This is a genomic window from Micromonospora sp. NPDC050397, assembly GCF_044901685.1.
Classification (GTDB): Bacteria; Actinomycetota; Actinomycetes; order Mycobacteriales; family Micromonosporaceae; genus Micromonospora_G.
Genome location: NZ_JBJDPS010000009.1, coordinates 1 through 115,343, shown reverse-complemented (window position 1 = coordinate 115,343; position 115,343 = coordinate 1). Strand labels below are relative to the sequence as shown.

At 71.5% G+C, this 115,343-nt stretch carries 29 protein-coding genes and 4 pseudogenes (1 of these 33 running past the window's edge); 23 read left to right on the top strand and 10 right to left on the bottom strand.

Translation table 11 applies throughout. From position 1 onward, the window contains the following. From ACI2K4_RS25720 to ACI2K4_RS25650, 15 genes and pseudogenes are all read left to right on the top strand, one after another. A protein-coding gene (locus tag ACI2K4_RS25720; RefSeq protein WP_404514844.1) for a type I polyketide synthase crosses the window boundary here: on the top strand, positions 1–27,862 show its 3' portion. 12,851 nt of this gene lie to the left of the window's left edge; only the last 27,862 of its 40,713 coding nucleotides appear in the window; its start codon lies beyond the left edge, outside the window; it ends in the stop codon at positions 27,860–27,862. Positions 27,863–27,997: 135 nt separating this feature from the next. Beyond that, positions 27,998–32,572 (top strand): annotated as a pseudogene (locus ACI2K4_RS25715) (type I polyketide synthase); the annotation flags it as partial. 135 nt (positions 32,573–32,707) lie between these two features. Beyond that, complete coding sequence (locus ACI2K4_RS25710; RefSeq protein ID WP_404514842.1) at positions 32,708–41,803, top strand: type I polyketide synthase; 9,096 nt, start codon at positions 32,708–32,710, stop codon at positions 41,801–41,803. A gap of 169 nt (positions 41,804–41,972) precedes the next feature. Next, positions 41,973–56,516, top strand: a pseudogene (locus tag ACI2K4_RS25705) (type I polyketide synthase); the annotation flags it as partial. Next, positions 56,513–69,082: pseudogene (locus ACI2K4_RS25700) on the top strand (SDR family NAD(P)-dependent oxidoreductase); the annotation flags it as partial. The pseudogenes ACI2K4_RS25705 and ACI2K4_RS25700, both read left to right, overlap by 4 nt. A gap of 45 nt (positions 69,083–69,127) precedes the next feature. Beyond that, positions 69,128–71,653 carry an SDR family NAD(P)-dependent oxidoreductase gene (locus ACI2K4_RS25695; protein WP_404515028.1) on the top strand — a complete coding sequence of 842 codons (2,526 nt, stop codon included), beginning with the start codon at positions 69,128–69,130 and terminating at the stop codon, positions 71,651–71,653. A 54-nt stretch (positions 71,654–71,707) separates the two neighbouring features. Next, positions 71,708–77,632: pseudogene (locus ACI2K4_RS25690) on the top strand (alpha/beta fold hydrolase); the annotation flags it as partial. After that, a complete protein-coding gene (locus ACI2K4_RS25685) occupies positions 77,629–78,387 on the top strand; it encodes a thioesterase II family protein (RefSeq protein WP_404514840.1) in 759 nt (252 codons plus the stop codon). The pseudogene ACI2K4_RS25690 and the gene ACI2K4_RS25685, both read left to right, overlap by 4 nt. 8 nt (positions 78,388–78,395) lie before the next feature. Next, the gene (locus tag ACI2K4_RS25680) at positions 78,396–79,451 is read left to right on the top strand and encodes a hypothetical protein (RefSeq protein ID WP_404514838.1); all 1,056 of its coding nucleotides are present in this window, start codon (positions 78,396–78,398) and stop codon (positions 79,449–79,451) included. Beyond that, positions 79,448–80,125, top strand: a complete 678-nt coding sequence (locus ACI2K4_RS25675) for a 4'-phosphopantetheinyl transferase (RefSeq protein WP_404514836.1) — start codon at positions 79,448–79,450, stop codon at positions 80,123–80,125. The genes ACI2K4_RS25680 and ACI2K4_RS25675 overlap by 4 nt, the downstream gene beginning before the upstream one ends. A gap of 85 nt (positions 80,126–80,210) precedes the next feature. Then, positions 80,211–81,071: a hypothetical protein gene (locus ACI2K4_RS25670; RefSeq protein ID WP_404514834.1), complete on the top strand. Its 861-nt coding sequence runs from the start codon at positions 80,211–80,213 to the stop codon at positions 81,069–81,071. A 32-nt stretch (positions 81,072–81,103) separates the two neighbouring features. Continuing rightward, entirely contained in the window at positions 81,104–82,450 is a 1,347-nt protein-coding gene (gene ccrA / locus ACI2K4_RS25665; RefSeq protein WP_404514832.1) for a crotonyl-CoA carboxylase/reductase, read from the top strand. A gap of 2 nt (positions 82,451–82,452) precedes the next feature. Then, positions 82,453–83,442, top strand: coding sequence for a 3-oxoacyl-ACP synthase III family protein (locus ACI2K4_RS25660; RefSeq protein WP_404514830.1), 990 nt, complete (start codon positions 82,453–82,455; stop codon positions 83,440–83,442). Next, complete coding sequence (locus ACI2K4_RS25655; protein WP_404514828.1) at positions 83,439–84,326, top strand: 3-hydroxybutyryl-CoA dehydrogenase; 888 nt, start codon at positions 83,439–83,441, stop codon at positions 84,324–84,326. Before ACI2K4_RS25660 ends, ACI2K4_RS25655 begins: the two co-directional genes overlap by 4 nt. Positions 84,327–84,527: 201 nt before the next feature. After that, positions 84,528–85,727 carry a serine hydrolase domain-containing protein gene (locus ACI2K4_RS25650; protein WP_404514826.1) on the top strand — a complete coding sequence of 400 codons (1,200 nt, stop codon included), beginning with the start codon at positions 84,528–84,530 and terminating at the stop codon, positions 85,725–85,727. A gap of 155 nt (positions 85,728–85,882) precedes the next feature. Here the strand turns inward: ACI2K4_RS25650 and ACI2K4_RS25645 are convergent, their stop codons facing one another. Beyond that, a complete protein-coding gene (locus tag ACI2K4_RS25645; RefSeq protein WP_404514824.1) occupies positions 85,883–88,702 on the bottom strand; it encodes an AfsR/SARP family transcriptional regulator in 2,820 nt (939 codons plus the stop codon). Positions 88,703–89,088: 386 nt separating this feature from the next. Here ACI2K4_RS25645 and ACI2K4_RS25640 point away from each other — a divergent pair, with 386 nt between their 5' ends. Both ACI2K4_RS25640 and ACI2K4_RS25635 read left to right on the top strand, forming a co-directional pair. Next, complete coding sequence (locus ACI2K4_RS25640; RefSeq protein WP_404514822.1) at positions 89,089–90,972, top strand: hypothetical protein; 1,884 nt, start codon at positions 89,089–89,091, stop codon at positions 90,970–90,972. A 133-nt stretch (positions 90,973–91,105) separates the two neighbouring features. Beyond that, positions 91,106–93,235 carry a trypsin-like serine protease gene (locus tag ACI2K4_RS25635; RefSeq protein WP_404514820.1) on the top strand — a complete coding sequence of 710 codons (2,130 nt, stop codon included), beginning with the start codon at positions 91,106–91,108 and terminating at the stop codon, positions 93,233–93,235. 80 nt (positions 93,236–93,315) lie between these two features. Here ACI2K4_RS25635 and ACI2K4_RS25630 read toward each other — a convergent pair whose 3' ends face one another. Then, complete coding sequence (locus ACI2K4_RS25630) at positions 93,316–93,762, bottom strand: DUF5980 family protein (protein WP_404514818.1); 447 nt, start codon at positions 93,760–93,762, stop codon at positions 93,316–93,318. Between the two features lie 254 nt (positions 93,763–94,016). Here ACI2K4_RS25630 and ACI2K4_RS25625 point away from each other — a divergent pair, with 254 nt between their 5' ends. Continuing rightward, positions 94,017–94,418, top strand: coding sequence for a VOC family protein (locus ACI2K4_RS25625; RefSeq protein WP_404514816.1), 402 nt, complete (start codon positions 94,017–94,019; stop codon positions 94,416–94,418). 91 nt (positions 94,419–94,509) lie between these two features. On the opposite strand, the gene ACI2K4_RS25620 is transcribed toward ACI2K4_RS25625, so the two are convergent. After that, positions 94,510–95,421: a GNAT family N-acetyltransferase gene (locus tag ACI2K4_RS25620; protein ID WP_404514814.1), complete on the bottom strand. Its 912-nt coding sequence runs from the start codon at positions 95,419–95,421 to the stop codon at positions 94,510–94,512. A gap of 439 nt (positions 95,422–95,860) precedes the next feature. On the opposite strand from ACI2K4_RS25620, the gene ACI2K4_RS25615 reads away from it, so the two are divergent. After that, on the top strand, positions 95,861–97,075 hold the full coding sequence (locus ACI2K4_RS25615; protein WP_404514812.1) for a hypothetical protein: 1,215 nt from the start codon (positions 95,861–95,863) through the stop codon (positions 97,073–97,075). Between the two features lie 301 nt (positions 97,076–97,376). Here ACI2K4_RS25615 and ACI2K4_RS25610 read toward each other — a convergent pair whose 3' ends face one another. The 3 genes from ACI2K4_RS25610 to ACI2K4_RS25600 form a co-directional block, all read right to left on the bottom strand. Further along, positions 97,377–99,038, bottom strand: a complete 1,662-nt coding sequence (locus tag ACI2K4_RS25610) for an FG-GAP repeat domain-containing protein (RefSeq protein WP_404514810.1) — start codon at positions 99,036–99,038, stop codon at positions 97,377–97,379. A 588-nt stretch (positions 99,039–99,626) separates the two neighbouring features. Continuing rightward, on the bottom strand, positions 99,627–100,313 hold the full coding sequence (locus ACI2K4_RS25605) for a response regulator (protein ID WP_404514808.1): 687 nt from the start codon (positions 100,311–100,313) through the stop codon (positions 99,627–99,629). Beyond that, complete coding sequence (locus ACI2K4_RS25600) at positions 100,292–101,476, bottom strand: sensor histidine kinase (RefSeq protein WP_404514806.1); 1,185 nt, start codon at positions 101,474–101,476, stop codon at positions 100,292–100,294. Before ACI2K4_RS25600 ends, ACI2K4_RS25605 begins: the two co-directional genes overlap by 22 nt. Positions 101,477–101,608: 132 nt before the next feature. Between ACI2K4_RS25600 and ACI2K4_RS25595 the strand changes: the two genes are divergently transcribed. After that, positions 101,609–103,030, top strand: a complete 1,422-nt coding sequence (locus ACI2K4_RS25595; protein ID WP_404514804.1) for an alpha/beta fold hydrolase — start codon at positions 101,609–101,611, stop codon at positions 103,028–103,030. 25 nt (positions 103,031–103,055) lie between these two features. Here the strand turns inward: ACI2K4_RS25595 and ACI2K4_RS25590 are convergent, their stop codons facing one another. Both ACI2K4_RS25590 and ACI2K4_RS25585 read right to left on the bottom strand, forming a co-directional pair. Continuing rightward, positions 103,056–103,199, bottom strand: coding sequence for a hypothetical protein (locus ACI2K4_RS25590; RefSeq protein WP_404514802.1), 144 nt, complete (start codon positions 103,197–103,199; stop codon positions 103,056–103,058). 350 nt (positions 103,200–103,549) lie between these two features. After that, positions 103,550–104,209: a DUF2306 domain-containing protein gene (locus ACI2K4_RS25585; RefSeq protein WP_404514800.1), complete on the bottom strand. Its 660-nt coding sequence runs from the start codon at positions 104,207–104,209 to the stop codon at positions 103,550–103,552. A 402-nt stretch (positions 104,210–104,611) separates the two neighbouring features. Between ACI2K4_RS25585 and ACI2K4_RS25580 the strand changes: the two genes are divergently transcribed. Next, positions 104,612–105,601, top strand: a complete 990-nt coding sequence (locus ACI2K4_RS25580; RefSeq protein WP_404514798.1) for a hypothetical protein — start codon at positions 104,612–104,614, stop codon at positions 105,599–105,601. A 237-nt stretch (positions 105,602–105,838) separates the two neighbouring features. On the opposite strand, the gene ACI2K4_RS25575 is transcribed toward ACI2K4_RS25580, so the two are convergent. Together ACI2K4_RS25575 and ACI2K4_RS25570 are read right to left on the bottom strand one after the other, a co-directional pair. Beyond that, positions 105,839–106,405 carry a hypothetical protein gene (locus tag ACI2K4_RS25575; protein WP_404514797.1) on the bottom strand — a complete coding sequence of 189 codons (567 nt, stop codon included), beginning with the start codon at positions 106,403–106,405 and terminating at the stop codon, positions 105,839–105,841. Between the two features lie 127 nt (positions 106,406–106,532). Continuing rightward, the gene (locus ACI2K4_RS25570) at positions 106,533–107,174 is read right to left on the bottom strand and encodes an SIMPL domain-containing protein (RefSeq protein WP_404514795.1); all 642 of its coding nucleotides are present in this window, start codon (positions 107,172–107,174) and stop codon (positions 106,533–106,535) included. Positions 107,175–107,593: 419 nt separating this feature from the next. Here ACI2K4_RS25570 and ACI2K4_RS25565 point away from each other — a divergent pair, with 419 nt between their 5' ends. Then, positions 107,594–107,806, top strand: a complete 213-nt coding sequence (locus ACI2K4_RS25565) for an MbtH family protein (RefSeq protein ID WP_404514793.1) — start codon at positions 107,594–107,596, stop codon at positions 107,804–107,806. Between the two features lie 332 nt (positions 107,807–108,138). Continuing rightward, positions 108,139–115,343 (top strand): amino acid adenylation domain-containing protein (locus tag ACI2K4_RS25560; RefSeq protein WP_404514792.1); only part of this gene is annotated, 7,205 nt, incomplete at its 3' end.

Genomic DNA, 115,343 nt, shown 5'->3' with positions numbered 1-115,343 from the left:
CTGGGGGAGCGCGCAGCAGGTGGCGTACGGTGCCGCCAACGCCGCCCTCGACGGCCTGATCGCTCGACGTCGCGCGCTTGGGATGCCCGGCACCGCGATTGCCTGGGGTCCGTGGGCCCAGGTCGGTATGGCGGCCGACGCGGATGTGGCTCACCAACTGCGCCGTCGCGGCCTCAACCCGATGGACCCGGACCGTGCGCTGATTGCGATGGCCACGGCGGTCGGCACCGGCGACGAACAGATCGTCGTCGCCGACGTACGTTGGGCGGACTTCCTCTCACTGGTCACCGCCACCCGCGAACGGCCGCTCTTCGCGCACCTGACCCCTGCCCCGGCCGCCGCTGTGGAGCGGTCGGAGACCGGTCTCGCCGCCCGGCTCGCGCCACTGCCCCCGGCGGAGCGGCAGCGCGTGGTGCTTGACCTGGTCCGGGCGGAAGTCGCCGCTGTTCTCGGCCACGCTTCGGCCAGCGCGATCGAGCCGGACCGGGCGTTCAAGGAACTGGGCATTGATTCGCTGACCGCGGTTGAACTGCGTAACCGCCTGCAATCCCGCTTGCAAGCCGTGACTGGGCTGTCGCTCCCCGCGACCTTGGTCTTCGACTACCCGAACGCCGAACGGCTCGCTGCTTTCGCGCTGGGACGGCTCACGCCGAGCACCGTCGTATCCGACGCGACCATCGCCAAGGCGATCGCACCCACGGACGACGACCCGGTCGTGATCGTGGGGATGGGGTTGCGGTTGCCGGGTGGGGTGGAGACGCCTGAGCAGTTCTGGGATTTGGTGGTGTCGGGTGGTGAGGGTATTGGGGCGTTTCCGGTTGATCGTGGTTGGGATCTTGAGCGGTTGTATCACCCGGATCCTGATCATGTGGGGACGTTCTATGCGCGTGGGGGTGGGTTTCTTCATGGTGCGGGTGATTTTGATGCTGGGTTGTTCGGGATTTCGCCGCGTGAGGCGTTGGCGATGGATCCGCAGCAGCGGTTGTTGCTGGAAACCTCGTGGGAGGCGTTCGAGGCAGCGGGTGTGAATCCACTGGGACTGCGTGGTGAGCCGGTCGGTGTCTTTGTCGGCGCCTCGTTCATGGGATACGGCAGCGGGCTGGTGGAGAAGGCCGACGGCGTCGAGGGGCATTTGCTGACGGGTACGGCGTCTTCGGTGATGTCGGGGCGGGTGTCGTACACGTTTGGTCTGGAAGGTCCGGCCGTCACCGTCGACACTGCCTGTTCGTCGTCGTTGGTGGCGTTGCATCTGGCGAGCCAGGCGCTGCGGTCGGGCGAGTGTTCGATGGCGCTCGTCGGTGGCGTGACGGTGATGCCCACCGCCGACGTGTTCGTCGAATTCTCCCGGCAGCGTGGTCTTTCGCCCGATGGTCGGTGCAGGTCGTTCGGTGCGGGTGCGGATGGCACGGGTTGGTCCGAGGGTGCGGGGGTGTTGTTGGTCGAGCGGTTGTCCGACGCCCGGCGTAATGGTCATGACGTTCTTGCGGTTGTTCGTGGTAGTGCGGTGAATCAGGATGGTGCGTCGAATGGTTTGACGGCGCCGAATGGTCCGGCGCAGCAGCGGGTGATCCGGGCGGCGTTGGCGGCTGCGGGGTTGGACGCGTCCGAGGTTGATGCGGTCGAGGCGCACGGTACGGGGACCTCGTTGGGTGATCCGATCGAGGCTCAGGCGTTGTTGGCGACGTACGGGCAGGGTCGGGAGGCGCCGCTCTGGCTGGGTTCGGTGAAGTCGAACATCGGCCACACTCAGGCGGCTGCGGGTGTGGCGGGGATCGCGAAGATGGTGTTGGCGTTGCGGCACGGGGTGTTGCCGGCGACCTTGCATGCTGATGAGGCGTCTCCGCATGTGGATTGGGCTGCGGGGAATGTGGGGTTGTTGACCGAGGCCCGGTCGTGGGAGTCCGACGGTCGGCCTCGTCGCGCGGGTGTGTCGGCGTTCGGGGTGTCGGGCACGAATGCTCACGTGATCATCGAGGAGCCGCCGGTTGTCGAGGCGGTGTCGGGGTCTGCGCCGGTGGTGGGGTTGCCGGTGGTTCCGGTAGTGCTGTCCGGGCACGACGAGGCGGCACTACGGGCACAGGCTGATCGGCTCCGGGATGCCGGCCACGTGGACCTGTACGAGCTGGCCGCCGCGTCCGTACGGCGGGCCAACTTGGTCCATCGAGCGGTGGTCTTGGCGGGTGATGCCGAGACGTTGGGTACCGGGTTGGACGCGGTGGCCTCCGGGGCGGGCGCGATTACCGGGCTGGCCGCGCCCGGCCGGCTGGCGTTCCTGTTCACGGGTCAGGGTGCGCAGCGGGTCGGTATGGGTCGGGGTCTGTACGAGGCGTTCCCGGTGTTCGCGGAGGCGTTCGACCGGGTGGCGTTGCATCTGGATCAGCATCTGGACCGCCCGTTGTCGGATGTCCTCGCCGACGAGGAGTTGATCCACCAGACGGGGTACGCGCAGCCGGCGTTGTTCGCGGTTGAGGTCGCCCTGCACGCGTTGCTGACGCAATGGGGTCTGATCCCGGACGTGCTGGTGGGTCATTCGATCGGTGAGATCGCGGCGGCACACGTCGCCGGGGTGTTGTCGCTGAATGACGCGGCTGTGTTGGTTGCTGCTCGGGGCAGGTTGATGCAGGCGTTGCCGTCCGGTGGGGCGATGCTCGCCGTGCAAGCCTCCGAAGCCGACGTCCTGGCCGCATTCCCGGACATCGACATCGCGGTGGTCAACGGCCCGGACGCGGTGGTGGTCTCCGGACCCGAGGCCCGGATCGAGCGGATCGCCGGCCACGGTTGGAAGACGTCCCGTCTGCGGACGAGTCACGCTTTCCATTCCCGCTTGATGGATCCGATGCTGGTCGAGTTCCGTACGGTGGTGCGGGGGTTGACCTTCGCCGACCCGTCGACCCCGGCGGTCTCGACGGTGACCGGTCTGCCGGTGGGGCCGGGGCAGTGGTCGGATCCGGAGTACTGGGTCGAGCAGGTTCGTCAGCCGGTCAGGTTCGCCGATGCGATCAACACGCTGGACGGGGTCACCCGGTTCGTGGAACTTGGCCCGGATGGCGTGTTGACCGGTTTGGTGCACCGGCCGGACGCGGTGGCGGTGGCGATGCTGCGTCGGGAGCGCGACGAGGTCACGACGGCGTTGACGGCGTTGGCGACGTTGCACGTCAACGGCGTACCGGTGGACTGGACACCGCTGCACCAGGGCGTACGTCCGGCGAAGCTGCCGACGTACGCGTTCCAGCGACAGCGGTACTGGTTGCGTACCCGTGCCGAGGCCGAGGGGGCTGCGGCCGACGCCGGTTTCTGGGACCCGGTCGACCGGGGTGACACCGCCGGGCTGGCCACCCGGCTCGGCGTACCGGTCACCGCGCTCGAACCGCTGCTTCCCGCGCTCGTCGCATGGCGTGCCCGTGGCCGGGAACGTTCACTGATCGACGGCTGGCGCTACCGCGTCACGTGGAAGCCGACCTCGGAGGTTCCCCCGGCGGCACCGGGCGGCACCTGGGCGCTGATCGGCGACGACCCGCTCGGGCTCGCCGATGCGCTGACCGGGCTCGGTGCCGTACCGGTGGCCGTTCCGCTCGGTGACCGCGCCGACCTGGCCGCGCGCCTTCGCGGACTGGCACCCGACGGCGTCCTGGTGCTGCCGGCGGTCGCCCTCGACCAGGTGTCGACCGTGGTCCAGGCACTGGCGGACATCGACGCCAGCATGCCCCTGTGGCTGGTGACGCGCGGCGCGGTGGCCGCCGGCCGGGCGGATGGTGTGCCGGACGTTTTGCAGGCCGCCAAGTGGGGCCTGGGCCGTGTCGCCGGCCTCGAACACCCGCAGAGCTGGGGTGGCCTGCTCGACCTGCCGGAAACCCTCGATGCCCGCGCGGTCACGCGACTCGGAGCGGTGCTCGCCGGTGCACTCGGCGCCGAGGACCAGGTGGCGATCCGGAGCAGCGGCGTCCTCGTCCGACGACTGGCAGTGGCACCGGCCGGCGGCGGTGACATCTGGCGTCCCCGTGGCACCGTGCTGATCAGTGGCGGAACCGGTGGACTCGGCGCCCAGGTCGCCCGCTGGGCGGCAGCGAACGGCGCGGAGCGACTCGTGCTGGTCAGCCGTCGTGGTCCCGCCGCACCCGGGGTCGAAACACTGCTCGCCACCTGCCCCGGTGCCGAGGCGTACGCGTGTGACCTGGCCGATCGGGGTGCCGTCGAGGCGCTGCTCGCCCGGATCGGTGCCGTCGACGCGGTCGTGCACGCCGCCGGGGTGGCCGAGGACGTGGACCTGGTCGACGTTGACGCGGCGCACCTCGACCGGGTGCTCGCCGGCAAGGTGGACGGGGCACTGCACCTGGACGCGCTGGTCGGCGACGTCGACGCGTTCGTGGTCTTCTCCTCGATCTCCGGAATCTGGGGTAGTGCGGGGCAGGCCGCGTACGCGGCGGCGAACGCCGCACTCGACGCCCTGGTCGCCCGGCGTCGCGCGCTCGGCATGCCCGGCACCGCGATCGCCTGGGGCCCGTGGGCCGAGGTCGGCATGGCGGCCGAGGCCGAGGTGGCCGACCACCTGTTGCGCCGAGGTCTCACCCCGATCGACCAGGAGCACGCGCTGACGGCACTCGCCACCGCCGTCGGGGCAGGTGAGGACGCGCTGGTCGTCGCCGACGTACGGTGGGCCGACTTCCTACCCGCCTTCACCGCTACCCGCGCCCGTCCACTCTTCGCGGACCTCGCGGCCGCGCAGGTGCTCGACAGCCCGGCGCCCAGCGGCGGCACCGCCTTGTCGGCCCTCGCGCAGCGACTGAACGGCCTGGCTACCGCCGACCGGGAACGGCTCGTCGCGGAGCTGGTGCGCACGCATGTGGCCGCCGCGCTCGGCCACGACTCCACCACCGCGATCGAACCGTCGCGGGCATTCAAGGAACTCGGGTTCGACTCGCTGACCGCCGTCGAACTGCGCAACCGGTTGCAGGGCGCGACCGGGCTCACCCTGCCGGCGACGCTTGCCTTCGACCACCCGAGCGCGGCCCGGCTCGCCGACTTCCTGCTGAACCTTGTCACCGGCTCGGAGACCGCCCCGGCGGACGTCAGGACGCCGACCGTCGCCACGGACGACGACCCGGTCGTGATCGTGGGGATGGGGTTGCGGTTGCCGGGTGGGGTGGAGACGCCTGAGCAGTTCTGGGATTTGGTGGTGTCGGGTGGTGAGGGTATTGGGGCGTTTCCGGTTGATCGTGGTTGGGATCTTGAGCGGTTGTATCACCCGGATCCTGATCATGTGGGGACGTTCTATGCGCGTGGGGGTGGGTTTCTTCATGGTGCGGGTGATTTTGATGCTGGGTTGTTCGGGATTTCGCCGCGTGAGGCGTTGGCGATGGACCCGCAGCAGCGGTTGTTGCTGGAAACGTCGTGGGAGGCGTTCGAACGCGGAGGGTTCGACCCACTCAGCCTTTCAGGTCAGCCAATCGGCGTGTTCGTGGGCGCGACCGCGATGGGGTACGGCGTCGGCCCGGTCGAGTCCGCCGACGGCATCGAGGGGCATCTGCTGACGGGTACGGCTTCGTCGGTGATGTCGGGGCGGGTGTCGTACACGTTTGGCCTGGAAGGTCCGGCCGTCACCGTCGACACTGCCTGTTCGTCGTCGTTGGTCGCGTTGCACCTGGCCGGGCAGGCGCTGCGCTCGGGCGAGTGTTCGATGGCGCTCGTTGGTGGCGTGACGGTGATGCCCACCGCAGACGTGTTCGTGGAATTCTCCCGGCAGCGTGGTCTTTCGCCCGATGGTCGGTGCAGGTCGTTCGGTGCGGGTGCGGATGGCACGGGTTGGTCCGAGGGTGCCGGGATGCTGCTGGTCGAGCGACTCTCGTCGGCGCGGGCGGCGGGACGCACGGTGCTCGCGGTGGTGCGTGGTACGGCGGTGAATCAGGATGGTGCGTCGAATGGTTTGACGGCGCCGAATGGTCCGGCGCAGCAGCGGGTTATCCGGGCCGCGTTGGCGGCTGCCGGGCTGGACCCGCAGGATGTGGATGCGGTCGAGGCGCACGGTACGGGGACCTCGTTGGGTGATCCGATCGAGGCTCAGGCGCTGCTTGCGACGTACGGGCAGGGTCGGGAGGTGCCGTTGTGGCTGGGTTCGGTGAAGTCGAACATCGGCCACACTCAGGCGGCTGCGGGTGTGGCGGGGATCGCGAAGATGGTGTTGGCGTTGCGGCACGGGGTGTTGCCGGCAACGTTGCATGCTGATCAGCGGTCGCCGCACGTGGACTGGGCTGCGGGCAGTGTGGAGTTGTTGACCGAGGCCCGGTCGTGGGAGTCCGACGGTCGGCCTCGCCGGGCGGGTGTGTCGGCGTTCGGGGTGTCGGGCACGAATGCTCACGTGATTATCGAGGAGCCGCCGGTTGTCGAGCCGGTGCCGCCGTCTGCACCGTCGGTGGAGCTGCCGGTGGTTCCGGTGTTGGTGTCCGGGCACGACGAGGCGGCGTTGCGGGCGCAGGCGGCGCTGCTGCGTACGGCGGCCGATGGTGACCTCCGGGCGCTGGGGGCTGCTGCGGCGCGGCGGGCCGCTCTGCCGCAGCGGGCGGTGGTGTTCGCGAGTGACAGCGACACCCTGACCAGCGGTCTCGACGCGATCGTTTCCGGGACCGGTGGTCTGACCGGAGTGGCACGTCCGGGTCGTGCGGCGTTCCTCTTCACGGGTCAGGGTGCGCAGCGGGTCGGTATGGGTCGGGGTCTGTACGAGACGTTCCCGGTGTTTGCGGAGGCGTTCGATCGGGTGGCGTTGCACCTGGATCAGCACCTGGACCGGTCTCTCGTGGACGTGTTGGCTGACGAGGAGTTGATTCACCAGACGGGGTATGCGCAGCCGGCGTTGTTCGCGGTCGAGGTCGCTCTGCATGCGCTGCTGCGGTCTTGGGGTGTGTCGGCCGACGTTCTGGTGGGTCATTCGATCGGTGAGATCGCTGCCGCGCATGTGGCGGGTGTGTTGTCGCTGGGTGATGCGGCTGTTTTGGTTGCTGCTCGTGGTCGGTTGATGCAGGCGTTGCCGTCGGGTGGGGCGATGCTCGCGGTGCAGGCTCCCGAGGCGGATGTCCTGGCAGCGTTCCCGGACGTGGACATTGCGGTGGTGAATGGTCCGGATGCGGTGGTGGTGTCGGGGTCGGAGGCCGACGTCGAGCGGGTCGCCGGTCATGGTTGGAAGACGTCCCGCCTACGGACGAGCCACGCTTTCCACTCCCGCTTGATGGATCCGATGCTGGCTGAGTTCCGTACGGTGGTGCGGGGCTTGACCTTCGCGGACCCGTCGACTCCGGCGATCTCGACCGTGACGGGTCAACCGGTGGAGCTGGGTGAGTGGTCGGATCCGGAGTACTGGGTCGAGCAGGTTCGTCAGCCGGTCAGGTTCGCCGACGCGATCAACACGCTCGACGGGGTTACCCGGTTCGTGGAGTTGGGCCCGGACGGGGTGTTGACCGGGTTGGTGCACCGGCCGGACGCGGTGGCGGTGGCGATGCTGCGCCGGCAGCGCGACGAGGTCACGACCGTGTTGACCGGACTGGCGACGTTGCACGTCAACGGCGTACGGGTGGACTGGTCCCCGATGTTCGCCGGGGTACGTCCGGCCGAGCTGCCGACGTACGCGTTCCAACGGCAGCGTTACTGGCTGCGAGCGGCGGCACCCACCCACGGAACCGATCCGGCGGAGGCCGGCTTCTGGAACGCTGTCGAGCAGGAGGACCTCCCCGCGTTCGCCGCCGAGCTGGGGGTCGACACGGAGGCCGTCGCCACCGTGCTTCCCGCGCTCGTGAGCTGGCGGGCACGGGGTCAGGAACGATCCGAGATCGCCGGCTGGCGCTACCGCGTCGGCTGGACGCCGGTCGCCGACCCCGGTCCGGCCCAGCTCACCGGCAGGTGGCTGGTGGTCAGCGAGGACGAGAACGCGGCCGGGTTGGTCGAAGCGCTGACCAGCCATGGTGCCGTCGTGGTCCGACTGGCGACCGGGGCGCAAACCGAACTCGCCGATCGGCTACGCACGCTCGACACACCGCTCGCCGGTGTGCTCGTGCCCGCCGGTCGGGTGACCGACACACTCGCCGTCGTCCAGGCACTCGGCGACGCCGGCGTCACGGCACCACTCTGGTTGATCACCCGAGCCGCGGTCGCGACAGGGACCGCCGACCCGGCCGTCCACCCACGCCACGCCGAGAGCTGGGGCTTCGGCCGGGTGGTAGCGCTCGAACACCCCGACCGCTGGGGTGGGCTGATCGACCTCCCCGAGCGGCTCGATCCGCGTACCGTTGTCCGTCTGGCGAGCGTGCTCGCCGGTCGGCTGGGCGACGAGACCGAGGTCGCCGTACGTCGTGCCGGGATGCTGGTCCGCCGCCTGACCCCCGATTCGCAACGTCCGGGGAGCACCTGGGAGCCGCGCGGCACCGTCCTGGTCACCGGCGGTACCGGTGGCCTCGGCCGTCAGGTCGCCCGGTGGGCAGCCGAGCGGGGAGCACGTCGGGTCGTACTGGTCAGCCGGCGAGGGCCTGACGCGGACGGCGTCGCCGATCTGCTGACCGAGTTCGAGAACATCGAGGCGCGCGCCTGTGACCTGACCGACCGGGACGCGGTCGCGAGCCTGGTACGTGACTTCGACGACGAACCCGACCTGTCGATCGTGCACGCCGCAGGGGTCCTGGACGACGGTCTGATCGCCAGCCTCGACCCGGCCCGGATCGAGGTCGTACTCGCCGGCAAGTCCGGCGCTGCCTGGTGGCTGCACGAATCCACCGCGCACCGGCCGCTCTCGGCGTTCGTGCTCTTCTCCTCGACGGCCGGCGTGTTCGGCAACCCGGGCCAGGCCAACTACGCCGCCGCCAACGCCGCACTCGACGCGCTCGCCGAGCATCGGGTATCGCACGGGCTGCCCGCCACCTCGATCGCCTGGGGACCCTGGGCCGACGCCGGCATGATGGCCGGCCACGCGGACTCGGCGCAGTTCCGCCGCAGTGGCCTGTCGTTGCTGCGCCCCGCGCAGGCGCTGGCCGCACTGGCCGCCGTGGTTGGCAGCGGCGAACCGGCGGTGGTTGTCGCGGACGTACGGTGGGAACGCTTTGCCGCCGAGATGGCCGCGATCCGTCCGGCGCCGATCCTGGCGGATCTTCCCGCGCTGCGTACGCCAGGTGTCCGGGGTACGGTCGTCGCCGGTCGGCTGCCCCTGGCCGAACGACTGGCGGACCTCTCGCCCGTCGAGGCACGCCGGGCGGTCCTGACCGACGTACGCGACCAGGCCGCCGCCGTACTCGGGCACGGATCCGCCGACGCGGTCACCCCCGACCGCTCGTTCCAGGAACTCGGGTTCGACTCGCTGACCGCGATGGAACTGCGGAACAGACTGACCGCCGCCACCGGGCTCACCCTGCCGGCGACCCTGGTCTTCGACTACCCGGACGCCGAGCGGCTCACCACGTTCCTGCTCGGCCGGCTCGTCGGCGCGCTGCCCGTGGTGGCACCCACCGTCGCGTCCGCGCCGGTCACCGACGATCCGATCGTCATCGTCGGGCTCGCCTGCCGGTTGCCCGGTGGCGCGGACACCCCCGAGGCGCTCTGGGACCTGCTGGCTTCGGGCACCGACGCGATCGGCGGGTTCCCCACCGACCGTGGCTGGGACCTGGACGCCCTTTACCACCCGGATCCGGACCACGTCGGCACCACGTACGCCCGCGAGGGCGGCTTCGTGTCCGGCGCGACCGACTTCGACGCCGCCCTGTTCGGCATCTCGCCGCGCGAGGCCCTGGCGATGGATCCGCAACAGCGGCTGCTGTTGGAAACCTCGTGGGAGGCGTTCGAGCGGGCCGGGATCGACCCGCTCGCCCTCCGGGGCGAGCAGGTCGGCGTCTTCGCCGGCACGAACGGGCAGGACTACGTCACCCTGCTCGACGAGGCGACCGAGAGCATCGCCGGCTCGGCCGGGCACATCGGAACCGGCAACGCCGCGAGCGTGCTGTCCGGTCGGGTCTCGTACACGTTCGGCCTGGAGGGGCCGGCGGTCACCGTCGACACGGCGTGCTCGTCCTCGCTGGTGGCGTTGCACCTGGCCGGGCAGGCGCTGCGGTCGGGCGAGTGCTCGATGGCACTGGTCGGCGGGGTCACCGTGATGGCGAGCCCGACCGCCTTCCTCGACTTCAGCCAGCAGCGCGGCTTGGCCGCCGACGGCCGGTGCAAGTCGTTCGCGGCCGGTGCCGACGGCACCGCCTGGGGCGAGGGCGCCGGGGTGTTCGTGGTCGAGCGGCTCTCCACGGCACGGGCCGCCGGTCGCCGGGTCCTGGCCGTCGTGCGCGGCACGGCGGTGAACCAGGACGGTGCGTCGAACGGGCTCACCGCGCCGAACGGTCCGTCGCAGCAACGCGTCATCCGGGCCGCGTTGGCCGCCGCCGGTCTGCGCGCCCAGGACGTGGACGCGGTCGAGGCACACGGGACCGGGACGACGCTGGGCGACCCGATCGAGGCAGAAGCCCTGCTGGCGACGTACGGGCAGGGGCGGGAGACGCCGCTCTGGCTCGGCTCGATCAAGTCGAACATCGGCCACACCCAGGCCGCCGCCGGTGCGGCCGGCATCCTCAAGATGGTGCTCGCGCTCGCGTACCAGACGCTGCCGCCGACGCTGCACGCGGAGCAGCCGTCCGCACACGTCGACTGGAACTCCGGGGCGGTGTCACTGCTGACCGAGACCCAGCCGTGGCCGGCTGGGAAGCGGCCGCGCCGGGCGGGAGTGTCGTCGTTCGGGATCAGCGGTACGAACGCACACGTCATCCTCGAAGAAGCGCCGTCGGACGAGCCGGCGGCCGAACCAGCGCCGCTGCCGATGGTGCCGGTGCTCCTCTCCGGGGCGAGCGAGGCGGCGCTGCGGACACAGGCCGAGCGACTGCATACGGTGGCCGCCGCCACCGACCTATGGGCACTGGCCGCCACCAGCACCCGGCGCACCGGGTTGGCACATCGTGCGGTGGTGCTCGCCAGCGACAACGAGTCACTGACCAGCGGTCTGGACGCGATCGTTTCCGGGATGGGTGGCCTGACCGGGACGGTGCGTTCGGGTCGGGTGGCGTTCCTGTTCACGGGTCAGGGTGTGCAGCGGGTCGGTATGGGTCGGGGTCTGTACGAGGTGTTCCCGGTGTTCGCGGAGGCGTTCGATCGGGTGGCGTTGCACCTTGATCAGCACTTGGACCGCCCGTTGTCGGATGTCCTTGCCGATGAGGAGTTGATCCATCAGACGGGGTATGCGCAGCCGGCGTTGTTCGCGGTTGAGGTTGCTCTGCATGCGCTGCTGCGGTCTTGGGGTGTGACCCCGGATGTGTTGGTGGGTCATTCGATTGGTGAGGTCGCGGCGGCGTATGTGGCGGGTGTGTTGTCGCTGGGGGATGCGGCTGTTTTGGTTGCTGCTCGTGGTCGGTTGATGCAGGCGTTGCCGTCGGGTGGGGCGATGCTCGCGGTGCAGGCTTCCGAGGCGGATGTTCTGGCGGTGTTCCCGGACGTGGACATTGCGGTGGTGAATGGTCCGGATGCGGTGGTGGTGTCGGGGTCGGAGGCCGACGTCGAGCGGGTCGCCGCTCATGGTTGGAAGACGTCTCGCCTGCGGACGAGTCATGCTTTCCATTCGCGGTTGATGGACCCGATGCTGGCTGAGTTCCGTACGGTGGTGCGGGGGTTGACCTTCGCGGACCCGTCGACCCCGGTGGTCTCGACGGTGACGGGTCAACCGGTGGTGCCGGGGCAGTGGTCGGATCCGGAGTACTGGGTCGAGCAGGTTCGTCAGCCGGTCAGGTTCGCCGATGCGATCAACGTGTTGGATGGGGTTACCCGGTTCGTTGAGTTGGGCCCGGACGGGGTGTTGACCGGGTTGGTGCACCGGCCGGACGCGGTGGCGGTGGCATTGCTGCGTCGGGAACGCGACGAGGTCACGACCGTGTTGACCGGACTGGCGACGTTGCACGTCGACGGCGTACCGGTGGACTGGTCCCCGATGTTCGCCGGGGCCAGGGGAACCGACCTGCCGACGTACGCGTTCCAGCGGGAGCGGTACTGGCCTGCCAAGGGTGCCAGGCGTCGCCACGACCGGGAGGACGACGGGTTCTGGAGCGCGGTCGAGAACGGTGACGCCGACACACTTGCCAACCGGCTCGGCGTCGAGACCACCACGATCGAGAGCTTGCTTCCCGCACTGGTGTCCTGGCGCTCGCGCGGACGGGAGCGCCAGCTACTCGACGGTTGGCGTTACCAGATCACCTGGAAACCCGTGACCGTCTCCGGCCAGGCACGACTCGACGGAACCTGGGCGCTGGTCGGCGACGACCGGTTCGGCCTGGCCGAGGTGCTGAGCGGAGTCGGCGCGACCGTCGTGGCGGTGCCGGCCGGCACCCGGACCGAGCTGGTGACTCGGCTGACCGGGCTCCACGCTGCCGGTGTCGTCTCGACGCTCGGCTCCGTCGAGGAGACGCTGCCGCTGGTCCAGGCGATGGCGGACAGCACGAGCCGGACACCGTTGTGGGTGGTCACCGCGGGTGCGGTGGCCACCGGCCGGGCGGACAACGCGGTGCACGTCGACCAGGCCGCGCTGTGGGGCTTCGGGCGGGCCGTGGGGCTGGAATATCCGGAACTCTGGGGGGGCCTGCTGGACCTGCCCACCATCGTCGACGACCGAGCCGCAGGTCGCCTGGCCCTGGTCCTCGGCGGCGCGCTCGGCGCCGAGGACCAGGTCGTGCTCCGTACCGGCGGGGTGCTCGTCCGGCGCCTCGCGCACGCCCCGGCCGCCGCCGCACCGGCCTGGCGACCGAACGGCACCATGCTGATCACCGGGGGCACCGGTGGTCTCGGTGCCGAGGTGGCACGGTGGGCTGCGGCTTCCGGCGTGGAGCGGTTGATCCTGGTGTCGCGCCGGGGCGCGGAGGCACCCGGCGTCACGGAGCTACTCGGCGAGCTGCCGGCCGCCGAGGCGTACGCCTGTGACCTCGCCGACCGGTCGGCGGTCGAGGCGCTGTTGACGACGATCGGCCGGGTTGACGCGGTGGTGCACGCGGCAGGCGTCGGCGAGGACGTGCCGCTGGGCGACGCCGACCAGGCCCATCTCGACCGCGTGATCCGTGGCAAGGTCGACGGTGCACTCCACCTGGACGCGCTCGTCGGCGACGTCGACGCGTTCGTGGTGTTCTCGTCCATCTCGGCGACCTGGGGCAGTGGCCGGCAGGCCGCGTACGGGGCGGCGAACACCGCCCTCGACGCCCTGATCCTGCGTCGCCGGGCCGCCGGGCTTCCCGGTACCTCGATCGCCTGGGGCCCCTGGTCCCAGGTCGGCATGGCCGCTGACCCCGAAGCGGCAACCGCGCTCCGCCGGCAAGGGCTGGCCGCCCTGGACCCCCAGCACGCGCTCGCCGCGCTGGCCTACGCCGTAGGCGGCGGGGACGACCTGGTCACGATCGCAGACGTACGCTGGGCGGAGTTTCTGCCGATCTTCACCGCTGCCCGGCCGCGCCCGCTCCTGGCCGACCTGCCCGAGGCGTCCGAAGGCGCTGCCCCGGCCGCTGGGACCAACTCCGGCCTGGCCGCACGGCTCGCCACCCTGTCGTCGGCAGAGCGGCGACGCGCCGTACTGGAACTGGTACGGGCCGAGGTCGCGGCGGCGCTGGGACATGCCTCCGCCGACTCCATCGCCCCGGACCGCGCGTTCAAGGAGTTGGGCTTCGACTCGCTGACCGCGGTCGAGCTGCGTAACCGGCTACAGAACGGCACCGGACTGGCGCTGCCGGCGACTTTGGCGTTCGACTACCCGAGTGCCGAGCGGCTGGCCGCGTACGTGCTGGAGCAGACCCTCGGCGCCGACGTACCCACGACAGCGGTGGTCGCCACGGTCGCGACCGACGACGACCCGATAGTGATCGTCGGCATGGGGCTGCGCCTTCCCGGCGGTGTCGACACCCCGCAGGCGCTCTGGGACCTCGTCGTCGCCGGCACCGACGCGATCGACGAGTTCCCCACCGACCGGGGCTGGGACATGGGCAGGCTCTACCACCCCGACCCGGACCACGCCGGCACCTCCTACGCGCGCGCGGGCGGGTTCCTCTACGGCGCGGGTGACTTCGACGCCGGACTGTTCGGCATCTCGCCCCGCGAGGCGCTGGCGATGGACCCGCAGCAGCGGTTGTTGTTGGAGACCTCCTGGGAGGCGTTCGAGTCCGCTGGCGTCAACCCGCTCGGTCTGCGTGGCGAGCCGGTCGGCGTCTTTGTCGGAGCAACGTTCATGGGGTACGGCAGCGGCGCGGTCGACGCCGGAGAAGGGGTCGAAGGACACCTGCTCACCGGTACGGCGTCGTCCGTGATCTCCGGGCGGGTGTCGTACACGTTCGGTCTGGAAGGTCCGGCCGTCACCGTCGACACTGCCTGCTCCTCGTCGTTGGTCGCGCTGCACCTGGCTGGGCAGGCGCTGCGCTCGGGTGAGTGCTCGATGGCACTCGTCGGCGGTGTGACCGTGATGCCCACCGCCGACGTGTTCGTCGAATTCTCCCGGCAGCGGGGTCTTTCGCCCGATGGTCGGTGCAGGTCGTTCGGTGCGGGTGCGGATGGCACGGGTTGGTCCGAGGGTGCGGGGGTGTTGTTGGTCGAGCGGTTGTCCGACGCCCGGCGTAATGGTCATGACGTTCTTGCGGTTGTTCGTGGTAGTGCGGTGAATCAGGATGGTGCGTCGAATGGTTTGACGGCGCCGAATGGTCCGGCGCAGCAGCGGGTGATCCGGGCGGCGTTGGCGGCTGCGGGGTTGGACGCGTCCGAGGTTGACGCGGTCGAGGCGCACGGTACGGGGACGTCGTTGGGTGATCCGATCGAGGCCCAGGCGTTGTTGGCGACGTACGGGCAGGGGCGGGAGGCGCCGCTCTGGCTCGGCTCGATCAAGTCCAACATCGGCCACACCCAAGCCGCGGCAGGGGCGGCCGGAATCGCGAAGATGGTGCTCGCGTTGCGGCACGGGGTGCTGCCGGCGACGTTGCACGCGGATCAGCCGTCACCGCACGTGGACTGGGCCGGCGGGAAGGTGGAACTGCTGACCTCGGCTCAGCCGTGGGAAGCGGGCGACCGGCCACGGCGGGCCGGTGTCTCGGCCTTCGGTGTGTCGGGCACCAACGCGCACGTCATCCTCGAAGAGGCTCCTGCGGTCGAGCGGCTGGTGGCCGCACCGGTCCCACCGATCGCACCGGTCCTGCTCTCCGGGGCCGACGAGGCGGCACTCCGGTCCCAAGCGGAGCGGCTGCTCGCCCTTCCCGATCTCGTCACTGCCGCACCTGCGGAGGTGGGTGCGGCGTCGGTCCGGAGGGCGGCGTTGCCGTACCGGGCGGTGGTTCTGGCGGAGGATGCCGGGGCGTTGGTTGGTGGGTTGGCCGAGATTGCGGCTGGCAATGGTTCGGTACGCGGTGTCGCCGGCTCGGGCCGGGTGGCGTTCCTGTTCACGGGTCAGGGTGCGCAGCGGGTCGGTATGGGTCGGGGTTTGTACGAGGTGTTCCCGGTGTTCGCGGAGGCGTTCGACCGGGTGGCGTTGCACCTTGATCAGCACCTGGAACGGTCTCTCGCGGACGTGTTGACGGACGAGGAGTTGATCCATCAGACGGGGTATGCGCAGCCGGCGTTGTTCGCGGTCGAAGTCGCCTTGCATGCGTTGTTGTCGCATCTGGGTGTGTCGGCCGACGTTTTGGTGGGTCATTCGATTGGCGAGATCGCTGCCGCGCATGTGGCGGGTGTGTTGTCGCTGGGTGATGCGGCTGTCCTGGTTGCTGCTCGTGGTCGGTTGATGCAGGCGTTGCCGTCGGGTGGGGCGATGCTCGCGGTGCAGGCTTCCGAGGCGGATGTTCTGGCGGTGTTCCCGGACGTGGACATTGCGGTGGTGAATGGTCCGGATGCGGTGGTGGTGTCGGGGTCGGAGGTCGACGTCGAGCGGGTCGCCGGTCATGGTTGGAAGACGTCCCGTCTGCGGACGAGTCATGCTTTCCATTCCCGGTTGATGGACCCGATGCTGGCTGAGTTCCGTACGGTGGTGCGGGGGTTGACCTTCGCGGAGCCGTCGACCCCGGTGGTGTCGACGGTGACGGGTCAACCGGTGGTGCCGGGGTTGTGGTCGGATCCGGAGTACTGGGTCGAGCAGGTTCGTCAGCCGGTCAGGTTCGCCGATGCGATCAACACGCTGGACGGGGTCACCCGGTTCGTGGAACTTGGCCCGGATGGCGTGTTGACCGGGTTGGTGCACCGGCCGGACGCGGTGGCGGTGGCGATGCTGCGCCGCGAACGTGACGAGGTCACGACGGCGTTGACGGCGTTGGCGACGCTGCACGTCAACGGCGTACCGGTTGACTGGACGCCGTTCTACCAGGGCATTCGGCCCGTGTCGCTGCCGACGTACGGATTCCAACGGCAGCGGTACTGGCTGGAGTCCCGACCGGAGGCTGCCGCCGCCGATCCCGCCGAGGCCGGGTTCTGGGACACGGTTGACCGAGGCGACCTCACCACCCTCGCCGCTGAGCTAGGGGTCGACCCCTCTTCGCCGCTGGCGAGCGTGCTGCCGGCGCTGAGTTCCTGGCGCGCGCGTGGTCGCGAGCGTTCCCAGGTCGACGGGTGGCGCTACCGCGTCACCTGGCAGCCCGTACCCGAGCCGCGTTCGGCCGCGCCGACGGGAACCTGGGTGCTGGTCGGCTCCGACCCGGTTGGGCTCGGCGCGGCTCTGACCAGCCAGGGCGTCGACGTCCTCGCCATCGGGACGGGTGAGCGTGCCGCGCTGGTACAACGGCTGCGGGAGCTGGGCGGCTCCGTCGGCGGTGTGGTCAGCCTGGCCGCGCTCGACGACGCGCCCCTGCTCGACTCGGTCACGGTCGCACAAGCTCACCTGGACGCCGGTCTGAACGTACCGCTGTGGCTGGCGACCCGTGGTGGGTTGTCCACCGGCCGGGCGGATGCACCGGCCGACCCGTTGCAGGCACAGACCTGGGGACTCGGCCGTGCGGTCGCCCTGGAACATCCGGAGTTCTGGGGCGGGCTGCTGGATCTGCCTGTCGATCTGGATTCGAGAGGCGCGGCCCGGGTTGCCGCCGTCCTGGCCGGGGCGTTGGGTGCGGAGGATCAGGTCGCGGTGCGTCCCGGTGGGGTGCTGGTTCGGCGTCTGGTTGCGGCTCCGGCTTCGGGTGTGAGTGAGTGGCGGCCGCGTGGGACGGTGTTGGTCGCCGGTGGGACTGGTGGGCTTGGTGCCCAGGTCGCCCGCTGGGCGGCCGGGAGCGGTGCCGAGCGGTTGGTCCTGGTGTCGCGTCGGGGTGCTGCGGCGCCGGGTGTGTCGGAGTTGTTGGCCGAGTTGCCGAACGCGGAGGTGCTCGCCTGCGATCTGGCCGACCGGTCTGCGGTGGAGGCGCTTCTGGCGACGGTTGGTCGGGTGGACGCGGTGGTGCACGCGGCCGGTGTTGGCGAAGATGTGCCGTTGCGTGACGTGAATGGGGATCATCTGCGTCGGGTCGTGGTCGGCAAGGTTGATGGTGCGCTTCATCTGGACGCGTTGGTTGGTGACGTAAACGCGTTTGTGGTGTTCTCGTCGATTTCGGGGATCTGGGGGAGCGCGCAGCAGGTGGCGTACGGTGCCGCCAACGCCGCCCTCGACGCGCTGATCGCTCGACGTCGCGCGCTTGGGATGCCCGGCACCGCGATTGCCTGGGGTCCGTGGGCCCAGGTCGGTATGGCGGCCGACGGCGAGGTGGCGGCACAGTTGCGGCGGCGGGGCCTCACCCCGATGACACCTGATCGCGCGCTGACCGCGATGGCCGGTGCCGTCGGCTCCGGCGAGGAGGCGGTGACGGTCGCCGACGTACGGTGGGAGGAGTTCCTGCCGCTGTTCACCGCGAGCCGCGCGCGGCCACTGTTCGACCAGCTTGCCGAGGCGACCACGCCCGATCGGGCGGCAGAGCTGGACTCCGGACTCACCGCGCGGTTGGCGGGGTTGGCCGCGTCGGAACGCATGCGGACCGTGCTGGAGTTGGTGCGCGCCGAGGTGGCGGCTGTTCTCGGTCACGCCTCGGCCGGTGCGATCGAGCCGGACCGGGCGTTCAAGGAACTCGGGTTCGACTCGTTGACCGCCGTCGAGTTGCGTAACCGTCTGCGGGCCGCGACCGGCTTGGCGTTGCCGGCGACGCTGGCGTTCGACTATCCGAGCGCCGAGCGGCTCGCCCGGTTCGTCCTGGCCGAAATCGGCGGCTCCGAGACTGCCTCTCCCATCACTCCGTTGCCGACGGCCGTCACGGACGACGACCCGGTCGTGATCGTGGGGATGGGGTTGCGGTTGCCGGGTGGGGTGGAGACGCCTGAGCAGTTCTGGGATTTGGTGGTGTCGGGTGGTGAGGGTATTGGGGCGTTTCCGGTTGATCGTGGTTGGGATCTTGAGCGGTTGTATCACCCGGATCCTGATCATGTGGGGACGTTCTATGCGCGTGGGGGTGGGTTTCTTCATGGTGCGGGTGATTTTGATGCTGGGTTGTTCGGGATTTCGCCGCGTGAGGCGTTGGCGATGGATCCGCAGCAGCGGTTGTTGCTGGAAACCTCGTGGGAGGCGTTCGAGCGCGCAGGGGTGAATCCACGCGACCTGGCGGGCCGTCCGGTGGGCGTGTTCGTCGGCGCCGCGTTCATGGGGTACGGCACCGGGTCGAACGAAAGCGGGGAAGGACTCGAAGGCCATCTGCTGACGGGTACGGCGTCCTCGGTCATCTCCGGTCGGATCTCGTACACGTTCGGTCTGGAAGGTCCGGCCGTCACCGTCGACACTGCCTGTTCGTCGTCGTTGGTGGCGTTGCATCTGGCGAGCCAGGCCCTGCGGTCGGGTGAGTGCTCGATGGCGCTGGTCGGTGGCGTCACGGTGATGCCGACCCCGGACATCTTCGTGGAATTCTCCCGGCAGCGTGGTCTTTCGCCCGATGGTCGGTGCAGGTCGTTCGGTGCGGGTGCGGATGGCACGGGTTGGTCCGAGGGTGCGGGGGTGTTGTTGGTCGAGCGGTTGTCCGACGCCCGGCGTAATGGTCATGACGTTCTTGCGGTTGTTCGTGGTAGTGCGGTGAATCAGGATGGTGCGTCGAATGGTTTGACGGCGCCGAATGGTCCGGCGCAGCAGCGGGTGATCCGGGCGGCGTTGGCGGCTGCGGGGTTGGACGCGTCCGAGGTGGATGCGGTCGAGGCGCACGGTACGGGGACCTCGTTGGGTGATCCGATCGAGGCCCAGGCGCTGCTTGCGACGTACGGGCAGGGTCGGGAGGTGCCGTTGTGGCTGGGTTCGGTGAAGTCGAACATCGGCCACGCGCAGGCGGCGGCCGGTGTGGCGGGGATCGCGAAGATGGTGTTGGCGTTGCGGCACGGGGTGTTGCCGGCGACCTTGCACGCGCTGGAGCGGTCGCCGCACGTGGACTGGGCTGCGGGGAATGTGGGGTTGTTGACCGAGGCCCGGTCGTGGGAGTCCGACGGTCGGCCTCGTCGCGCGGGTGTGTCGGCGTTCGGGGTGTCGGGCACCAACGCTCACGTGATCATCGAGGAGCCGCCGGTTGTCGAGCCGGTGCCGCAGTCTGCACCGTCGGTGGAGCTGCCGGTGGTTCCGGTGTTGCTGTCGGGACATGACGTGGCGGCGTTGCGGGCACAGGCAGCCCTGCTGCGTACGGCCGTGAACAGTGACCTGCACGAGCTGGCCGCCGCATCGATTCGGCGGGCCGCACTGACACATCGGGCAGTGGTATTCGCGAGTGACAGTGACACCCTGACCAGCGGTCTCGACGCGATCGTTTCCGGCACCGGTGGCTTGACCGGCTCAGGTGACGCAGGTCGGCTCGCTTTCCTGTTCACGGGTCAGGGTGCGCAGCGGGTCGGTATGGGTCGGGGTCTGTACGAGGCGTTCCCGGTGTTCGCGGAGGCGTTCGACCGGGTGGCGTTGCACCTTGATCAGCACCTGGACCGCCCGTTGTCGGTGGTGCTGGCCGACGAGGAGTTGATCCATCAGACCGGGTACGCGCAGCCGGCGTTGTTCGCGGTTGAGGTTGCGTTGCATGCGTTGTTGTCGCATCTGGGTGTGTCGGCCGACGTTCTGGTGGGTCATTCGATTGGCGAGATCGCGGCGGCGCACGTGGCGGGTGTGTTGTCGCTGGGTGATGCGGCTGTTTTGGTGGCTGCTCGTGGTCGGTTGATGCAGGCGTTGCCGTCGGGTGGGGCGATGCTCGCGGTGCAGGCTTCCGAGGCGGATGTTCTGGCGGTGTTCCCGGACGTCGACATCGCGGTGGTGAATGGTCCGGACGCGGTGGTGGTGTCCGGACCCGAGGCCGACATCGAACGGGTCGCCGCTCATGGTTGGAAGACGTCCCGCCTACGGACGAGTCATGCTTTCCACTCCCGCTTGATGGATCCGATGTTGGTCGAGTTCCGTACGGTGGTGCGGGGGTTGACCTTCGCCGACCCGTCGACCCCGGCGATCTCCACCGTGACCGGCCTTTCGGTGGTGCCGGGGCAGTGGTCGGATCCGGAGTACTGGGTCGAGCAGGTTCGTCAGCCGGTCAGGTTCGCTGACGCAATCAACACGCTCGACGGGGTCACCCGGTTCGTTGAGCTCGGCCCGGACGGGGTGTTGACCGGGCTCGTGCAGCAGTCGGACGCGGACGCGGTGGCGGTGGCGATGCTGCGCCGGGAACGCGACGAGGTCACGACCGCGTTGACCGGACTGGCGACGTTGCACGTCAACGGCGTACCGGTCGACTGGTCCCCGATGTTCGCCGGGGTACGGCCAGCCGAGCTGCCGACGTACGCCTTCCAACGACAGCGTTACTGGCTCGAATTCCGGCCCCCGGCGGCCGACCCGGTCGAGGCGAGCTTCTGGGAACGGATCCAGCAGGGCGACCTGCCCGGCCTGGCCACGCAGCTCGGCGTGGCGGAGACCGTCCTCGAAGGCGTCGTCCCCGCGCTGGCCGGGTGGCGTGCCCAGGGCCGGGAGCGTTCCACGCTGGATGCCTGGCGTTATCGCGTCGGCTGGGAACCGCTCGCGGAGCCGGAAGCGGCGCGCCTCGCGGGGAGCTGGGTGCTGGTGGGCGACGTTCCACTAGCCGACGCCCTCCAACAGTACGGAGCCACGGTCGTATCGGTGCCGTCCGGCTCACGGTCGGAACTGGCCGCGAGGCTGCGGGGTATGAACGCCAGCGGCATCCTGGCCGCTCCCGATTCTCTGGACGGCCTGCTGGCACTGACCCAGGCGATGACCGATGCCGCGATCACCACCCCGCTGTGGCTGTTGACCCGGCATGCGGTCGCCACCGGTCGGGCCGACGGCGAGGTGAACGTCCAGCAGGCGCAGCTCTGGGGCATGGGTCGGGCGGTGGCGTTGGAGCATCCCGAGTTCTGGGGCGGGCTGGTGGATCTGCCGGCTGACCTGGAAGAGCGGGGCGTCAGGAGGGTCGCCGCGGTCCTGGCCGGAGCCTTGGGCGCGGAGGACCAGGTCGCGGTGCGGGCCGGTGGGCTGCTGGTGCGCCGGCTTCTTCGTACATCGGCTGCCGGTGCCGTGCCGTGGCAGCCGCGTGGGACGGTGCTGGTCGCCGGTGGAACGGGTGGGCTCGGCGCCCAGGTCGCCCGCTGGGCGGCGGAAAGCGGTGCCGAGCGGTTGGTCCTGGTGTCGCGTCGGGGTGCTGCGGCGCCGGGTGTCCCGGAGCTGTTGGCCGAGCTGCCGAACGCCGAGGTGTTCGCCTGCGATCTGGCCGACCGGTCTGCGGTGGAAGCGTTGTTGACGACGGTCGGCCGGGTGGACGCGGTGGTGCACGCGGCCGGCGTGAGCGAGGACGTCTCCCTCACCGATGTCGACTCCGAGCACGTCGACCGGGTCGTACGAGGCAAGGTCGACGGCGCGTTGCACCTGGATGAGCTGGTCGGTGACGTCGACGCGTTTGTGGTCTTCTCGTCGATCTCCGGAATCTGGGGGAGCGCCCGGCAGGCCGCCTACGGGGCTGCGAACGCCGCACTGGACGCCCTGGTCACACGACGGCGGGCGGTTGGTCTGCCTGGCACGGCCGTTTCCTGGGGGCCGTGGGCGGAGGTCGGCATGGCCGCCGACACCGAGACCGCCGAGCAACTCCGGCGCCGGGGACTGAGCCCGATGACGCCGGCCCGGGCCCTGGCCGCGCTCGCGCTGGCGGTCGGCTCCGGCGAGGAGGCGGTGACGGTCGCCGACGTACGGTGGGAGGAGTTCCTGCCACTGTTCACCGCGAGCCGTGCGCGGCCGCTGTTCGACCGGCTTGCCGAAGCGGGCACGGTGTCCGTCTCGACGGAGGTGGAGTCCGGTCTTGCCGTGCGGTTGGCGGGGTTGACCGCGTCGGAACGGATGCGGACCGTGCTGGAGTTGGTCCGAACTGAGGTGGCGGCGGTGCTCGGCTACCCGTCGACGGAGGCGGTGGAGCCGTCCCGCGCGTTCAAGGACCTGGGCTTCGACTCACTGACCGCGGTCGAGTTGCGTAACCGGCTGCGGGCCGCGACCGGGTTGGCGCTTCCCGCGACCCTGGCCTTCGACTACCCGAGCGCCGAGCGGCTGGCCACGTTCGTGATCGAGCAGACGGTCGGCGTGACCGACCCAGCCGTGGAAGCCAGGGTCACGCAGGTGACGACGGACGACCCGATCGTCATCGTCGGGATGGGCGTGCGGCTTCCCGGTGGGGTGCAGACGCCGGAGGATTACTGGGATCTGGTTGCCTCGGGCCGGGACGGGATCGGGACGTTCCCGACCGACCGAGGCTGGGACCTGGAGGCGCTCTACCACCCGGACCCGGACCACGCGGGCACCTCGTACACCCAGCACGGTGGATTCCTCTACGACGCGGGTGACTTCGACGCCGGCCTGTTCGGCATCTCGCCGCGCGAGGCGACCGCGATGGATCCGCAGCAGCGGCTGCTGTTGGAGATCTCGTGGGAGGCGTTCGAGTCCGCTGGCGTCAATCCGCTCGGTCTGCGTGGCGAGCCGGTCGGTGTCTTTGTCGGCGCCTCGTACATGGGGTACGGAAACGGACCCGGAGAGTCGGCCGACGGACTCGAAGGCCACATGTTGACCGGTACGGCTTCGTCGGTGATGTCGGGGCGGGTGTCGTACACGTTCGGTCTGGAAGGTCCGGCCGTCACCGTCGACACTGCCTGTTCGTCGTCGTTGGTGGCGTTGCATCTGGCGAGCCAGGCGCTGCGGTCCGGCGAGTGTTCGATGGCGCTCGTCGGTGGTGTGACCGTGATGCCGAACGCCGACGTGTTCGTCGAGTTCTCCCGGCAGCGGGGTCTTTCGCCCGACGGTCGGTGCAGGTCGTTCGGTGCGGGTGCGGATGGCACGGGTTGGTCCGAGGGTGCCGGGATGTTGCTGGTCGAGCGGCTGTCCGACGCCCGGCGGAACGGGCACGACATCCTTGCGGTGGTACGCGGCACGGCGGTGAACCAGGATGGTGCGTCGAATGGTTTGACGGCGCCGAACGGCCCTTCGCAGCAGCGGGTGATCCGGGCCGCGTTGGCCGCTGCCGGACTCAACCCGCAGGACGTCGATGCGGTCGAGGCGCACGGTACGGGGACCTCGCTGGGTGATCCGATCGAGGCCCAGGCTCTGTTGGCGACGTACGGGCAGGGTCGGGAGACGCCGCTCTGGCTGGGTTCGGTGAAGTCGAACATCGGCCACACCCAGGCGGCGGCCGGTGTCGCGGGGATCGCGAAGATGGTGTTGGCGTTGCGGCACGGGGTGTTGCCGGCGACCTTGCACGCGCTGGAGCGGTCGCCGCACGTGGACTGGGCTGCCGGCCGTGTGGAGTTGTTGACCGAGGCTCGGTCGTGGCAAGCGGATGGTCGGCCTCGTCGGGCCGGTGTGTCGGCGTTCGGGGTCTCGGGCACCAACGCGCACGTGATCATCGAGGAGGCGCCGACGTCGCAGGACGCGGTGTCGGCCCCCACGTTGCCGTTCGTGCCGGTCCTGGTCTCCGGGCACACCGACGCGGCCATGCGTGCGCAGGCGCAGCGGCTGCGGACGGCCACGGACCGCGACCTGCACGCGCTCGCGGTGGCTGCGAGCAGGCGCTCCGCGCTCAGCCACCGGGCGGTGGTGCTCGCGGCCGACCCGGATGCACTGGCCAACGGTCTGGACGCGATCGTTTCCGGGATGGGTGGCCTGACCGGGACGGTGCGTTCGGGTCGGGTGGCGTTCCTGTTCACGGGTCAGGGTGTGCAGCGGGTCGGTATGGGTCGGGGTTTGTACGAGGTGTTTCCGGTGTTCGCGGAGGCGTTCGATCGGGTGGCGTTGCACCTTGATCAGCACTTGGACCGCCCGTTGTCGGTGGTGCTGGCCGACGAGGAGTTGATCCATCAGACGGGGTATGCGCAGCCGGCGTTGTTCGCGGTTGAGGTTGCTCTGGATGCGCTGCTGCGGTCTTGGGGTGTGACCCCGGATGTGTTGGTGGGTCATTCGATTGGTGAGGTCGCGGCGGCGTATGTGGCGGGTGTGTTGTCGCTGGGTGATGCGGCTGTTTTGGTTGCGGCTCGTGGTCGGTTGATGCAGGCGTTGCCGTCGGGTGGGGCGATGCTCGCGGTGCAAGCCTCCGAAACGGACGTCCTGACAGCGTTCCCGGACGTCGACATCGCCGTGGTGAATGGTCCGGACGCGGTGGTGGTGTCCGGGTCGGAGTCCGACATCGAACGGGTCGCCGCTCATGGTTGGAAGACGTCCCGTCTACGGACGAGTCACGCTTTCCACTCCCGCTTGATGGATCCGATGTTGGTGGAGTTCCGTACGGTGGTGCGGGGGTTGACCTTCGCGGAGCCGTCGACCCCGGCGGTCTCCACGGTGACCGGCCTTTCGGTGCAGCCGGGGCAGTGGTCGGATCCGGAGTACTGGGTCGAGCAGGTTCGTCAGCCGGTCAGGTTCGCCGATGCGATCAACACGTTGGACGGGGTCACCCGGTTCGTTGAGTTGGGCCCGGACGGGGTGTTGACCGGGTTGGTGCACCGGCCGGACGCGGTGGCGGTGGCGATGCTGCGTCGGGAACGCGACGAGGTCACGACCGTGTTGACGGCGTTGGCGACGTTGCACGTCAACGGCGTACCGGTGGACTGGGCGCCGCTGCACCGGGGCGTACGTCCGGCGAAGCTGCCGACGTACGCGTTCCAGCGACAGCGGTACTGGATCACCGCGACCCGTGGTGCCGGGGACCTGAGCGCCGCCGGGCTCGACGCCACCGACCATCCGTTGCTCGGCGCGGTCGTTCCGCTGGTCGACGGGGGCGGGGCCGTACTCACCGGTCGGTTGTCGCTGCGTACGCATCCCTGGCTGGCCGACCACGTGGTCGGCGGCGCCGCGTTGCTGCCCGGCACCGCGTTGCTGGAACTCGCGGTGCAAGCCGCCCACCAGGTCGGCTGCGACACCGTAGAGGAGTTGACGCTGCACGCGCCACTCGTCGTCCCGGACTCCGTCGCCGTCCAGATCCAGGTGACGGTCGACGGCCCGGACGAGCGGGGACGCCGGGCCCTGCGCATCCACTCACGCGGTGACGACTGGCAGCACCACGCCAGCGGCAGCCTCACGTCGACCGGGGCGGCGGCCGAGCCGGTCACCGAGGCGTGGCCGCCCACGGACGCCACGCCGGTTCCGCTCGACGATTTCTACCCGAGCCTGCGCGACCTCGGCCTGGACTACGGGCCGGCGTTCCAGGCCCTGGGTACGGTCTGGCGGCGCGGCGACGACCTGTACGTGGAGGTGACACTCGACGACGAGCAGCAGCGGGTGGCCCCTCGGTTCGGCGCGCATCCCGCGCTGGTCGACGCCGCGCTGCACGCGCTCGCCCTGACCGGTGACGGTGACGGTGACGCCCCGGCCAGGCTGCCGTTCATCTGGTCGGACGTGACCGTGTACGCCACCGGCGCGGATCGACTCCGGGTACGACTCAGCCCCGCCGGCAACGACGCGGTTCGGCTCGAAGCGTTCAGCACTGCGGGGCAGGCGGTGTTCACGGTCGGGTCACTGGTCCTGCGGCCGATGCCCTCGGCCCGCCCCGGCGCGAACGACCTGTTCACCGTCGAATGGGATCGGGTGACGGTCCCCTCCGGTTCGGCGGCCCCGTCCTCGACGGCCGGCTGGGCGGTGCTGGGCGATCCACTGCCGGAGCTGCCCGGCGTACCGGCGCAGGCGACCCCGGGCACCCCGGTGGTGCTTCTGGCCGCCGGTGGCGTCACGGCGATGGAGGAGGTTGTCCGGGCGACCCACGACGAGACCCGTCGGGTGCTGGACATCCTGCAACGGGTCCTCGCCACGGACTCCCGGCTGGTGGTTCTGACGAGCAACGCGGTCCGGCCGGTGGGCGACGCGGTCGACCTCAGCGGGGCAGCGGTCTGGGGGCTGCTCCGCTCCGCCCAGCAGGAGAACCCCGACCGGTTCCTGCTGGTCGACGTCGACGCCGAGGCCGCATCCTGGCGGGCGCTGCCGGCGGCGGTGGCGTCCGGTGAACCGCAACTGGCGATCCGGGACGGGGCGCTGTTCGCACCGAGGCTGTCCCGTGTCCCGCTGACCGACCCGGTCACCGGACCGATCGGTGCCGGAACCGTGCTGATCACCGGGGGATCCGGTGCGCTCGCCCGTCGGGTGGCGCGGCATCTTGTCGCCGCCCACCGGGTCGACCGACTGGTCCTGGTCAGCCGTACCGGTGGCGGGCAGGCGGTCGCCGAGGAGCTGGGTGGCCTCGGCGTACAGGTCAGGCTCGCCTCGGCGGACGTGGCCGACCGGGACGCCCTGGCGGCCGTGCTGGCCGAGATCCCGGCGGAGCACCCGCTGACCGCGGTGGTCCACACGGCCGGCGTGCTGGCCGACGGCATCGCCGAGCGGATGACCCCCGACCAGTTGGAGCGGGTGCTGCGGCCCAAGGTGGACGGTGCGCTGAACCTGCACCTGCTCACCCGTGACCTGGAGCTGTCGGCGTTCGTCCTGTTCTCGTCCGCGTCGGCGGTCTTCGGCACGCCGGGGCAGGCGAACTACTCGGCGGCCAACTCCTTCCTGGAGGCGCTCGCGGTGCACCGTCGGTCGCTCGGGCTGCCGGGCCAGGCACTCGCCTGGGGACCGTGGGACGACGGTGGCATGGCCGGTGACCTGAACGAGGCCGACCGGCAGCGGATGGCGCGGGCCGGCGTACTGACCTTCGGGGTCGAGTCGGGGCTCGCCGCGTTCGACGCGGCGGTGGTCACGCCGGGCCCGGCGCTCGTGCCGATCCGGCTCGACCTGGCGGCCGTACGGGCGTCCGGGGAGGTGCCGCCGCTGCTGCGCGGCCTGGTCGGGCAGCCCGTGACCAGGGCTGCGGCGACGGTGACGGCGGCGACGGCGGTACCGGTAACCCAACGGCTGCTCGGGCTCTCGGTCGAAGCCCAGCGGGTGCTGCTGCTCGACCTGGTGCACAACCACGTGGCGATCGTGCTCGGCTACCCGGCCGACCAGGAGATCGAACCCACCCGGGGCTTCCTGGACCTGGGCTTCGACTCGCTCACGGCGGTCGAGCTGCGCAACGGCCTGGCCACGGCGACCGGGCTGCGGCTGCCGGCGACGGTCATCTTCGACTACCCGACCCCGGAGGACCTGGCCGGTCACCTGCGCGACCAGTTGGCCCCGGCGGCCGCGCCGCTGCCCGCGCTGGCCGAACTCGACCGCTTCGAGGCGTCGCTCACCGCCGAAGGACTCGACCCCGGGGTACGCGACCAGATCGCGAACCGGCTGCGCAAGCTGCTCGCCGGCTGGCAGCCGGCCGAGGCCGACGACGTCGCCGACCAGTTGGAGGACGCCAGTGACGAGGAGATGTTCGCCTTCATCGACAACGAGCTGGGGTTGTAGCCGGGGCACCCGCTAAGGGAGTCGTAGGGGTTGAGGGGGCGGGCGGGCGCTCCTAGCGTCCGGGACGGTGCCGCCGGTGCGCGGCGCCGCCCCGCAACCCGGTGTCCGCCGGAGTGAGGTGACGCGCTGGTGTCGTCGAGTGAGCAGAAGCTTCGGGACTACCTGAAGCGGGTGACCGCGGACCTCCACCAGACCCGCAAGCGGCTGGCGGAGGTCGAGGCCGGAACAGGTGAGCCGATCGCCATCGTCGGCATGGCGTGCCGCTACCCCGGTGGTGTCAGCACCCCGGACGAGTTGTGGGAACTGGTGGCCGAGGGTCGGGACGGCATCGGGCTGTTCCCGACCGACCGTGGCTGGGACGTCGACGGTCTCTACCACCCGGACCCGGACCACCCCGGTACGTCGTACGCCCGGGAGGGCGGGTTCCTCTACGACGCGGCCGACTTCGACCCGGACGTGTTCGGGATCTCGCCCCGGGAAGCGCTGGCGATGGACCCGCAGCAACGTCTCCTGCTCGAAACCGCCTGGGAGGCGCTGGAGCACGCCGGGGTCAACCCGCTCGGTCTGCGGGGCAGCCGTACCGGCGTCTACGTCGGGCTGATGTACCACGACTACGCCGCGCGCCTGCTCGACGTACCGGACGAGGTCGAGGCGTACCTGGGCACCGGCAACTCCGGCAGCGTCGCCTCCGGGCGGATCGCGTACACGCTCGGGCTCGAGGGGCCCGCGCTGACCGTGGACACCGCGTGTTCGTCGTCGCTGGTCGCGCTCCACCTGGCCGCCCGTGCACTACAGACGGGTGAGTGCGACCTGGCGCTGGCCGGCGGGGTGGCGGTGATGGCCACCCCGGACACCTTCATCGGCTTCTCCCGGCAGCGCGGACTGGCCGCCGACGGCCGGTGCAAGTCCTTCGCCGCCGGTGCCGACGGGACCGGCTGGGGCGAGGGCGCCGGCATGCTGCTGGTCGAGCGGCTCTCCGACGCCCAGCGGCTGGGTCATCCGATCCTCGCGGTGGTACGCGGCAGCGCCGTCAACCAGGACGGCGCGTCGAGCGGGCTCACCGCCCCGAACGGGCCGTCGCAGCAGCGGGTGATCCGGGCCGCCCTGGCCGGCGCCGGCCTGACCACCCGGGACGTCGACGTGGTGGAGGCGCACGGGACGGGCACCACGCTCGGCGACCCGATCGAGGCGCAGGCGCTCCTGGCGACCTACGGCCAGGACCGGCCGACGCCGCTCTGGCTCGGGTCGATCAAGTCGAACCTCGGGCACACCCAGGCCGCCGCCGGGGTCGCCGGGATCATCAAGATGATCCAGGCCATGCGGCACGGCGTTCTGCCCCGTACGCTGCACGTCGACCAGCCGACCCCGAAGGTCGACTGGGATGCGGGCAACGTCGAACTGCTCACCACGGCGCGCCCCTGGCCAGCCGGGGAGCGGCCACGGCGGGCCGGCGTCTCGTCGTTCGGGATCAGCGGCACCAACGCCCACGTCATCGTGGAAGAACCCCCGGCCACGGAGGTCGCCCCCGCGACCGCCGCCGGCACGCCCCGTGCCCGACCGTCGGCGGGTGGGACGCTGCTGCCGCTGGTCGTCACCGCGCCGGACGCCGACGCGTTGCGCCGGCAGGCCGGACGACTCGGCGGGCACCTGCGGGAGCACCCGGACGGGCCGCTGGCCGACGTGGCGTGGTCGGCCACGTTGCGGGCGGCGCTGCCGCACCGGGCGGTGCTTCTCACCCGAGCCGCCGACGGCGGTGCCGCGAAGGCCGGCGACGCGCTGACCGCCTGGGCCGCCGGCAGCCGGGGCGAAGTTGTGGTGGAGGGGGTCGCGACACGCGGCAAGCGGGCCTTCCTCTTCACCGGCCAGGGGGCGCAACGACCGGCCATGGGCGCGGCGCTCGCCGCCGAGTTCCCGGTCTTCGCGGACACGCTGGCCACCGTCGCCGCCGCGCTCGACCCGCACCTGGACCGGCCCCTGGCCGAGGTGCTCGCCGACGACGACCTCGTCCACCACACCGGGTACGCCCAACCCGCGCTGTTCGCCGTCGAGGTGGCCCTGCACGCCCTGCTCGCCCACTGGGGCGTGCGACCCGACGTCCTGGTGGGCCACTCGGTCGGCGAGATCGCGGCGGCGTACGTCGCCGGGGTGCTGTCGCTGGCCGACGCGGCGACGCTGGTCACCGCCCGGGGCCGGCTGATGCAGGCGCTGCCGTCGGGCGGCGCGATGCTGGCCGTGCAGGCCAGCGAGGCTGACGTACTCGCGGTCTTTCCGGACCTGGACCTCGCGGCCGTCAACGCCCCGGACGCGGTGGTGGTGTCCGGGCCCGAGGCGGACCTCGACCGGGTCGCCGAGCAGGGGTGGAAGACCTCGCGGCTGCGTACCAGCCACGCGTTCCACTCGCGACTGATGGAGCCGATGGTCGCCGAGTTCCGGGCCGTCGTACGAACCCTGACCTTCGCCGAACCGACCGTGCCGGTCATCTCGACGGTCACCGGCCGCGCGGTGGAGCCGGGGCTCTGGTCCGATCCCGAGTACTGGGTCGAGCAGGTACGCCGGCCGGTGCGGTTCGCCGCCGCGATCGGCGCGCGTACCGGCGTCGGTACGTTCGTGGAACTCGGGCCGGACGGTGTGCTCACCGCGATGGTCCAGCGGCTGCGGCCGGACGCCGCCTGCGTCCCGATGCTGCGTCGGGACCGGGACGAGCCGACGACCGCGCTCACGGCACTGGCCACGTTGTTCGTCCACGGCGCCCCGGTCGACTGGGCCGCGCTGCTGCCCGGCGCGGGCCGCGTCGACCTCCCGACGTACGCGTTCCACCGGCGGCGGTTCTGGCTGGAGGCGCTGCCGCTGGCACAACCCGGCGTCGAACGCTGGCGCTACCGGATCGAGTGGCAGCCGGCCGTCGAGCCGTCGGCCGCGCCGCTGACCGGCACCTGGCTCGTGCTCGGCGACAGCGACAACGGCGACAGCGACGAGAACGACAATGGCGACGACGGCGCGACGTTTGCCGAGGCGCTGCGCGCGGCGGGCGTCAAGGTCGTGGCCGAGCCCGGTCCGGCCCTGGACGGGGTACTGGCCGTGGTGTCGACACCCGCCGAGGCCCTCGCGGTCGTCCGGTCGGGCCATCCGGCACCGCACTGGTTCCTCACCCGGCGCGCGGTCTCCACCGGTCCGGACGATCCGGCGCCCGAACTCGGCCCGGCGGCGGCCTGGGGGATGGCCCGGGTCGCCGGCCTGGAGGACCCGCAGCGCTGGGGTGGGCTGGTCGACGTACCCGAGCGGCTCGACCGGGTGGTGCTGGACCGGTTGGTGTCGGTGCTGGCCGGCGGACTCGGCACCGAGGACCAGGTCGCCATCCGCGCGGCCGGTCCGCTGCTGCGGCGACTGGTCCCCGCCCCGGTGCCGGCCGAGCCGGCCCGTTGGGTGCCGACCGGCACCGTGCTGGTCACCGGGGGCACCGGCGGGCTCGGCGCGGAGGTGGCCCGGTGGGCGTCGGCCCAGGGGGCGCGGCGGCTGGTGCTGGTCTCACGCCGGGGCGCCTCGGCCCCCGGGGTGGCGGAACTGCTCGCCGAACTGCCGACCGCCGGGGCGTACGCCTGCGACCTGTCCGACCGGTCGGCGGTCGAGGCACTGCTCGCCGAGGTCGGCGAGGTGGACGCGGTCGTACACGCGGCCGGGGTGAGCCAGGACGTGCCACTGGGCGCCGAGGACGCGGAGCACCTGCGTGCCGTGGCGGCCGGCAAGGTGGACGGCGCGGTCCACCTCGACGAGCTGCTGCCGGACGTACCGTTGATCGTCTTTTCCTCGATCGCCGGCGTGTGGGGGAGCGCGGAGCAGGGCGCGTACGCGGCGGCGAACGCGGCCCTGGACGCGCTCGTCTCGCGACGCCGCTCGCAGGGCCGTCCCGGAACGGCGATCGCCTGGGGGCCGTGGGCCCGGATCGGCATGGCGGCCGACGAGCGGGTCGCGGACCGACTACGGCGGCGCGGTCTCAACCCGATGGCCCCGGCCCGGGCGATGGAGGCGCTCAGCGTCGCGGCCGGTACGGCCGAGGCGCTGGTCACGGTGGCCGACGTGGACTGGGCGCGGTTTGTTCCGGTGTTCTCGACCGCGCGGGCCCGGCCACTGTTCGATGACCTGCTCCCCGACCCGCAGCCCGAGACCGGCCCGGCCCGTGACGACCTGGCCCGTGACGACCTGGCCCGTGACGACCTGGCCGCCCGGGTGGCCGACGTCGCCCCGGCCGAACGGGAACGCATCCTGTTGCGTCTGGTACGCGACGAGGTGGCCGCCGTGCTCGGCCACGAGTCGGGGACCTCGGTCGCGCCCGGCCGCGCGTTCAACGAACTCGGCTTCGACTCGCTCACCGCGGTCCAGTTGCGTGACCGGCTGGTCACCGTCACCGGACTGCGGCTCTCGCCGACGCTGGTCTTCGACTACCCGAACGCCGAGCAACTCGCCGGGCACATCGGGGAGACGCTCGTTCCCGCCGAGGACGAGGTGGACCTGCCCGACGCCGAGATCCGCGCCCGGCTGGCCGCGATCCCGGTCGAGCGGTTGCGGGAGTCCGGGCTGCTGCACCGGCTCCTGCGGCTGGCGCCGGCCGAGCCGAGCCGGTCCGAACCGGAACCCGCCGGTGATCTCGACGCGATGGACGTCGCCGACCTGGTGAAGCTCGCCCTGGGCGACGCCGCCCCGGACGCGGGTTGAGTAAGCCCTGACGCCGCCCCGGACGCGGGCTGAGTGAGTCCGCGCCGCCGCCCCGGACGTGGGCGCGGCGAGTGCACGACCCGGCCGATCCAACGCCAGCCGGCCACTGACCCGGCCCGACGAGCGGAGTGAACGATGACCCAGCCGGACGAGAAGCTCGTCGAGGCCCTGCGCAGCGCGTTGAAGGAGACCGACCGGCTCCGCCGACGCGAGCAGGAGGCGAGTGCGCGGGCCAGCGAGCCGATCGCCATCGTCGCGATGGCCTGCCGCTACCCCGGCGGCGTACGCGGCCCGGACGACCTCTGGCGGCTGGTCGCCGACGGCCGGGACGCGGTCGGCACCTTCCCGACCGACCGGGGCTGGGACCTCACCACCCTGTTCAGCGACGACCCGGACGCGTCCGGCACCTCGTTCGCCCGGGCCGGCGGCTTCCTCTACGACGTCGGTGACTTCGACGCGTCACTGTTCGGGATCAGCCCGCGCGAGGCCAGGGCGATGGACCCGCAACAGCGGCTCCTGCTGGAGTGCGCGTGGGAGACGTTCGAGCGTGCCGGCATGGACCCGCTGGGTCAGCGCGGTGCCCGTACCGGGGTCTTCACCGGTAGCAACGACCAGGACTACCTCGGCCTGCTCGGCGACCACCCGGGCGAGTTGGAGGGGCACCTGGGCACCGGGAACGCGTCGAGCGTGCTCTCCGGTCGGTTGGCGTACACGTTCGGGTTGGAGGGTCCGGCGGTCACCGTGGACACCGCCTGCTCGTCGTCGCTGGTGGCGTTGCACCTCGCGGCGCAGGCCCTCCGCTCGGGCGAGTGTGACCAGGCGCTGGTCGCCGGTGTGCTGGTGATGTCGACCCCGGGCACCTTCCTGGAGTTCTCCCGGCAGCGCGGGCTGGCCGGTGACGGCCGCTGCAAGTCGTTCGCCGCGGCGGCCGACGGGACCGGCTGGGGCGAGGGCGCCGGGGTGCTGCTGGTCGAGCGGCTCTCCTCGGCCCGGGCGGCCGGACGTCCGGTGCTGGCCGTGGTACGGGGCACCGCGGTCAACTCCGACGGCGCCTCCAACGGCCTGACCGCCCCCAACGGACCGTCCCAGCGACGGGTCATCCGGGCCGCGCTGACCAACGCGGGCCTGACGGCGCAGGAGGTGGACGCGGTCGAGGCGCACGGCACCGGCACCACGCTCGGCGACCCGATCGAGGCGCAGGCGCTGCTCGCCACGTACGGCCAGGACCGGGACCGGCCGCTCTGGCTGGGCTCGTTCAAGTCGAACATCGGGCACACCCAGGCCGCGGCGGGCGTCGGCGGCATCATCAAGATGGTTCTGGCCATGCGGTACGGGCTGCTGCCCAAGACCCTGCACGTCGACGAGCCGACCCCGAAGGTCGACTGGGGTTCCGGCGCGGTCGAACTGCTCACCGAGGCACGGGCCTGGCCGGCGGTGGACCGTCCGCGCCGCTCGGCGGTGTCGTCGTTCGGCATGAGCGGCACCAACGCGCACGTCATCCTCGAACAGGGCGATCCGGTCGGCGAGCCCGACCAGCCGGCCGGAAACCCCGGTGAGCACCAGCCGGTCGGGGACTCCGGTGAGTCGGTCGGTGGGCCCGACCGGGTGACCGGTGTCGGGCCGGTTCCGTTGCTGCTCTCCGGTGCCGGGCCGGCGGCGCTGCGGGCGCAGGCGGTCTCCGTACGCGATGCCCTGGCGGGTGCGGCGGCGGGCGAGGTGGGCGCGACCCTGGCCCGGCGGGCCGCGCTGCCCACCCGTGCCGTGGCCTGGGACCTGGAGAGCCTGACCCGGATCGAGTCCGGAGCCGTCTCCGACGCCGCCCTGGACGCCTCCGAGGTGGTCTTTGTCTACCCAGGGCAGGGCGGCCAGTGGCTGAACATGGCGGTCGGGCTGCTGGAGACACCGGCGTTCGTCGACCGCCTGCGGGAGTGCGACGAGGCGCTGCGCCCACACGTCGGGTTCTCGGTGGAAGCCGTCCTGCGGGGTGCGGACGACTGGCTGACCCGGGTGGAGGTCGTCCAACCGGTGCTCTGGGCGGTGGGGGTGGCCCTCACCGCCTGGTGGGAGTCGCACGGCCTGGTCCCGGCCGCGGTGGTCGGCCACTCGCAGGGCGAGGTTGTCGCGGCCACGGTGGCCGGCGCGCTCAGCGTCGCCGACGGCGCCCGCGTGGTCGCGGTCCGCTCCCAGGCGCTGATCGGTCTCACCGGCGACGGCGGCATGCTCTCGGTGAACGCCCCCGCCGCCGACGTCGAGCGCTGGCTGGCCCCGGCGCCCGAGTCCGGCCGACCGGACTGGTCCGACCTCGTCGTGGCCACCGTCAACGGCCCGGCGCAGGTCGTCGTCGCCGGCCCCCGGCCCCGGCTGGAGGCGTTCGGCCCGTGGTGCGAGGAGCAGGGGGTACGGGCCCGGCTGGTCGAGGTCCGGTACGCGTCCCACTCGCCCCAGGTCGACCAGGTACGCGACGCCGTCCTCGACGGCGTGGCCGACGTACGCGGCACGACGCCACGCATCCCCTGGTTCTCGACCGTCACCGGACAGCGGGTCACCGAACCGGTCGACGCCGGCTACTGGTGGGCCAACCTGCGCGAGCGGGTACGGTTCGCGCCGGTGATCCAGAGCCTGGCCGAGGCGGGATTCCAACTGTTCGCCGAGGTCTCCGGTCACCCGGTGCTGACCGTGGCGCTGGAACAGTGCGCCCCGGACGCGGGGGTCTGGGGCACGCTGCGCCGTGGCGAGGACGGCCCGGCCGGGCAGATCCGTGCCCTCGGCGACGCCTGGACCCGAGGTGTCCCGATCGACTGGGCGCCGTGGTTCGCCGACACCCGCTGGCTCCCCGAACTCCCGACCTACCCGTTCCAGCGCCGCCGCTACTGGTTGACCCCGGAGGAGCAGCGCCGCGACCAGGGCGCTGACCCGGAGTTCTGGACCGCCGTCGAGGCCGGCGCCGAATCCCTCGCCGACGAACTCGGCCTCACCGCCGACGTCGTCGAACCGGTGCTCGACGGTCTGACGTCGTGGCGGACCCGTAGGACGTTGACGTCCACGATCGACGGCTGGCGGTACGCGGTCGGCTGGGCACCCCTGCCGGTTCCCGTACCGGCGCGGCCGGAGGGGCGGTGGCTGCTCGTACGCCCCGACGGCGTCGACACCCCCGACCTGTTCCCCGACTTCGACGTACTGGTCGTCGACGCCGCCACCGACCGGTCCGCACTGGCCGCCGCCCTGCCCGCCGGACCGTACGCGGGGGTGGTGTCACTGCTCGCCCTCGACGAGCGGCCGATGCCGGAACATCCCCTGGTCGCACGGGCGGTCGCCGGTTCGCTGACGCTGATCCAGGCGCTCGGCGACGCCGGGCTCGACGCCCCGGTGTGGGTCCTCACCCGGGGCGCGGTCGGCGTCGACGGCGCCCCGCGCAGCCTCGCCCAGGCCCAGGTCTGGGGCCTGGGCCGGATCGCCGGGCTGGAGCTGCCGCGCCGCTGGGGTGGGCTGGTCGACCTGCCCGAGACGGTGGACGCGCACGCCACGCAAACCCTCGCCACCGTCCTCGCCGGGGCGCTCGGCGCCGAGGACCAGGTGGCGATCCGCGCGGGCGGGCTCTGGGCCCGCCGGGTCACCCCGGCCCCGGCCCGCCGGGGCGGCGAGGGTTGGTCGCCGCGCGGCACGGTCCTGGTCACCGGTGGTACCGGCGCACTCGGCGCCCGGGTCGCCCGCTGGGCCGCCGCGAACGGCGCCGAGCGGCTGGTGCTGACCAGCCGGCGCGGTTCCGACGCCCCCGGCGCCGACCGGCTGCGCGACGAACTGGCCGGTGCCGGCGCCGAGGTGGAGATCGTCGCGTGCGACCTGGCCGACCGGAGCTCGGTCGAGGCGCTGCTGGCGACCGTCGGCCCGGTCGACGCCGTCGTACACGCCGCCGGGGTGGGCGCGAACGTACCGTTCGACGAGACCGACGTGGCACTCGTGCAACGCCTGCTCGCCGGGAAGGTCGCCGGTGCGGTGCACCTCGACGCCCTGGTCGGTGACGTGGACGCGTTTGTCACCTTCTCCTCGCTCTCGGGCGTCTGGGGCAGTCAGTCACACGCGGCGTACGCGGTCGCGAACGCCGCCCTGGACGCGCTCGCCGAGCAGCGTCGGGCTCGCGGCGGCACGATGACCGCGATCGCCTGGGGCTCGTGGGCCGAGTCCGGCATGGCCTCGGCCGAGGTCGGGGCGATGCTGCGCCGTCGCGGCATCGTCGCGATGCCACCCGGGCCGGCGATCGAGGCACTGCGTCGCGCAGTCGCCCAGGACGACACGACGATCTGCGTCGTCGACGTCGACTGGCCGCGCTTCACCGAACTGTTCACCGCCGAGCGCCCCCGGCCGCTGATCGGCGACATCCCCGCCGTACGGGACGCGCTGGCGCGGTCGGCCGAGCCGGTCGGTGACGGAACCGGTCTCGCCGCCCGGCTGGCCGGGCTGCCCGTGGCGGAGCGGGAGCGGGTTGTCGTCGAGTTCGTCCGGGCCAGCGCCGCCGCCGTACTCGGCCATTCGTCGAGCGACGACATCGCTCCCCGCCGGCCCTTCCGGGAGCTGGGCTTCGACTCGCTGACCGCGATCGACCTACGCAACCGGCTGCGGGCCGAGAGTGGGGTGCCGCTACCGGCCACCATCGTGTTCGACCAGCCGAACGCCGCCGCCCTCGCCGCGTACCTGCTCGCCCGGGTCGGCGCCCCCGCCGTCCCGGCGGCGACCGTGACCGTCACCGGCAGCGTCGCGACGCTGGACGAACCGATCGCGATCACCGCGATGAGCTGCCGGTTCCCCGGTGGTGTCGGCTCGCCGGAGGACCTGTGGCGGCTGGTGGCCGACGGGGTCGACGCCATGTCGCCGTTCCCCACCGACCGGGGCTGGTACCTCGGTGACCTGGTCAACGCCGACTCGTCGGTACGCGGCACCACCTACACCAGCGAAGGCGGCTTTCTCGACGACGTCGCCGGCTTCGACGCGCGACTGTTCGGGATCACCCCCCGTGAGGCCGTCGCCATGGACCCGCAGCAGCGGCTGCTGCTGGAATGCTCCTGGGAAGCCCTGGAACGGGCCGGTCTGGACCCGCTCGGCCTGCGCGGCAGCCGCACCGGCATGTTCGCCGGCACCAACGGCTCGGACTACCTGTGGTCGTTGGGCGTCTTCCCCAGCGAGCTGGAAGGTCACCTGGGCACCGGAAACGCGGCCAGCGTGTTGTCCGGGCGGATCTCGTACACCTTCGGTCTCGAGGGACCCGCGATGACCGTCGACACCGGGTGCTCGTCGTCGCTGGTCGCGTTGCACCTGGCCGCGCAGGCACTGCGGCAGGGAGAGTGCGACCTGGCCCTGGTCGGTGGGGTCACGGTGATGTCCACACCCGGCCCGTTCGTGGAGTTCAGCCGCAAGGGCGGCCTGGCCGCCGACGGGCGGTGCAAGTCCTTCGCCGCCGCCGCCGACGGCACCGGCTGGTCCGAAGGCGTCGGCGTGCTCGTGGTGGAACGACTCTCGGACGCCCGCCGGGCCGGACGCCCGGTGCTCGCCGTGGTACGCGGCAGCGCGGTCAACCAGGACGGCGCCTCCAACGGGCTCACCGCTCCGAGCGGGCCATCGCAGCAGAAGGTGATCCGGCAGGCGCTGGCGAACGCGCGGCTCGACCCCGCCGACATCGACGCCGTGGAGGCACACGGCACCGGCACCACGCTCGGCGACCCGATCGAGGCCAACGCGCTGCTGGCCACGTACGGCAGCGGCCGTGACGGTGAGCCGGTCTGGCTCGGTTCGGTGAAGTCGAACCTCGGGCACACCCAGGCGGCGGCCGGCATGGCCGGACTGATCAAGATGGTGCAGGCGATCCGGCACGGCCTGCTGCCGAAGACGTTGCACGTCGACGAGCCGTCCCCGCACGTGGACTGGGCGCTGGGCGGGGTCGAACTGCTCACCGAGGCCCGGCCCTGGCCGGCGACCGGACGGCCGCGCCGCGCCGGGGTGTCCGCGTTCGGCGTGAGCGGCACCAACTCCCACGTAATCGTCGAGCAGGCCCCGGACGAGCCCGCCCCGGCGCAACCACGGCAGCCCGCGCCGGCCGTCGGGTCGGTGCCACTGCTGCTCTCCGCCGCCGACGACGCCGGGCTGCGGGCACAGGCCACCGTGGTACGGGACCACCTGGCCGGTGGCGCCGACCCGCTCGACGTCGGCGCGACGCTGGCGACCCGGGCCCGGCTGGCCGAGCGGGCCGTGGTCTGGGACGCCGACGGCCTGGCGGCGGCCGTGGCCGGTCTGGCGCCGGTCTCCGGCACGGTCACCGGCGAGGATGTCGTCTTTGTCTACCCGGGTCAGGGCGGCCAGTGGCTGCACATGGCCGCCGGGTTGACGGGCTCACCGGCGTTCGCCGACCGGCTGCGGGAGTGCGACGAGGCGCTGCGGCCGTACGTCGACTTCTCCGTCGAGCAGGTGCTGCACTCCGACGAGCGGTGGCTCGACCGGGTCGAGGTCGTGCAGCCGGTGCTCTGGGCCGTCGGCGTGGCGTTGACGGCCTGGTGGGCGTCGTACGGGGTGAAACCATCGGCCGTGGTCGGACACTCGCAGGGCGAGGTGGTCGCCGCGGTGGTGGCCGGCGCACTGTCGGTCCAGGACGGCGCCCGGGTGGTGGCGGCACGGTCACGGGCCCTGGTGGAGCTGGACGGCACCGGCGGCATGGCGTCGGTCGGCGCCGGCCCGGACGAGGTCACCGCCTGGCTGACCGGGCCGGAGTGGGCGGGGCTGACCCTCGCCACCGTCAACTCCCCGAGCCAGGTGGTGGTGGCCGGGCAGCGGCCGGCGATCGAGGGATTCGTGGCCTGGTGCGAGCGGAACGGCACCCGGGCGCGACTGGTCGAGGTCGGGTACGCGTCGCACTCCCCGCAGGTGGAGCCGGTCCGTGGTGACGTACTCGCCGCGCTGGCGGGAATCCGGGGGGCGGTGCCGACCATCCCCTGGTACTCGACCGTGACCGGGGCGCCGGTCACCGAGGCGGTGGACGCCGGCTACTGGTGGGCGAACCTGCGGGAGCGGGTGCGATTCGCCCCGGTCGTCCAGGAACTGGCCGGCAACGGGTTCCGGCTGTTCGCGGAGATCTCCGGACACCCGGTGCTCACCCTCGCGCTCGAACAGTGCGCCCCCGAGACGGCGGTGTGGGGCACGCTGCGCCGTGGCGAGGACGGCCCGGCCGGGCAGATCCGCGCCCTCGCGCTCGCCTGGGTGCACGGCGTCGACGTCGACTGGACGCCGTGGTTGGCCGGTGGCCGCCGGCTGCCGGACGCGCCGACGTACCCGTTCCAGCACCGCCGGTACTGGCTCTCGCCGAGCGACGCCGGCGAGCCCCTGCCCGCCGTGGGCGCGGGCCTGCGCTACACCGTCGGTTGGGCGCCGGTGCCGCTGGGCGCGGCCCGGCTCGACGGCCGCTGGCTGGTCGTCACACCGGCCGGCGACAACCCGGTGGTACGGGCGGTGACCGGGCAACTGGCGTCGGCCGGGGCGGAGGTGCTCACCGCCGACGTCAACGAGCTGCCGCCGGGCCGGTACGCGGGCGTCGTGTCGCTCCTGGCGCTCGACGAACGTCCACACCCGGAGTACCCGGGCGTACCCCGTGGTCTCGCCGACACCGTCACGCTGGTGCGGGCGCTGGACGGGGTCGACGCCCCACTCTGGATCGTCACCAGCGGCGCCGTCGAGGTCGGCGGCGAGCCGGTGCGCAGCCTCGCGCAGGCACAGGTCTGGGGTCTCGGCCGGGTCGCCGCGCTCGAACACCCCGAGCGCTGGGGCGGACTGGTCGACCTGCCCGGCGCCGGCGCTGACGGACTCGCCGGGGTGCTGGGCGGTGCCGGCGGAGAGGACCAGCTCGTACTCCGGGACGGGCAGGCGTGGGGGCGGCGTCTGCGGCCCGCGACCGCGCCGGCCGGCGGCTGGCGCCCGCGCGGAACCGTGCTGATCACCGGCGGCACCGGGGCGCTCGGCGGCCACGTCGCCCGGTGGGCCGCCCGCAACGGTGCGACCGGCCTGGTCCTGGCCGGCCGCCGTGGTCCGGACGCCACCGAGGCGCTCCGGGCCGAGTTGGCCGACCTCGGCACCCACGTCACCCTCGTCACCTGTGACCTCACCGACCGGGACCAGGTGGCCGCGCTCGTCGCCGGCCTCCCGACCGATCTCAGCGCGGTCGTGCACGCGGCCGGTGTCGCCCAGGACACGTCGGTCGCCGACCTGACACCGGCCGAGATCGCCGCCGTGACGGGCGCCCGGGTCACCGGCGCGCTCCTGCTGGACGAGTTCCTGGCCGACGTCGAACTGGACGCCTTCGTGGTCTTCTCCTCCGTGGCCGGGGTCTGGGGCACCGCGCGCCACCCCGCCTACGCCGCCGCCGACGCCTTCCTCGACGCGTTCGCCGGTTGGCGCCGCGCCCAGGGCCGGCCGGCCACCGCCATCGCCTGGTCCCCCTGGGCGGGCGGCGGGATCGCCGCGCGGGCCGCCGCCGACGGTTCGCTGCTCCGGCTCGGCATCCGCCCGCTCGACCCGGGCCGGGCCGTGGCCGAACTGGCCACCGCGCTGCCGAACCTGGTCGCCGCCGACGTCGACTGGGCCCGGTTCCTGCCGGCGTTCGGCCTGGCCCGGCCCGGCCGCTTCTTCGCCGAGCTGGAAGCCGCCGATCCGGCCGGCGCGGAGCAGGTCGAGGAGACCGACGCCGCCGCCGCGCTGCGGACCCGCCTCGCCGCCCTACCGGCGGAGGAGGCGAACGGCGAACTGGTCGACCTGCTGCGCGGTCACATCGCGGCCGTGCTCGGCTTCCCCGGCACGGAGAAGATCCCGCCCGGCCGGGCGTTCCGGGAGATCGGGTTCGACTCGGTCACCGCCGTCGAGTTGCGCAACCGGGTGAACGCGTCGACCGGACTGCGGTGCCCGGCGACGCTGGTATTCGACCACCCCACCCCGGCCGCACTCGCGACGTACCTGCTCGACCAAATGGTTCCGAACAATTCGCGTTCGGTACTCGACGAACTCGACGAGATAGAACGGCGGCTCGCCGGCTCCGTACCGGACGCGATCACCGGCACCAAACTGCGGATCAAGCTGCGCTCGCTGTTGTCCGCACTGGAAGCGGGAAGCCCTCCGGCACCCGCACCCATGGCCGGTACGCCGGACGGCGACTCCGACGACGAGCTGCTGAAGTTCATCGACACGCAGCTGGGACGGGCCTGATCAGGCGCCCTTCCTAGGGGAGCGCTAGGGGTTCCGGGCGTCGATCCGGCGCTCCTAGCCTCAGCCTCGGGCTGGTGGATTCTCACCATTCCGGGGAAACGGCCTTCGAATTCGGACGTCGTCATTTCGGCGTGCGATCGGTCATCCGCAGAGGTGGAGCGCAATGGCGACTGAGGAAACCCTCCGCGACTACCTCAAGTGGGTGACCGCGGACCTGGCCCAGACCCGCCACCGCCTCACCGAACTGGAAGCCGCCGAGCAGGAGCCGATCGCCGTCGTGGCGATGGGCTGCCGGTTCCCGGGCGGTGTCTCCTCGCCCGACGACCTCTGGCGACTGGTCACCGAGGGCACCGACGCGATCTCGGCGTTCCCCACCGACCGGGGCTGGGAGACCTGGTACGAGCCGGGTTCGACCGGGATGGACGTACCCGGTGGGTTCCTCTACGACGCCGGTGACTTCGACCCGGCGTTCTTCGGGATCAGCCCACGTGAGGCGCTGGCCATGGACCCACAGCAGCGAGTCCTGCTGGAGGTGGCCTGGGAGACCTTCGAACGGGCCGGTCTCGACCCGGCCACCCTGCGCGGTACGCCGGCCGGCGTCTTTGTCGGCGGCAGCTACCTCGGTTACAGCTCCTACGCCGAAGACCTGCCCGACGGGGTCCTCGGCCACCTGCTCACCGGGACCGCCCCGGCGGTCCTCTCCGGCCGGCTCGCGTACACGTTCGGGTTCGAAGGTCCGGCCGTCACCATCGACACCGCATGCTCCTCCTCGCTGGTCGCGCTGCACATGGCCTGCCGCGCCCTGCGCAGCCGGGAGTGCTCGATCGCGCTCACCGGTGGGGTGGCGGTCATGTCGACCCCGGACTCGTTCGGCGAGTTCACCAAGCAGGGCGGCCTCGCGCCCGACGGCCGGTGCAAGTCGTTCGCCGCCGCCGCCGACGGCACCGGCTGGTCCGAGGGGGTCGGACTGCTGCTGGTCGAGCGGCTCTCGGACGCCCAACGACTCGGCCACCCCGTGCTGGCGGTCGTGCGGGGCAGCGCGGTCAACTCCGACGGTGCGTCCAACGGACTGACCGCGCCGAACGGTGGCGCCCAGCAGCGGGTCATCCTGCAGGCCCTGGCGTCGGCGGGGCTGTCACCCGCCGACGTGGACGCGGTGGAGGCACACGGTACGGGGACCCGGCTCGGTGACCCGATCGAGGCGCAGGCACTGCTGGCGACGTACGGCCAGAACCGGGAACGGCCGCTCCTGCTGGGCTCGCTCAAGTCGAACATCGGCCACGCGCAGGCGGCGGCCGGCGTCGGTGGTGTCATCAAGACCGTGCTGGCCCTGCGCCACGCCGAACTGCCCCGGACCCTGCACGTGGATGCTCCGTCGCCGCAGGTGGACTGGTCGTCGGGTGCGGTGGAGTTGTTGACGTCGGCTCGGGAGTGGCCGGCGGTGGATCGGCCGCGTCGGGCCGCGGTGTCGTCGTTCGGGATCAGCGGGACGAACGCGCACGTGATTCTGGAGCAGGCGCCGGTGGTGGTGCCGGTGGAGCGCTCGGTGGTGCCGGCGGTGACGTTGCCGGTGGTGCCGCTGGTCGTGACGGCGCGATCCGCGACCTCGCTGGAGGCGCAGATCCAGCGCGTGCGGGGTGTGGCGGCGGGCTCGTTGGATGTGGGTTCGGCGTTGACGTCGCGGGCGGTGTTGGAGCGGCGGGCGGTGCTCCTGGGTGATGTGGTGGTTCGGGGTGTGGCGGCCGAGGGCCGGTTGGCGGTGGTGTTCACGGGTCAGGGTTCGCAGCGGTTGGCTATGGGTCGGGGGTTGTACGAGGCGTTTCCGGTTTTTGCGGCGGCGTACGACGAGGTTGGTGGGTTGTTGGGTTTGCCGGTGCCGGATGAGGCGGTGGTGGATCAGACGGGTTGGGCGCAGCCGGCGATTTTCGCGGTTGAGGTGGCGTTGTTGGCGTTGGTTCGCTCTTGGGGTGTGAACCCGGATGTGGTGGCGGGTCATTCGGTTGGTGAGATCACCGCTGCGTATGCGGCTGGGGTGTTGTCCCTGCCGGATGCTGCCGTGTTGGTTGCTGCTCGGGGTCGGTTGATGCAGGCGTTGCCGGCTGGTGGGGCGATGCTCGCGGTGCGTGCCTCTGAGGCCGAGGTTCGGGAGGCGTTCCCGGATGTTGACGTCGCGGCGGTGAATGGTCCGGACGCGGTGGTGGTGTCGGGGGACGAGGGTGACGTCGAGCGGGTGGTGGGGCTGGCTGCGGAGCGGGGGTGGAAGACGTCGCGGTTGCGGACGAGTCACGCGTTCCACTCGCGGTTGATGGAGCCGATGCTCGCGGACTTCCGTGCCGTCGTGCGGACCCTGACGTTTGCCGAACCGGTGCTGGCGGCTGTTTCCACCGTGACCGGCGCGGCGGTAGCGCCGGGGGAGTGGACCGATCCGGAGTACTGGGTGCGGCAGGTTCGTCAGCCGGTCCGGTTCGCCGACGCGGCCGCCGCCCTGGGGACCGAGCGGGTCTTCGAGCTCGGTCCGGACAATGTGCTCACCGCTCTGGTCGGTGCCGTGACCCCGGACGTGGTGGCGGTGGCGGCGTTGCGTCGTGACCGGGACGAGTCGGCGACGTTGTTGACCGCGTTGGGCGAGTTGTTCGTCCAGGGCCAGTACGTGGACTGGCGGTCGCTGTTCGACGGCACCGACGCCCGACCGGTCGACCTGCCCACCTACCCCTTCACCCACCAGCGGTACTGGCTGCGCCCCACCCCCCGCGACGCGGTCGCCCCGACCGGCGTGGACGCCGGGTTCTGGGCCGCGATCGACTCCGCCGACCTCAGCACCGTCGCGCAGGAACTGCGCATCGACGCCGAAGCACACCGGGAGGCACTCGACACCCTCGTCCCGGCGCTCTCCTCCTGGCACCGCCGCAAGCAGCGGCGCGACAGGGTCGACGGCTGGCGTTACCGGGAGACCTGGACGGGGCTGCCCGACCCGCCGACCCGGGCGCTGAACGGCACCTGGGTGCTGGTCGCGACCGCCGACCCGTACGGCGTCGAGGACGTCCTCACCCGGGCCGGCGCCAAGGTCGCGATGATCGCCGCAGCCGACCGGGCCACGCTCACGGCCCGGCTCCGCGACCAGGCCGACATCGCCGGGGTGGTCGCGCTCCACGCGCTCGACGGTGACACCGACGACGCGGGCGGTCCGGCGGCCCTGTCCGGAACGCTCGCGATCGCCCAGGCCGTCGAGGACGCCGCCGTCACCGGCCCGCTGTGGATCGTCAGCCGGGGTGCGGTCGTCGCCGTCCCCGGCGACCGGTCCGACATCACCCAGGCCGAGGTGTGGGGCCTGGGCCGGGTTGTCGGCCTGGAGTACCCGGACCGCTGGGGTGGCCTGCTGGACCTCCCCGAAATCCTCGACCCGCGCGCCGCCGACCGGCTCACCACGGTCCTCTCCGGCGCACTCGACGCCGAGGACCAGATCGCGATCCGCCCCTCGGGGCTGTTCGTACGTCGGCTGGAGCACGCCCCGGCGACCCCCGACGAGGGCTGGCGGCCACGCGGCACCGTACTGGTCACCGGCGGCACCGGTGCGCTCGGCGGCCACGTCGCCCGCTGGGCCGCCGCGAACGGCGCCGAGCACCTCGTACTCGCCAGCCGGCGCGGGCCGGAGGCCCCGGGCGCGCGGGACCTGGCCGACGAGATCCGCGCGGCAGGCGCCCGGGTCACGGTCGTCGCCGCCGACCTGGCCGACCGGGAGGCGGTAGCGGCCCTGGTCGACCAGGCCACCGCCGATCCACGGGCCCCGCTGACCGGCGTCGTGCACGCCGCCGGCATCTCACACAGCGCGCCCCTGGCCGATCTCGACCCCGCCGCCCTCGCGCGGGTGCTGGCCGGCAAGACCACCGGTGCACTCCATCTCGACGACCTCCTCGGCGACACCGACCTGGACGCGTTCGTCCTCTTCTCCTCGATCGCCGCCACCTGGGGCAGCGGCTGGGGCGGCGCCTACGCCGCCGCGAACGCCGGGCTGGACGCCCTGGCCCAGCGGCGGCGCGCCCGTGGCCTGGCCGGCACGTCGTTGGCCTGGGGCCCGTGGTCCGGACCGGGCATGGCCGAGGGCGACACCGGCGACTCGCTCAGCCGGCGCGGCCTGGCCTCGATCGCCCCCGAACTGGCGGTCGACATCCTCCAACAGGCCGTCACCGGGCGTTCACCGCTGCTCACCGTCGCCGACGTCGACTGGGCGTCCTTCGCCGAGACGTTCGCCGCCGCCCGCCGCCGCCCGCTGTTGGAGGACCTGCCGGAGGTCGCGGCTCTGGCCGCCGTGGAGCCGGTGGTCGAGACCGGCTGGCGCTCGCGGCTGGCCGCGCTCCCCGCCGCGCAGCGCGAGACCGCGCTGGTCGACCTGGTACGGGGTCACGCCGCCCGGGTCCTCGGCTACCCGTCCGCCGAGGCGGTGGCGGTCAAGCGGCCCTTCCGTGAACTCGGCTTCGACTCGCTGACGGCGGTCGACCTGCGCAACGCGCTGGCCACCGAAACCGGGCTGCGGCTCTCCCCGACGCTCGCGTTCGACTACCCGACGCCACTGGACCTCGCCCGTCACTTGCAGGAGGAGGTCTTCGGCACCGAGGACGCCCCGCTGGTGACCGCCCCGACCGCTGCCCCCGCCGACGACGACCCGATCGTGCTCACCGCGATGGCCTGCCGATTCCCCGGGGGTGTCACCACCCCGGACGAACTGTGGGACCTGGTCGCGGCGGAGGTCGACGCGGTCGGCCCGTTCCCGACCGACCGGGGCTGGGACGTCGAGGAGCTCTACCACCCCGACGCCGACCGGCCGGGTACGTCGTACACGGTCAACGGCGGGTTCGTCCGGGGCGCCGACCAGTTCGACCCGAGCCTGTTCGGGATCAGCCCGCGCGAGGCCCTGGCGATGGACCCGCAGCAGCGGCTCCTGCTGGAGACGGCGTGGGAGACCTTCGAACGGGCCGGCGTCGACCCGCACTCGCTGCGTGGTCGCCAGGTCGGCGTCTTCGTCGGCACCACCCACCAGGGTTACGTCTCCCTGTTGGAGGAGAGCACCGAAGACCTGAGCGGGTACGTCGGCATCGGCAGCGCCGGCAGTGTCGCCTCCGGTCGGATCGCGTACACGTTCGGGCTGGAGGGGCCGGCGGTCACCGTCGACACCGCCTGCTCGTCGTCGCTGGTCGCCCTGCACCTCGCCGCCCAGGCGCTCCGGCAGGGCGAGTGCGGCATGGCACTGGTCGGCGGCGTCACGATCATGGCCACCCCGGGCACCTTCACCGAGTTCTCCCGCCAGCGCGGACTCGCCACCGACGGTCGCTGCAAGGCCTTCGCCGCCGCCGCCGACGGCACCGGCTGGGCCGAGGGCGTCGGCATGCTGCTGGTCGAGCGGCTCTCCTCGGCACGAGCCGCCGCGCGTCCGGTGCTCGCCGTGGTACGCGGCAGCGCGGTCAACTCCGACGGCGCCTCCAACGGCCTGACCGCGCCGAACGGTCCGTCGCAGCAGCGGGTGATCCGGCAGGCGTTGGCGAGTGCCGGTCTGCGTCCGCGGGACGTGGACGCGGTGGAGGCGCACGGTACGGGTACGACCCTGGGTGACCCGATCGAGGCGCAGGCGTTGCTGGCGACGTACGGTCAGGACCGGGAGCAGCCGTTGTGGCTCGGCTCGGTCAAGTCGAACCTCGGCCACACCCAGTCGGCGGCCGGTGCGGCCGGGATCATCAAGATGGTCCAGGCGATGCGGCACGGTCTGTTGCCCCGGACGTTGCACGTCGACGCGCCGACCCCGCAGGTCGACTGGAGCGCGGGTGCGGTCGAGTTGCTGACCGAGGCCCGGCCCTGGCCCGCCGGCTCCCGGCCGCGCCGGGTCGGCGTGTCCGCGTTCGGGGTCAGCGGCACCAACGCCCACGTGATCCTGGAGGAGCCGCCGGCCGAGGCGGAGGACGAGCGAACGCGCGGCCGTGGCGCACCCCCGGTGCTGCCGATCGTCGTCGCCTCGGCCACCGAGGCGGGCCTGGACGCGCAGACCGAACGCCTTCGTGACTGGCTCGACGCCCACCCGGACGCCGACCTGGTCGACGTCGCCCGGACCACGGCCGTGCGGGCCATGCTCGCGCACCGGTCGGTCTACCTGGCGCCGAACCGGGCCCAGCTGCTCCGCGCGCTCAGGCGCCGGGACACCGTGGCGCGCGGCGAGACCGGCGACGGTCGGCTCGCCCTGCTCTTCACCGGTCAGGGCGCGCAGCGGCTGGCGATGGGCGAGCAACTGTACGCGGCCTTCCCCGTCTTCGCGGTCGCGTTCGACGAGGTGTGCGCGTACTTCGACCCGTTGCTGGACCAGCCGCTGCGACTGGTCGTCTTCGCCGACCCGGACGCGCTCGACCGGACCGCGTACGCACAGCCCGCGCTCTTCGCCGTCGAGGTCGCCCTGCTGGCCCTGCTCCGGCACTGGGGCGTGCCGTTCGACTTCGTCGCCGGGCACTCGATCGGCGAGATCACCGCCGCGTACGCCGCTGGTGTCCTCTCCCTGGCCGACGCCACGACCATGGTGGCGGCCCGGGGTCGGTTGATGCAGGCCCTGCCCCCGGGCGGGGCGATGCTGGCGGTGCAGGCGTCCGAGGCCGAGGTACGCGCGGCGTTCCCGGACGTCGACATCGCGGCGGTGAACGGGCCGGCGTCGGTGGTGGTGTCGGGGCTCGACGCCGACGTCGAGCGGGTGGCCGAGCGGGGCTGGAAGACCCGCAGGCTGCGTACGAGCCACGCCTTCCACTCCCGGCTGATGGAGCCGATGCTCGCCGAGTTCCGTACGGTCGTCGACCGGATCACCTTCACCACACCACTGGTGGCCGCGGTCTCGACGGTCGATCCGGCCGGTCCGTCGCGCTGGACCGAGCCGGGCTACTGGGTCGAGCAGGTTCGGCAGCCGGTCCGGTTCGCCGACACCGTCGCCGCGCTCACCGCCCAGGGCGTCACCCGTTTCCTCGAGGTCGGGCCGGACGGCGTGCTGACCGCGCTGGTCGGCTCGATCGAGCCGGACGCGCTCGCCGTGCCGACGCTGCGCCGGGACCGGGACGAGGTCAGCACGCTGCTCACCGGCGTGGCGACCGTGTTCACCCGGGGTACCGAGGTCGACTGGGCGGCCGCGCTCGACGGAGCCGGCACCTCGCTGTCCGACCTGCCGACGTACGCCTTCCAGCGGCAGCGCTACTGGCCGCTGGCCGGGACCGAGACCGAGGTCGACCCGGCGAGTCTCGGGCTGGGCCTGGCCGAGCACCCGATGCTGGGAGCGGCGGTCCCGCTCGCCGACGGTGTCGGGGCCGTACTCACCGGGCGCCTCACCCAACGCGCCCAACCCTGGTTGGCCGACCACACCATCCTCGGCACCGTCCTGGTGCCGGGGACGGCGCTGCTCGACCTCGCCCTCGCCGCCGGAGCCATGGTCGGCGCCCCGACCGTCGAGGAACTGGTGCTCCAGCAGCCACTCCCGCTCGGCTCCCCGGCGGGCGCCGCCGTCCAGATCGGCGTCGGCGTCCCCGACGACAGCGGTCGCCGCCCGATCACCGTCCACTCCCGCCCGGGCGAGCCGACCTCCGGGACCGACGAGCCGTGGACCGTGCACGCCACCGGATTTGTCGGCCGCACCGCGCCGCCGGCCGAGGTGTTCGCCTGGCCGCCGGTCGGCGCCACCCGCCTGGCCACCGAGGACCTCTACGACCGGCTGGCCGTCGCCGGATACGAGTACGGGCCGGTCTTCCGGGGCCTGCGCGAGGTCTGGCGGCAGGGCGACGACCTGTACGTGGAAGCCGAGCTGGCGGGTGACCCGGACCGGTTCGGCGTCCACCCGGCCCTGCTCGACGCGGTCCTGCACGGCCTGAGCGCCGGCCCGGACGGCGACGGCGCCACCCGGCTGCCGTTCGCGTTCACCGGGGCGACCGTGCACGCCGAGGGTGCCGAGCTGCTGCGGGCCCGGCTGCGGCTGGACGGCGACAGCGTCCGGGTCGACGCGGTGGACTCGGCCGGTGAGCCGGTGGCCACCATCGAGGGCCTCGTCTTCCGCCCGGTGACCGTGGACGAGACCGTGGCCGGACTCGCCGAGGCGGCCCGCTCGCTGTTCACCGTCGAGTGGACGCCGCAGGAGCTGACCGGGACCGTCGAGTCGTCGACGTCGATCACCCTGGGTGATCCGTTGCCGGCGTCGGCGGTGCCGGTGCTGGTGGTGGACGCGACCGCGCCGGGCGCCGCCCGGGACCGGGTCGCCGTACTGCTGTCACTGCTCCAGGTGTGGCTCTCGGCCGCCGCCTGGGACGGCTCGCGGTTGGTGGTGCGTACGTCCGGTGCCGTCGGCGAGGTGGTGACCGATCCGGACGGGGCGGCGTTGTGGGGCCTGGTCCGGGTGGCCCAGTCGGAACACCCGGACCGGTTGCACCTGGTGGACGCCGCGACGGAGACGCCGCTCTACCCGGTGCCGGAGGCGCTGGTGGTCGACGGCGTGGTGAAGGTGCCCCGGCTGGCCCGGCTACACGCCCCGGGCACGGTCGACCTCGGTGACGGGACGGTGGTGGTGACGGGTGCCAGCGGCACCCTGGCCGGTCTGGTCGCCGCGCACCTGGTGCGGGTCCACGGCGTACGGAAACTGGTGTTGATCTCCCGGTCGGGCGGAAGTCTCGACATCGAGGGTGCGCGGGTGGGGTCGGTCGCCTGTGACCTCTCCGACGGCGCCGCCGTGGCGGCTGCGCTGCGCGACGAGCCGGTCAGCGCGGTGGTCCACGCGGCCGGTGTGATCGACGACGGTCTGCTCACCGATCTGACCCCCGAGCGCTTCGACGCCGTGTTCCGGGCCAAGGTGGACGCCGCGCGCAACCTCGTCGCCGCGACCAGGGACAAGCCGTTGCGGGCACTTGTCCTCTACTCCTCGGCGTCGGGGCTGTTCGGCAACGCGGGGCAGGCCAACTACGCCGCCGCCAACGCCTTCCTGGACGCGTACGCGACCCAGTTGCGGGCCGAGGGGATTCCGGCGACGTCGCTGGCCTGGGGGCTGTGGGACGCTGGCCTCGGGGCCGCGCTCTCCGACACCGACCGCCGCCGGATGGCTCGCGCCGGCTACGGGGCACTGGACGCCCCGGCCGGTCTCGCGCTCTTCGACGCCGCCCTGGCGGCGGACCGCCCGGTGGCCGTACCGATCCGACTCGACCTCGCCACGCTGCGCGGAGCCGAGAACCTTCCGCCGCTGCTGCACGGTCTGGTCCGGACCACGGTACGGCGACGCGCGGCAACGGCGTCGGTCGAGGCTGGCGGCGCCTCACTGGCCCGGCACCTCACCACCCTGGACGACGCCGAGCGGGTCGCGGCGGCGCTGAGCACCGTACGGACGCATGCGGCGGCGGTGCTCGGTTATCCCGACGCGGACACGATCCCGGCCGGTCGGGCCTTCCGTGAACTGGGCTTCGACTCGCTCACCGCGGTCGAGCTGCGCAACCGGCTCGCCACCGACACCGGACTGCGGCTGCCCGCGACGTTGATCTTCGATTACCCGAACGCCAGCGCTCTCGCCGAGTTCCTCACCGCCGAACTGTCCGGCTCGGCACCGGCGCCGGTCCCGGCGACCCCGGTCGGCGCGGCGGCCGACGACGACCCAATCGTGATCGTCGGCATGGCGTGCCGCTACCCCGGTGGTGTCAGCACCCCGGACGAGTTGTGGGAACTGGTGGCCGAGGGTCGGGACGGCATCGGGCTGTTCCCGACCGACCGTGGCTGGGACGTCGACGGTCTCTACCACCCGGACCCGGACCACCCCGGTACGTCGTACGCCAGGGAGGGCGGGTTCCTCTACGACGCGGCCGACTTCGACCCGGGCCTGTTCGGGATCAGCCCCCGCGAGGGCATGGCGATGGACCCGCAGCAACGACTGCTGCTTGAATCGTCCTGGGAGACCCTGGAACGTGCCGGTGTCGACCCGCTGGGGCTGCGCGGCTCCCGCACCGGGGTCTACGTCGGACTCATGTACCACGACTACCTCGGCCGGCTGACCGCCGTACCGGAGGAGGTCGAGGGTTTCCTCGGCACCGGCAACTCCGGCAGCGTCGCCTCCGGGCGGATCGCCTACACCCTCGGCCTGGAGGGGCCGGCGGTCACCGTCGACACCGCCTGCTCGTCGTCGCTGGTCGCCCTGCACCTCGCCGCCCAGGCCCTCCGGTCGGGCGAGTGTGACCTGGCGCTGGCCGGCGGCGTGACGGTGATGGCCACCCCGGACACCTTCACCGGATTCTCCCGGCAGCGCGGACTGGCCACCGACGGCCGGTGCAAGTCCTTCGCCGCCGGTGCCGACGGGACCGGCTGGGGCGAGGGTGTCGGCATGCTGCTGGTCGAGCGGCTATCCGACGCCCAGCGACGCGGGCACCGGGTGCTCGCGGTCGTCCGGGGCACTGCGGTGAACCAGGACGGTGCGTCGAACGGTCTGACGGCGCCGAACGGTCCGTCGCAGCAGCGGGTGATCCGGCAGGCGTTGGCGAACGCGGGGTTGCGTCCGCAAGATGTGGACGCGGTGGAGGCGCACGGTACGGGTACCACGTTGGGTGATCCGATCGAGGCGCAGGCGTTGCTGGCGACGTACGGTCAGGATCGGTCGGGTGAGCCGTTGTGGCTTGGTTCGGTCAAGTCGAACCTCGGCCACACCCAGGCCGCCGCAGGTGCGGCCGGGATCATCAAGATGGTCCAGGCGATGCGGCACGGCCTGTTGCCCCGGACGTTGCACGTCGACGCGCCCACTCCGCAGGTCGACTGGAGCGCGGGCGCGGTCGAGTTGCTGACCGAGGCCCGGCCCTGGCCGGGCGTGAACCGCCCGCGTCGTGCAGCGGTCTCCTCGTTCGGCATCAGCGGCACCAACGCCCACGTGATCCTGGAGGAACCCCCGGCACCGGCGCTCGCGCCCCGACCGACCTGGACCCGCAGCGTGCCGCTGGTGGTCTCGGCCAACGACCCGGCCGCACTCGCCGAGCAGGTGGGGCGGATCCGCACCGTGCTGCGCGACCGGCCGGAGGTCCGGCCGGGCGACATCGGGCACGCGCTGACCAACCGGGCCGCCCTGCCGCACCGCGCGGTGCTGCTGAGTCCCGGCGACGGCGAACCGGTCGCGACCGGCCGCGCCGCCGAGGGGCGACTGGCGATGGTGTTCACCGGACAGGGCGCCCAGCGGGTCGGGATGGGACGCGACCTGTACCGGGCGTTCCCGCCGTACGCCGCCGCCTTCGACGAGGCGGCGGACGCCCTCGGACTGCCGCTGCACGACGTGCTCGACGACGAGTCACGGCTCGACCAGACCGGCTGGGCGCAGCCCGCGATCTTCGCGGTCGAGGTCGCGCTGCTGGCCCTGCTCCGGAGTTGGCGGGTGACCCCGGAGATCGTCGCCGGCCACTCGGTCGGCGAGATCACCGCCGCGTACGCGGCCGGTGTGCTGAGCCTGGCGGACGCCGCCACGCTGGTCGCCGCCAGGGGCCGGCTCATGCAGGCCCTGCCGGCCGGCGGGGCGATGCTGGCGGTGCGCGCCCCGGAGGCGGAGGTACGGGCAGCGTTCCCGGAGATCGACATAGCGGCGGTGAACGGACCGGACGCGGTTGTGGTCTCCGGCGCGGAGGCGGACGTCGAACGGGTCGCCGCCCACGGCTGGAAGACGAACAGGCTACGTACGAGCCACGCGTTCCACTCCCGGCTGATGGAGCCGATGCTCGATCGGTTCGCCGACGTCGTGCGTGGGCTGACCTTCGCCGAGCCCCGGCTGACCGTGATCTCCACGGTCGAGCCCGGGGAGGCACCGCGCTGGACCGACCCGGAGTACTGGGTCGAGCAGGTCCGCCGTCCGGTCCGGTTCGCCGACGCGGTGACCCGGCTGGACGCGGCCCGCGTCCTGGAAATCGGCCCGGACGGCGTGCTCACCGCACTGGTCCAGGACGCCCGTCCCGAGCTGACGGCGGTCGCGACGCTGCGTCGCGGCCGTGGCGAGGTCGAAACGCTGCTCACCGCGGTCGCCCAGCTCTTTGTCGCCGGCCAGACCGTCGACTGGGCCGCGACCTTCGGCGCCGCCCCGGCGCCGGTCCTCGACCTGCCCACCTACCCGTTCCAGCGACAGCGGCTCTGGATCGACGTGATCGACCCGGCCGGCGACCTCTCCGGTGCCGGCCTGCACGAGGTCGAGCACCCGCTGCTCGGCGCGGCCGTCACCCTGCCGGACAGCGACGCGCTGCTGTTCACCGGGCGGCTCGCCGCCAACGCACCGGGCTGGCTGGCCGACCACATGGTCTTCGACACCGTGGTCGTCCCCGGTGCGGCCCTGGTCGACATCGCCCTGGCGGCGGGCGCCCGAGCCGGCGTACCCGTCCTCGACGAACTGCTGCTCCAGGCGCCGCTGGCGCTGCCGGCCACCGGCGGGGTCGCGCTGCGGATCACGGTCGGCGCCCCGGACGAAGCCGGACGCCGCGCGCTGGCCGTCTACTCGCAGTCCGACGACACCGACGGGTGGACCACGCACGCCACCGGTTCCCTCGCCCCCGACGCCGGTGCGCCGGTGCCGCTTCCCGAGCGGTCGCCGGGCGGCGACCCGGTCCCGCTCGACGGCCTCTACCAGCGCCTGGCCGACGCGGGCCTGCGGTACGGCCCGACGTTCCAGGGTCTGGTCGGTGCGGTGCGCGACGGCGACGAGGTGGTGGCAGAGGTACGACTCGACGGCGCGGACCCCGACGGGTTCGGCGTCCACCCGGCCCTGCTCGACGCGGCACTGCACGCCATCGGCGCGACCGGGCTCTTCGACGGGACCGTTCGGCTGCCGTTCGCGGTCAGCGGCGCGCGCCTGCACGCCGTCGGTGCCCGGACGCTCCGCGTCCACCTCGTGCGGGTGGGCGACGGCGCGGTCCGCCTGACCGCCCTGGACAACTCCGGCGCGCCCGTGCTCACCATCGACGAACTGGCGTTCCGGCCGGTCACCGCCGAGCAGGTCAGCGCCGTACCGGTGGGTGCCCGATCGGTGTTCGGCGTGGACTGGGTACGGCAGGAGCTGACCGCCTCGGCGCAGCCGTCGTCGGTGATCGTGCTCGGCGATCCGTTGCCCGTGTCGGTCGTGCCGGTGCTGGTGGTGGACGCGAGCCGACCCGGTGCGGCCGGACAGCGGACCGCCGCCCTGCTCGCCCTGCTCCAGACCTGGCTCGACGACCCCGCCTGGACCGAATCGCGGCTGGTGGTGCGCACCTTCGGTGCGGTCGGTGACGCGGTGACCGACCCGGACGGTGCGGCCCTGTGGGGCCTGGTCCGGGTGGCCCAGTCGGAGCACCCGAATCGGGTGTCCCTGCTCGACGCCATGGAGCCGGCCGCCTACCCGGTGCCGGAGGCGTCGGTACGCGAGGGTGTGGTGCGGGTCCCGCGCCTGGTCCGGGCCGAGGGTTCGGGCGCGGTCGAGTTCGGCAACGGGTCCGTGGTGGTGACGGGAGCGACCGGGACGCTCGGTGGTCTGGTCGCCCGGCACCTGGTACGGGCGCACGGCGTACGCCGGTTGGTGTTGATCTCCCGGTCCGGCGGGGCGGTGGAGATCGACGGCGCCGAGGTGCGGTCGGTCGCGTGCGACCTCGCCGACGCCGAAGCGGTCGCGGCGGTGCTGCGTGACGAGCCGGTCAGCGCGGTTGTGCACGCCGCCGGGGTGCTCGACGACGGGACCCTGGAATCACTCACCCCCGAGCGCCTCGACGTCGTGTTCCGGGCGAAGGTCGACGCGGCGCGCAACCTCGTCGCGGCGACCAGGGACAAGCCGTTGCGGGCCCTCGTGTTCTACTCCTCGGCGACGGGTCTGTTCGGCAACCCCGGCCAGGCCAACTACGCGGCGGGCAACACCTTCCTGGACGCCTACGCGGCCCAGTTGCGGGACGAGGGGGTGCCGGCCACCTCGCTGGCCTGGGGACTGTGGGACGCCGGCATGGGCGGTACGCTCACCGACGCCGACCGGGTCCGGCTGGCCCGTACCGGCTTCGGCGCGTTCACACCCGCCGACGGCCTCGCCGCCTTCGACGCGGCCCTCGCGACCGGTCGCCCCCTCGCCGTACCGATCGCCCTGGACCTGGCCTCGGTCCGGGCCAACGCCAGCGACGGCACGGTCCCCGAACTGCTGCGCGGCCTGGTCGCCGTGGCCCGCCGGGCCAACGACACCGCCCCCACCCCGACGCTCGCGGCCGAACTCGCACCGCTGAGCGCCGCCGAGCGGGACCGGGTCCTGCTCGACCTGATCCGGGCCCGGACCGCCGGCATCCTCGGCTACCCGACACCCCAGGGTGTCGAACCCAGCCGTGGCTTCCTCGAACTGGGCTTCGACTCGCTGACCGCGGTGGAACTGCGCAACCGGCTGCACGCCGAGACCGGGCTGCGCCTGCCGGCGACCCTGCTGTTCGACCACCCGACGCCAACCGCGCTCGCCCGGCACCTCGCCGACCTGCTCCGTACCGACCAGGTGACCGAGGCCGACCCGGTCGACGCCGTGTACGCCGAGATCGCGGGCCTGGAGGCCCGCCTCAAGGCCGCCACCCTCGACGACGGACACCGGGTCGCGATCGGACAGCGGCTGCGCGCGCTCGCCGCGACCTGGGTCGCGCCCGCCGACGGTGCCGACACCGAAGACCTCCAGTCGGCGACCGCCGACGAGATCTTCGACCTCCTCGACGAACTCGGCACCCCGTGAGCCGACCCAGATCCGAAGGCGGTTCCGCCATGACCTCCGCAACCGAAGCCGCCGGGACCGAGGAGAAGTACCTCGCCTACCTGAAACGGGCCACCGCGGACCTGCGCGCCGCCCGCCGACGGGTGGAGGAGCTGGAGTACCGGGGCAGCGAGCCGTTGGCGATCATCGCGATGAGCTGCCGCTACCCCGGTGGCATCGCCGGCCCCGAGGACCTGTGGCGGTTGGTCGCCAGCGGCTCGGACGCGATCGGTGCCCCGCCGACCGATCGGGGCTGGGACGTCGAGGGCCTCTACGACCACGAGACCGGCGACCTCGATCGGGGCGCCCGGATCGAGGGTGGCTTCCTGCACGACGCCTCCGGCTTCGACCCGGCCCTGTTCGGGATCAGCCCGCGCGAGGCGCTGGCCATGGACCCGCAGCAGCGGCTGCTGCTGGAGGTGACCTGGGAGGCGTTCGAGCGGGCCGGTCTCGACCCCACCACGGCGTCGTTCCCGCGTACCGGCGTCTTCGCCGGGGTCATGTACCACGACTACGGCTCGCGTCCGCTGGACCTGCCCGACGGGGTCGCCGGTTACCTGGGCAACGGCAACTCGGGCAGCGTCGCGTCGGGGCGGATCGCGTACACGTTCGGGCTGGAGGGTCCGGCCGTCACGGTCGACACCGCCTGCTCCTCCTCGCTGGTCGCGCTCCACCTGGCCGGGCAGGCTCTGCGCAACGGCGAATGTGACCTGGCGCTGGCCGGCGGGGTCACCGTCATGGCCACGCCGACCACGTTCGTCGAGTTCAGCCGCCAGGGCGGCCTGGCCGCCGACGGGCGGTGCAAGTCGTTCGCGGCGGCGGCCGACGGGACCGGCTGGGGCGAGGGAGTCGGCCTGCTCCTGATCGAGCGGCTCTCCGACGCCCAGCGCAACGGGCACCCGATCCTCGCCGTCGTCCGGAGCTCGGCGATCAACCAGGACGGCGCCTCCAGCGGGCTGACCGCGCCGAACGGGCCGTCGCAGCAGCGGGTGATCCGGGCCGCCCTGGCGTCGGCGGGGCTGTCACCCGCCGACGTGGACGCGGTGGAGGCACACGGTACGGGGACCCGGCTCGGTGACCCGATCGAGGCGCAGGCGTTGCTGGCGACGTACGGGCGGGACCGGGCCGGCGAGCCGTTGTGGCTCGGCTCGGTCAAGTCGAACATCGGGCACACCCAGGCGGCGGCCGGTGTCGCGGGCATCATCAAGATGGTCCAGGCGATGCGGCACGGTGTGTTGCCGGCGACCCTGCACGTGGATGCGCCGTCGCCGCAGGTGGACTGGTCGTCGGGTGCGGTGGAGTTGTTGACGTCGGCTCGGGAGTGGCCGGCGGTGGATCGGCCGCGTCGGGCCGCGGTGTCGTCGTTCGGGATCAGTGGGACGAACGCGCACGTGATTCTGGAGCAGGCGCCGGTGGTGGTGCCGGTGGAGCGCTCGGTGGTGCCGGCGGTGACGTTGCCGGTGGTGCCGCTGGTCGTGACGGCGAAGTCGGCCGGTTCGCTGGACGCGCAGATCGAGCGGGTGCGTGAGCTGGGTGCGCCGTTGCTCGACGTGGGTGCGGCGTTGACCTCGCGGGCGGTGTTGGAACGACGGGCGGTGCTTTTGGGTGATCTGGTGGTTCGGGGTGTGGCGGCCGAGGGCCGGTTGGCGGTGGTGTTCACGGGTCAGGGTTCGCAGCGGTTGGCCATGGGTCGGGGGTTGTACGAGGCGTTCCCGGTTTTTGCGGCGGCGTACGACGAGGTTGGTGAGGCGTTGGGTCTGCCGGCTGATCCGGATGAGGCGTCGGTCGATCAGACGGGTTGGGCGCAGCCGGCGATCTTCGCGGTCGAGGTGGCGTTGTTGGCGTTGGTCCGCTCCTGGGGCGTGAGTCCTGATGTGGTGGCGGGTCATTCGATTGGTGAGGTGACGGCCGCGTACGCGGCTGGGGTGTTGTCGCTGTCGGATGCGGCGGCTTTGGTGGTGGCGCGTGGTCGGTTGATGCAGGCGTTGCCGTCGGGTGGGGCGATGGTGGCGGTGCGGGCGTCGGAGGCCGAGGTTCGGGAGGCATTCCCCGGGATCGACATCGCGGCGGTGAACGGGCCGGACGCGGTGGTGGTGTCGGGGGCCGAGGCTGATGTCGAGCGGGTGGTGGGGCTGGCTGCGGAACGGGGTTGGAAGACGTCGCGGTTGCGGACGAGTCACGCGTTCCATTCGCGGTTGATGGAGCCGATGCTGGCTGAGTTCCGTGCCGTGGTGGAGACGTTGACGTTCGCCGAGCCGACGTTGGCGGCTGTTTCCACGGTGTCCGGGGCCCCGGTGACGGCAGGCGAGTGGACTGATCCGGGTTACTGGGTGCGGCAGGTTCGCCAGCCGGTACGGTTCGCCGACGCGGTGACCGCCCTGGGTACCGAGCGGGTGCTGGAACTCGGTCCGGATGGTGTGTTGACCACCCTGGTCGGTGACGTGGACCCGGACGTGGTCGCGGTGTCGGCGCTGCGTCGTGACCGGGACGAGCCCACCACCTTGCTCACCGCTCTGGCCGAACTCTTCGTCCAGGGTCAGCACGTGCAGTGGCGGTCGGTGTTCGACGGCACCGACGCCCGGCCGGTCGACGTGCCCACGTACCCCTTCACCCACCAGCGGTACTGGCTCGACACCGCCGTCGACAGCGGCGACGTCACCACAGCTGGCCTTCACGCGTCGGACCATCCGTTGCTCGGCGCCACGATGGTGCTGGCCGACGGCGACGGCGCCCTGCTCACCGGCAGGCTGGCCGCGAACGCGCCCGGCTGGCTCGCCGACCACCAGGTGTTCGGCACCGTACTCCTGCCCGGGACCGCGCTGCTCGACCTCGTCCTGGCCGCAGGGCGGCGGGTCGGTGTGGTCGGCGTCGAAGAGCTGATCCTCCGCGAGCCGTTGGTGATCCCGGCCCAGGGCGGCATCCGGCTCCAGGTACGGGTCGGGCCCGCCGACGACGCGGACCGACGCGCGGTCACCGTCTACGCCCAGCCCGAGGAGGGCGACGCCGACGACTGGACCACCCATGCCGAAGGCACCCTCGCCCCGGCTGCGGAAAACGACCCGGATCTGAGCCTGGTCGCCTGGCCCCCGAACGACGCCGACGAGATCAACTGCGCCGGGCTGTACGACGCGCTCGGCGACGCCGGTCTGCGTTACGGACCGGCGTTCCGGGGCCTGCGGCGGGTATGGCGGGCCGGCGAGACCGTTCTTGCCGAGGTCGCGGTCGACAACGTGACGGACGGGTTCGGCGTACATCCGGCGCTGTTCGACGCGGCGCTGCACGCGATCGGTGCGGGAAGCCTCTTCCCGACCGAGGAGGTACGGCTGCCGTTCGCCTTCTCCGGTGTCCGGGTCACCGGGGCGGCCGCCGGAGAGTTGCGCGTCCGCCTCTCCCGTGGCGCGGGCTCCGACTCGGTGCGCCTGCTGCTGGCCGACGGGGCTGGGCTGCCGCTCGTCGAGGTGGGTGCGCTTCAGCTCCGGCCGGTCACGGCCGCCCAGGTGTCGGGGGGAGCGGCCGACCGCCTCCTGTTCGGCCTCGAATGGGCGCCACAGGAGGTCGCGCCCGAGGTCGGCAAGCCGGTCGTCATCGCGCTCGGTGATCCACTGCCGCTGCCCGCGCCCGCCGTACTGGTGGACGCCACCGCTCGCGGCGATGCGCTGGAGCGCGCGTCCGCGCTGCTCGTGCTGCTCCAGACGTGGCTGGCCGATCCGGCGTGGGCCACCTCCCGGCTGGTGGTACGGACCTCGGGGGCGGTGGGCGACGAGATCTCCGACCCGGACGGGGCCGCACTGTGGGGTCTGGTCCGGTCCGCCCAGTCCGAGCATCCGGACCGGATCCACCTTCTCGACGCGCCCGAGGACGCGCTCTACCCGGTCCCGCAGGCGCTGGTCCGCGACGGTGTGGTGCACCTGCCCCGGCTCACCCGGCCGAAGTCGTCCGGAGCCGTCGACCTCGGTGACGGTGACGGTGTCGTGGTGGTCACCGGGGCCACCGGCACGCTGGGCCGGCTGGTGGCCGAGCATCTCGTGCGGACCCATGGCGTACGTCGGTTGATGCTGCTGTCCCGGTCCGGACGAGACGTGCACATCGACGGCGCCCAGGTACGGTCGATCGCCTGCGACCTCGGCGATGCCGAGGCGGTTGCCTCGGTCCTGCGCGACGAGCCGGTGACGGCGGTCATCCACGCGGCCGGCGTACTGGACGACGGCACGCTCGGGTCGCTCACCCCCGAACGCCTCGGAACGGTCTTCCGCCCGAAGGTGGACGCCGCCCGGAACCTCGCCGCCGCGACGATGGACAAACCCCTGCGCGCGTTTGTGCTGTACTCGTCGGCGGCGGGACTGTTCGGCAACGCCGGCCAGGCGAACTACGCCGCCGCCAACGCCTTCCTCGACGCGTATGCCACCCGGTTGCGCGCCGAAGGGGTTCCGGCGATCTCGTTGGCCTGGGGCCTCTGGGACACCGGCATGGCGGAGACGCTCACCGAAGCGGCCCGGGACCGGATGCGCCGTGGCGGCGTCCTGCCGCTCACGCCCGAGCAGGGACTCGCCGCGTTCGACGCGGCGCTCGGCGCCGCGACGCCGCTGATCGCCCCACTGGCGGTCGACACGGTCGCCCTGCGCGAAGCCACCGGAGCACCCGCGCTGCTGCGCGGGCTGGTGCACACCCCCACCCGCCCGAACACCGACACCGCGCTCGGACGCCGGCTCGCCGACCTGCCCGCCGACCAGCGGATCGCGGCGGTGCTCGGTCTGGTCCGGGTCCAGGTCGCGGAGGTGCTCGGGTACGGTCGGGCCGACGACGTCGACCCCGAGCGCGCCTTCAGCGAGTTGGGCTTCGACTCGCTCACCGCCGTCGAACTGCGCAACCGCCTGGCCGCCGTGACCGGGCTGCGCCTGCCCTCGACCCTGGTCTTCGACTATCCGAACGCCACCGTGCTGGCCGGTCACGTCGGCGCGGAACTTGCCGGCGCCGTCCCGGTGGAAGCCGCGCCGACGCTGGCCGCGCACGCCGACGAGCCGATCGCGATCGTCTCGATGGCCTGCCGTTACCCGGGCGGTGTCCGCTCGCCGGAAGAGCTGTGGGAGCTGGTCGCGGGTGGCCGGGAGGCGATCGGTCCGTTCCCGGATGACCGGGGCTGGGACCTGGAGAATCTGTACCACCCCGACCCGGATCACCCCGGCACCTCCTACGCCAGGGAGGGCGGTTTCCTCTACCAGGCCGCTGACTTCGACCCGGCGGTGTTCGGGATCTCGCCGCGTGAGGCGTTGGCGATGGATCCGCAGCACCGGTTGCTGTTGGAGACCTCCTGGGAGGCGTTCGAACGCGCCGGGGTCGACCCCCGCAGCCTGCGCGGGTCCCGGACCGCCGTATTCGCCGGAATCATGTACGGCGACTACGCGAACGTCCTGGAGCAGGCCGAGGCGCAGGTCGAGGGCTTCATGGGTACGGGCGGCAGTATCGCGTCCGGTCGGGTGTCGTACACGTTCGGTCTGGAGGGGCCGGCGGTCACGGTCGACACGGCGTGTTCGTCGTCGCTGGTCGCGTTGCACCTGGCAGTGCAGGCGTTGCGCAACGGCGAGTGCGAGTTGGCCCTTGCCGGTGGCGTCACGGTGATGGCCACCCCGGGAACCTTCGTCGGTTTCTCGCGGCAGCGTGGGTTGGCGGCCGATGGTCGGTGTAAGTCGTTTGCCGAAGGTGCGGATGGTACGGGTTGGTCCGAGGGTGTCGGGATGTTGCTGGTGGAGCGGTTGTCCGACGCTGAGCGTCTTGGGCATCCGGTGTTGGCGGTGGTTCGTGGTAGTGCGGTGAACCAGGATGGTGCGTCGAATGGTTTGACGGCGCCGAATGGTCCGTCGCAGCAGCGGGTGATTCGTCAGGCGTTGGCGAATGCTCGGGTTGAGCCGGGTGGCGTGGACGTGGTTGAGGCGCACGGTACGGGGACACCACTGGGTGATCCGATCGAGGCGCAGGCGTTGTTGGCGACGTACGGGCGGGATCGGGTTGGTGGGCCGTTGTGGCTGGGTTCGGTGAAGTCGAACCTGGGTCACACGCAGGCGGCTGCTGGTGTTGCCGGGATCATCAAGATGGTGCAGGCGATGCGGCACGGTGTTATGCCGGCGACTTTGCACGTGGATGCGCCGTCGTCGCGGGTTGACTGGTCGGCGGGTGCGGTGGAGCTGCTCACGGCCGCGCGGGAGTGGCCGGTGGTGGGTCGGCCGCGTCGGGCGGCGGTGTCGTCGTTCGGGATCAGCGGCACCAACGCCCACGTCATCCTCGAAGCCCCGGCGGCCGAGCCGGCTCCGGCGGAATCCGCGGCCATACCGGCCCCGGCGGGGTCCATGACCGTGTCGGCTCCGGTGCTGGCCGTCGCCCGGCCGGTGCCGGTGGTGCTCACCGCCGCCGACGAGGCCGGGCTGCGCGCCCAGGCCGTGCGGGTGCGTGGGGTGGAAGCGCCGATCGCCGACCTGGCGCGGTCACTGACCCGACGCCCGCTGCTGCGGCACCGTGCGGTTGTCGTGGCCGGCGACCGACCGGCCCTGGACGCCGGCTTGGCGGCGGTGGCTGGTGGCGACCACTTGTCGGTGAATGCGGCCGAGCCTGGTCGTCTGGCGGTGGTGTTCACGGGTCAGGGTTCGCAGCGGTTGAGTATGGGTCGGGGGTTGTACGAGGCGTTCCCGGCTTTCGCGGCGGCGTACGACGAGGTTGGCGGGTTGTTGGGTTTGCCGGTGCCGGATGAGGCGGTGGTGGATCAGACGGGTTGGGCGCAGCCGGCGATTTTCGCGGTTGAGGTGGCGTTGTTGGCGTTGGTTCGCTCCTGGGGTGTGAACCCGGATGTGGTGGCGGGTCATTCGGTTGGTGAGATCACCGCTGCGTATGCGGCTGGGGTGCTCACGTTGGCTGACGCCGCCGTGTTGGTTTCTGCTCGGGGTCGGTTGATGCAGGCGTTGCCGGCTGGTGGGGCGATGCTGGCGGTGCGTGCCTCTGAGGTCGAGGTTCGGGAGGCATTCCCCGGGATCGACATCGCGGCGGTGAATGGTCCGGACGCGGTGGTGGTGTCGGGGGACGAGGGTGACGTCGAGCGGGTGGTGGGGCTGGCTGCGGAGCGGGGGTGGAAGACGTCGCGGTTGCGGACGAGTCACGCGTTCCACTCGCGGTTGATGGAGCCGATGCTCGCGGACTTCCGTGCCGTCGTGCGGACCCTGACATTCGCCGAACCGACTCTGGCGGCCGTTTCCACCGTGACCGGGACCTCGGTGACACCGGGCCAGTGGACCGATCCGGATTACTGGGTGCGGCAGATTCGACAGCCGGTCCGGTTCGCCGACGCGGTTGCCGCCCTCGGCGCCGTACGGGTGCTCGAACTCGGACCCGATGCCGTCCTCACCGCTCTCGTGAGCGATGCCAGGCCCGACACTCCGGTGGTGGCCGCACTGCGTCGTGACCGGGACGAGCCCGTGACGCTGCTGACCGCGTTGGGCGAGCTGTTCGTTCACGGCCAGCACGTGGACTGGCTGGCCGTGCTCGGTGACGGACCCCTTGTCGGCCTGCCCACCTACCCCTTCCAGCACCAGCGTTTCTGGCCCCGGCCACGGACCGGCGCCAGTCGGGACGCGATCGGCCTGGGCCTCGCCGAGACCGGCCACCCGCTGCTCGGCGCGGCCATCGAAGCCCCCGACGCCGCGACGACGCTGCTCACCGGCTGGCTGTCGCTGCGGTCCCACCCGTGGCTCGCCGACCACGTGGTGCTCGGCCGCCCGCTGGTGCCCGGCACCGCGCTGGCCGAGATGGCTCGTGCGGCCGGCGAGCGGGCCGGTGTTCCGGTCCTGGAAGAGCTCCTGTTGCAGGCTCCGCTGCCGCTGCCCGAGCGCGGCGGGGTTCAACTGCGGGCCACTCTCGCCGAGCCGGGAATCGGTGGCCGCCGGGCGGTGACGATCCACGCCCGTACCGAAGAAGACGAGCCCTGGACGGCGCACGCCACCGGCACTCTGGCCGTCGCGGACGATCGGGGCGCCGCCGAGGTCGACCTGGTCACCTGGCCGCCGGTCGACGCCGAGCCGTTGGACGTATCCGGCTTCTACCGCGAGACCGCCGCGAGCGGACTCGCCTACGGCCCGGCGTTCCAAGGGCTGCGGGCCGTCTGGACGCGCGGCGACGAGGTGTACGCCGAAGTCGAGCTGGACCACCCGACCGCCGGGTACGGGCTGCACCCGGCGCTGTTCGACGCCGTGCTGCACGCGATCGGAGCCGGTGGGCTGTTCACCGAAGGTGACACCCGGCTGCCGTTCGCGGTCACCGGGCTCCGGACGTTCGGTCCGGCCGGGACACGACTCCGAGCGCACCTCAGGCGGACGGACGGCGCCGACACCGTACGGCTCGCGCTGGCCGACGCCTCCGGTACGCCGGTCGCCGAGGTCGACGGCTTGGTGTTGCGGCCGGTGTCGACCGCCCAGGTCGGGTCGGGCATGGCCGAACGCTTGCTCTTTGCCGTGGATTGGACGCCACAGGAGGTTGCCTCGGCTGCCGAGGTTCCGGTGGTGATGGTGCTCGGCGATGGGTTGCCGGATTCGGCTCCTGTGTTGTTGGTGGATGCGACGGCTTCGGGTGCGGCTGGTGATCGTGCTGCTGTCTTGTTGGGGTTGTTGCAGTCGTGGTTGGTTGATCCGGGGTGGGTTGATTCGCGGTTGGTGGTGCGGACGTTTGGTGCGGTGGGTGAGCGGGTCACTGATCCGGATGGTGCGGCGTTGTGGGGGTTGGTGCGGTCGGCGCAGTCGGAGCATCCGGACCGCATCTACTTGCTTGATGGTGCGGAGGATGTGTTCTATCCGGTGCCGCAGGTGGTGGTGCGCGATGGTGTGCTGCGGGTGCCGCGTCTGGTTCGGGTTCCGGTGTCCGACCGGGTTGATCTCGGTGGTGACCCCGATGGGGTTGTGGTGGTTACCGGTGCGACCGGCACGCTCGGTGGTCTGATCGCCCGTCATCTGGTGGCAACCCATGGGGTACGGCGGTTGTTGCTGTTGTCTCGTTCGGGTCGTGAGGTGGTGGTCGACGGGGCGGAGGTCCGTTCGGTCGCGTGTGACCTCGCCGACGGGGCTGCGGTCGCGGCCGTGTTGCGTGACGAGCCGGTGACCGCCGTTGTTCACGCGGCTGGTGTGCTCGACGACGCGTTGTTGGCTGACCTGACTCCGGAGCGCCTGCAGAACGTGTTCCGAGCGAAGGTCGACGCGGCTCGTAACCTCGTCGCGGCGACGGCGGGGAGGTCGTTGCGGGCGTTGGTGTTGTTCTCGTCGGCGGCGGGTTTGTTCGGTAACGCGGGTCAGGGTAACTACGCGGCGGCGAACGCGTTTCTGGACGCGTACGCGGTGCGGCTTCGTGCCGAGGGCGTTGCGGCGACCTCGCTCGCCTGGGGTCTGTGGGACGCCGGCATGGGCGGGTCACTCAGCGACGCGGAACGTGCTCGCGCCCGGCAGGGCGGAATCGTGCCGCTCACGTCGGAGCAGGGGCTGGCCGCGTTCGACGCCGCACTGGCCACCGAACGCGCGGCTGTCGCGCCCCTCGCGCTGGACCTCGCCCCGATGCGTGCGGCCGCCGAAGCCGGGCTACTGCCCCCGCTGCTGGCCAGCCTGGTTCGGGTGCCGGTCCGCAAGCAGGCGGACACGGGCTTGGGTCGACGCCTGGCGAGCCTGCCGGCGCCGCAACGCGATCGGGTCGTGCTCGACCTGGTCCGTACGCACGTGGCGGCGGTCCTCGGCTATTCGGGGCCGGACGCGGTCGAGGTCGAGCGCGCCTTCCGCGAGTTGGGCTTCGACTCGCTCACCGCGGTCGACCTGCGTAACCGGCTGGCGACCGTCACCGGTCTGCGGCTGCCCTCGACGCTCGTGTTCGACTACCCGAACGCTGGCGCGCTCGCCGGGCACCTGGCCGCCGAACTCACCGGAGCCGCCGAGCAGGCCGGATCGGTCGAACAGGTCCGAACCGCCCTGACGGTCGCCAACGACGAGCCGATCGCGATCGTCGGCATGGCCTGCCGCTACCCGGGCGGGGTTGCCTCCCCGGACGACCTGTGGGAGCTGGTCGCGGCTGGTCGGGACGGCATCGTGCCCTTCCCCGAGGACCGGGGTTGGGACGTGGAGAACCTGTACCACCCCGACCCGGACCACCCCGGCACCTCGTACGCACGCGAGGGTGGTTTCCTGCGCGAAGCCGCCGACTTCGACCCGGGCCTGTTCGGGATCTCACCGCGTGAGGCGTTGGCGATGGATCCACAGCACCGACTGCTGCTGGAAACCTCCTGGGAGGCGTTCGAACGGGCCGGGCTGAACCCGACCGGCCTGCGCGGTTCACGTACCGGGGTGTTCGTCGGGGTGATGTACGACGACTACGCCATGGTGCTGGGCGGCTCCGAGGAGGAGACCGAGGGCTTCATGGGCACCGGCGGCAGCATCGCCTCCGGTCGGGTGTCGTACACGTTCGGTCTGGAGGGGCCGGCGGTCACGGTCGACACCGCCTGCTCGTCGTCGCTGGTCGCGTTGCACCTAGCGGTGCAGGCGCTGCGCAACGGCGAGTGCGATTCGGCCCTCGCTGGTGGTGTGACGGTGATGGCGACGCCGAACACGTTCATCGGTTTCTCGCGGCAGCGTGGCTTGGCCGCCGACGGTCGGTGCAAGTCGTTCGCCGAGGGCGCGGACGGTACGGGTTGGTCCGAGGGCGTCGGGATGTTGCTGGTGGAGCGCCTCTCCGACGCGGAACGTCTCGGGCATCCGGTGCTGGCCGTCGTCCGGGGCAGTGCGGTGAACCAGGACGGCGCGTCGAACGGCCTGACCGCGCCGAACGGTCCGTCCCAGCAGCGGGTGATCCGTCAGGCGCTGGCCAGCGCGCGAGTCTCCGCCGACGAGGTGGACGTGGTCGAGGCGCACGGCACCGGCACCCCGTTGGGCGACCCGATCGAGGCGCAGGCGTTGCTGGCGACGTACGGTCGGGATCGGGTTGGTGAGCCGTTGTGGCTCGGTTCGGTCAAGTCGAACCTCGGCCACACGCAGGCCGCCGCCGGTGTCGCCGGGATCATCAAGATGGTCCAGGCCATGCGGCACGGCGTTCTGCCGGCGACGCTGCACGTGGATGCGCCGTCGTCGCAGGTCGACTGGTCGGCGGGCGCGGTCGAACTGCTCACGACCGCGCGGCAGTGGCCGGTGGTGGGTCGGCCACGTCGGGCGGCGGTGTCGTCGTTCGGGATCAGCGGCACCAACGCCCACGTCATCCTCGAAGCCGCACCCACACCCGCACCCGTATCGACGTCGACCCCGTCGACCGTGCGCCTGCCGGTCACCCCGATCGTGCTCACCGCGGCCGACCCGGACGCGCTGGACACGTACGCGAGCCGACTGCGCCTCGGCCTGACACCGGACCTGCCACTGGACCGGATCGGCCGGGCACTCGCCGGTCGTGCGGCGCTGCGGCACCGCGCCCTGCTCCTGGCCCCCGACCACGTCACGCTCGACGGCGGGCTGGCCGACCTCGAGACGGCCCCGCGCGGAGAGGCATCACCGGCCCGGTTGGCCCTCGTCTTCACCGGTCAGGGTGCGCAGCGGGTCGGCATGGGGCGCGAGCTGCACCGTACCTTCCCGGTCTTCGCGGCGGCCTTCGACGAGGCGTGCACCGCCTTGGACCTGCCGCTGCACGAGGTGCTGGACGACGAGTCCCGGCTGGACCAGACCGGCTGGGCGCAGCCGGCGATCTTCGCGATCGAGGTCGCGCTCCTGGCGCTCGTCCGATCCTGGGGCGTGGAGCCGGACGTCGTCGCCGGTCATTCGATCGGTGAGATCACCGCCGCGTACGCGGCCGGGGTGGTCACCCTGGCCGACGCCGCCACGCTGGTCGCGGCCCGGGGTCGGCTGATGCAGGCGCTGCCGTCGGGTGGGGCGATGCTGGCGGTACGGGCGTCCGAGGCCGACGTGCTCGCCGCCTTCCCGGACCTCGACATCGCGGCCGTCAACGGGCCGGACGCCGTGGTGGTGTCGGGTCTGTTGACGGACATCGAGCGGGTCGCCGGGCACGGCTGGAAGACCTCGCGGTTGCGTACCAGCCACGCGTTCCATTCCCACCTGATGGAGCCGATGCTCGCCGACTTCCGCGCCGTCGTGGACTCGCTGCGGTTCGCCGAGCCGGTGACCCCGGCCGTCTCGTCGGTTACTGGCAGGGCGGTGGCACCGGGGGAGTGGAGCGACCCGAACTACTGGGTCGACCAGGTACGCCGCCCGGTCCGGTTCGCCGACGCGGTCGCGGCCCTGGACGCGGGCCGGGTCCTCGAACTCGGCCCGGACAGTGTTCTCGCCGCGCTGGTCGACGACCTGCGCCCGGAGCTGACCGTGGTCGCCGCGCTGCGCCGGGGCCGGGCCGAGGTCGAGACACTGCTCACCGCCGTCGGCACGCTGTTCGTCGAGGGTCAGGACGTCGACTGGTCGGCCGTGCTCGGCGACGGCCCGCGCGCCGATCTGCCCACCTACGCCTTCCGGCACCGGCGGTTCTGGCCCCGGCCCCGTACCGGCCCCTCCGGTGACGCGGCCGGCCTGGGCCTGGCCGGCACCGGGCACCCGTTGGTCGGGGCGGCGATCGCGCTACCGTCCGGCGACTGCGTCTTCACCGGCAAGCTCTCCGTCCGTACCCACCCGTGGCTGCGTGACCACGCGGTCGCGGGTCGGCTGGTGGTGCCCGGCACCGCGTTGGTCGAGATGGTGCTCGCCGCCGCCGACCAGGTCGGCCTGCCGGTTCTGGACGAGCTGCTGATCGAGGCCCCGCTGACCCTCGGCGACCAGGGTGGGGTCCAGGTTCGGGTCACCGTGGCCGAGCCCGACGCCGGGCGCGGTGCCGTGACGATCCACTCCCGGCCCGACGAGGACGACCCGTGGGTGCTCAACGCCACCGGTCTGCTGACCACCGACGCCGAGCCGTTCCCGGTCAGCGCCACGCTGACGGTCTGGCCGCCGGCCGACGCCGACGAGATCGACATCGACGGTTTCTACCCGACCGCAGCCGCCGGTGGACTGGAGTACGGGCCGGCGTTCCAGGGCCTGCGGCGGGTCTGGCGGCGCGGCGAGACGGTGTACGCCGAGATCGAGACCGAGGACCCGTCAACCGCGTACGCGGTGCATCCGGCCCTGTTCGACGCCGCTCTGCACGCCATCGGCGCGGGCGGTGCGCTGCCGTCCGACGGCGGCGTACGGCTACCGTTCAGCTTCACCGGAGTACGGGTCGCGGGCTCGGCCGGGACCGGCCTGCGCGTCGAGATCGCGCCCGCGTCCGGCACCGACACGGTCCGGCTCACGCTCGCCGACCCGGCGGGCAATCCGGTGCTGGCGGTGGAGAGCCTTGCCCTACGGCCGGTCGCGCCCGCCCAGTTCGGCGGAATCGCGGACCGCTTCCTGTTCGGCCTGGACTGGTCGGTGCAGGAGGTCGCCCCGGCTGCCGAGGCACCGGTGGTGATCGCGCTCGGTGATGGGTTGCCGGATCCGGCCCCTGTGCTGCTGGTGGATGCGACGGCTTCGGGTGCGGCTGGTGATCGTGCGGCTGCCTTGTTGGGGTTGTTGCAGTCGTGGTTGGTTGATCCGGCGTGGGTCGAATCCAGGTTGGTGGTGCGGACGTTCGGTGCGGTGGGTCAGGTGGTTTCGGACCCGGAGGGTGCCGCGCTGTGGGGGTTGGTCCGGTCGGCGCAGTCGGAGCACCCGGGTCGTGTTCATTTGCTCGACGCTGCCGAAGATGTGTTTTATCCGGTGCCGCAGGTGGTGGTACGCGACGGTGTGGTGCGGGTGCCGCGTCTGGTCCGGGTCCCGGTCTCGGATCCGGTGGAGTTCGACGACGGCGTGGTGGTGGTTACCGGTGCGACGGGGACGCTCGGTGGTCTGATCGCCCGTCATCTGGTGGGGGTCCACGGCGTTCGGCGGTTGTTGCTGTTGTCCCGTTCGGGTCGTGAGGTCGAGGTCGACGGGGCGGAGGTCCGTTCGGTCGCGTGTGACCTGGCCGACGGGGCTGCGGTCGCGGCCGTGTTGCGTGACGAGCCGGTGACCGCCGTTGTTCACGCGGCTGGTGTGCTCGACGATGCCCTGTTGGCTGACCTGACTCCGGAGCGTCTGGAGAGGGTGTTCCGGGCGAAGGTCGACGCGGCTCGTAACCTGGTGGCGGCGACGGCGGACAAGTCGCTGCGGGCGCTGGTGTTGTTCTCGTCGGCGGCGGGTCTGTTCGGTAACGCGGGTCAGGGTAACTATGCGGCGGCGAACGCGTTCCTGGACGCGTACGCGGTGCGGCTTCGTGCCGAGGGGGTCCCGGCGACGTCGTTGGCGTGGGGTTTGTGGGACGCGGGCATGGGCGGTTCGCTTTCGGACGTGGAGCGGGAGCGGATGCGGCGGGGTGGTGTGCTGCCGTTGACGCCGGAGCAGGGGCTGGCCGCCTTCGACGCCGCGCTCGGCACCGGAACCGCACTCGTCGCGCCGCTCGCCCTCGACCCGGCCGCGCTCGGGCAGGCCGCCGAAGCCGGCCTGCTGCCACCACTGCTCGCCGGGCTGGTCCGCGCGCCGCGCGGCCGGCGGGCCACCCCGACCGGGCCGACGCTGGGGCAGCGCCTGGACGGACTTTCCGCCGCCGACCAGGACCGGCTCGTGCTGGACGCCGTCCAGACACAGGTAGCGGCCGTGCTGGGGCACGACTCCGGCGCCGCCGTCCCGGCCGGGCGGGCGTTCAGCGAGTTGGGCTTCGACTCGCTGACCGCGGTCGACCTGCGCAACCGGTTGATGGCGGTGACCGGGCTGCGGCTGCCCTCGACGCTGGTCTTCGACTACCCGAACGCCGCCGCGCTCGCCGAACACCTCGCCGAGCGGCTCCGGCCCGTGGTGGTCTCCCCGGTCGTGGCGCTGCTGGCCGAACTCGACCAGCTCGAACAGGGGCTGCGCACGACGACGGCGGACGACGAGGAACGGTCCCGGGTCACCGCCCGGCTCACCGGGCTGCTCGCCGCGTGGCACGGAACGGGTGCGGCACCGACGGTCGGCGTCGCCCTGGCCGACGAGCTGGAAACCGCCACCGACGACGAGATGTTCGACCTGCTCGGCAAGGAATTCGGCATTTCCTGATCCGCCGAGGCGCAGAGAGGCGATAGCACAATGAGCGAGCCAGGTCAGGTCCCCGAGGATCGGCTCAGGTACTTCCTCAAGCGGGTCACCGCCGAGCTCGGCGAGACCCGGGAGCGCCTGCGCGGTGCCGAGCAGGCCGCGTCCGAGCCGATCGCGATCGTCGGCATGGCCTGCCGGTTTCCCGGCGGGGTCGGCTCGCCGGAGGAGCTCTGGGATCTGGTGGCCGCCGGCCGGGACGCGATCGGTCCGTTCCCGGACGACCGGGGCTGGGACGTGGAGAACCTCTACCATCCCGACCCCGACCATCCCGGCACGACCTACTCCCGGGACGGCGGTTTCCTCACCGGCGCCGCGGACTTCGACCCCGGCCTGTTCGGCATCTCGCCGCGTGAGGCGCTGGCGATGGACCCGCAACACCGGCTGCTGCTCGAATCCTCCTGGGAGGCGTTCGAGCGGGCCGGGTTCGACCCGCTGGGGCTGCGCGGCTCACGTACCGGTGTGTTCGTCGGGGTGATGTACAACGACTACGCGCTGGTGGTGGGGGAGTCGGCCGACGCGGCCGAGGGTTTCATGGGCACCGGCGGCAGCATCGCCTCGGGCCGGGTCGCCTATTCCTTCGGGTTGGAGGGGCCGACCGTCACGGTCGACACCGCCTGCTCGTCGTCCCTGGTCGCGCTGCACCTGGCCGCCCAGGCACTGCGGAACCGGGAGTGCGACCTGGCGTTGGCCGGCGGGGTGACCGTCATGGCCACCCCGAACACCTTCGTCGGGTTCTCCCGCCAGCGTGGCCTGGCGCCGGACGGGCGGTGCAAGTCGTTCGCGGAGGGCGCCGACGGCACCGGCTGGGGCGAGGGCGTCGGCATGCTGCTGGTGGAGCGGCTCTCTGACGCGCAGCGGCTCGGGCATCCGATCCTGGCGGTGGTACGCGGCAGCGCGGTGAACTCCGACGGTGCCTCCAACGGGTTGACCGCGCCGAACGGCCCCTCCCAGCAGCGGGTCATCCGGGCGGCGCTGGCGAATGCCCGGCTCGAAACCGGTGACGTGGACATCGTCGAGGCGCACGGCACCGGCACCCCGCTGGGCGACCCGATCGAGGCCCAGGCGCTGCTGGCGACGTACGGCCAGCACCGGGGCGAGCCGCTCTGGCTGGGCTCGGTGAAGTCGAACCTCGGTCACACCCAGGCCGCCGCCGGGGTCGCCGGGATCATCAAGATGGTCCAGGCGATGCGGCACGGTGTGTTGCCGGCGACGCTGCACGTGGATGCGCCGTCGACGCAGGTGGACTGGTCGGCCGGTGCGGTCGAGCTGCTGACCGAGTCGCGGGAGTGGCCGGCGGTGGACCGGCCGAGGCGGGCGGCCGTGTCGTCGTTCGGGATCAGCGGCACCAACGCCCACGTCATCCTCGAAGCCCCACCCGCACCCACGCCGCTTCCGCCGAGCGGGGACCTGCCGCTCACCCCGATCGTGCTCACCGCCGCCGACCCGGACGCGCTCGACGCCCAGACCGGCCGGCTGGCCGCGTACCTCAACGAGCGCGCGGACGTGCCGTTGCCCGAGGTCGCCCGCGCGCTGGGCGGCCGGGCCCGGTTACCGCACCGGGCGGTCGCGCTCGGCGACGACCGCTCCGAACTGGTGACCGCGCTGACGGAGGGCGGCGCCGTCCGTGGCACCGCGCGTACCGGCCGGCTCGCCGTTGTCTTCACCGGCCAGGGGGCCCAACGGGTCGGCATGGGCCGCGAGCTGTACGCCGCGTTCCCGGCGTACGCCGAAGCGTTCGACGCCGTGACCGCCGCCCTGGACCTGCCGCTGCACGACCTCCTCGACGACGAGGATCGGATTCACGAGACCGGGGTGGCGCAGCCGGCGCTCTTTGCCGTCGAGGTGGCGCTGCTGGCGCTGCTGCGACAGTGGGGACTGACCCCGGAGGTGGTGGCCGGGCACTCGATCGGAGAGATCACCGCCGGGTACGCCGCCGGGGTCCTCTCGCTGACCGACGCGGCGACCCTGGTGCGCGCCCGGGGCAGGCTGATGCAGGCACTGCCGCAGGGTGGGGCGATGCTCGCGGTCGGCGCCCCCGAGGCGGACGTACGCGCCGCGTTCCCGCAGCTCGACATCGCGGCGGTGAACGGCCCGAACGCGGTGGTGGTGTCGGGGCTGGCAGCCGAGATCGACCGGGTCGCCGAGCACGGCTGGAAGACCAGCCGCCTGCGCACCAGCCACGCCTTCCACTCGCGGCTGATGGAGCCGATGCTCGCCGACTTCGCGGTGGTCGCCGCCGGGCTGACGTTCGCGGAGCCGACGCTGGCCGCCGTGTCCACCGTCACCGGGGCCCCGGTCGGCCCCGGCGAGTGGAGCGACCCGCACTACTGGGTCGACCAGGTACGTCGCCCGGTCCGGTTCGCCGACGCCGGGTCCGCACTCGCCGCCCAGGGCGTCACCCGGGTGCTGGAGGTGGGCCCCGACGCGGTGCTCACCGCGATGCTCCAGGACGCCGACGCCGGGCTGCTGGCCGTGCCGGCGCTGCGTCGTGGGCGCCCGGAGATCCGTACCCTGCTCACCTCGGTAGCCGCCCTGTACGTCGACGGTGCCGACGTCCACTGGCCGGCTGTCGTCGGCGGTACCGGACACGTGGAGCTGCCGACGTACCCGTTCACCCACCGGCGGCTCTGGCCCCGCCCGCGGCCCGGCGGTGTCGCCGACGCGTACGGCCTCGGCCTGGACCCGAGCGACCACCCGCTGCTCGGCGCCGTGGTCGAGGTTCCGGACAGCGGGACGATGGTCCTCACCGGGACGCTCGACACCGCCACCCAGCCGTGGCTGGCCGAGCACGGTGTGCTCGGCCGGGCCGTGCTGCCCGGCACCGCGCTGGTCGAGCTGGCCCTGGCCGCCGGCGACCGGGCCGACGCGCCGACCTTGGAGGAGCTGTTGCTCCAGGCGCCGCTCGTCCTGCCCGAGAGCGGCCCGGTCGCGGTGCGGGTCACCGTGACCGAGGCGGACGGACGCCGCCCGGTCACCGTCCACTCCCGGGGCGACGACGAGACCTGGGTCCTGCACGCCACCGGTGTGCTCGCCGCCGCGCGGCCCGCCGACATCGACGCCGACCTGGTCACCTGGCCGCCGCCCGGCGCCGAGGAACTGCCGCTGTCCGGGCTCTACCAGGCGTTCGGCGACGCCGGGCTGGTCTACGGGCCGGCGTTCCAGGGCCTGCGGCGGCTGTGGCGGCGCGGCGACGAGGTTTTTGCCGAGGTCCGTACGGAGGCGCCGGCCGACGGGTTCGGACTGCACCCGGCGCTGTTCGACGCGGTCCTGCACCCGATCGGCCCGGCGGGGCTGCTGCCCGGCGACGGCCTACGGCTGCCGTTCGCGTTCTCCGGGGTGTACCGGTTCGCCCCGGCGGGCACCGCGCTGCGGGTCCGGCTGACGGTCGAGAGTGGGGTGGACACCGTACGACTGGTCGTGGCGAACTCGACCGGACTGCCGGTCGCCCAGGTCGATCGGCTCACGTTGCGGCCGGTCAGCGCGGCGCAACTCGGCGGAGGTGCCGCCGACCGGCTGCTCTACGGTGTCGAGTGGGTCGCGACGCGGGCCCAGGGCACCGCCCCGGACGTGGTGATCCCGCTCGGCGCCCCGCTGCCGGAACCTGCGCCGGTGCTGCTGGTGGACGCCACCGCGCCCGGCGCCGCGCGAGCCCGTGCCGGCGCCCTGCTCACCCTCCTGCGTACCTGGCTGGTCGACCCCGGCTGGGCCGACTCCCGGCTGGTGATCCGGACCTTCGGCGCGGTCGGCGAGCAGGTCGGCGACGCGGACGCCGCCGCGTTGTGGGGCCTGGTCCGGTCCGCGCAGGCCGAGTACCCCGACCGCGTCCACCTGCTCGACGGGGCCGAGGACGTGCTGCTCCCGCTCCCGCAGGCGCTGGTACGCGACGGCCAGGTCATGGTGCCGCGGCTGACCCGGGTGCGGGGCGCGGAACCGATCGCGTTCGGCGACGGGGCCGTGGTGGTCACCGGCGCCACCGGCACCCTCGGCCGGCTACTCGCCCGACACCTGGTGCAGGTCCACGGCGTGCGGAAACTGGTGCTGCTGTCCCGCTCGGGCGGCGACGCCGACCTGGTACGGCAGCTCGCACCGGCCGACGTACGGCTGGTCGCCTGTGACGTGTCCGACGCGGGGGCGGTCGCCGCCGCCCTCCGCGACGAGCCGATCACCGCCGTGGTCCACGCCGCCGGGGTGCTCGACGACGGGCTGCTCACCGACCTGACCCCGGAGCGGCTCGACGCCGTCTTCGGAGCCAAGGTGGACGCCGCCCGGAATCTCGCCGCCGCGACGAGGGACAAAGCGCTGCGCGCGTTTGTCCTCTACTCCTCGGCGGCCGGGATCTTCGGCAACGTCGGCCAGGCCAGCTACGGCGCCGCGAACGCCTTCCTGGACGCGTACGCGGCCCGGTTGCGGGCCGAGGGAATTCCGGCGACCTCGCTGGCCTGGGGCCTGTGGGAGAGCGGCATGGCCGGCACCCTCACCGACACCGAGCAACGGCGACTGCGGCAGGGAGGCATCCTCCCGCTCACCGCCGAGCAGGGCCTGGCCGCCTTCGACGCCGCCCTGGCCACCGGGCACCCGCTTCTCGTACCGGTGGCTCTCGATCCGGCCGGGCTGCGCGCGGCCGGTGCCGCCGAGGCGCTGCCGCCGATCCTCGCCGGGCTGGTCCCGGCGGGCAGGTCCGGCGGCGGCGCACCCGACGAGCAGGCGCTCGTCGCCTTCCAACGTCGGCTGGCGCAACTGGCCACCGAGGAGCGCCGGGCGGCCCTGGCCGACCTGGTGGGTGGGCAGTCCGCGGTGGTTCTCGGCCATGCCGAGCCCGACGCCCTCGACCCGCAGCGGCCGTTCCTGGAGGCCGGTTTCGACTCGCTCACCTCGGTCGAGTTGCGTAACCGGCTGAGCGCGGCCACCGGGTTGCGTCTGCCGACGACGCTGCTGTTCGACCACCCCACCCCCGGTGCCCTCGTCGCCCACCTCACCGAGCAGTTCACCGCCGATGCCCAGCCGGCGTCGCCGGAGCCGGCCGGCACCCTCGGGGCGATGTTCCGGGAGGCGTCGGTGAGCGGGCGCAGCGGCGAGTTCTTCGGCGTCCTGGTCGCCGCGTCGCAGTTCCGCCCGTCGTTCCGTACCAGCCGCGAGTTGCCCAGGCCGGTCGACGTCGTACGGCTGGCCACCGGTACGGACGCCACCGGCCTGGTCTGCCTCCCGTCGATCCTGGCCATCTCCGGCCCGCACCAGTACGTCCGGTTCGCCGGCGCGTTGCGGGGACGGCGTGGCGTCGTCGCGGTCGCCGCACCCGGGTTCGGTCGCGACGAGCCGTTGCCGGCCACGGTGGAGGCACTGGTCTCGGCCCAGGTCGAGGCGATCCTCGCGCAGACCGGCGGGGCGCCGTTCGCGCTGGTCGGTCACTCCTCCGGCGGCATGCTCGCGCACGCGGTCGCGGTGGAACTGGAACGGGTCGGTGTCACCGTCGAGGCGCTGGTGCTCATCGACATCTACTCCCACGACGTCGAGGCGCTCGCCGGTATCCAGCCGGTGCTCAGCGAGGGCATGATCGAACGGGAGGACGGCTACGTCCCGATGGACGACACCAGGCTCACCGCGATGGGGGGTTACGTACGGCTCTTCCACGGTTGGCAGCCGACCCCGATCCAGACCCCGACGCTGCTGGTACGGGCCAGCGAGCCGATGTTCGGCTGGTCCCGCGACGGCGACTGGCGCTCGTCCTGGACATTGCCGCACACCACGTTGGACACCCCCGGCAACCACTTCTCCGTGATGGAGGAACACGCCACCGCCACCGCGCGGGTTGTCGACGAGTGGCTCTCCGTCGGACCCGCTTCCCACACCGTTTCCACCACCTTCACCACCACCACCGCCTCCACCGCCTCCACCACCACCGCCTCCACCACCTCCTCCGACCCGAAAGCGACGGCCCGATGACCAACCCCGCCGACGACAACCCGTGGATCCGCCGGTTCCACCACGAGCCGAGCAGCCCGGTCACCCTGGTCTGCTTCCCGCACGCCGGTGGCTCGGCCAGCTTCTTCTACCCGGTCTCCGACGCCATGCAGTCCACGATGCAGGTGGTGGCGTTGCAGTACCCGGGCCGGCAGGACCGTCGCAGCGAGCGACCGCTGACCACGATCGCCGAGCTGGCCGAGGGGTCGTTCGCCGCGCTCCGCCCGCTGATGGACCGTCCGCTGGCCTTCTTCGGTCACAGCATGGGCGCCACGGTGGCCTTCGAGGTCGCCGTACGGATGAAGCGTGAGCTGGCCGGCGCGCCGGTGACGTTGTTCGCCTCGGGCCGCCGCGCCCCCTCCCGGCACCGGGTGGAGACCGTGCACCAGCGCGACGACGACGGCATCATCTCCGAGCTGAAGGGCCTCAGCGGCACCGACTCCCGCCTCCTCGGTGACATGGAGCTGCTGCGGATGATCCTGCCGGCCATCCGAGGCGACTACACCGCCGCCGAGACCTACCGGTACCAGCCCGGCCCGACGCTGGACTGCCCGATCGTCGCGCTGACCGGGGAGAGCGACCCGAAGGTGACCCTGGACGAGTCCCGGGCCTGGGCCGACCACACCAGTGGCGGCTTCGAGCTGCGGACCTTCAGCGGCGGGCACTTCTACCTCGCCCAGCACCAGCGCGCGGTGATCAACCTGATCAGCGACCAGCTCCTCTCCCTGACGCTCTGAGGACGGCGATGGCTCTGACGTTCATGATCAGCACCGGCCGGTGCGGATCCACCCTGGTCTCCCAGATGCTGCGTGTCCATCCGGAGGTGCTCAGCCTCAGCGAGCTGTTCAGCACCGTACGCAACCGTGGCTACCTCGACGGCACCCCGGACGGCGCGGAGTTCTGGCGGATGCTGAGCGAACCCGAACCCGTCATGGACATCATGGTCACCGAGGACCTGAAGGTCTCCGAGCTGATCTACCCGTACGGGACCGGCCGGTTCGACCCGGCCGAGGGCCTCCCGGCGATCTGCCACATGACGCTGCCCATGCTCACCGACGATCCCGACGCGCTCTACGACGAGCTGGCCGCCGAGGTGCCCGGCTGGCCGGCGCGTCCGGTCGCCGACCAGTACCGGGCGCTCTTCGCCTACCTGGCGCAACGGTTCGACCGGCCGGTGGTGGTGGAGCGCTCCGGTGGCTCACTGGGCATGCTGCCCCGGCTGCGGGAGCAGTTCCCGGAAGCCCGCTTCGTCTACCTCACCCGGGATGGTGCCGACTCGGCGCTGTCGATGAGCCGCCACGCCGGGTTCCGGCTGATCCTGCTGGGACACGAGGCCGCCCGGATCACCGGGGTGACCTCCCCGGAACAACTCGGACCCGACCAGTTCCGGCTGCTCCCGCCGGAGCTGGGTCGACTGTTGACGACCCCGTCGGAGCTGCCCCGGCTGATGCGGCGGGACATCCCGGTGACCGCGTTCGGGGCGCTCTGGTCGACGATGATCCGCGAGGGGGCGGACGAGCTGCTGAGGTTGCCCGCCGAAAGCTGGATGATGATCTCCTACGAGGCGCTGGTCGCCCAGAGCCGGTCGGAGCTGACCCGGCTGGCCGACTTCCTCGGCATCCCGGCGTCGCCCGGGTGGCTGACCGAGGCGGCGAACCTGGTCGACCCCGGTCGGCGGGCGGCCTCGACCCGTCTGGACCCGCGCCTCCTGGCGGCACTGCGCCGCTCCTGTGCGCCCGGCAGGGACGCCACCGAGACCCTCGCGGCGGCGGCCGACGCCGTACGGGTACCCGAAGCATGAGCGGCACCGCGCTGACGACAACCGGCCTGCTTGCGGAGATCCTGCCGCCGCAGGCCGTGACCGCCGAGGTGTACACCGACCCGCCCGGTCTGGCGCTGTTCCCTGCCGAGCAGGAGGTGGTCGCGCGGGCGGTGGACAAACGTCGCCGCGAGTTCACCACCGTCCGGCACTGTGCCCGCGACGCGCTACGACGACTCGGCAAGGCGTCGGGGCCGATCCTGCCGGGCGAGCGCGGGGCGCCGACCTGGCCGGCGGGTGTCGTGGGCAGCATGACCCACTGCGCCGGCTTCCGTGGCTGCGCCCTGGCCCACGCCACCGACCTGCGCACGATCGGCCTCGACGCGGAGCCGGCGGCACCGCTGCCCGACGGCGTCCTGGACGCGATCGCCCTGCCGCAGGAGCGGGCCGACATCGATCAGCTCGGCCCCGGGACACCTTGGGACCGACTGTTGTTCAGCGCCAAGGAGTCGGTCTACAAGGCGTGGTTCCCGCTGACCCGTACGTTCCTGGAGTTCGACCAGGCCCGGATCGAGCTCGACCCGGCCGGTGGTTTCACCGCGACGCTGCTCGTGGCGCCGCCGGCGACCGTCACCGAACCGCTCACCGGATTCACCGGCCGTTGGGTCCACCGGGACGGCCTGGTGATCACGGCGATCGCCGTTCCCGCTGCGTAGGGGTGGCGCTGGGGTGTGAACCGATGGGAATGACGCCGAGGATCCGTACGGGCACAAAATGCACGGCAACGGGTGGGAGAGCTCGATGCACACGCGTACCGGGATGGTGACGTCCCCCCAGCGGCTCGGCGTCGACGGCACGTTGTACGTGCGCAACCGATCCACCGGTGAGGTGTTCGGCTACCCGCACCGCCCCGGACCCGTCGGCCCCGGCAGCTACGGCCCCCCGGTCCGGATCGGCACCGGCTTCCTTCCCGAGGTCGCCCCGGTGCTGGCCGCCGGGGACTTCCACGGCGACGGGGGCCTGGAACTGCTCTGCGTCCTGCCCGGCGGCGCCGAGGTCCTGCTCCCCGTCCCCGGCTCGGTCGCCGCGTCCGACCTGGCCAGCGGCTCGGTCACCGCGTCCGGCCTAACCACCGGCTCGGTCACCGCGTCCGACCGGCCCGCCGGGTCGGGTACGGCGTCGGCGCCGACCACTCAGGTTGTCGTGGTGCGCTCGGTCAAGGGACGCCCCGCTCAGGTGCTGCGGGCCGCGCCCGACGGCACGGTCCGCCTCTCCACGGCGCTCGCTCCGGACGACGGGGAGACGCTGACCACGATCGACCCCGGCGCGGTGCTGCTCGGCATGGGAGACGTCACCGGCACCGGCCGACCGAACCTGCTGCTGCGCCGTACCGACGGCGGGGTCAGCGCCTGCGAGTTCCTGTCGACCCCGGGCGCCGGACGACTCTGGCACGACCTGGGTGCCGGCTTCGACGACGCGGTTGTGGTCGGCGCGACCGACGTGGGCGGCGACGGCCTGGCCGACCTGCTCGCGATCGGCCGCGACGGCAGGCTCTGGGTCTTCCCGCACAGTGGCGTCTTCTGGCCGCAGTATCCCGCGGTCACCTTCCTCACTCCGGTTCCGGTCGCCGACGGCGTCGACGCGTTCGACGTCATCGGCTGACCGGCACACCAGATCGCGATCGCGAGGACTCTATGGATACCTTGGCCGAAGCGGTGCTCTCCGGCGCCGCGCCCGAGGAGCTCGGCCGGCTCCCGCTCCCGCAGGTGTTCCCCGCGGCGCACCTGCGGGCCGCCGACGTCGGCATCTTCGACGGTGCGTCGGACCGGGACGTTCGGCGGTCGCTGCACGTCGGGCCGGTGCCGATGCCACGACTGGCACCGGACGAGGTGGTCCTCGCCGTGATGGCCAGCTCGATCAACTACAACACGGTCTGGTCGGCGATGTTCGAACCGATCTCGACCTTCACCGCGCTGCGACGGTTCGCCCGGCAGGGTGGGTACGCCGCCCGGCACGACCTGCCCCACCAGATTGTCGGCTCGGACGCCGTCGGCGTGGTGGTCCGGGTCGGCGACGGCGTGCGGCACTGGAACGTCGGCGACCACGCCATGGTCAGCCCGGCCTACGTCGACGACCAGGACCCCGGCGCACACGCCGACGGCATGATGGGCCCGGAGGGAAGGGCCTGGGGGTACGAGACGAACTTCGGCGGCCTGGCCCACTACACGGTGGTGCGGGCCAGCCAGTTGGTACCCAAACCTCCGCACCTGACCTGGGAGGAGGCCGCCTCGCTCACCCTCTGCGCCGGCACCGCCTACCGGATGCTGGTCAGCGACCGGGGCGCCCAGATCAAGCAGGGCGACGTGGTGCTGGTCTGGGGAGCGACCGGCGGCCTCGGCGGGTTCGCCGTCCAGATGGTCAAGAACGGCGGCGGTGTCGCGGTCGGGGTGGTCAGCTCCGAGCGGAAGGCGCAGATCCTGCGGGAGCAGGGCTGCGACGTGGTCATCGACCGCCGGGAGATCGGCATGGGCGACGGCCCCGAGGCCACGGTGGACGCGATCGAGCTCGGCAAGCGGCTCGGCCGCAGGATCCGGGCCGAACTCGGCGAGGACCCCCGGGTGGCGTTCGACTACGTCGGCCGGGCCACGTTCGGCACCTCCGTGCACGTCGTACGGCGCGGCGGTGTGGTCGTCACCTGCGGGTCGAGCACCGGCTACCAGCACCAGTACGACAACCGCTATCTCTGGATGAACCTCAAACGGGTGATCGGCAGTCACATCGCCAACCTCCAGGAGCAGTGGGACACCGCCCGGCTGTTCCGGCAGGGCGGTCTGGTGCCGATCCTCACCGACGTGTACCCGCTCGCCGAGACCGGCGAGGCGCTCCGGCTGGTGCAGACCAACCGGCACGTCGGCAAGGTCGGCGTGCTCTGCCTCGCCCCGCACGAGGGACTGGGGGTGACCGATCAGGAGGCCAGGGAACGCATCGGGGTCGGTCGGCTCACCTCGTGGCGGCGGTACGCGTCGACGGCGAGGGTGTGACGATGACCGCGATCGGAATCCTGGCCACCGGCTCCTACGTACCCGACCAGGTCGTGACCGGCGCGGACGTCGCCGGCCCGGCCGGGGTGACCGAGGAGTGGATCGAGCGGAAGACCCAGATCCTCGCCCGCCGCTACGCCGCACCCCACGAGGCGACCTCCGACCTGGCCGCTGCCGCCGCGAGGCGGACGCTCGACCAGGCGGGGCTGTCGGCCGGGGCGGTGCGGTACCTGATCGTCTCCACCTCCACCCCGGACTCGCCACAGCCGCCCACCTCCTACATCGTCCAGGAGGCGCTGGCGGCGCACGGCGCCGTCTGCTTCGACATCAACGTGGTATGCAGCGGATTTGTCTACGGACTGGCACTCGCCCGGGCGCTGGTGGCCCAGGAACCGGGCGCGTACGCCCTGGTGGTCGCCGCCGACGTCTACTCCCGGATTCTGGACGTCACCGATCGCAAGACCGTCGTACTGCTCGGCGACGGTGCGGGAGCGGCCCTGGTCGGTGCCGTACCGTCGGGCGGTTTTCTCGACCTGGAGCTGTCCAGTCACGGTTCGGCCCGTGAGCTGATCCGGGTGGAGGCCGGCGGCAGCCGGCTGCCGACCACGTACGAGACCGTCGAGAACGGTGGCCACTTCTTCCGGATGAAGGGCCGGGGCGTACGGGACTTCGTGATGGAGAACGTGCCCGGCGCGGTCCGGACCCTGGTCGAGCGGGCCGGTCACCAACTGGCCGACGTCGACCACTTCGTGCCGCACCAGGCCAACGGTGTGCTGCTCAGCGAGCTGGTGACCCGGGCTGGCCTGGACCACGCCCACACGCACCGGACGCTGGAGCGTTACGGCAACACCGGCAGCGCGTCGGTCGCGCTCGCGCTCGACGACGCCCACCGCAACGGGCACCTCGACGCCGGGGACCTGGTGCTGCTCGCCGGGTTCGGTGGCGGCATGTCGCTCGGCGCGGCCCTGCTGCGCTGGACGGCCACCCCGTGAGCGCCGCCGCCGCGAGCAGCGGTGCGGGCATCACCCGGGTCGGCGTCGTCGGCTGCGGCACCATGGGCGCCGGCATCGCCGAACTCTGCGCCAAGGCCGGGCTGGACGTGCGGGTGGCGGTCTCCTCGGCGGATTCGGCGCAGGCCGGTCGCCGCCGGATCGCCGCGTCGCTGGACCGGGCCGTCGTCCGGGGCAAGCTCACCGCCGAAGCCCGGGAGCGGGCCCTCGCCTCGGTCTCGTTCACCCACGCGCTGCCCGACCTCGCCGACCGGCAACTGGTGATCGAGTCGATCCCCGAGGACGAGAAGCTCAAGCGGCACCTGTTCGCCGCGCTCGACGCGGCGGTCAGCGACCCGGACGCGATCCTGGCGTCGAACACCTCGTCCGTGCGGATCGCCACCCTCGCCGAGCGCACCGAGCGCCCCGAGCGGGTGGTGGGCATGCACTTCTTCAACCCGGCGCAGGTGCTCCCGCTGGTCGAGCTGGTGCCCACCAACCAGACCGCCGTACGCGTGGTGGCCGCCGCCGAGACGTTCCTGACCGACGTGCTCGGCAAGCAGGTGATCCGCTCCGCCGACCGGTGTGGCTTTGTCGTCAACGCGCTGCTCATCCCGTTCCTGCTCGCGGCGGTGCGGATGGTCGAGACGGGACACGCGAGCCGGACGGACGTCGACCGGGGCATGAAGCTCGGGTGCTCGCACCCGCTCGGCCCGCTGGAACTGGCCGACCTGATCGGCCTGGACACCGTCGCGTCGGTCGCCGAGGCGATGTACGCGGAGTACGGCGAGCCGCTCTACGCGCCACCGCAGCTTCTGCGGGACCTGGTCGCCGCCGGTCAACTGGGCCGCAAGGCGGGCTCGGGCTTCTTCGAATACCCGTCCTGACCCGATCCCGGTCACGCGAGCCGGACAACCGCGAACGCCCGGGTCCGTACCTCGGGGGTGGTACCCGTACCTCGGCGGTGGTGCCTGCACCACCTCGGACAGGGGCGCTGTCCGGATCGCCTCGGACGTCCGGAAACGGCCACACTGGACGGGTCCCTGCCTCGGGGCCGCCCGCCCCGAGCGTGGCCAAGGAGGGCTCCCGTGTCCGACAGTCGTCGACCATTCCCACGTCATCCGCGCGCCAGCCGGCGGCGCCGAATCGCGACCACTGCCATCGCGCTCACCGCGCTCACCGGTCTCGCCCTGGGCGGCGCGCTACCCGCGTCCGGGTCCCAGACTCCGGCAACGGTCGAAACCAGCGTCACCGGCGACACCGTACGACAGAGCCTGGAGCGCCTGGTACGCGACGACGGCTTCCCCGGGGCGCTGGCCGCCGTCCGGGGCCGCGACGGCCGTACCCGTGACCTCACCGCCGGGGTCGGCGACCTGGAGACCGGGTCCCGGGTCCCGGTCGACGGCCAGGTGCGCATCGCCAGCAACACGAAGACCTTTGTCGCCGTGGTGGTGCTGCAACTCGTCGGCGAGGGCCGGGTCGGCCTCGACGAACCGATCGAGACCTACCTGCCGGGGCTGGTCCACGGCGACGGCATCGACGGGCGCGCCATCACCGTACGGCAGTTACTGCAGCACACCAGCGGTATCCCCAACTACACTGCCTACATCGGCGACGACTTCTTCGCCCTGCGGGACCGGTACATGGAGCCCCGTGAACTGCTCGACCTGGCCCTGGCGCATCCCGCGTCGTTCCCACCGGGCAGCCGTTGGGAGTACAGCAACACCAACTACGTCCTGGCCGGTCTGCTGATCCAGCGGGTGACCGGTCGACCGGTGGCCGAGGAGATCGACCGCCGGATCATCGACCGTCTCGGCCTGCGCGACACCTACTTCCCGAGCGTCGGCGAGCGGAGCATCCGGGAGCGGCACCCGAAGGGTTACCACCCGCCGGCCCCCGGTGCGCCGCTGCGCGACATCACCGAGCTGGACCCGTCGTGGGGTTGGGCCGCCGGGCAGATGGTGGGCACCCCGAGCGACCTCAACCGGTTCTTCAGCGGCCTGCTCGGCGGTCGGCTGCTCGCACCGGCGCAGCTCGCGGCGATGCGTACCACGGTCGAGGCGCCGGGCCTCTGGCCCGGGGCCAGGTACGGGCTCGGCCTGTCCAGCAGCCCGTTGAGCTGCGGCGGAGTCGCCTGGGGTCATGGTGGCGACATCCCCGGCTACGAGACCCGGGGCGGTGCCACCGACGACGGCCGGGCGGCCACGGTCGCGGTGACCGCGCTGCCCGCCACCGACACGGCGCACCAGCACGTCCTCGACGTCGTGGACACCGCGCTGTGCCGGTGACGGCGAAGCCGCCGCTTCCGATCGGTCCGTGAAATCGAAACCAGCCGGTGAGGTCCGTCGGGTTCCGACCTGCCGGACCTCACCGGGTCGACGGGGGAGCCCCGTCCTTCCATGGGCGGGGCACGACCCTGCTCGTCAGCCGGACCGCCCGTCGACTACCCGGCGAGTTTCGCCCCGATTCGCTCGGCGTCGGGGTGTCCCAGCTCGGTGAGGATCTCCAGCGCCCGCCGCCAGGTCTCACGCGCCGCCTGCGGGTCGCCCCCGGCGAGGCCGGTGTCGCCCAGGTGGGACAGGCTGATCGCCTCGTAGTAGCGCTCGCCGACCTCCTGCCAGAGCGCCAGCGCCCGCCGATAGCACTCGGTGGCCTGCGGATACTGGCCCAGATGGTGGTGGGCGTACCCGAGGCTGTCCCAGGTGTGGGCCTCCCAGTAGCGGTTCCCGGTCTCCTGCTGTAGCGGCAACGCCTCCCGGCAGTACCGCAACGCGCGATCGTGGTCGCCCAACTGGATGTGGTACCAGCCCACGTTGTTCAGCGCGTTCCCCTGCCCGGACCGGTGACCGGCGGCCCGGAACAGGTCCAGGGCCTGTTCGGCGTAGCGCAGGGCAAGCCGGGGCCGGCGTCCGCGTTCGGCCACGGTGCCGAGGTTGAGCAGGGTACGCGCCTGCCCGACCCGGTCGTCGAGGACGCGGTAGAGCCGCAACGCGTGCCGCAGGTGGGCGCGGGCCGCATCGTCCTGGCCCAGGCGCAGGCCCGCCACCGAGAGATTACGCAGCGCCCGGGCCTGGGCGTCGCGGTCCCGGAGCCGGCGGGCCGCCTGGAGCGCGGCGCGCTGCACGACCGCCTGCTCGTGCCAGTGGCCACGGCGGTCCAGGAACGTGGTCAGGGCCCAGCCCAGCCGCCACGCGTGCCGGTCGTGCCCGTCGCCGACGGCCTGCCGGACCAGGTTGAGCAGCACCGGGTGTTCCGCGCTGAGCCAGGCCCACGCGGCGTCGCGGTCGCCGACCGCCACCACGGTCACCCCGTCGGCCCGCGCCGGGAGGTCGATCGGATCCCGGTGTGGGTGCAGCCGTACGTCGGCGGCGTGGGCACCGTACAGGTAGTGGTCGAACATCCGGCGGGTGGCGCCCAGCCGCGCCGATTCGGACTCCTCGGCGCGCACCCGTTCCCCCGCGTACGCCCGCAGCAGATCGTGCGAGGCGTACCGGCCGGGAACGTGCTCCGAGATCAGGTTCGTGTCCGCCAACTCGGCCAGCAACGGGCGGGCCGCCAGCGGTGCGACACCGGCGACGCTGGCCGCCGCGGCCAGCTCCACGTCCGGCCCGGGGTGCAGGCTGAGCAGCCGGAACATCCGCGCCGCCGGCTCGGTCAGGGCCCGGTACGACCAGGAGAAGACCGAGCGCGCGTCGGTGCTGGCGTCCATGCCGGCAAACGCGTCCAGCCCACCGCGGGCCGCGTCCAACTCGTCCGCGATCGCGGCCAGCGGGAAGGTGGAATGGCTCGCGGCCCGCGCCGCCGTGATCGCCAGAGCCAGGGGGAGCCCGGCGCAGTGGGCGACGATGGCGGCCACCGCGTCCGGCTCGGCGCCCATCCGGGCCGTACCGAGTCGGCGGATCATCAGCTCGCGGGCCTCGCCGGGGGAGAGCAGCCCCAGGGTGAGCGGGTGCCCGCCCTCACCGGCGATCAGGCCGGTCAGACGGCTGCGGCTGGTGATCAGGGTGAGGCAACCCGGGCCGCCGGGCAGCAGCGGCCGGACGTGCTCCGCGTCGCGGGCGTTGTCCAGGACCAGCAGCACCCGCCGACCCGCGAGGAGGGTACGCAGCAGCGCCGACTGGGCGGCGAGACCAGCGGGCAGATGCCCGGGAGGTACGGCGAACGCGTCCAGGAACCCGCGTACCGCCTCGCCGGGATCCAACACCGCCCCGCTCGGGTGATACCCGCGCAGGTCGACGTAGAGCTGTCCGTCCGGGAACCGGTCGGCGACCTGCCGGGCGAAGTGGACCGCCAGCGCCGTCTTGCCCACCCCGGCGGTGCCGGAGAGCATCACCAGCGCCGTGGTGCCCGAGCGGGCCGCCGCGTCGAGCAGGCCGTGCAGGTCGTCCAGGGTCGCGGTACGGCCGGTGAAGGCGTACGGCTGACCGGGCAGTTGCCCCGGGACCGGGTGCGTGGCCGACCGGGCCGGTTCACCGGGCGCCGCCCGGGGGAGCGGCGTCACCGCCGTCACGGCACCGAGCCGCCGGTCGCCCCGGAGGATCGCCTGCTGCAACTCGGCCAGCTCCGGTCCCGGCTCGATGCCCAGCTCCTGGACCAGGAGCCGCCGCATCCGCTGGTACGCGTCGAGCGCCTCACTGCGCCGGCCGGCCCGGTAGAGGGCGAGCATGAGCAGCCCCTGCGCCCGTTCCCGCAGCGGCTCCGCCGCGACCAGCGCGGCGATCTCGTCCACCAGCTCGGCCCCGCCACCGAGCCCGAGTTCGTGCGAGAGGCACTCCTCCTGTACGGCGCCGCGCTGCTCGTCCAGGCGTGCCGCGCTCATCTCGATGAGCCGCCCCGTCACCCCGGTGAACGCGCGTCCGCGCCACAGGGCCAGGGCTCGCCGAAGCTCGGTGACCGCGTCGCCGAGGTTCCCGTCGGCGGCCAGGCGCCGACCGTGGCGTACCCGCTCGGCGAAGACGCGCAGGTCGACGTCGTCGTCCCGGACCCGGAGCGCGTACCCACCCGACTCGCTGACGATCAGGCCGGTCGTACCGCTCACGGCGGCCAACCGTGCCCGCAGGCTCGACACACAGTTGCGTACGGCCTTGGCGGCGCTCGGCGGTGGCCGGTCGTCCCAGAGCGCCTCGACCAGCCGCGACACCGGCACGACCTGCCCGGCGTCGAGCAGCAGGACGGCGAGGATCCGCTGCTCCCGCGACCCGGCCAACTCCAGCCGGCCGTGGCCGAACCGGACCTCCATCGGACCCAGTACCCGAAACCCCACGCAGCCCCACCCTGGTCCGTACCGAGGCCGGCTCCGGCGCGCGACCGGTCCGTCCGGGAGGGACGATCCGAGCCCTTTCCATGATTGTTCCACCCACGATGATCCGTGTGTGTCGATCCGGTGACGGCTGGTGCGGGTCGCTTCAGGGGTGATTCGCACAATGCGGCAGATCGACGACGACAGACGTCCGTGCCGGTCGCCGCCGACCTGGCGAGCGCCGTGGCCCGGTCGTGGACGATCCGTGGACGGTCCAGCCGAGACTGGTGCCGCGCCACGACCGGTGGCCGCGTGAGCAGCTCGGCCCCGCCCAGACGACCGCACCGCACGGAAGGAAGACCATGCGGCTATCCCCACGAACACCCGGAGCAAGACGCAGGCTGGCGGGTGTGACGCTACTGGTGATCCTGCTGACCACAGGAGCACCCACGGGTGCGGCGGCGAGTGCGCCACCGCCCACGGCGGAGGACCTTCAGGTCTGGCAGACAAAGATGGAGAAGGTGCCCGAGCCGTCGGCGATGGGCTGCTTCACCGCCCGCTATCCGGCGGTGACCTGGCGCGAGATCGCGTGTGCGGCTGCGCCGGACACCCCGATGGAGCCCAGAACCACCGAGCCGACCCCGCTGGTGGTGGGCGGTGGCGAGCATCTCGTCGCGGAGAGTCCGACCGGGTCGATCTATCGCGCGGCCGGCACCTTCGAAGAGGTGATGGACGTGGAGGCCGTTCGGTCACAGATCGAGGCCGGTGGTCCGGATGTCGCCAACGCTTACACGCTCCAGCTCAACACCAACTTCTTCGACACCTCGCTGTGCAATCCGAACAGCCCGGGTTGCCAGGGTTGGCAGCAGTTCATCTTCGCCAACGATGGCACCAGTGGGCTGCTGTTCATCGAATACTGGCTGCGCGACTACGCCGCGTTCGGCGACCCCACACCCTGCCCGGACACCTGGAGCACGTCTACCAGCTTCGGCGGGGGAGTTTCCTGCTACAAGGACACCCCGGCAACGCCCGTCGCCGCCAACACATCGATCAAGCTGATGGAGAAGTTCGCTCTGACCGGCGACATCACCGGGGCGGAGACGAAGGTCACCTTCACCCCGGACAACGGGTTCACCCTGTACCAGCACAGTGGTGCGAAGATCCTCGACGTCGGGACGGACTGGAAACAGGCCGAGTTCAACGTGTTCGGCTACGGCAACGGTGCCGAGGCCACATTTAACGAGGACGCGTCCATTCGGGTCCGGACGAGGATCGACTACGGCGGCACCGCCGCCCCCCTCTGCGCGACCGCTGGCTTCACGGCCGAAAGCAACAACCTCTTCCAGATCGGCTTCACGGGGGCGCCGCCGCCCACCGCCCCCGGCCCGGCTCTCGTCTTTCAGCAGAAGGGCGGGATGGGATTGGCGAGTGTCAACTGCGATGAGGCCCTGACCGTGGGGGACACCCATCAGGTCACCTTCGCCGGCCTCCTGTACGACTTCCAGGCCTCGGGCGACTTCGTCGAGGCGCAGGTCGGCACCGACTTCGAGGTCCAGAGCCGGAAAGTGTCGGGCGCACCAACCTGGCCGAACACCTCGCTCAACCGATCGGCCGGCGTCAGGATGGGCAGCACAACGGTGGCGGTGTGCGACGGATCGCGTCTGTTCGTCAACGGGGCATCCGCCGTCATGCCTCCGGGCGGCTCGGTGACCCTCCCCTCCGGGGTGCGGATCCAACGCGCCGGAAACATCCATCACGTCAGAGACGCGTCCGGTAACAGCATGCGGGTCGAGCTGAGGGGCCCCTACATCGATCTGCACGTCGGCCTCGGTCGGTGGCCGACAACGGTACGCGGCCTGCTCGGCAACCCCGGCAACGACCCTCGCCGACTCGAAGCCAGGGACGGCACCCAGTTCGTTGTGCCAAGTACATTCAACGCCCAGTTCTTCAACTTCCTGTACGGCAGGTTCGGCCCCAGTTGGCGGGTCCCGGCCAGCTCTTCACTGCTCGCTCCCTGCAGCCAGGTCGCACCGGGCAACCCGACCGCTCCGTTCTTCGCCCGCGACCTGCCCTCGGGACTGCGACTGTCGGCCGAGTCGAGGTGCCGCCAGGCCGGGGTCCAGCAGGCGTGGCTGGAGAGCTGCACCCTGGACGTCGCCGTGCTCGGCACCGCGTTGGCCGCAGCCGTGTACGTCGGCCGCGTGGCGCCGGTCGTCGACGGCAACCGTCCCCCGGCGGGGTGCTCACCGGCCGGCGGCTGTAGAGGGCTTGATCGCCCGTTCGACAGCGACTAACGCAAAAAGCACGCGGGATGGCCCAGCTCCGGCTGGGCCATCCCGCCACGCCCGTGCCGACGAGGTGCGGCGGCCGTCCTCTCGTCCGCACTCCGATTGCGGATCACCCGTCAGCGATTCCGGAGGTCCACCCGTGCCACCACTCGATGAGCACGACCACCCGAACCATCCCGCGATCACCGGACGACCCCGTCGACCCGTCGGACCGATCGGCCGAGCGGTCGCCGCCGCGCTGGTCGCGGTCATGGTGCTGCCCGGGGTGGCCCAGGCCGACCCACGCAAGCCCGTGGAGCCGGCCCATGCTCAACCCGCCCCCCACGGCCGGACGCAGGAGGCCGTACCGGAGCCGCTGCTGCCGGCACAGAAGAAACCCAGCCCGAAGCCCCGACCGGGCGGCCCCAGCACCAACATCGTCGGCGGCTCCCCGGCGGCGCCGGGCGAGTTCCCCTACTTCGTGTCGCTGCAGCGAAAAACCACCGGGCAGGCCTTCTGCGGTGGCTCCCTGATGTCGACCACGAAGGTGCTCACCGCGGCGCACTGCGTCGACGGCGGCCTCAACCCGGCCAGCGTCCGGGTCAGCATCGGCGGGGTCACCATCGTCCCCAGCAGCGGCATCGTCCGGGACATCAGCGCGATCACGGTCCACCCCGGCTGGAGTCCGAGCACGTCCCAGAACGACGTGGCGATCCTGACCCTGGCGACCCCGATCGTCCGGACCGACCCGGTCGTGCAGTGGCTGCGGCTCGCGCGCGGCAACGAACTCGGCCTGGTCGATCCGGGTGACACCTCGACGGTGATCGGTCACGGCGACATCTGTTGGGGCTGCACGATGTCGAACCAGCTCCTCAAGGTGGCGGTGCCGATCCAGTCCGACGCGACGATGTCGACGGCGTACGGCGCGGATTTCCACGGCCCCACGATGCTCGGCGCCGGTCCGCTCGCCGGTGGCAAGGACTCCTGCCAGGGCGACTCCGGCGGCCCACTGGTGATCACGTCGACCCCGCAGGACATCCAGATCGGTAACGTGAGCTGGGGCAACGGCTGCGCCGAACCCAACTACCCCGGCGTGTACGGCGAGCTCCACCAGGGCTCCCTGGCGACCTTTGTCAACGGCCAGGTATCCCGCCCGTCCCAGGACCAGTTCACCGCCGCGTCGACGCTCGCCGGCAACGCCGGGTCGGTCGTCGGCACCAACGAGAACGCCACCGTGGATCCGGCCGAACCAGCGGGTGAGACCACCGTCTGGTACACCTGGACACCGACGATCAGCGGCAACGCCAAGGTCACGCTCAACCAGCACGGCTTCGACTCGGAACTGCACGTCTACACCGGCTCGTCGGTGTCGGCGCTGACCCAGGTGGCGTACAACGACGACGCCAACGGCACCCTCCAGTCCGAGGTCGACTTCTCCGCCGTCGCCGGCACCACCTACCGGTTGCGGGTCGACGGCTACGACTTCGACTACGGCAGGTTCCGGCTCGGCTACGGTGTCAACCGGCCGGTCAACGACGACTTCGCCAACTCCCAGTTGCTCACCAGCCCGCTCGGCGTGCTTGCCGCGAGCACGGCCAACGCCACCGGGCAGGCGGGCGAGCCCAGCGAGGAAGACGGGTGGGCGGACGCGACCCTGTGGTACACCTGGGTGGCGCCGGAGTCGGGCGTCGCGCGTTTCACCACGTACGGATCCACCTTCGACACCACGCTGGCCGCCTATACCGGCGACTTCCTGTCCGAGCTGAACGCGACAGCCCACAACGACGACTTCAACGACAAGTTACAGTCCTCGATTTCGTTTCCTGTGACGGCAACCTCGGTCTACCGGATCCAAATAGGCGGATACAACGAGCAACGGGGCGCGGTCCGCCTCCAGTTCAGCGTCAACCCGGAGGCCAACGATTTGTACGCCGCCGCGCAGGTCATCAGCGGCGCCTCCGGTACGGTCGTCGGGTCGAACCACCGGGCCACCGCCGAGCCGGGCGAGCCGGCCCTCGAATCCGCCCCCGACAACACCGTCTGGTACCGCTGGACCGCGCCCAGTACGGGCACCGTCGAGTTCCGCACCTGCGGCTCGACCTTCGACACCGCCCTGGCGGCGGCCACCGGTACGGCCGTCACCGGGCTGACGAAGATCGCGTCGAACGACAACTCCGGCTGTGGGTCCCAGTCGATCGTCAGTTTCGCCACCACCGCCCGGCAGACCTATTACCTGTGGGTCGACGGGATCGGCGCCGCCCGGGGCGACGTCGTGCTCTCCTGGAGCTGACGCCAGGACGGGAGCCACCGCACTGACGCACGTCGGCGGTGTCGCGCGACCGTACGCGACACCGTCGACGTCGCCGAGACTCAGGAGCAGCCCCAGCGGTCCTGCACCTGGATCGTGACCGGGATGCTCTGCGTCTGGACGCCGTCCGTCGCCGTCAGTTCAGGCTGGTACACCCCGTGCGGCAGCGGGGGCAGGGTCATCGCGATCAGGTTGAGCGCGTGACGACCATCGCTCGACCCGGGTGGGATCGGTGCGTGCGGCAGGCTCGTGGTGGTGCCGGCGGGCAGGTTCCGGGCCCCCACCTCGATCGCGGTCGACCATTCCCCGTCAATCATGATCCAGAAGTACGTCCACCAGGACTCGTCGGCCGGGATGCAGATGCGCTGTCCGACGCCCGTCAGTTGCCAACCGGTCGCCGACGTGGTGGAACCTGACGCGGTGGCCGGTGAGCTGCTGATCAGCGCCAGCACCACCGCGCTGAGCAGTCCGAGTGCCAGTCGAGCGACGCCAACGGTCGATCGCAACATCGAAGCCTCCCAAACTTGGTCGACGGGCGGGCCGCGCCAGCACCCGTCGACAAGAATATTTACATCAATAAATATAAGAACGGACTGCGCTGTCTTTGACAAGGGGGCTGGCGCTGGCCAACGCGGCGCTCGGGTGCGCGCGAATCGCGGAAAGCGGAATCTGACCGACGGGCGCTTCGAGATGAGCTGCCTTGACTTCAAGCAAGGTTCAGGTTGCAGCCTTGATCGTCAATCGCCTGGACGGAGCCAATCAAATGATCGACCCGAAGGTCAGTATCCGTCTCGCCCGGCCCAGCCGGGACCTTGCCGCGATGGAGCGCTTCTACGTCCGGGGGCTGGGGCTGGAGGTGCTCTACCGGGCCGAGGGCGGCCCCGAGGAGCATGACCTGCTGATGCTCGGCTGGCGCGAGGCGTCGTGGCATCTGGAACTGGTCGGAGGCCCGAACCTCTCGGTGTGGCCGACACCGACGAGCGAGGATCTTCTTGTGCTCTACCTGTCCGAACCGATCGGCGACACGGTTGTGGCCCGCCTCGAACGGGCCGGCGGCAGACGCGTCACCCAGGGTGCGTACTGGGATCGGTGGGGTGTCACGGTCGAGGATCCGGACGGTTACCGCCTCGTGCTGTCAAGCCGCCCGTGGTCCAACGCCGCGTAGTCGCCGGACGGCTTCACCGGAAAGACAACACCCGCCTCGAGACATCGGTCCAGCCGATCTCGACGTGCCCGGTGATCACCCCGGACTTGCGTCATCGGTTTGTGAACGAGACGAACTGGGCAACCTCGCGCATTCCAAGTCCTTCGTAAACCTTCCGTGGCACCCGGTACGCACCGTCGCCACGCGGGCCGACAACCGCCTGAGTGGCGCCGAGATCACGCGCGACGCGTAGCAGCTCGGCGCACAGGGCTCGGGCCAGTCCACGTTCGGCGTGGGCCGGCACGGTCCCAACCGGCTCGAACAAGATCGACCCCGCCTCGGGGTCAAGCCATCCCAGCGCGAAGGCGGCGAGCGAACCGTCGGCCGCCTCGACGACCAGGTCCAGTTCTTCGCGATAGACCGGCGAACCGATAACCGCCAGGTGCTTCTCGATCGAGTAACTCGAGCCAGGCTCCTCACCGGTCACCGGCAGGTTGAGTAGCTGCTTGATGCGCACCGGATCCCAGCAGCGGCGATGTACCTCGACCCGCTCCACCAGCTCGTCACGACGAACCCGACGAATGGAATAGCCGTCTGGGAGGTGATGCGCCCGCAGGTCGGAGAGGTCAGCGAGACCGCGCCAGAGCTGCGCGAACCACGGCCCGTCAGCGCGATGGAAGCCCCGACCCGACAGCGCGTCGACCAACTCGGTCTGCTGAAGCGACACCTCTGCCGTGACGTGCGGTGCCACCCGCAAAACCTCGTCGATGGCGATCGCCAGTTGGTGAGCGGTCATCCCTGGTGCCAGGTGCAGGGTCACGCTCGCCGGCCGGGCACCCGACGGCGGTAGCCATATGTCGGCGAAACCCCAAAGAGGATTTCCCCAGGTCAAGGCGATGTCGGGATTCGTGCTGCCGTCCCCGCGGGCGGAGGCCCATGCGACATTGCCGGGGTGCAGCCGCTGCTGCGGAGTCCAGGTTCGCCCAACACAACCCAGGCGTGCGGCGAGATCGGCGGTATTCACCTCGGTAGTCCGCCAGATGCGCCTTGCCAAGTCAACTCGTCCCGACGACCCGTCACGGCATGGTCCGGCTCGACGAGTGCCGGAGACGGCTGGACGACCCGGTGGAGCCCTGGCTGCCCGAGCTCGCCGACCGGCGGGTGCTGAAACGGGTTGACGGCCCGTTGGACGACAAGGTGCTGGCGGGCCCGAATCCCCGTACGGAACGTGCTGACCCCCCACGCTCGGACTCGGCCTGGACTTCACGGCGCTGCGCAGCCCGACCATGTGCTCGTCGCCGCTGTCACACAGTGACGCGTTCTTCGCCGGTGGGTCGTCACCGGGTCCCTGACTCGCCCGTGCCAGCATCGCCCCGTGCGCAACGAGCAACGCCCACGAACACGGACACACGAGTCCGACATGACTGTGGACCCGGTAGGGTCGCACTGCTATGGTGGCGCGTTTGACGGTTTTTCAGCTAACAATCTGTCGTTTCACCCGGGAGTCGGCGTGGCCCTGCGCGTTCATCCTGTCCGGCCGGGCAACGAAGATCGGCTGGCCGGTGGCACTCTCGTACGCCTTCAGGTCCTTGGTCCGTTGCGGGTGTGGTGCGACGGCGTCGAAGTGGATGCCGGTCCTTGCCGGCAAACTCGGCCGCGAGACAGCCGCCGCCGAGTTCCTCTTCTTTCGGATGACCGGGGCCTACGTCAACACCGAGAAGGACCGTGGGATGTGGGCTCGCCGGCTGTACGAGCAAGGCCAGGCGTCGGCGGACCCGATCATCCAGGCGTACGGCCGGCAGGCCTGGGGCCTGTACCAATGGGACATCGGCGACATCGGCGCGGCGTATCAGTGTTTCAGCTGGCTAGGCCATACCACTGCGGACGGCATTGCCTCGCTGCTTGCGAACTCGGCCGACCCACACCCGGGGCCGGCTCAGGAAAGCCTGTACCACCTTGCCAGCCAGGTCGGGGGTGTCCCGATTCGACGCCGCCACGACCTCGGACGTTGGCGGATCCCGGATGAGTGGGTCGGTTATCTGGCCGTGATCACCGCGCTGCAGGGTGATGTCGAGACGGCGCGGTCCCTGCTCGGCGCGGTGTACCAGGCCGAGGGAGACACTTTTGAGATGTCGGGCTGGACCCGCTACCAAACCATGGCCGCCTCGATGGCTGGTGACGCGGCCTGGGCGATGCACGCGACCGAGCGGTGGGTCGCGGCCGGCGCCGACCTTCCGGGCGTCGCTCAGGAAGCCTACATCCGGCTGGACTGGTACTGGGCCCGTGCCATCACCGGCGACGACCCGGCCGGCAACGCGGCCAAGGCCGAACCTCTCCTGGCCGCGACCCTGGCCGACCCGCCACGATGGGGCCTCGCCTACTGGTACGGACTGATCGCCGAGATGTGGCTGGCAGCCGAGATGCCCGACAAGGCCGCGACCGCCCTCGACCGGGCCGACCAGGCCATCAAGGCCTATGGCCAGCGCTACGCCGAAGGACTTCTCCTGTTGCTACGCGCGCGCCTGCTGCACGCTCGCGGCGAACCCGTCGACGTCGTGCGAGCCGCCGCCGACAAAGCCCGGGTCCGATCCGGCGAACGGGGCGCCCACCTCTTCGCTCGCCGTGCCGAGCGGTTCTTGGCCGATCTCGAGACGCAGACCGGCGTGGCAACCGGATGAAGGGGCGGCTACGCGTCTCGGGGCAGGCCCAGGCCAGCCAGGCCGTTTGTCGAGTTTGTCCTGCGCCAGAAATTCCTGAGCGACGAACTGCGTCACTCGCACCTTGGCGCCGATGTCCCACCGCGATCACCGAGCGTTCGGGAACGCCTGCACGCGGCCTACCTCGTCGCCATCAACCCCTCGTAGCGGCCAGGCGGTCGACCGATGTCGTTTGCCGCTGGGCAGAGGCAAGCCTCTGCCCAGCGGCTGCGTGTTGCTGTTTGTCGTCGCCGAGGGTGGTGCCGCTGCCTTCGTCGAAGCGTCAGTCTGCGGTTCCGGTGCGGGCGGTGGTGGCGATGGCGTGGCCCTGTCTGACGGCTTGGCCGAACTTGGTGCCGGTGTGGGGGAGCCGCCAGAGTTCCCGGTTGCCGGGTTCGCAGCAGTCGACGATGGCGGCGAGGTCGTTGTCGCCGTCGTTGTCGAAGTCGCCGTTGGAGAGTTGGAGGGTGCGTCGCCAGTCCCAGCCGTCGGTGCTGTCGACCTCGCTGTCCCACCAGGTGGCGGGGGAGGTGAAGGCCGTACCGGTCGAGGTGAGGACTTTGATGGTGGTTTTGGCGTCGTGGTCGTAGAGGGCTACCAGGTCGTCGGCGGTGCTGCCGTCGACGTGGACGGCGGACCAGTTGGCGGCGTTTCCGGTGAAGGTGGTGGGGTCGGTGTCGGTGTCGCTGTCCCACCACTGGGTTCCGGCGGTGAATCCGGTTCCGGTGGAGGCGTGGATGCGTACGGTGGTGTGGGTTCCGGTGGTGTCCTGGGCGACGGCGAGGTCGGTCTTGCCGTCGCCGGTGAAGTCGCCGGCGACGGTTTTGGTGTTGTTCCAGGTGTAGGTGCCGGCGCTTTGGGTGTACGCGGGGGTTCCGGTGCTGGTGAAGCTGGTTCCGGTGGAGGGGTAGACGTAGGCACGCCAGCCGCCGGCGCCGTCGTTGACAACGGCCGCGGCGTCGGCGATGCCGTCGCCGGTGAAGTCGCCGGCAAAGGTACGGGCGTCGCTGAGCAGCCAGGTGCCGGCGTCGAACTCGGCCCACTCGTCACGGTACTGGTTGGTGTCGGAGCGGAGGAGGGACAGGCGTACGTGGCCGTCGGGGTCCTGCCGGAAGAGCGCGATGTCGGCGCGTCCGTCGTTGTCGAAGTCTCCGCCTGCGGTTTGGATTCTGTCGATGGAGTGGCCGCTGTGGATGGGGCTGTCCCAGGCGATGGTGGCCGGATGGAAGTCGGTCCCGGAGGAAAGCATCGTCCAGGCCGCAGTGCGGCCGTCGCCCATGTCGAGGATCGCGGCGACATCGGCCATGCCGTCGCCGTTGATGTCGTTTTGCTTGTCCGCGACCGTGGCGTCGCCGCCCGCGGAGAGAAGTCGAGGCCCGGTGGCGGTCGCTTGCACGTTGCCCGCCTTGTCGACGGCCCTGACCCACAGGTTGGCGACGGCGGTGCCGGGGAAGTCGGGGTCACCCCAGAGGGTGATCGGAACGATGGCCTTGCCGGTCGCGTCGGCCGGCGCCCACAAGGCGACGTTGTTGTCGAAGCCGTAGCGGTAACCGGCGATGTCGTTGTCACCGGCGGCTGGGTTGATCGTGACGGTTCCGATGGTGCCCACGTTGGTGTTCTCGCCGCCGACGGGGTAGTCGGTCGAGGTGATGGTCGCTGCCCCGGGGGCGGTGCCATCGATGAGGAAGTAGCACCGGGGGGTGGGTTCGCCGATGGCGCCGCCGGTGTCCCGAGCCCTGGCCGTGTAGTAGTAGACGGTCTCGTCGGCCGCCAGGGTGCCGTCGGGGACGATGGGCCAGGTGACCACCCCGCCGGACGGGATGGTCGCCGAGGCGGCCGGACCGTATGCCGGTGCGTCCCCGGACGCCTCTCTGATCTCCAGGTAGGCGGTCAGGTTGTCCGCGTCGGCGTCGGACAACCCGGCGGTGAAGGTCGGGTTCCGCATGCTTCCCGGGAGCCGGGCCGGGCTGGTCGCACTCCCGCACCGAGTCGGAGGGTACGTAGTCAACTGACTGGGTACGGCCGGCGCGGTGTTCTGCTCGACGGTGAGCTTGGCGGTGCCTGGAAGGACCCTCTTTCGTTGCTGGTTGGTGCCGTGGTCGGGAGTGCGTAGTCCAAGCGTGAGTCGGTTACCGGTGCCTGCGGCGTCGGCCCGGGTCGTGATGTCGTCCCGCATCTCTCCGGTCACACTCGCGTCCGGGGGCACCGTCTCGGTGGTTGCGATCGGAGCGGGATCGGTAGCCAGTGCGGTCGCCGCTAACAGAAGTGTGGCGACGGCCGCAGGGACGTGCCTACGAAGACCTGGTGAACGCGTGGATCGATCTAGGAAGGAGGACACGACGGGACCTTTCTCCGAAGATTCGAAAGTGGACAGCGGATCGTATGGGATCGACTGCACACCGTCAAGATCTTAAAAGGGGTCCTGTCGGGAGCACTTTGTCACGATCTGCATCGGTAGCTTGGCTTTGATGACCTGTCGTTTCGTGTGTGCATGTCTTCGTCACCGGAGCACCGGGTTGGGTCGACGCTCCTCCTACCGGAGCAGTTCGGCGTCGTGGATGAGCAGTGCGACCTGGACGCGGTTGTTGAGTTCCAGCTTCGCCAACAGCCGGGAGACATGACCCTTGACCGTGGGGACGCTCACGCCCAGCGCGGTGCCGATCTCCGCATTCGACGCGCCGTGGCCGAGCGCGACCGCCACCTCGTGTTCGCGTTCGGTGAGTGTGGCCAGGCGGTCCCGAGCCCGGACCCGCCGTGGGCCGGCCGCCGGGTCGGCGACGTGGTCGATGAGCTGACGGATGACCGTCGGGGAGAGGCTGGCCGCGCCCGCCGCGACGGTGCGGACGGCCTCGATGATGTCCTGCGGCGGGGTGTCCTTGAGGAGGAAGCCGCTGGCTCCGCCGCGCAGCGCCTCCAGGACGTACTCGTCGGCGTTGAAGGTGGTCAGCACGATCACCTGCGGTGGCGACGGCCGGCACCGGATGCGCTGCGTGGCGATCAGGCCGTCGACCTTGGGCATCCGGATGTCCATCAGGATCACGTCCGGCCAGTGGGCGTCCACGAGCAACACCGCCTGGGCGCCGTCCCCGCCCTCCGCGACCACCTCGATGTCCGGCGAGCCGCCCAGCAGGATCCGCAGCCCGGCCCGGACCAGCGGGTCGTCGTCGACGATCGCCAGCCGGATCGGCCGGTCCCGGTTCAGGTCGGCCACGGCAGCCATGCCCGGAGCCGGAAGATGTCCTGGTCGACGCCGTACTCGACCCGGCCGCCCGCCAACTCGACCCGCTCGCCGAGGCCGACGAGCCCCATTCCCGCACCCGGTATCACCGGCTGCCCGGCGGCACCCGTGCACGGGTTGGTGATCCCGATCCGTAGCTGCTCACCGGCGGTGCCGGCGAGCAGTACCTCCACCGGTGCGCCGGGCGCGTGCTTGCGGGCGTTGGTCAGCCCCTCCTGCACGATCCGGTACGCCGTACGTCCGAGGACCGCGGAGGGGCCGGCCGGCGGCACCCGGCAGGTGAAGTCGACCAACATGCCCGTCACGCGAGCGCTCTCGATCAGCTCGGGCAGGTCACCGAGGCCCGGCTGCGGCGGTTCCGGCCGTCCGGCCGCGTTGTCCCGGAGCACACCGACGACGCCGCGCAACTCCTGCAACGCCTCGTGGGCACTGGCCCGGATCGCCCCGGCCGCCAGCGCCACCTCCTCCGGCCTCGCGTCCGTACGCACCTCCAAGGCACCGGCGTGCAGGCTGACCAGCGACATCCGGTGAGCCAGCACGTCGTGCATCTCCCGGGCGATCCGGGCTCGCTCGGTCAGCCTCGCCTGTTCGACGCGCAGGTGCTGCTCCGCCTCGACGCGGTTCGCGTGATCGCGCAACGACCGGGTCAGCCCCCGGTACGCCTGCACGAACAGCCCCCAGCCCGCGGCGGCGGCACTGATCACCACCCGCATCACGACGTCGACCCAGAGCGGGTACGGCGGATCGTCCTGCATCAGGAAGTACCCGACCCCGGTGAGGACGTTGACGGCACAGAGCAGCATCACCACCCGCGCCCGGCAACGGATCGCGACGGTGAAGAGCGCGACCGTGATCGCGCCGGTCGCCATCACGGAGACCGCACCGAACGGCAGGAGCACCACGGCGAGCCCGAGCGGCCAGCGTCGCCGTACGACGAGCGCGAACGCGCAGAGCGTGCCGATCCCGACGTCGACCGGCCAGGGCAGGGCCGCCCCCGGCGCGGTCGCGTCACCGAGAGGCACCATCAGCGCCCCGTAACCGCAGGCCAGCGCGATCGCGATGCCGTCCGCGAGCCGGTCGCGCCACGCCGATCGGCTGCTGCCCGCAGGCCCGGGCACGAGCAGGGCAAAAAGCAGGGCCGACATGTCCGCAGCCTACGAGGTGCGGGTATCGGGCGGGACCTACCAAAGTTGTGGTCGGGCCGGATCCGGTGACCCGTCCCGGTCCCTACCGTCGGCCGTCGCGCGACGGACGCGGGCCCGGCCATTCTCGGCGCCATGAGACACAAGGAACTCTGGCGAATGGTCGCGGTGGTGGTCGCCGCAGCGGCTTGGGGACTCGTGGCGGCCCAGTGGACACCACGCGGACCGTTGACAAACGCGCAGGCGCTCTGGTCGGTGGCGATCAGCGCCGTGGTGGGGCTGGCCGCCGGTTGGTGGAGCCGTTCGCGGTGGGCGATGCTCGCGGCCCCGGCGGCCTTCGTGGTGGCGCTGGAACTGACCAGGATCGGGGTACGCGGACCGTCCGTCGACCTACCGCACCTGAGCCCGTTCGGAATCGTCGCCCTGCTCGCCGGTCGGGGCGTGCACGGTGTGCTGTCGATCCTGCCGCTCGGACTCGGCGCCGCCTGTGGCGCGGGAGTCACCCGTCGGGGTCACCGGGGCAGCCTGATCCGGCGGATCGGTACGGGTGTGCTGACGGCAGCCCTGCTCGCGGCCACGGTGGCGGTGTCCGTCCCGGCCCGGACGGCCCCGACCCCGGGGCCGAACGGCGTCGCCGAACTGACCTCCGTCGGCGTCGGCCCGTACCGGCTCGGCATGATGATCCGTGGCACCGACGTCGAGGCGCCGGTGCTGCTGTTCATTCCCGGCGCGCCGGGCGGCACCGAGATCGGTTCGATGCGTCAGCAGCTCGCCGCCCTGGAGCGGCGGTTCGTGGTGGTCACCCTGGACCGGCGCGGCGGTGGCTCGTCCTACCCCGCGTTGGAACCCACCCGCACGCTCACCCTGGACCGGGAGGTCGCCGACACCCTGGCGGTCACCGACCACCTGCGCGACCGGTTCCACCAGGACAGGATCTACCTGTTGGGCCACTCGGGCGGCTCGATCGTCAGCGTCCTCGCGGTGCAGCGTCATCCGGAGAAGTACCACGCCTACATCGGTACCGGCCAGGCGGTCGCCCTCCGGGCCAGCGACCGGATGTTCTACGACGACATCCTCGTCTGGGCGGGCGAGACGGGCAACGACGGTCTCGCCCGGCAGCTCACCGCCCAGGGCCCACCACCGTACGCCGACGTCTACCTGTACGAGCCGATCATGACGTACGCGCCGCGTGCGTACGACTACGACCACGAGCCGAACGCGAAGGGCGCCACCGGCTTCGGCCTCGACGTGCCCGAGTACACCCTGCTACAGAAGATCCACATGATGAACGGGGTGCTCGACGCCTGGAGCGCCCTGTACCCCCGGATGCAGCACGTCGACCTGCGACGCGACGTACCGCAACTGGAGGTGCCGGTGTACTTCGTACAGGGTGGGCACGAAATGCGCGGCCTGGCGACGGTTTTCGACCAGTGGTACGAGCGGCTGCGGGCGCCACACAAGCAGTTGGACGTCTTCGAGACGGCGGGGCACCGAGCCATGTTCGAACAGCCGGACCGCTTCGTCGCGGTGATGGACCGGGTGCTGGCCGGACGGTGACGCACGACTCCCGTCGACCCGCCGGCTACAACCCCGATTCATCGAGAATGCGGCGCATCTTCGCGAGCGGAAGCCCCGGATTGGCGGCGGCTTCGTCGGCAACCTCGGGATCGGGGTCGGCCAGCAGTCTCTCCAGCAACGCCGTGGTGGCCTTGGCGTGCCGTGCCACGCCACGTCTCAGTAACGGCTCGGGGCTGGCCGAGAGTCGTTCGAGTATGTCCACCGGAAGCTCGGGGGAGTCTCATCCTTGTTGATATGCGATCGCCGTGCAGGCGTACAGCCGTACCGCTGTCGCCGTGCGTCAGCAGAGCTTCGACGACGGGGTCCGCGAGCCGGCCTTTCCGCTGTGACATCCCGTGTCGGCCGGCAACATGTGCCGTCAGACGGATCAAGAGATCCTCCGGCGTGGCCGGATTCCTCCCCAGACCGGAGAGCCGTGGATACCTCAGGTTCGTCACGACGCCACGGTAGTGGAGGTGGAAGATGCCGCCCTGCCGCACTCGTCTCGGCGAGTCAACGTCATCGAGCAGCGGTACGCGGCTGACGAGCCGGTCGGGCACGCCGCGTACCGGCCGGGCGGCGTAGGTACCACTCGGCCACGGCAAGGTTGATCAGCCAGCCGGCGACCACCAGCCCGGCCCGGACGTTCCCGTCGGGCTGTTCGCCGGTCGCGGCGAAGTAGGGTGCGTGGGTGAACGCCTGCGTGCCAGCGCCGAGGGCGATCGCGTAGCCGCGCACCATCCACGCCCGGTGCCGGGCGAAGTCGCGGCGCAGCACGGCGGCGAGTCCGAGCAGGATCGAGGCGGCCATGGCCGAGCCGAAGAGGAGTCGCATGGCGGCGAGCACGTCGTTGTCGTGGGCCGGCAGGTCGTACGCGAATGCCATCCAGACACCGGAGAGCGCGACCGTCAGGCCGCAGGGAACGAGCACCCGGCCGACGAGGCGGTGCCAACGGCGGCGGCGCAGGCTCGGCACGAACTGGAAGGCGCCGAGGATCGTGTAGACCACCGCGCCGACGATGTGTAGCACCACCGGTAGCGGATCGGCGACGAAGCGGGCGTTCGCCGGGGTGACCTCCGGTCCGGTGCCCAACTCGCCCAGCCGTCCCAGGCCGGCGATGATCGGTATCAGGCCCAGCAGGATCAGCGCGGTCGGTAGCCGCCACTCGCGCATCGTCATACCATCGATGGTGGACGCCGTACCCACCTCGGCTCATCGGCTGGATGGGCCGCGATCGGGTGGACCCTTGGTCGTACGTGCTCGTCGTACCTTCGGCGGTCACCGTCGTCGTCTACCGGCCCGATCGGCTCCGCCGTCGGCGCACCCGTCCGCGGCTGGTCTCGTACGCCCACATCGCGACCTTGACCCGGTTAGGTACGCCGGGCTTCGTAGCTTTCTGAGCCAAGCGTTGGTCAGGAGGGCCGCGCGGGTGAGCCCATTCGGGGACGGCTCGACCGACCTGAGCGACTTCGGGCATGGCGGATGCGGCGGAATCCCAACGGACCCGGCTGAGCCGGGACCGTAGCCGCCCTGCATTACGCGGAACCCAGAACCAGTACGCGGGCCCTAAGCTCCACTGCTATGGCCCGCACCACACCTGCACGTCCCTTGGACATCACCGCGCTCTTCCCCGAGCTGCGGGAACATTCCACCACCGCTACCCGCCTGCATCCCCGGCCCGGCGCTCCGACCGTCGCGGACAGCTCGGTCGGCGGACCGCTGCTGTGGCCGGCCGACGAGGTATGGCCGGTCTGCGACGACGCCGGGGCGCACGAGCCGTACAACCTGACCACCCCGGCCGCCGTGCGCCGCAGGCGGGAGATCCTCGCGACCGCGCAAGCCCGGGAGCCGCTGCCGGGCGGGGATTTCCTGACCGCGTCGGAGCGGGCCGAGCTTGATGCGGCCGATGCTCTGGACCCGGACGACCTGAACGAGGATCCGATCCCGCTGGTCCCGGTCGCGCAGCTCCATCGGCGAGATATCCCGGACTACGCCGGTCCGGACGGCACCGACCTGCTCCAGGTGCTGTGGTGCCCGGTGGACCACTCGGACCGGCACTACAGCCCTCGCGTCTTCCTCTACTGGCGCGACAGTTCCGCTGTCGGCCCGCTGCTCGAAGCGCCTCCCGAGCCGCCGGTGATCAGCGACATGTACCTGCCGGTTCCATGCGTGGTGCATCCCGAGCAGGTTCGCGAGTACCAATACGCCGATCTGCTCCCCGATGACCTGCGCGAGCGGCTCGACGAATGGGATGACGACGAAGACGATAGCCGTCCCGGCTACCAGACCGACTTGTCGCTGGCGCCGGGATGGAAGGTCGGCGGGTACGCGAACTGGTCGCTGACCGATCCGTACCCGATGGATTGTGCTGCCTGCGGCACCGCGATGACCCTGATTTTCACCGTGGACTCGGGCGACTGGAACGGCGTGCACTGCAGTTGGCGCCCGTCCGAGGAGAACCCCACCGCGTCCCCGGACACCGTCGGCGTGCAGATCGGGCGTGGCTACTCGCTGTACACCTTTCGCTGCCCCGAATCATTCGACCACCCCCCGGCCACCGCCATGCAGTGACGTGGCCTCCCTCCACGGCTTGCCGGACTCCGAGCGCACTCATCTCGGCATGAGCGGGCGTTTCACCGTCGGAGGTACTACCGCTGACGGTCACCGAAGGTGACGGATGCCTCGGAGTCGGCGCATGATCGGCGGCAGATGGTTGTGTCGGCGGCGACACGGCGATGAGTCCGGTAACGGCGAGCGGGGCGCCGGCCGACACCGTACGAGGATTGGTGGACTGGTCACGGCCTTTGGTCAGGCAGGTGGGTCGTCCCGGTAGAGATCTGATCTCACATCTCGCCCGCCCCAGCGAGTGGCCGCGAGTTCCGGCCTCTGCCGGACGGGTTTGGGCACCCAGCGGTGTCGTCTGGTGTCGGGCGCTTCATTGTTCCAGTCGGCGATCGCCGCGAACGGGTCTGGGATGATCCCCGCTGTGTCGTCGCAGGTCCTTCGGACGACCATGGATGGATAAAAGCGCGTTTCCTGGGCCACATCGCAGTCGTCGGTCCGCGAAGCGACCAAGGCCCCGCACTTCTCGCAGGATACGCAAGGGTTCCACCCCACGAGAGACCAGCAGCCGACCTGGACGAGAGCGTGGACGAATCGTGTACCGCGAACGTCGCCGGGCGAAAGCACGAACGTGTTTACGATCTGATCACGGCCGTAGACGGCCGCGTCGATCGCATAGTTGCCGGGTTGGAGCCGTGGAGGGTTCACGTGGTGGTGGTCCAGCAGCGACCAGTGCGGTCCGGCGGGCAGCTCGACCAGCCGCACCGGAACGCTCAACTCGTTCCCGCACGTCGCGCACTGAAAGCTCTCCACTTCGGGAGTGTGTCACTTCAAGCCGAGCGTACGCATCCGCACCGGCACGACCTCCGACAGCTACCGGAGGTGACGAATGCTCCGGCACCAGCGCGCACGGTCGGCGGCGAATCAGTGCGCCAAGGTTTCAGTCGTGGGCCACTGCGTAGCCGAGGATTACGGCGGCGGACACGACGATGTGGCCTGGGGCGAGGTCCTGGGCTGTGGTGGCGGCGGCCTCGGCGTGGCTGCGGTAGCGGGCGGTGCCGGGCTGCTCGGGGTCGACGTCCTCCACATGGAGGACTGCGCCGACGCGGACGCCGGCCGCCTCAGCGTACAGCTCGGCCTTCGCGCGGGCCGCGACGACTGCCTTGCGCCGGGCTTCCGCCCGCAGTTCCCGCTTGGCGACGACATCGAAGTCGACGCCCTCGATCTCGTTCGCGCCGGCCGCGACGACATCGACAAGTAGCGGCTCAACGTCATCCAGCGCGCGAGACTCGACCGCGAAGGCAGCCTGGCACTGGTAGCCCACGAACTTACGTGCGCCGTCGACGTACCCGGTAGCGGTCCTCAGGTCCAGCCGCGAGCCCTCGACCGCCGCGTCGCTGATCCCGTGCGCGCGTAGCGCCCCGCGTACGGCCCGGACGGCGGCGCGGGCCGCTTCGAACGCGGCGTTCGGGGTTTGCTCCACCCGCACGACCTTGAACCTCACCCGTACGAGATCCGGGACGGCCTTCACACTCGCCGCGCCGAACGCGGTGATCCCCCATGGACGCTCCACCATCTGCATGACCGCCGATCCAACCAGATGGTCCGCGCCGCACCGGCGGTAGGGCGAACAGCCCGTGGGCCAGCCAAACTCGACCGACAGCCGTCCCGGCAGGCTGGATGGCACGCTTTACTGGCGAAGCCGCTGCGGCGCTGCCACAGACCCGCCAAGACCCCAGTGAACCCGCTGGCCAACCCGCTGGCACCACCGCGAACAGCGAGCAGCCGGCCTTCCGTGGCGGGACTATAGGACCTTCGACCGGCCGTATTTTTCCTGGTCAGAAGACACTCCTCCGTTTCCGGTCCACTCCTTGGGCAGCCTTTAGTGAAGGGTTGAGGGTAGAGACTAAATTTAACTTCATGTTTGCTTGCGACCGCACGTGCCGCTGTACAGTTCGCGCAAGCATGAGCACCTTGCACAAGTATCAGAAAGCATCAGACATGACGAACCCGTTCGAGGACCCGCAAGCCACCTACCTGGTGCTGGTCAATGCGGAGAAGCAGCACTCGCTGTGGCCGACCTTTGTCGATGTCCCCGACGGCTGGGAGATCGCATTCGGCGAGGCTTCGCGACAGGACTGCCTGGACTACGTCGAGCGGACCTGGACCGACATGCGGCCCCAGAGTCTGATCGACGCCATGGGCGGCAAGTGAGCGCGGTGGCTCCGCGCGAACCGTTGACCGCGCCATCCCCCGGGCTTCGAGGCGACTTCCGGTCCGCCGCCCGGGATGAACCCGGACCACAAGTGACCTGACCGGCGCCGCGCTGTTCATTCCGACCGAATTCATGGCAGCGGAAAAACTCGTTCTTTTCCCTGAAATTCATAGGGCTTCACTGGTCGCCACCCGAGTGGGTCCAGCATGACATCGCGCTCGCGGCCGGACTCCGGAGGGCCTGAACAAAATGGGCCCGGCCGTTTCTGTCGCTGACGGATGCCGAGTCCGCCGAATTCCCGCTGGAACATCGAATACACGGGGTACTCACAATGCCGAACAATGCCAAGAAGGCCCTGACCGCAGCCCAGGAAGGCATCTGGTACGCCCAGGCATTGGATCCGGAGAGCCCGGCCCAGAACATGGTGGAGTACCTGGACATCGCCGGCCCTCTGCGGCTCGATTTGCTGGAGAAGGCGTTCGGCCAGACGCTGGCCGAGGCCGAGCTGTCGCATCGGCGGTTCGGGCAGAGCGACGAGGGACCGTGGCAGGTGGTCGGACCCCTGCTCGACTACCGGTTACCCCTGATCGACCTGCGGGAGGAGTTTGAGCCGGCGGCGGCCGCCGAGGCCTGGATGCGAGCCGACGCCGCCCGCCCCGCCGATCTCGAGCACGGCCGGATCATCACCTTCGCCGCGCTCCTGGTCGGCGAGGACAGGACCGTGGTGTATCTGCGGGCCCACCACATCGCGGTGGACGCCGTCGGGTACGCGGTGTGGCTGAACCGGGTCACGGAGATCTACACCGCGCTCGAAGAGGGGCGGGACTGCCCGTTCACGCCGTTCGCGACCCTCGACGAGATCCTGGCCGACGACGAGTCGTACCGCGACAGCGAACAGTTCGCCAAAGACCGCGCGTACTGGGCCGAGCGGCTGGCCGACGCACCCGAGGTCGTGACCCTGGCCTCGCGGACGGCGTCGGCGTCCCACCGATCTCATCGCCGGACCGCCCTGGTCTCGGCCGAAGTCACGCAGTCGCTGCGGCAGGTGGCCCGCACGTCCGGCGTCGCCCTGCCCGCCCTGCTGATCGGGGCCACCGGGCTGTACGTGCATCGGGTGGCGCAGGCGCAGGACGTCACGCTGGGCCTGACCGTCACGGCGCGCAAGGGGTCGCGGGTGCGCGGGTCGGTGGCGAGCCTGGCCCAGGCGCTGCCCCTGCGTCTGCGCATCGCGGCAGGCATGAGCGTACGTGACCTGGCTCGCGAAGCCTCCGCAGGGAGCCGGGGAGTGCTCCAGCACCAGCGTTACCGATACGCGGACCTGTTCCGCGACCAGAAACTCGCCGGCACGGACAGCCGCATGTTCGGCCCCGAGATCAACTTTGTTCCCGACGACCGGACACTGCCCCGGTTCGGCCGCTGTGAGACCACCGCGCGCACGTACCTCGCCAACGGTGCGGTGGGCGACCTGACGATCCTCGTCTACGAGCGGGACGCGGGCCTACGGGTCGACTTCCTGGCCAACCCCGCGCTCTACACCGAGGAAGAGAACGCCACCCACCAGGCGCGGTTCCTTCATCTGCTCACGGCCCTGGCCCAACTGGGGCCCGACGCGCCGATCGCCCGGCTGGGCCTGGCCACCCCGGTCGAACACCACCGCACCCTGGTGGAATGGAACAACACCACCCGAGGCGTCTCCCCGGCAACTCTGCCCGAGCTGATCGAGGCGCAGGTCGCGCGTACGCCGGACGCGACCGCGGTGGTGTTCGAGAACACCCGGCTGACGTATGCGGAGCTCGATGCCCGGGCGAACCAGCTGGCGCGGCTGCTGGTCACCCGGGGTGCGGAACCGGAGGCCCGGGTCGCCGTGCTGATGGATCGCTCGGTCGACCTGGTCGTCGCCCTGCTGGCGGTGCTGAAGGCGGGGGCGGCGTACGTACCGGTCGATCCCGGTCATCCGGTCGATCGCATCGCGTACGTCTTGGCTGATGCGCGGCCTGCGTTGGTGGTGACCACTGGTTCGGTGGGGGTGGTGCTGCCCGAAGGTATGCCGTGGTTGGTGGTGGACGCCGTGGAGATGTCGCGGTTCGAGGGTGGGGAGTTGCCGGCGGTGGCGCTGCGGCCTGCCCATCCCGCGTATGTGATTTACACGTCGGGTTCCACTGGTCGGCCGAAGGGCATCGTGGTCTCTCACCAGGCGCTCGGGAATTTTGTCGCCGCGATGCGGGAGCATTTGCTGTTGGATGGCGAGGATGCCCTCGTGGCCGTGACCACGGTCGCGTTCGATATTCACATATTGGAGCTGTTCGTACCGTTGGTGTCGGGTGCCCGTGTGGTGCTTGCCGACCGCGACACCGCTCGTGATCCACACGCCCTGGCCAGGTTGATCCATCGGTCGGAAGCCACTGTATTGCAGGCGACACCTGCGGTGTGGCAGTCGCTCAGCGAGGATGCCCCGAATGCCCTCGGTGGGCTCCGGGTTCTTGTCGGTGGTGAGGCACTGCCCCCGGCTCTCGCTCAGCAATTGACAGCAGCAGCAGGGTCGGTCACCAACCTGTACGGCCCTACGGAAACCACTGTCTGGTCAACGTTCGCGGCCTTGCGGCCTGGAGGCGTCCGCATCGGACGGCCCATCCTCAACACCCGGGTGTTCGTGCTGGACGCCGCTCTGCGGCCGGTGCCGGTCGGTGTTCCGGGGGAGTTGTACATTTCCGGGGCTGGTCTGGCCCGGGGCTACCTTGATCGGCCTGGGTTGACCGCGGAGCGGTTTGTCGCCAACCCGTACGGCGGGCCGGGCGAGCGGATGTATCGCACCGGTGACCTGGCCCGGTGGAACGCCGACGGGCAGTTGGAATACCTGGGCCGGACCGATTACCAGGTCAAGATTCGTGGCTTTCGGATCGAGTTGGGCGAGATCGAGGCGGCCCTGGCCTCCCACCCGGCTGTCTCTCAAGCCGCCGTCATCGTCCGCGAGGACCAGCCCGGCGACAAACGCCTGGTCGGCTACATCGTCCTTCGGAGCGACCTCGTTGGCACCGACATCCGCGCCCACGTCGCCGCTCTGCTGCCGGACTACATGGTCCCGGCGGCGATCGTCGAACTGGACGCACTCCCGCTGAGCGTGAACCGCAAACTCGACCGGAGAGCCCTCCCCGCCCCCGACTACAGCGCCGGCACCACCAGCCGGGGTCCGGCGAACGCCCAGGAGGAAATCCTGTGCGCCCTGGCCGCCGAGGTGCTCGGCCTGTCGTCGGTCGGGGTCGACGACAATTTCTTCGAACTCGGCGGCCACTCCCTGCTCGCGACCCGTCTGGTCAGCCGCATCCGCTCGGTGTTCGGCGTCGACATGCCGATCCGCACCCTGTTCAACACCCCCACCGTCGCCGGGCTCGCCGGCCGCCTCACCACCACCGGTACGTCCCGGCCCCCGCTGGCGCCGGTTCAGCGACCGGACCTGCTGCCGCTGTCCTTTGCCCAGCAGCGCCTGTGGTTCCTCGGCGAGTTGGAGGGCCCGTCGGCGACCTACAACATCCCGATGGCCGTGCGCCTGACCGGCCCACTCGACACCGACGCCCTGCACGGTGCACTCCGCGACGTGCTGCACCGGCACGAAGTCCTGCGCACCGTTCTCAGCACCGTCGACGGCCAGCCCCACCAGCAGATCACGGACCCGACCGACGATCTGCTCACGATCATCGACGCCGAACAGTTACCCCCGACCGAGCTGACCCGACTGATCACCGAGACGGCTCAGCACCGGTTTGATCTGGCGGGCGAGATCCCGTTACGGGCACATCTGTTCCGGACCGGCCCGGACGAGCACGTGCTGGTCGTGGTGATGCATCACATCGCCGGTGACGGCTGGTCGCTGGGCCCACTGGCGCACGACGTGTCGACCGCGTACAGCGCCCGCGCCGCCGGTGACGCTCCCGTGTGGGCGCCGTTGTCCGTGCAGTACGCCGACTACACGCTGTGGCAACGTGATCTCCTCGGCGACGGGAGCGACCCCAGCAGTCTTCTGGTCGAGCAGCTCACCTATTGGCGCCATGCTCTGGACGGGATCCCTGAGGAACTGGCGCTGCCGGTTGACCGGCCGCGTCCGCTGGTGGCCTCGCACCGGGGCGGCACGGTCGATCTGGACATTGATGTCGAGGTTCATCGGGCGGTCGTGGATCTGGCTCGGGCGCGGGGCGTGACCGTGTTCATGGTCATGCAGGCCGCACTGTCGGTCCTGCTGCACCGTCTCGGCGCCGGGGACGACATCCCGATCGGCAGTCCCGTCGCCGGGCGTACCGACGAAGCACTCGACGATCTCGTCGGGTTCTTCGTCAACACCCTCGTCCTACGCTCCGACCTCTCCGGTCGGCCCACGTTCCTCGACCTGCTGAGCCAGGGGCGCGAGACAGCCCTCAGCGCGTACGCGCACCAGGACGTTCCGTTCGAACGACTGGTGGAAGAGCTTTCGCCGACCCGGTCGATGGCCCGTCACCCGTTGTTCCAGGTGATGCTGACCCTGCAGAACAACACGCGGGCCGAGTTGGACCTGCCCGGTCTGACCGTCGCCACCCTGCCCACCGGCGGGACGCCCGCCAAGTTCGACCTCGACCTGCAGCTCAACGAGCATGTCGAAGAGGGAGGCAAGCCCGCCGGCCTGCACGGTGTGATCGTCTATGCGGCCGATCTGTTCGACCACCACACCGTCGCGGGTATCGGTGAACGTTTCGTCCAGGTCCTGCGAACGGTCACCGCGCATCCGTCCGTGCTGGTGAATCGGATCGATGTCCTCAGCCCGGTCGAACGCCACCGCATCCTGGTCGAATGGAACGACACCACCCGACCGGTACCGCGAACCACGGTCCCGGAGCTGATCGAGCAGCAGGTCACCCGCACTCCCTCGGCACCCGCCCTGGTCTTCGACGGCGTCACCGTGTCGTACGCCGAGCTCAACACCCGGGCCAACCGACTCGCCCGGCTGCTGATCGAGCACGGGGCACAACCCGAACGCCTGGTCGCTCTCGCCCTTCCCCGCTCAGTTGATCTCGTCGTCGCTATCCTCGCCACGCTCAAGACCGGAGCCGCCTACCTGCCGGTCGATCCCGGTCATCCGGTCGATCGCATCGCGTACGTCTTGGCTGATGCGCGGCCTGCGTTGGTGGTGACCACTGGTTCGGTGGGGGTGGTGCTGCCCGAAGGTATGCCGTGGTTGGTGGTGGACGCCGTGGAGATGTCGCGGTTCGAGGGTGGGGAGTTGCCGGCGGTGGCGCTGCGGCCTGCCCATCCCGCGTATGTGATTTACACGTCGGGTTCCACTGGTCGGCCGAAGGGCATCGTGGTTTCCCACCGGGCGCTCGGGAATTTTGTCGGTGCCATGTGTGAGTATCTGATGCTGGATGGCGAGGATGCCCTCGTGGCCGTGACCACGGTCGCGTTCGATATTCACATATTGGAGCTGTTCGTACCGTTGGTGTCGGGTGCCCGTGTGGTGCTTGCCGACCGCGACACCGCTCGTGATCCACACGCCCTGGCCAGGTTGATCCATCGGTCGGAAGCCACTGTTCTGCAGGCGACACCTGCGGTGTGGCAGTCGCTCAGCGAGGATGCCCCGAATGCCCTCGGTGGCCTTCGGGTTCTTGTCGGTGGTGAGGCACTGCCCCCGGCTCTCGCTCAGCAATTGACAGCAGCAGCAGGGTCGGTCACCAACCTGTACGGCCCTACGGAAACCACTGTCTGGTCAACGTTCGCGGCCTTGCGGCCTGGAGGCGTCCGCATCGGACGGCCCATCCTCAACACCCGGGTGTTCGTGCTGGACGCCGCTCTGCGGCCGGTGCCGGTCGGTGTTCCGGGGGAGTTGTACATTTCCGGGGCTGGTCTGGCCCGGGGCTACCTTGATCGGCCTGGGTTGACCGCGGAGCGGTTTGTCGCCAACCCTCATGGTCGGCTTGGTGAGCGGATGTATCGCACCGGTGACCTGGCCCGGTGGAACGCCGACGGGCAGTTGGAATATCTGGGCCGGACCGACCACCAGGTCAAGATTCGTGGCTTCCGGATCGAGTTGGGCGAGATCGAGGCGGCGCTGGTTTCCCACCCGGTGGTGGCTCAGGCGGCGGTGGTGGTGCGTGAGGCTCAGCCCGGCGACAAACGCCTGGTCGGCTACGTCGTGCCCGGGTCCGGCGGCGTTGATCTGCGTGCCCACGTCGCCGCTTTGCTGCCGGACTACATGGTCCCGGCGGCGATCGTCGAACTGGACGCACTCCCGCTGAGCGTGAACCGCAAACTTGACCGGAGAGCCCTCCCCGCCCCCGACTACAGCGCCGGCACCACCAGCCGCGCTCCGGTCGGCGTGCAAGAGGAAATCCTTTGCGCGGTCTTCGCCGAGATCCTCAACACTTCCCAGGTCGGGGTCGACGACAACTTCTTCGAACTCGGCGGCCACTCCCTGCTCGCGACCCGTCTGGTCAGCCGCATCCGCTCGGTGTTCGGCGTCGACATGCCCATCCGGGCACTGTTCGAGACCCCGACCCCGGCAGCCCTCGTCGGTTGGCTGACCACTCCCAGCGCCTCGCGCCCCCCGCTGACGGCGGCCCAGCGGCCCGAGCTGGTGCCGTTGTCGTTCGCCCAGCAGCGGCTGTGGTTCCTCAGCGAGTTGGAGGGCCCGTCGGCGACCTACAACATCCCGATGGCCGTGCGCCTGACCGGCCCACTCGACACCGACGCCCTGCACGGTGCACTCCGCGACGTGCTGCACCGGCACGAAGTCCTGCGCACCGTTCTCAGCACCGTCGACGGCCAGCCCCACCAGCAGATCACGGACCCGACCGACGATCTGCTCACGATCATCGACGCCGAACAGTTACCCCCGACCGAGCTGACCCGACTGATCACCGAGACGGCTCAGCACCGGTTTGATCTGGCGGGCGAGATCCCGTTACGGGCACATCTGTTCCGGACCGGCCCGGACGAGCACGTGCTGGTCGTGGTGATGCATCACATCGCCGGTGACGGCTGGTCGCTGGGCCCACTGGCGCACGACGTGTCGACCGCGTACGGGGCCCGCGCCGCCGGTGACGCTCCCGTGTGGGCGCCGTTGTCCGTGCAGTACGCCGACTACACGCTGTGGCAGGCGGAGTTGCTGGGCGACGCGTCCGACTCCGCCAGCCTGCTGTCGGAGCAGCTCACCTATTGGCGCGACGCTCTGGACGGGATCCCCGAGGAACTGGTCCTGCCGGTTGACCGGCCGCGTCCGCTGGTGGCCTCGCACCGGGGCGGCACCGTCGATCTGCACATCGATGTCGAGGTTCATCGGGCGGTCGTGGATCTGGCTCGGGCGCGGGGCGTGACCGTGTTCATGGTCATGCAGGCCGCACTGTCGGTCCTGCTGCACCGTCTCGGCGCCGGGGACGACATCCCGATCGGCAGTCCCGTCGCCGGGCGTACCGACGAAGCGCTCGACGATCTCGTCGGGTTCTTCGTCAACACCCTCGTCGTGCGTTCGGACCTGTCGGGGAGCCCGGACTTCACGCAGCTCCTCGAGCGGACTCG

Excerpts from the sequence above, each read along its gene's own strand:
- ACI2K4_RS25710 (WP_404514842.1), top strand. The coding sequence starts at position 32,708 with ATGACCCAGCCGGACGAGAAGCTCGTCGAGGCCCTGCGCAGCGCGTTG.
- ACI2K4_RS25685 (WP_404514840.1), top strand. The coding sequence starts at position 77,629 with ATGACCAACCCCGCCGACGACAACCCGTGGATCCGCCGGTTCCACCAC.
- ACI2K4_RS25680 (WP_404514838.1), top strand. The coding sequence starts at position 78,396 with ATGGCTCTGACGTTCATGATCAGCACCGGCCGGTGCGGATCCACCCTG.
- ACI2K4_RS25675 (WP_404514836.1), top strand. The coding sequence starts at position 79,448 with ATGAGCGGCACCGCGCTGACGACAACCGGCCTGCTTGCGGAGATCCTG.
- ACI2K4_RS25670 (WP_404514834.1), top strand. The coding sequence starts at position 80,211 with ATGCACACGCGTACCGGGATGGTGACGTCCCCCCAGCGGCTCGGCGTC.
- ccrA (WP_404514832.1), top strand. The coding sequence starts at position 81,104 with ATGGATACCTTGGCCGAAGCGGTGCTCTCCGGCGCCGCGCCCGAGGAG.
- ACI2K4_RS25660 (WP_404514830.1), top strand. The coding sequence starts at position 82,453 with ATGACCGCGATCGGAATCCTGGCCACCGGCTCCTACGTACCCGACCAG.
- ACI2K4_RS25630 (WP_404514818.1), bottom strand. The coding sequence starts at position 93,762 with ATGTTGCGATCGACCGTTGGCGTCGCTCGACTGGCACTCGGACTGCTC.
- ACI2K4_RS25625 (WP_404514816.1), top strand. The coding sequence starts at position 94,017 with ATGATCGACCCGAAGGTCAGTATCCGTCTCGCCCGGCCCAGCCGGGAC.
- ACI2K4_RS25610 (WP_404514810.1), bottom strand. The coding sequence starts at position 99,038 with ATGCGGAACCCGACCTTCACCGCCGGGTTGTCCGACGCCGACGCGGAC.
- ACI2K4_RS25605 (WP_404514808.1), bottom strand. The coding sequence starts at position 100,313 with ATGGCTGCCGTGGCCGACCTGAACCGGGACCGGCCGATCCGGCTGGCG.
- ACI2K4_RS25600 (WP_404514806.1), bottom strand. The coding sequence starts at position 101,476 with ATGTCGGCCCTGCTTTTTGCCCTGCTCGTGCCCGGGCCTGCGGGCAGC.
- ACI2K4_RS25595 (WP_404514804.1), top strand. The coding sequence starts at position 101,609 with ATGAGACACAAGGAACTCTGGCGAATGGTCGCGGTGGTGGTCGCCGCA.
- ACI2K4_RS25585 (WP_404514800.1), bottom strand. The coding sequence starts at position 104,209 with ATGACGATGCGCGAGTGGCGGCTACCGACCGCGCTGATCCTGCTGGGC.
- ACI2K4_RS25580 (WP_404514798.1), top strand. The coding sequence starts at position 104,612 with ATGGCCCGCACCACACCTGCACGTCCCTTGGACATCACCGCGCTCTTC.
- ACI2K4_RS25570 (WP_404514795.1), bottom strand. The coding sequence starts at position 107,174 with ATGCAGATGGTGGAGCGTCCATGGGGGATCACCGCGTTCGGCGCGGCG.
- ACI2K4_RS25565 (WP_404514793.1), top strand. The coding sequence starts at position 107,594 with ATGACGAACCCGTTCGAGGACCCGCAAGCCACCTACCTGGTGCTGGTC.